Source organism: Paraburkholderia hiiakae (assembly GCF_904848665.1).
Taxonomy (GTDB): domain Bacteria; phylum Pseudomonadota; class Gammaproteobacteria; order Burkholderiales; family Burkholderiaceae; genus Paraburkholderia; species Paraburkholderia hiiakae.
Genome location: NZ_CAJHCQ010000005.1, coordinates 57,672 through 172,038 on the forward strand (window position 1 = coordinate 57,672; position 114,367 = coordinate 172,038).

Here is a 114,367-nt window from a genome sequence, read left to right on the forward strand (position 1 = left end):
ATCTGGGGCGCCACGGTGCTCGTGATGCTGGTGCTGCCGCTCGTGTTTTCGAGCGGCTTTGCCATCGCGCTGCTTTCGCAGATGGGCATCATGATCATCTTCGCGCTCTCGTACAACATGCTGCTCGGGCAGACCGGCATGCTCTCGTTCGGGCACGCGGTGTACTCCGGGCTCGGCGCGTTCGTGGCGGCGCATGTGCTCAACCAGATCGGCGCGAGCCATTTCCCGTTGCCCGTTTCGCTGCTGCCGCTCGTGGGCGGGTTCGGGGGCATGCTGTTCGGCGTGCTGTTCGGCTATGTGACCACGCGCAAGTCGGGCACCACCTTCGCGATGATCACGCTTGGCATCGGCGAAATGGTGGCGGCGAGTTCGCTCATGTTTCCCGGGTTCTTCGGCGGCGAAGGCGGCGTGCCGACCAACCGCACAGTTGGCCATGCGGTGCTCGGCATCACGTATGGACCGGCGATCCAGGTGTACTACCTGATCGCGGTGTGGTGCCTCGTGTCGATGATCGCCATGTACGCGTGGACGCAGACGCCGCTCGGCCGCATTGCCAACGCCGTGCGCGACAATCCCGAGCGTGCGGAATTCGTCGGCTACAACACGCAGCGCGTGCGCTTTTTCGTGATGGTTCTTTCGGCGTTCTTCGCGGGCATTGCGGGCGGCCTCTCGGTGATCGACTTCGAGATCGTGACGGCGGAGAACGTCGGCGCTGCGCAGTCGGGTGGCGTGCTGCTGGCGACGTTTATCGGCGGCGGGGCGTTCTTTTTCGGGCCGATCATCGGCTCGATATTGTTCGTGCTGTTTGCGGTGGCGTTGTCCAATCTCACGCCGGCATGGTTGCTGTACCTCGGCCTTTTCTTCGTGCTGGTGGTGATGTACGTGCCGGGCGGCGTGTCGAGCCTGCTGATGAAGCAGGTTCCTCTCATCGCGGCGCGCAAGCTGCACCGCATGTTGCCTTCCTATGCGGCGGCGCTGGGCGCGGCGCTGATTCTGCTTGGCGCGCTCGTGCTGACGGTCGAACTCGTCTACAAGGTTCAGATCGATAGTGACAACGGTACGGCAATGGCGTTCTTCGGCCTGAACTTCGATGCCGCGTCGTGGAAGCCATGGGCCGTCGCGGCGGTGCTGTGGGCTTTGGGCGCGCAGGCGGGACGCCTCGCGGCCGCGCGGGTGCGCGACGCGTGGGATGGCGTGCAACGGGAAATCGCAGGGAGCAACGTATGACGGCCGCACTGGAATTACGCGAAGTCCGCAAGAATTTCGGGCGCACGGAGATCATTCGCGGTGTAGACCTGAATATCGCGAAGGGCGAACGGCATGCGCTGATCGGCCCTAACGGCGCGGGCAAGTCGACTACGTTCAACCTGATTTCGGGGCGCATGGCGCCGAGTTCCGGCACGGTGAAACTCAACGGCGTCGATATCGGCGGGCTGCCGCCGTACAAGATCAACCGCATGGGGCTCTCGCGCAGCTTTCAGGTGACGAACATTTTTCACCGCCTCTCGGTGTTCGAGAATTTGCGCTGCTCCGTGCTGTGGTCGCTCGGCTACCGGTACTCGTTCTGGCATCGCCTCGAGCAATTGCGCGATGCGCGCGAACGCGCCGAAGCAGTGCTCGAGCTGATCGGCCTGCAGGGGCGGCACGACACGCTTGCCGGGCTGCTCACTTACGCCGAGCAGCGCGCGCTCGAAATCGGCATCACGATTGCGGGCGGCGCCGAGGTGATCCTGCTCGACGAACCCACGGCGGGCATGAGCCTCTCCGAGTCGGATCACGCGGTGGAACTGATTCGCCGGGTCACCGTCGGCAAGACGCTGGTGATGGTCGAGCACGACATGAGCGTCGTCTTCGGCCTTGCCGACCGCATATCGGTGCTCGTGTACGGCGAGGTGATCGCCACGGACACGCCGCAAGCCATCCGTAACAACCGCCGCGTGAAGGAAGCCTATCTGGGCACCACGCTGGACGAACCCGCAGGTGCACACTGATGGCGACCGCCAATTCCATGCTCGAGGTGCGCGACCTGCATGCGTACTATGGCAAGAGCCATATCCTGCACGGCGTCGAGATGCGGGTCGGCGAGGGCGAGATCGTCGCCTTGCTCGGGCGCAACGGCGTGGGTCGCTCTACATTGGCCAAAGCCATCATGGGGCTCGTGCGGTGCGAGGGGCAGATTCTGCTGCGCGGCGAAGAAGTGCGCGGGCTGCGCACATTCGAGGTTGCGCACCGGGGCGTAGGCTATGTGCCGGAGAACCGCGATATCTTCCCGACGCTCACCGTGCGGCAGAACCTGATGCTCGGCGAAAAGCGCAACCGGTCGGGCCAGAGGCGGCGCAAGAAGCCGCGCTGGCAGTTCGACGACATGTACCGGATGTTCCCGCGCCTGAAGGAGCGCGAGGACACGCCCGCGGGCCTGCTCTCCGGTGGCGAGCAGCAGATGCTGACGCTGTGCCGCACGCTCATGGGCGACCCCGACCTCATCATCATCGACGAGCCGACTGAAGGACTCGCGCCGCTCGTCGTCGCGCAGGTGGGCGAGTACCTGAAGACGCTGAAGGCGCGCGGCATCTCGGTGCTGCTCGTCGAGCAGAAGCAGGCCATTGCGCTCGATATCTCGCAGCGCGTCTACGTCATGGGGCACGGCCAGATCGTGTTCGAGGGGACGCCGCAGCAGCTGAAAGCCGATGCGCGCGTGCGCCAGGAATGGCTGGAAGTGTAGGGCGCGCTTCGATCGGCTGCTGTGCGGCGCAAATTCCGGTTAGCGTGGGGGCAGGTTACCCGGCGAATAAATGGCCTGCTGACCGGTAGCCCCAAAAAGATCTTCAGGTTGGCCGTTCATACGCTGCCGTATGTTGTCGTTGACAACCACGCCTGCCTCGAAGACTCGCGCCCCCACTCCGGCGGCCAGCCAGGCCCGATCCTCTACCCATTCGCGGTGTCGCGGGCCCAATGGATCGGATTGGACGGCAACGGGAGGATTCAGGGCGAAGTGCAATCCCACGTCCGCGTGCTGCAACCTGTCCACGACCCAGAGCAGGGGGCCGTCGGAAAGGCCGTGATCGGGATAGCCGCCGCCGACATCGCAATGACCGCCGGGAAAGAGCGCTTGCGTCACGTTCGGGTTGGGATTCCACAAAGTCGGTTCGAACGGCTTGCGTTGCTCGTCGAGCGACACCGCGTGCACGCCTAATCCAATTTTCGGGCTGAGATCCAGATCGCAGAACCGGAACAGATCGATGGCGGAACCCTGATAGTAGAACGGGATGCCGAGCGAACCCACCGTATCCCAAACCGCCACGGCGGCGATTTTTGCGTCTACAAAGGAACTGGCGTCCAAAGGCTTAGGGTTGGAGAAGGTGTTATGGATCGTCAAAAACTCCAGTACGCCGTCTGCTATCTTCTGGAACGTCGTATCGCTGCCGTGTCTCCATCGATACCAGGCTGCCACCGCGGTGTCGTAACGATTCTGATCGTCGAGGGCTGCGAGATCGGGCCGAAGCAGACCCTGTCCCGCAATGAGGCCTGCAAGGGCTCGCGCGGTGTACGCACCGCGGCTGAATCCGACGATCACAATGCTGTCGCCCGCCTCGAAGTTGCGCGAAATATACGTATACCCACGAGCGATGCGGGCGACGACACCAACGCCAAACGCGCCGCCCGCGACTTTATCGATCAGTTGCTGGGAATTTCCGACCCCGTGAATATATTTCGCGATTTGTACGGGTTTGCCGCTTGCGTCTGAAAGGGCCTTTTCCATCTCGACGCCACCCCAGTCGTTTCCTTCAGGCAGCATGTTTCCATCGAGCCACGCGAAAAGCTTGCATACGTTGGTCAGTTCGGGCTGACATCCTGCCTCGGTTTCAGGAGCGACTCCGTCGCCTTTTCCTGCCGGATCTTCGGGTCCGTTCCACGTACCGTCTGCGCAAAAGACTATCGTTTTGGACATCGCTAGCTCCTTACACGCAATTTAACCGCCACACGCGGCGCGTTGACGTCAAGCTTGTTCGCAATCCTGAATAAATAACCTGTCGGGTGTTATCTCCACCAATGCGATATCGCGTGCCGAACGTTTGATCTACAAATATAGCTTCTGCGCCTCGGATTGCGAGGCGCAGGAATGTGCGATGGCGCACGTACGGCCGGAATCGGCAGGGCTCACAGCGACTGAATCAGCGTGGCTGCGAGCCCTTCAGGTCAAACAATCCCCGTTGCATAGTACACGGCGATCACGAAAAAGACGGCCAATGTCTTGATCACCGTCACCGCAAAGATGTCCCGATACGACTGGCGGTGCGTGAGCCCCGTGACCGCGAGCAGCGTGATGACCGCGCCATTGTGCGGCAGCGTGTCCATGCCGCCGCTTGCCATGGCCACCACGCGGTGCAGCACTTCCATCGGAATATGGGCTGCCTGCGCGCTCTTGATGAAGAGATCGGACATGGCCGCGAGCGCGATGCTCATGCCGCCCGATGCCGACCCAGTGATACCCGCAAGCGCGCTCACCGAAACGGCGGCGTTGACGAGTGGATTCGGAATGCTCTTGAGCGCATCGCTCACGACGATGAAGCCGGGCAGCGCCGCAATCACACCGCCGAAGCCGTATTCGGAGGCGGTATTCATCGAGGCCAGCAGCGCCCCGCCCACGGCCGCCTTCGTGCCGTCCGCAAAGCGGTCTTTCACGCGGCCGAACGCCGTGACGATCACGAGCACGATGCCAGCGAGCAGCGCACCCTGAACCGCCCAGATCGCCACGACCTGTTTGACCGTGGCCGTGACCGGCGTATGAATGCCGGGCAGCACTTCAGGCGGCACGGTTACGGTGTCGCCGTACCAGATGGGAATCCAGTGCGTGAGCAGGAAGTTCGCCACACCCACCAGCACGAGCGGTGCGACGGCTAGCACCGGGTTGGGCAGGTGCTCGGTCTTCACGTGTTCGGGTTCGTTCACGAGCGAGGTGCCGTAGCCTTCGCCCTTCGCCATCGCGCCGCGGCGGCGCCATTCGAGGTACGAGAGGCCCACCACGACGATGAAAAGCGAACCGATCACGCCAAGCGCGGGCGCGGCCCATGCCGTGGTCTTGAAGAACGTGGTCGGGATGATGTTCTGGATTTGCGGCGTGCCGGGCAGCGAATCCATCGTGAACGAAAATGCGCCGAGCGCGATGGCGCCCGGCATGAGGCGCTTGGGAATATCGCTTTGGCGATAGAGTTCGGCGGCGAACGGGTAGACGGCGAACACCACCACGAAGAGCGAAACGCCGCCGTAAGTGAGCAGCGCACACACGGCCACGATCACGGCGTTGGCGCGCGAGCGGCCGATATAGCGGATGGCGGCGTGCACGATCGCTTCGGAGAATCCCGATAGTTCGATCACCTTGCCAAATACCGCGCCGAGCAGGAACACGGGAAAGTAGAGCTTGACGAAGCCCACCATCTTTTCCATGAAGATGCCGGAAAAGACGGGGGCGACAGCAGCGGGTTCGGTGAGGAGGACTGCGGCGAGCGCGGCGATGGGCGCGAACAGAATCACGCTGTAGCCGCGATACGCGGCGAGCATGAGGAACGCGAGGGCGGCGAGAACGATAACAAACGACATGGGGTCTCCTGCGGATCGATCGTGTTGCGTGATGCGGCTTGTCGCGTGTGCGATTGGCTTCGATGCTTTTTTAATGCGGCACGGCCATGGTGCGTCGCAGCGATTGTAGCGAATGGGTGTGTCTCGTTATTGCGAGCGTGGCCGCGCGGTCCTATCGTTGCGCAGAAGAGGAAGCCGGAATGAGCCGGTGAGGTGACAGTCGATGAGTGGAATCGGTATGGGCTGGCAAAGCGCGGAGCCGCCGCGGCGCGCGCGGGCGGTGCAGACAGCGCGCCTTGCCGTGGCGCTTGCTTGCGTGAGCGTTTTCGCGGGCTTTTGGGCGGGCGCCGCACCAGCGCAGTCGCAAACCGGAGCCTCCGCACCTGCCTCGAAGGCAGCGAACCCGCCGAACCCAGTGGATGCCCAACGCAAGAACTGGTACAACGATCCATTCTTCGCGCTGTCGAACGCGATCAGCGCCTGCCCGCAACCGCTCGGCCCGCTGATGACGAAAGCCGAAGCCGACGACGACGCCCACTATCGCGTGGAGCGCGGCACGACGTGCTGGCTCGCGCACAAGTGCTCGAAGCCGAACTCGTATCTTTACGATCCGGACATTGCAGCGGCGATTCGTCAGCAACTGCAAGGCGATGCCCTGTTTGCGGGCACGAGCATCTGGATCACTGTGCAGCGCCGTTTCGTCTACGCGGAAGGCTGCGTGGGTAGAGGCTTCGACAGCGCTGCGCTGGAGCGCAGGCTCGCCGCGATTCCCGACGTCGAGCAGGTCTTCGTGCGCGTGAGTTCGAACCCGCAGGGCGCGCTGCCTTACAAGACGCTCTCCACCGCGCCCTGAGCGCGCACAGGCTGCGCTCGCGGCGTCGCATCGCACATGGCTCGCGGCATGGCACAATCGCAACGTCGAAAAACTAGAAGCCCATAGGGTGCTCCAAATGACTCGTCCAGGTTCGTCGTCGTTCCGTTTGCGCAGATTGCCGTTCGCGGCATGCGCGTTGACCTTGATCGCAGGGCTTGCTGCGTGCAGCAGCGGGCCGCCGCTGTTCCTGTCGGACGGCCGTCCGACGATCCAGGTCCAATGCCCGGCCTCGGGCGATCGCGATTCTTGCGCGCAGCAGGCGCGTGCCCGTTGCGCCGGCGCGGGTTACGACACAGTGACGACATCGACCGACAGCGGCAACTACACGCTCGTGTTCGCCTGCCGCAAGGCCCAATAAGCCTCGCGTGCGCCACTAGCCCTCGGCGGCGGCGCCTGCGCCACGCGCCGGCAGATTCAGCAAAAGGCGCAGCAGGTCAGGCTGGCGGCGCGTCGCCGTCTTCTGAAAGATCGACTGCAATTGTTTGCGCACGGTGTCGTGCTGCACGCCCACGTGTGTGGCGATTTCCTTTTGCGTGAGACCCTCCGCGAGCAACAACGCAATACGGCATTCGGCCGGCGAGAGGTCGAAGGCCGTGGCGAGCACTCGCTCGTCGACTAGCGGCGCGGAACGCGGATGATAGAAGGTCAGCGCCGCGAAGGCGCGCAATTCCGAGGCCGAGGCGTCGTCGGCCGTAACCACGTTGTAGAACGCATAAAGCACCTCCTGCTGGCTCGTAGCGAGCTTCGCCGAGGCTTGCGCGCGACCCGGCTCGCCATGGGTTTGGCTATGCGGGTCCGTTGAGGCGGCGCCGTCAGGCGCATCCGCCGCGACCGTGCCGTCGACAGCGCCTACGATGCGCAACGCGCGAAAGCGCGCCGCCGCCGCCCGCGCGCCGCTCGCCCGGCTACGCAGCCTGGCCTCGCTCACAGCGATGTCCTCGAGCAGACGCGTGTGATGGGGCGCCGCGAGCGTGAGCCGCCGCCCGCGCACCCGCACGAGCGAGGTCGCTTTCAGGAGCCGCTGCGCGGGCTCGTTGCTGTGGAGCACCTCGCCCAGCGCGCTCACGAGCATCGCTGGCGGGCGTGAGCGGTTTGCAAGCGTGTCGGCGTTCAAGGCAAAGCGGCGTGCGTAAAGGCGCACCGCGCGCACGAGATGCGGCGTGAGCCGCTCGAGCAGTTCGCGATGCTCGGCGACGAGCGGCCCGGCCACGGCGCCCGCGCGCAACGCGAGCATGACCGTGAGTCCGTGCTGTTCGATCAGCTTGCACAGCGCCACGCAGCGATGGCCTTCCTCAAGCGGACAGAGTTCGAAGCCGGCTGCATAGTCGTCTTGCGCGCAGTCGAACTCCACGCCGCAATGCAGCCACTTGCCTGCCGGGAAAGCACGCAGCCACGCAAGGCGTGCGTCGTCGCGATAGAGCGGCCGAATGCGCTCCAGCGGTTCCGCGCCGGAGAGTGCGAAACCGTCGCTCCAGGAAAAAAGATCGCGCTGCCGGTCAAAGGCAAACAGATGAATCGACGCCATGCCCGTCGTTTCGCGCAATTGCGCGCAAAAATCCTTCCAGGCGCAAGGATTATCGAGTGTGTCGTAAATAACGTGCAGCAGGCGATCGTATTGTGATTCGTTTGTTCTCACGCCATTCTCGTTGTTCGTATTGTGAAAGGCCGTCTGCAGCAAAAATGCGCTCCGCATAGCGTTCCACAATTGAGGAATATACAGATGCAATAGCCCCCGTTAATCTGGTTTCCGATATGGATGCGGATACAACCGTAGCGTGGACGAGTGGCCTTTGAAATTCCGTGCGGTATCCAACGGATAGCCGGGCGCGCTGACCTTATTCTGGTCTGACGGTACGAACAAAGCCGTAAATCCGCTGCGGCGTGCATTTAGCACGGCCGGAAGACGCGATTACCAAATTCGCCGATTATCCGCTGCGTGCGGAAAAGCGGCGATGCGACGAAAGTGAGTGCGCGCTATTTGCGCGAGCTCGATAAAACTTGTCATTACCGGGGGCAGCGATGAATCATCACCAACTCGAAAAGGACATTGAGCATCTCGAACACATCATCGGGCGGCTCTCGGGGCGCGACCGTATTCCACTGTCGTATTGGCGCGGCCGGCTCGAGTCCGTTTCCAGCGCGAACCTCGTGCCTTCGCAGATGCAGCGCGTGAAACGGCTCAACGAAGCGCTGCGTGCGCTCGAAAGCCGCCTGTCGCACGAATCGCTGCAGCAACGCGAGCGCTAACGCCAACGTTTGCGGCAGTTTTGTAAAAAAGCACCCCTTCGCAGTCGCTCGGGCTCCAAACCGGTCACAATGGCGTTCTCGTGACCGAACCGGAGATGACGTTTCATGCCGAGCTACAAGCAACTGACCGCCCAGCTGGAGAAGCTCCATAAGGAAGTGGCTGCGGCGCGTGAAAAGGAAATTGACCTGGCGATCGCCGAGATCAAGGAAAAGATCGCGCAGTACGACATCACCGCGGAAGAGCTGGGGTTCACGAGCCGCCGCGCAGGCCCCGCGCGCAAGAAGGCGCTGCAGGCCCGCTACATGAACCCGAAGACCGGCGAGACCTGGAGTGGCCGTGGCCGCGCGCCGGGCTGGCTGGCGGGCAAGAACCGCGAACGATTCCTCATCAAGGAATAACGGGCCGATTCTCGCCGGGCCGATATGCCGGGATGCGCGAAGTACCCGGCGTGAGAGCAGCACCCTTCAAGCCTCCCGAAAAAGCTCACCTCACCCCCTGTGCCGCGCGCGAGTGGCATGCCGCAATGAGCAGGATCCGGGCGTTCACGCGGTGGGTGCGCGTCTGACGCGAAAGGAAATTTTCGCGAAAATGTGGGGCGTCTCGCGAGCGTGCCGGGTGCATGCGGCTGTCGACGGGGTGCTCGCACCGAGGTCCTGTAAAAGCTCACCTTTGGCAAAGCGGCGTCAACCTGTGCGTCCAAGCCGTTCGTACCCCATCAAACCTTTAGTCGACGGGACGAATGCCGTGTATCATTCGGTCCCGGCGCCTTTTCGCTTTTTTTGCGCGGGCATCCCCGGGACATTCCCGATCGCTCGTGCTATTTGCCGCGCGTAACGGTCCGCACAGGGCCGCCGCATGTGCGCGAGGCGTTACTTGAAAACGCGCCCGCAAGCGCCGCCGCGCTCGCCGCAACCCTCGCCGCGCGGCCCGGTTGCCCGAATTCATCTGTGATACCCGCCCTATCCATGTCAGTAGCCGAACTCAGACGCCGCCGCACGTTCGCGGTCATTTCTCACCCGGACGCGGGCAAGACCACGCTCACCGAAAAACTGCTGCTGTTTTCGGGCGCGATTCAGATCGCCGGTACCGTGAAGGGCAAGAAGAGTGGCCGCTTCGCGACCTCCGACTGGATGGAGATCGAAAAGCAGCGTGGCATTTCGGTCGCCAGCTCGGTCATGCAGTTCGAGTACGGCGACGCCGTCATCAATCTGCTCGACACCCCGGGTCACGAGGACTTCTCGGAAGATACCTATCGTGTGCTGACAGCCGTGGACGCGGCCGTGATGGTGATCGACGGCGCGAACGGCGTGGAAGCGCAGACGCTCAAGCTGCTCGAAGTCTGCCGCAGCCGCAAGACGCCCATTCTCACGTTCATCAACAAGCTCGACCGCGAAGTGCGCGAGCCGCTCGACCTGCTCGACGAAATCGAACAGCACCTGGGTGTGGCCGCCGTGCCGTTCACCTGGCCCATCGGCATGGGCAAGGAGTTCCAGGGCGTGTACGACATCCAGCGCGATCAGGTGCGCGTGTTCCGCGCGGGCCAGGAGTCGCTTGGCGGCGCGGTGGAAACGCTGCAAAACATCGGCGAAGAAGAAGGCGAAGCGCGTTTCGGTTATCACTGGAAGCGCACCAAGGAAGAAGTCGAGCTGATCACCGGTGCGACGCCCACCTTCGATCGCGACGCCTTCCTCGCGGGCGAGCAGTCGCCGGTGCTGTTCGGCTCGGCGATCAACAACTTCGGCGTGAAGGAAATTCTCGACGCCCTGGTCGATCTCGCGCCGCCGCCGTCGCCGCGCATGGCCGTGCAGCGTCCGGTCTCGCCCGACGAGCCGAAGTTCACGGGCGTCGTATTCAAGGTGCAGGCCAACATGGACCTCGCGCACCGCGACCGGGTGGCGTTTATCCGCGTGTGCTCGGGTCATTTCGAACGCGGCATGCAGTTGAAGGTGACGCGCAACAACAAGACCTTCCGCGCGAACAACGTGGTGAGCTTCCTGTCGCAGCGGCGTGAAACCGTGGCCGAGGCGTATCCTGGCGACATCATCGGTATTCCTAACCATGGCACGTTGAGCCTCGGCGACACGCTCACCGAAGGCGAAGACCTGCAATTCACGGGTCTGCCGTTCTTCGCGCCGGAAATCTTCCAGACGATCGAAGTGGTCGATCCGATGCGCGCGAAGCAACTTGGAGAAGCGCTCAAGCAGCTTGGCGAAGAGGGCGCGATTCAGGTGTTCCGCCCGATCCACGGCGGCGCAACGATTCTGGGCGCGGTTGGCCAACTGCAGTTCGAAGTGGTGTCGCACCGCCTCTCGGCCGAGTACAAGGTTGCCGTGCGCCTGATGCCCGCGCGCTATCGCCTCTCGCGCTGGGTGACCTGCGACGATCCCACCGAACTGCGCCGCTTCACCGATTCGTACGAGGCCCGCATGGCCTACGACGCATCGAACGCGCCGACGTATCTCGCCTCGCACGTTTCCGAAATCGAGGTCGCGCAAAAAGCCTGGCCGAAGATCGTGTTCAACGAGTTGCGCGAGCATTCGGGCGCGCCGTTCCGTAAGTCGATGTAAAACACGCGGCGCGCTCGCGCCGCGTTTTCAAACAAGCGAAGTTCCTTCTCGCGCATCGTGGTGTCACACGCCCAAGGGGCGTGCGACGCCATGCCGCCGCATCTGCGCTCACACGCGCCGGGCGAAAAACGCGCATCGCCTGCGCGCTTGCCCTATCCTCTTCTCGTAGCGATAAAAGACGACAAACCGGCGTTCGCCTGTAGGGCAAGCGCCTGTCCGACCGACGAGGAGTCCCTGTGACCGTACGCAATCTCGATGCGGTGTTCCAGCCGAAGTCCGTGGCCGTGATCGGCGCTTCGCAGCGCCCCGGCAGCATCGGCAGTATGGTGTGGCGGCGGCTGATCGAAGGCGGCTTCACGAGCCCGCTCTGGGCCGTCAATCCGCACCATGCGGGTGACTTCGAAGCATTCGACGGCCGCCCCGTGCTCGCCGACGCGGGCGATCTGCCCGAAGCGCCCGGCGTCGCCATCATCTGCACACGGCCCGCCACGTGGCCCGCGCTCGTGCATCGCCTCGGCGGCATGGGCACGCGCGCGGCGATCATCGTCGGCGAAGTGCGCGACGAATCCGATCAGGCCGACCTGCGCCACGCGCTGGCGGCGGCGCGCCCGCATCTGCTGCGTATCGTCGGCCCCGGCAGCCTTGGCGCGCTCACGCCCGCGCTCAACGCGCAGTTGGGCGCGGCGGCATCGATTGCGCGCAAGGGCGGCGTGGCGTGGGTTTCGCAGTCCAACGCGCTCACCAATGCCGTGCTGCGCTGGGCCGCGCCGCGCGGCCTCGGCTTCTCGCACGTGATCGCGCTCGGCGACGAAGCCGACGTCGACGTGGGCGATGTGCTCGACTATCTCGCGAGCGACCCGAGCACGCGCGCCATCCTGCTCGAAGTGGATACGATCCGCGCGGCGCGCAAATTCATGTCCGCGGCGCGTGCGGCGGCGCGCAACAAGCCCGTGCTCGCGCTGAGGAGCGGCCGCGACGACAAGGGCGACGCGCTCTACACGGCGGCGTTCCGGCGCGCGGGCCTCGTGCGCGTCGATACGCTCGATGACCTGCTCGACGAAATCGAAACGCTCGGCGTGGGCCGTGTGGCCGCGAGCGACACGGCCACGCTCATCACGAGCGACCGCGGTGTGGCTGCGCTTGCGCGCGACGCCTTCATGAAGGCCGGCGACACGCTCGCGCGTTGGGATGACGAAGCGCTCGCGGCCATCCAGGCCGCGCTGCCGCATGCGCAGGCGGGCAATCCGCTCGTGCTCGGCGACACCGCGAAGCCCGAGCACTTCGGCCTCGCGCTGCAAACGCTCGCCACGCACCGCTCGAGCGGCACGGCGTTCGTCGTGCATGCACCCACCCACAGCGCGCCCGTGGACGCGGTGGCGCGCGCGCTGATCGAGCAGCAGCGCTATGCATATCGCGGCATGCTCGCGTGCTTCTTTGGCGGCGTGGACGAAAAAACGCGCGACGAATTGCACGCGCACGGCATTCCGGTGCACACCACGCCACGGCGTCTGGCGCGCGGGTTTGCGCGTCTCGTCGATTACCGGCTCGGCCGCGAGCTACTGATGCAGACGCCCGAAACGATGCCCGCCCAGGGGCCGGCCGCGATCGAGGCCGCGCAAGGCGAGGCACGCGCGGCGCTGGCGGCGGGGCGCACGGAACTGAAAGGGCAGGAGGCGGCCAGATTGCTGGCCTTGTTCGGGCTCACCACACAGGCGCAGGACGAACCGGGCGTGAAGTCGGTGGTGGACGTATCGGTGGAGTTTCGCGACGACGACAACTTCGGCCCGGTGTTCCGTTTCGCCGCGCCTTCGCCGGACGATTTTTCGCCGCCGCTGCGCGTCTATAGCCTGCCGCCGCTCAATCCCGTGCTCTCTCGGGACATCATCGCGCACTCGCCCTATGCGCGCTACGCGGCGCCCGAGCCAACGCTGGCCGCGCTCACCGAGCTGTCCCAGTTCGTGTGCGAGGTGCGGGAGATCGTGGGCTTGCGTCTGACGCTTCGTGTGCTGCCCGAGGCGGTCGTGGTCGTCGCGCCCTGCCTGCAGCTCGCGGAAAAGCGCAGCCGTTTCGCGATCGTGCCGTATCCGCGGCGGCTGGAAGAAACGCTCGACTGGCATGGCGAACGCCTCACGATCCGGCCGATCCGTCCCGAAGACGAGGCCATGCACCGCACGTTCGTCGAATCGATGACGCCCGACGATTTGCGCTTGCGCTTCTTTTCGGCGGTGCGCAGCTTCGATCACACGCAGCTCGCGCGCATGACGCAGATCGACTACGACCGCGAGATGGCGCTCATCGCGGTGGTGCAGGGCGAGGACGGCCAGCCGCGCACGCTGGGTGTGGTGCGCGCGGTGGCCGACCCTGACAACGAAACCGCTGAATTCGCGGTCGCGATTCTGTCGAATCTCAAGCGGGGCGGCCTTGGCCGCTTGCTGATGTCGCGCATCATCGCGTACGTGCGCACGCGCGGCACGCACTGGCTGCTCGGCGAGGCGCTGCGCGAGAACGCGCCGATGATCGGCCTCGCGCGCGCCTGCGGCTTCACCGTCACGCCCACGGAAGACCCGGGCGTGGTCGGTTTTCGCATGCCGCTCGACTGAGCGGCGAAGTCAGGCGGCCAGCTTCGTGAGCGCGTCGTCGATCTGGCCGCGCGTGAGCGCGAGCTCTTCGAGCCAGGCCTCGCCGTACTGCGCGCCGGTTTCCTTCTCCAGTCGCGCGATGGTCGCGGCGCAGCGCGCGGCGTCCTTGGGCGTGGCGATGAACACCTTGACCGACTGGCCGCCCTGGAACGCTTCGAACAGCGGCGTGCGGATTTCATCGGGCAGCGCGCGCGTGGTCCACTGATGCGTCTTGCCGTTGAAAGTGAGCGACGGCGGCAGCACGCGCTCCTTGCGCGTGGCCGGAATCAGGCCGAAATTGCGCGCGGCTTCGGCGATTTGCTCGGCCGTGAAAAGCTCCTCGGGAGCGATCTCGAATTGTGCGATGGCGGTTTCGACGGTCTTCATCGCGTCGGCGCGGTCGTCGCGCTTTTTCTGCGCGCGCGCGACGATGTCGCGCAGCTCGTCGGCTTCTTCGGGCGTGATCGTGAAGCTCGCCTGTTTCTGCTGGAGCTCGGAAAAGCGCTGGAATTCTTGATCGGTCAGGAGTTTCGCCATGGGTTTTCGAATGCGCGGCCGCTATTTGCCGGGAGGCAAGGGCGCACAGGTTTTTTGGGAGGGCCGCCATTCTAACCGTTTTGCGTGGCGGTCTTCCATTTGCGCGGAACGTGCATGCGTGCGCGCGCGGCGCACATGTAGGACGTGTCCGATTTCACCGGGCGACGGCGCTCCCTATCATCGCCGGATGAACTCATCCCGCCCCTCATCTCAAGCCGATTCGCGTCCGGACGCTTTGCTCCAACGCGGCATCGGGCACCTGAACGACGAAAAATACAGCTTCGCCGAAGCGCTCTTTCGCGAGATCCTCGCGCAGGACCCGCACCATGCCGAAGCGCTCCATCAACTCGGCGTGACGCTCGCGCGGCAGTCGCAGTTCGCGGCGGCCGAACGCTGGCTGCGCGAGTCGCTCGCCCAGCGCGAGAGCGGCCCATGCTGGCGCGATCTCGCATGGGCGCTGCTATGGCAGGGCCGCGACGGCGAGGCGATCGAAGCGTATCGTGCCGCGATCGGCGCGGGGGTGCGCGAGGCGCGCGTCTTCAGCAACCTCGGCAATCTGCTCAAGAAGCGCAACGCGTTGCCGCAGGCGCGGGCCTGCTACCGCGAGGCCATTGCGACAGACGCGAGCTACGCGCTCGCCTACAGCAATCTCGCGATGCTTCAGCAGGACGCCGGCGAGCTCGAAGCCGCCGAGGTAAACCTCAAGCAAGCGCTCACGCTCGCTCCGAACTCGCCGCATCTCTGGCAGTGCTATGGCGGTTTGCTGGAGCGTCTGAACCGCATTGACGAAGCCGATGAAGCCTATTGCCGCGGCGGCCGTTGGGAGGCCGCGCAATTCGTGCGCCGCCGCGAGGCGCACTGGCAGCAGCTCGCCGAGATCGACGCGGCAGCGCTCGCCATGGTGTCGGCGGGTACGGCGGACAACCTCACGCCCTGGTGCCTGCTCGGTATCCCGGCGCTCACGCCGCAACTGCATCGCGAAGCCGGGGCGCGCTTCGCGCAGAGCCGCTGGCGTGGGGAATTGGCCGCGGCGCCGCTCGTGGCGCGCGGCGCGGGGCTCGCTGCCGCACTTGCACGCTGCAGAGAGGGCGAGCGGCTGCGCATCGGCTATCTTTCGGCCGACTTTTACGACCACGCCACGCTGCGCCTGCTGGCGGGCGTGCTCGAACTGCACGACGCCACGCGCTTCGACGTTCATCTGTACTCGTACGGGCCCGACCCCGACGCCGTGACTCGCGCACGCTTCGCGCACGTGCCGGGCACGTGGCACGACATTGGCGCACTGTCCGACGCCCGGGGCGCCGCCCAGATCGTGCACGACGGCATTCACCTGCTCGTCGACCTCAAGGGCTATACAACGGGGGCGCGGCTCGGCATCACGGCGCTGCGGCCCGCGCCCGTGATCGTGAGCTGGCTGGGCTATCCCGGCTCGCTCGGCCACGCGCGGCTGGCGGACTACCTCGTCTCCGACGCCATCGTCACGCCGCCCGCGGCCGCCTCGCACTACAGCGAGACGCTGGCGCTGATGCCGCATTGCTACCAGCCTGTCGATCACCGCCGCCAGAGCGCGCCGCCACCCTCGCGCGCACAAGCGGGTCTGCCCGAAACGGGCTTTGTGTTTTGCAGCTTCAACCAGACCTTCAAGTTCAACGCGCCGATGTCAGCGCTGTGGGCGCGGCTGCTCAAGGCCACGCCCGGCAGCGTGCTCTGGTTGCTCGATCCGGGCTCGGAGCGCGCGAAAGCGAACCTGCGCCGCTTTTACGAGACGCAAGGCGTCGATCCCGCGCGCGTGATCTTCGCGCCGCGCGTGTCGCAGGAAGCGCACCTTGCGCGCCTGCCACTCGCGGACGTCGCGCTCGACACGCTCCCGGTGGGTTCGCACACCACGGGCAGCGATGCGCTCTGGGCCAGCGTACCGATGGTGACGGCGCCGGGCACGTTGTTCGCGGGCCGCGTGGGCATGAGTCTGCTGCACGCGGTGGGGCTCTCCGAACTCGTTGCGCACGATCTCGACGCGTATTTCCAGATCGCGCTCGGCTTGGCCACCGACGCGGCATGGCGCACCAGGGTGCGCGAAAAGCTCGCGGCCGCGCGTAGCACGTCGCCGTTGTTCGACACGGCGCGATTCACGCGCGACCTTGAGCGTCTCTACACGGCGATCGCTCAGCGGGAAGCGCAGGGCGTGGCGGAGGAAACGGGCGATCGTGCGCCCGTGGTCGTGCAGTAAAAGAGGCAGGCGGCATTCGCGCAGCCGTTACGCTGCGCCGTCCTCGCGAAACATCGACAAGGTCTGCACGGTCGCGCTCAGCATTTGCGTGGCCTCGTCGAGCGAGGGCGCGACATAGTCGTCGATGCGCTTGAGGAACGGGCAGGTCAGTGCCGCGATCGCCTGACCCGAAGGCCCGAGCACCGGAAACGTCACGTCCGTCACGCCGAAAATCTGCTGGCTGTCCTTGCGTGAGAAGCCGGCCTCGCGCACCTGCTCGCACGCGGCTTCGAGCGCCGCGTGATCGATCGCCACCTCGCCCTTCACCTTCGTATGCTCCGCGAGCATGTGCGCGCGCTGCTCCGGCGTTTGCCAGGCGAGCAGCGTGCGGCCCGAACTCGTATCGACGAGGCCCACGCGCGAACCCAGCCGCACTGCAATGCCCCACGTGCCCGGCCCGTCAACCTGCGCGATCACCAGCAGGTTGCCGCGGTCGTACACAGCGAGATGGCAGGATTGCTCGGCTTCGTCGGCGAAGCGCTGCATGAGCGGCAGGGCTTCCGAGATCAAGCGCTCCATGGGGGGGTGACGGTGCGCGAGTGCAAAAAGCTTCAGGCTCAACGCATAGCGGTCGCCGCCTTCCGAGCGGATAACGTACTGGCGCGCCACCAGTCGCTCGAGCATGCGGTAGATCTCGCTCGCGTTGCGCCCTAGCGCCTTTGTGATCTCGGCGCGCGTGAGGCCGGCGCGCTGCTCCGCGAGCAGTTCGAGGATGTCGAGCCCCTTGTCCAGCGCGGGCGCGCGATAGCGATCGGCGTCGTCCTTCTCTTCGGCTTCTTCGGGCACGTTGTCCATCTGGCTTTTTTTCGCGTTCTTTTCCATTTGATCGTCCCCAGGGAAATCACGGACCCATGTTGCACTGCACATCGCTTGACCTTCTGATGTGCGTATATGAATAATACGTTCACTGGTGAATAAAAACCAGCGTCGTCAGGTAAGGAAGAGGCAGTTGCAACGGGTCGCCGGCGCTTCGAGCATTCCACGTGGGCGCGGCGAACACATGTCATTCAACAAACGACAGATCGATCGTGTCGGGCACCGAGGTGCCGCGATCGACCAGAAGGAGACACACATGGCGTTCGCATCCGGGCTCTTGAAGGCCCGCCGCTCCACCGCAATTCACACCGCGCGCGGCTCCTTCGCCCGCGCCGCCACAAAATCGCTTTGCGTCGCCGCGGCCTGCGCCGCGGCGTTCGGCGCGTCGAGTGCAGTCAACGCGGCCGAACTCGGCAAGGTCGGCCTGGGCCTGCCGCTTCTCACTTCGCCGTTCTGGCAGTCATACAACAACTACCTCGGCGCTTACGCGAAGCAGGACGGCATCGACATTCTCGCGCCCGTGAACTCGAACAACGATCCCGCCCAGCAGATCACGGACATGAACAACATGATCAATCTGGGCGCGAAGGGCATCGTGGTGGGGCCGATCGATTCGGCCGCGATTAGCCGTGCGCTCGGCAATGCCGCTCAGAAGGACGTGAAAGTCGTGGCCGTGGACGTCGCGCCCACGCAGGGCAACGTCGCGATGGTCGTGCGCGCCGACAATCGCGCCTACGGCGAGCAGGCCTGCAAATACATTGGCGAGCATGTGAAATCTGGCAAGGTCGTGCAGATCATGGGCGACCTCGCCTCGGTGAACGGGCGCGACCGTTCGGAGGCGTTCCGCGCGTGCCTGAAGAACTACCCGAATCTGTCGCTGCTCGAAATTCCGGCCGGCTGGAAGGGCGACGTGGCGGCGAGCGCGCTGGATAGCCTGCTGACCGCGAACCCCGACGTGAAGGGCATCTACATGCAGGCGGGCGGCGTGTATCTCTCGCCCACGCTGCAAACGTTGCGCCGCAAACAGTTGCTCGTTCCCGCGGGCGATCCCAAGCACATCGTGATCGTCTCCAATGACGGCATTCCGCAGGAGTTCGAAGCAATCCGCAAAGGCGAGATCGATGCGACCGTATCGCAGCCGGCCGACCTCTATGCGAAGTACGGCCTCTACTACATCAAGGCTGCGCTTGAGGGCAAGACGTTCAAGCCGGGCAAGACCGATCACGACAGCACCATCATCCAGTTGCAGTCCGGCATTCTCGAAGACCAGTTGCCGGCGCCGCTCGTGACGAAGCAGAACGTCGACGACAAGAACCTGTGGGGCAACACCGTCAAATGAACGATCGAACGAGCGATCGGGCCGTAGCGGATACCGCGCCGCCTTGGGGCGGCGCGGTATCCGTGGGCAGCCGCGAGGCGGCCGTGCGAGCCCTCCTGCCCGTGGTCGAGGCGAGCGGCGTGACGAAGCGTTATGGCTCCACGGCGGCGCTCGCCGACGTGAGTCTGCGCGTGATGGCGGGCGAGTCGCATGCGCTGGTGGGCCGCAACGGCGCGGGCAAGTCCACGCTCGTTTCGATCCTCACCGGTCTGCGCAAGCCCGACGAAGGCACTGTGCGTTTCAACGGCGAGAGCGCACCCGCGCTCGCCGACCGCGACGCCTGGCGCGAGCGCGTGGCCTGCGTGTATCAGCACTCGACCATCATCCGCGATCTCACGGTCGCGGAAAATCTCTTCATTAATCGCCAGCCGAGGCGCCGCGGCGTGATCGACTGGCCGACCATGCGCCGCGACGCGCGAGCGTTGCTCGACCATTGGCGCATCGACGTGCGCGAGGACGCGCGCGCAGGCGACCTCACGGTCGAAGCGCGCCAGCTCGTGGAGATTGCGCGGGCGCTTTCGTACGGCGCGCGTTTCATCATCCTCGACGAACCGACGGCGCAGCTCGACGGCGAGGAAATCAAGCGCCTCTTCCGGCGGATCGACGAATTGCAGCGCGAAGGCGTGACCTTCCTGTTCATCTCGCACCACTTGCAGGAGGTGTACGAGATTTGCCAGGCCGTAACGGTGCTGCGCGACGCGCGTCATATCGTGAGTGCGAGCGTGGCCGAATTGCCGCGCGAGAAGCTCATTGAAGCCATGACGGGCGAACGCGGCGGCCTGAACGTCGCCGATGCGGCGGCGCGCGCCGCGCTGCCCGCCAATGCGCCGCTCGCGTTGGAAGTGCGCGGCCTCACGGGCCGCGACTATCACGACGTGTCGTTCACGCTAAAGCGCGGCGAAGTGGTGGGCCTCACGGGCGCGACGAGCAGCGGCCGCACGAGCGTAGGCGAGGCGATTGCGGGGCTCACGGCGCAGCGCTCGGGCGAGATTCGCGTGAAAGGCGCGCCGCTCACGCCCGGCGACGTGCCCGCGGCGCTTGCGAGCGGCGTCGGTTGCGTGCCGAAGGACCGTCATCACGAAGGGCTCGTGCTCACGCAGTCGGTGGCCGAGAACGCTTCCATGACGATTGCGGGGCTGCTGGGGCGTTTCGGTTTCGCGCCGCCGGCGAAGAAGCACGCATTTGGCAAGCGCATGATCGAGTCGCTCGGCATCGTCGCGCAAGGTCCGAGCCACGTGGTTTCGGGTCTCTCGGGCGGCAATCAGCAAAAGGTGGTGATGGCGCGCGCATTGGCAAGCAATCCTGATGTTCTCGTGCTGATCGACCCCACGGCCGGTGTGGACGTGAAATCGAAGGAAGCGCTGCTCTCGGTCGTGGACCGCGTGCGCGAAGAAGGCAAGGCCGTGCTCGTGGTGTCGAGCGAACTCGACGACTTGCGCACCTGCGACCGCGTGCTCGTGATGTTTCGCGGCGAGGTGGTCGCCGAGAAGGCGGCCGGATGGCAGGACCACGAACTGATCGCATCGATTGAAGGAGTCGATCTCCATGAAGAATAGTGTTTCGACGCCCGCGTTCGCAACCGCGCAGGCCGATGTGGCCACGAACGTTCGCCGTGCGCGTCCCCGTATCGAACTGGCGCGTCTGCGCGATTTCGCGCTGCTGCCCGCGCTGGTGCTGTTGCTCGTCATCGGCGGCTTCGTGAGCCCGAGCTTTCTCACGCGCGCCAATCTCATCAGCGTGCTCGGCGCCTCCGCTGCGCTAGCGCTCGTGGTGCTCGCCGAATCGCTCATCGTGCTCACGGGCAAGTTCGATCTCTCGCTCGAATCGACCGTGGGCATTGCGCCCGCCGTTGGCGCGATGCTCGTCATGCCGGCGGCGTCGGCGGGTTTCGGAATGCAGTGGCCCGCGTTCGTCGGGCTCGCCGCCATCGTGCTGGTGGGCGCGCTGATCGGCTTCATCAACGGCTTTCTCGTCGTGCGGCTGCGGTTGAACGCCTTCATCGTGACGCTCGCGATGCTGATCGTGCTGCGCGGGATGCTTGTGGGCGCAACGAAAGGCGGCACGCTCTTCGACATGCCTTCGTCGTTCTTCGCGCTCGCCACGACCATCGTGCTCGGCCTGCCGGTTTCCGTGTGGCTCGCCGCCGCCGCGTTCGCGATCGCCGCGTTCATGCTGCGCTATCACCGCGTGGGCCGCGCGCTCTATGCGATCGGCGGCAATCCCGATGCGGCGCGTGCCGCCGGCATCCGCGTGGAGCGCATCACGTGGGGCGTGTTCGTGCTCGGCAGCGTGCTTGCCGCGATTGGCGGCTTGATTGTCACCGGCTACGTGGGCGCGATCAACGCGAATCAGGGCAACGGCATGATCTTCACGGTGTTCGCGGCGGCGGTGATCGGCGGCATTTCGCTCGATGGCGGCAAGGGCACGATGCTGGGCGCGCTCTCGGGCGTGCTGCTGCTCGGCGTGGTGCAGAACCTGCTCACGCTCGCCCAGGTCCCGTCGTTCTGGATTCAGGCGATCTACGGGGCGATCATCCTCGGCTCGCTGATGGTGGCGCGGCTCGCGGGCGGCGAGGCGCAGAACTAAAGGCGGAGATTATCTGTGAACAGCAACGCACCCCATACGGACGCCCGCCTCATCCTGCTCGCCCCTGAGGACAACTGCCTGATCGCAGCGGCACGCTTGGCGCAGGGCGAGACGGTCGAGATAGAGGGCGAGCGCGTGACGCTCGCGAAGACGATCGAACTCGGTCACAAGGTGGCGCGCCATTCGCTCGCGAAAGACGAGAAGGTGCTGCGCTACGGCGCACGCATCGGCCACGTGAATGAACCGGTGGCGCGTGGCGAGCATCTGCACACGCACAACCTGGAAAGCGATTATCTGCCGACCTATACGCACGACGCGGGGCACGAGTTCGTGCCGCACAAGTCGTGACCCAATGATGCGGTATGCGCCGGGAGCAGGATTCAAGTTATGAGCGATAGCAACGTCACTCCTTCACAAGCCGCAGCGCCGATGCTCGAAGGCTGGCTGCGCAACGACGGCCGCAAGGGCATTCGCAACGTCGTTGCGGTGGCCTATCTCGTGGAATGCGCGCACCATGTGGCGCAGGAAATCGTCGCGCAGTTCCGCGAGCCATTCGACGCTTTCGATGATCCGCACACGCAACATGAGCCGCCTGTGCATCTCATCGGCTTCCCCGGCTGCTTCCCGAACAGCTACGCGGAGAAGATGATGAAGCAGCTCACCACGCATCCGAACGTGGGCGCGGTGTTGTTCGTTTCGCTCGGCTGCGAGAGCATGAACAAGCACTATCTCGTCGAACAGGTTCGCGCGAGCGGGCGCCCCGTAGAAGTCCTGACGATTCAGGAAAAAGGCGGCACGCGCAGCACGATCCAGTACGGCCTTGACTGGGTGCGTGGCGCACGCGCGCAACTCGCCGCGCAGAAGAGGGTGCCGATGCGCTTCGACGAACTCGTGGTCGGCACGATCTGCGGCGGCTCGGACGGCACGAGCGGCATCACCGCGAACCCAGCCGTGGGCCGCGCCTTCGATCAACTGATCGCGGCGGGGTCGGCCTGCATCTTCGAGGAAACGGGGGAACTGGTGGGCTGCGAATTCCACATGAAGAGCCGGGCGGCCAGGCCCGAACTGGGCGCTGAAATCGTTGCATGCGTGGCCAAAGCAGCGCGCTATTACTCGATTCTCGGCCACGGTTCGTTCGCCGTCGGCAACGCGGACGGCGGGCTCACCACGCAGGAAGAGAAGTCACTCGGCGCGTATGCGAAAAGCGGCGCTTCGCCGATCGTCGGCATCGTGAAGCCAGGCGACGTGCCGCCCACGGGCGGTCTCTATCTGCTCGACGTGGTGCCCGACGGCGAGCCGCGCTTCGGCTTTCCGAATATCAGCGACAATGCGGAAATCGCGGAGCTGATTGCATGCGGCGCGCACGTGATTCTGTTCACGACGGGGCGCGGGTCGGTGGTGGGTTCGGCGCTTGCGCCCGTCATCAAGGTGTGCGCGAACCCGCAGACCTACCGCAACCTCGCCGGCGACATGGACGTGGACGCGGGCCGCATTCTGGAAGGCCGCGCGACGCTCGACGAAGTGGGGCGCGAAGTGTTCGACCGCACGCTGGCGGTAGCGGGCGGCGAGCGCTCGAAGTCGGAAATGCTCGGGCACCAGGAGTTTATCCTTACGTACAAGACCTTCGAGCCAGTCGGTCCCGCATGCCTGCCCGCCAGTGCGCGCGTGCCGATTGTCGAAGCCGTGAACTGAAACGTGCTGTTAGACGCACGGTTAAACAGTTTCGTTGTGGACACAACCATCCCCTGGAGGTGACGAGCCATGGCGCAAGAACAGCATCCCAAAGTGGCGCACACGCGCCGTATCGGACGCACGGCGCTCGAAGTAAGCGCATTGGGTCTAGGCACCGCGCCGCTCGGCGGCCTGTATCGCGACCTCTCCGAGGAAGAAGCGCAGGCCACCGTCGATGCCGCGTGGCAAGCCGGCATCCGTTTTTTCGACACCGCGCCGCACTATGGCCACACCAAGGCCGAGCACCGGCTGGGCGCGGCGTTGCGGCGCTATCCACGCAACGAGTTCGTGATTTCCACGAAAGTGGGCCGCCACTTCGTGCCGCGCACGCATCCGTACGACGGCAGCGAGGGCTGGCAAAACCCGCTGCCCTTCGAGGCGATCTTCGACTACACGCGCGACGGCATTCTGCGTTCGTTCGAGGACAGCCAGCAGCGGCTTGGCCTCGTCGAGATCGATATCCTGCTCGTGCACGACATCGGTCGCTACACGCACGGCGAGCGCAACGAGCATTACTGGCGACAACTGAGTGACAGCGGCTTCAAGGCGCTCGACGAATTGCGCAAGGCAGGCGTGATCAAGGCGATCGGCTTCGGTGTGAACGAACGCGAAGTGATACTCGAGGCGATGCAGGAATTCGATATCGACTGCGCGCTGCTGGCGGGCCGCTATACGCTGCTCGAACAGGCGCCGCTCGACGATCTGCTGCCGGCGTGCGAGAAGAAGGGCGTGAGCATTCTGCTGGGCGGCGCGTTCAATTCGGGCATTCTCGCGCACGGGCTGCTTGGCGAACGCAAGTTCAACTACGTCGATGCGCCGCAGGAAGTGGTCGAACGCGTGGCGCGGCTCGATACGATCTGCCGGACCTATGAGGCGCCGCTCGCGGCGGCGGCGCTGCAGTTTCCCTATGCGCATCCGGCCGTGGCGACGGTGCTCAACGGCGCGCGCAGCCCGCAAGAGGTGCGCGAGAACGCGGCCTCGTTCGAGACGAAGTTGCCCCGCGAGTTGTGGCTCGCGCTGCGCGATAAGGGCCTCATCGACCCGCGTGCCCCGCTTCCGCAGGCATAGGCCATGACTACGATCGAGGCGATCGACGCCCATCAGCACTATTGGGACCCCGCTCGCGGAGATTACGGCTGGCTCGCGCCTTCGATGACCGCGCTCTATCGAGCGTTCGGCCCCGCCGATCTCGCGCCGCTGCGCGCGTCGTGCGGCGTGGCGCGCACCGTGGTCGTCCAGGCCGCGCCCACCGTCGAGGAAACGCGCTGGCTGCTCGATCTCGCGCGCAACGAGCCCTCGATTGCGGGCGTGGTGGGCTGGGTGCCGCTCGACGATCCGCACGTAGCCACGCTGATCGCCGAACTCGCGCGCGAGCCTAAGCTGCGCGGCGTGCGCCCCATGCTCCAGGACCTGCCCGACGACGACTGGATCGCAACAGCCGATACCGCGCGCGGCGTGGAAGCGCTCATCGCGCACGGTCTCGCCTTCGACGCGCTCGTTTTCACACGCCACGCGCAAGCGCTCGCCACGTTCCTCGCGCGGCATCCGGGGCTGCGCGTGGTGATCGATCACGGCGCGAAGCCGCCCATCGCGGCTGGCGGCGCAAGCGGCTTCGCGGCGTGGTCGCAGGCCATCACACGCTTCGCACAGTTCCCGCAGGTGCACTGCAAGCTCTCGGGGCTCGCGACCGAAGCCGCGCCTGGCTGGGACGACGCCACGCTTTCGCCATGGGTCGCGCATCTGCTCGCGTCGTTCGGCGCGCAGCGCCTCATGTGGGGCAGCGACTGGCCGGTGCTCAACCTCAATGGCGACTACGAACGCTGGCACGCCAGCGCGCAACAACTCACGAAGACGCTTTCCGCAGACGAGCGCGCCGCCGTATTTGGCGGCAATGCCGCGGCTTTCTATCGGCTCAAGACCGGGCTTAAGACCGGGCTTGGGGCCGATCCAGCCGGTTAGACAACGTCCGCCGAACGCCACGAGGCGCGCCTGCGTCGCCATAATGGCCGTTTGCGTCATCCCGACTTCTTCCCGCGATTTCATCGCTCGATCGCGGCATGGGGCGCCTCCTGCAATATCGGGTATCGCCGTGCCGCGCTTCCAACCGGAGTGGCAGATGGTACAAAGACTGGCCGGCAAGACGGCCTTGATCACCGCGGCGGGCCAGGGCATTGGCTACGCCGCCGCCGAGCTGTTCGCGCGCGAAGGCGCACGCGTGATCGCCTCGGACCTGCGCATCGACGCGCTTTCGGCACTGCCGGTCGAGGCGCGCAAGCTCGACGTGCTCGACGGCGCAGCCATCACCGCGCTCGCGCAGGAACTGGGCACGATCGATGTGCTGTTCAACTGCGCGGGCTTCGTGCACGCGGGCTCGATACTGGAAGCGAGCGAGGAAGATTGGGACTTCGCGTTCGATCTGAACGCGAAGGCGATGTACCGGACCATCCGCGCCTTCCTGCCGGCCATGCTGGCGAAGGGCGCCGGGTCGATTATTAACATGTCGTCGGCGGCGTCGAGCGTGAAGGGCGTGCCCAACCGCTTTGTGTACGGCGCCTCGAAGGCGGCCGTGATAGGGTTGACGAAGGCTGTGGCCGCGGACTTCGTGACGCGCGGCATCCGCTGCAATGCGATCTGCCCGGGCACGGTGTCGTCGCCATCGCTCGAGGAGCGCATCGCCGCGCAGGCGGCGGCGCAGGGCACGAGCGTCGACGCGGCGCGCGCCGCGTTCGTCGCGCGTCAGCCGATGGGGCGCGTGGGCAAGCCCGAGGAAATCGCGGCGCTCGCGCTCTACCTCGCCTCCGACGAATCAGGGTTTACGACCGGCCAGGCGCATGTGATCGATGGCGGATGGTCTAACTAGTTAGCCCCAAAATTTGCTCCCAGGCGATTCTGACCGACTGCAACGCACAGACACACGAGGAACACAGACGATGAAACTGCTTCGCTATGGCCCGAAGGGCCACGAAAAACCGGGCCTGCTCGACGCCGAAGGCCGCATTCGCGCGCTTTCGGGCAACGTGGCCGACATTGCGGGCGATGTGCTCTCCGACGCCGGTCTTGCGCAACTGCGCACGATCGATCCGGAAACGCTGCCGCTCGTCGAAGGCAATCCGCGTATCGGCCCCTGCGTGGGCCATATCGGCAAGATGGTGTGCATCGGCCTGAACTATGCCGACCACGCGGCCGAGTCGGGCATGGCGGTGCCGAGCGAGCCGGTCGTCTTCAACAAGTGGACGAGCGCCATCGTCGGCCCGAACGACGACATCGAGATCCCGCGCGGCTCGAAGAAGACCGACTGGGAAGTGGAACTGGGCGTGGTGATCGGCAAGCACGCGAAGAACGTGAGCGAGGCGGATGCGCTCAACTACGTGGCGGGCTACTGCGTGATCAACGACGTGTCCGAGCGCGAATGGCAGATCGAGCGCGGCGGCCAGTGGGACAAGGGCAAGGGCTTCGATACGTTCGGCCCGACCGGCCCGTGGCTCGTCACGCGCGACGAAGTGGCCGATCCGCAGAACCTCTCCATGTGGCTCGAGGTGGACGGCCATCGCTACCAGAACGGCAGCACGCGCACGATGATCTTCACGGTCGCGAAGCTCGTTTCGTATCTCTCGGAGTGCATGAGCCTGCAGCCGGGCGACGTGATCTCCACCGGCACGCCGCCGGGCGTGGGCATGGGCGTGAAGCCGAACCCCGTATTCCTGAAGCCGGGGCAGACCGTGCGTCTGGGTATCGAGGGCCTGGGCGAGCAGCAGCAGAAGACGCGCGCGGCGGAATAAGCGCGCCTGAAGCACGAAACAGCGCGCGAGGGGAGGCGGGGCAGACCCGCTTCGCCTCGCGCGCTTCGTTTTACGGCGCAAGTCTCTCAGTTCGTCTAACTTTTCTCTTCCGGCCCATTGCCTTCCGGCAGCCGGTTCACCGTCCCTTGCGCAAGGGCCACGAGTTTTTCGTCACCGTTTTCCATCACGTAGACGCTGCACTGGCAAGTGGCCTGGTGCCGCCCCGCGTGCACCACGCGCGCCCGCGCCATGAGCGTGCCCTTCAGTGCGGGGCGCAGATAGTTGATCTTGTATTCCCCCATCACCACCCGCGGCCCGAGCGCCAGCGCCCCGGCGAAGGTCAGCGCGTTGTCGGCGAGATAGCTGATTACCCCGCCATGCACGAAGCCGTGCTGCTGCTTGAGCTCGTCGCGTACCGGCAGCCGCAGGGTCAGCTCGTCGGCCCCCACATGCGTCAGTTCGGTTCCGAGCAGCACGCTGAACGGTTGGGCATGCAAAGCACCGCGCGCGCGATCCACAAGATCTGTCATCGTGGCATTCCCTGGGTCTATCCCCGAGTGGTTTCCTAACCACTCTAGGAAGCATCGGCGTCGAGTCAAGGTGAATCGAACCGGGTCGGCATTTTATTGTTGCGAGAAATGCGGGGAATGGCCGTGCAACCATTGCTGAAATGATCCGTTGCGCATTTTGGGGCGTTTTTTCACGGTTTAGGGCTCAAAAACAGGGTTTGCGTGGCCGTAAACGCAGTGCGGGCCCGAGCGATCACATGCTCGCGCCTCACTCATTCACTGCCATCCCAGGTGTCCCCGATGTTCAGCAAGATCAAGGTCGCATCCGGCCTGTTGTGTGTCCTCGCCGCGTTCTGCGTACTGCAGCTCGTGACCGCAGGACTTGGTTACTGGTCGCTTACGCGCACGCACGACGACGTGGCCGACCTCTCGAAAGTGGCGTTGCGGCAGGCGAGCGCCGCCAACGTCATCACCCAGCAGTTGATGGACGCCCGTATCAATCTCTCGCGCGCGGGCACGCGCATGGTCCGTGGCGGCACGGTGCCGACCGACATGGTCAATCACGCGCGCGACCAGCTCGCCGCCGCCGACACCACGTTCGCAGCGCTCATGGCCGTACCGCCGATCAACGACGACAACCGCGCGCGCGTCGCCGCGCTCGGCGAGCGCTACCAGGTGTACCGCAAGGCGCTGGGCGAGCTGATCGACGACCTCAACGGCAACAATCTGCAAGCCTTCCTCGACCAGCCGACGCAGTCGTACCAGGACGCCTATCTCGCCGAGCTGCATGCCTTCGCGCAATTCAGCTCGGCGGCGAGCCGCGCTTCGCTCGACTCGATCGACTCGCGCCTCGCGCTTTTCCAGGGCGTGGGCATCTTCATCCTGCTTCTGCTGATCGCACTTGCGACCGGCGTGCACTTCGCGTTGCGGCGCGGCGTGGTGGAGCCGCTCGAGGAAGCGGGCCGCCATTTCGACCGTATCGCGCGCGGACGCCTCAACGAGCGTGTCGCCGCGCGCGGCGAGAACGAGATTGGCCGGCTGTTCCAGGGCCTTTCGCTGATGCAGGCCAGCCTGGCTCGTACGGTCCACACCGTGCGGGAAACGGCGGGCTCCATCAATGTGGGCGCCGACGAGATCGCCACTGGCAACGCCGATCTTTCGGCGCGCACCGAATCGCAGGCGGCGTCGCTGGAGCAAACGGCGGCGAGCATGGAGGAATTGACGGGCACCGTGCGCAACACGGCCGACAACGCGCGCGAGGCGAACGCGCTGGCGGAGGCCGCGCTCGACGCGACCGCGCGCGGGGGCGCCGTGGTGGGCGAGGTGGTCGAGCGCATGCGCGGCATTGCGCAAAGCTCGGACAAGATCGCGGAGATCATTGGCGTGATCGACGGCATCGCGTTCCAGACCAACATTCTCGCGCTCAACGCCGCCGTGGAAGCGGCGCGTGCGGGCGAGCAGGGCCGCGGCTTCGCGGTCGTGGCGGGCGAGGTGCGCGGACTCGCGCAGCGCAGCGCGCAGTCGGCCAAGGAGATCAAGACGCTGATCAGCGAGTCGGTTTCGCAGATTCGCGGCGGCTCGGAGCTGGTGGAGCGCGCGGGTGAGTCGATGCGCGAGGTGTCGAACTCGATCTCGCGGGCCACGCAGATGATGGCGGGTATCAGCGCCTCGTCGCTCGAGCAGAGCACGGGCATTGATCAGGTGAATCAGGCCGTCTCGCAGATGGACCAGATGACCCAGCAGAACGCGGCGCTCGTCGAGGAGGCCGCGGCTGCCGCGGCTTCGCTGCATCAGCAGACGCGCCAGCTTTCCGAGGCCGTGGCGGCGTTCGAGATTTCGCCGGCCGTACTGGCGACCTGAGCGGCTTTAACGCCGCAGCGGCGGGCTTGCGCCCGCCTGCCTCGGCGCTTCGCGTTATGACGCCTCAGACGCCCATGCCCTGATAGGCGGTCAAGAGGTGATACGGCGTCGTGGACGGCATGTCCGCGCGCGCCACCTCGCCGTTTGCGCTGCGGCACTCCACCCAGCCCTGCGCCGTGAGAAAGCGCGGCGCGAAGCGCGCGACTTGCGGCGCGAGCGCGGCGCGCACCTCGGCGTCGCCGTGTGTGGCGAGCGCGCGCAAGTATTCCGTCTGCGCCCAGATCCGCTGCGTCGCATCAATCACACGGCCGTGCTCGTCGAGCGCGGCCGCCACGGCACCCGTTTCCGGGTCCACGCCGTGCTTCTGCGCAAAGGCGAAGGCGCGCGCGAGTGCTTCGTCCAGACCCGACGCGCCCAGCCGCGCACCCGCGCGCGTTGCCAGCCAGAACCATTCGAACTGATGTCCGGGCTCGAGGCGGTTGTCCGCCGCGCCGAGCGGCAATTCGGCGATGCAGCCCGTCGGCTCGTGCAGGAAGCCGCGCGCGAGCGCCTCGACGAGACTTGTGATGGCCGTGTCGAACGCGCTGTCGCCGGTCGCTTCGCTCGCGGTGAGCCATGCTTCCGTGAGATGCATGAGCGGATTCTGCAGCGGCGCGCCGGTGACGCTCGCAAAGGAAGCGTCGAGCGCCGCGTTGAGCAGGCCGTCGCGGGCGGCGAAGCGATCGACGATCAGCGAGGACGTTTCGCGCGCGACGTCGAGCGCCTCGGTCACGCCGAAGCGCTGGCCGTACGCTGCGGTCGCGAACACCACGAAGGCGTGCGTGTAGAGGTCCTTGGTGGTGTCGAGCGGCGCGCCGGCTGCGTCGACGCTGTAGAACCATCCGCCGTGCTTCGGGTCCTGATAAGTGTGACGCAGCGTTTCGAAGAGCGTTTGCGCGTGCGCGGCGTCGCCGGCCTGCGAGAAGACGAAGAGCTGGCGGGCGCACGCCATCGCGCGGTAGCGCGTGACGGGCAGCGGCTTCGCGCCGGCGGCATCGAGCGCCTCGTAGGGCAGGCGCAGTGCGGCGTTGAAGCCCGGGCCGCGCCACATCGGCAGGACGACGCGGTCGAAATGCTCGCGCAGGCTGGCTGCGCTCGTAGGTGTGTTCATGGCGAAAAGGTGCGGCGGACCGCGTCACTTCAAAAGAGCAATGCCGGCGATTGTACGCATTCGCAAAATGCGCGGGACATTCCCGCTTGCCGCGGGTCGTACGCGCCCATGACAACAAGACCAGGAGGGTGATAACAATGATCGGAAACTGGGAACTCATTTCGCGGCTGGTGCTGGCCGCCTTGCTCGGCAGCGTGATCGGCTTCGAGCGCGAGCGGCTTTCGTGGGCGGCGGGCCTGCGCACCCACATGCTCGTGAGCGTGGGTTCGGCGCTCATCATGCTCGTCTCCGCCTACGGTTTCGCCGATGTGCTCAAGGAAGACCACGTCGTGCTCGATCCTTCGCGGATGGCGGCGCAGGTCGTCTCGGGTATCGGCTTTCTCGGCGCGGGCTCGATCCTGCTGCGCGGCGAGATCGTGCGCGGCCTCACGACCGCGGCGAGCCTCTGGTCGGTTGCGGCCGTGGGGCTCGCGGTGGGCGGCGGCCTTTATACGGGCGCGATTGCGGCGACGGTCATCATTCTCATCATCCTCGCGGGCATCAAGCCGCTCGAGCGGCGTTTCATCACGTTCCGGCAGCGCCGCCAGCTCACGCTGCTCGTGAGCCGCGGCGCGCTCACGTTTCACTCGCTGCACGGCGCGCTCGGCACGTCGAGCTCGCGCGTGAAGCAATTCGTCGTGCAGCAGAGTGACGACTCACCCGAGCTGGACGAAGTGATGATCACGCTGAGCCGCGTGTCGTCGATGGAGTACGAGGCGATTTGCGCGACGCTGCGCCGCTTGCCCGACGTGAAGGAGTTTCGCGAGGACGGCGCGCCGGGTTGACCTGAGCGGGTTGTCTGGTCGATGCCCGTTGGGTAAGTCGAGGAAGAGCATCTGGCCACGCGTTCTGGCATGCGACAATGCGCGTTCGAACCAGAACACGAGGACGTCGCAAAACGGCCGTGACCGGCCGGCGCGCGACGCGAACCGCATCGCTGACCCATGGCTGATTACGCTGATACCGCATCCTTGAGCTCTTCGCATCCTGAACGCAACGCACCGTGGCAGCCGCGCGCCACATCTGCGTCGTCCAACGTTACTGAATCCCCTGTTGCATTTGAATCCGATGGTCCGCAAGCGCTTGCCGGCGAGGGTCTCGCCGCGGTGGCCGAAGCGGATGCTCCCGTGCGCCAGGGCACGCTGAGCGGCTTCGAAAACCCGGAGGCCGCTCAATCGGCGGCAGCGCACGGCGACGAGGCAAGCGTTGCGAGCCCCGTTGCGGGTGCAACGACTGCGCGCCGCGCGCCGCGAGCGAAGCGTACCGCTGCCCCGGCCGCGGCCGAAGCGGTGGCGCCGAGCTTTGGTGAAGCGCAGGACCCGGCGGCGGCTTTCGTCGCCGAACCGTCGTTCGCCATCGACAATGCTGAGCGCGTCGAACCTGTTGGGCTCGCGCCCGAAGCCGCTCAGACGGCCGCCGATCCGAACACGCTGGCGCAGCGCCTCGACGCGCTTCAGGGCGCGCTCGCGGAGCAGCGCCACATAGCCGCCGCGTCTTCGCGGCAACTCAAGTGGGTCCTCGCTGCCGCCTCAGTGGCGGTGCTTGCATCGGTGGGTTTCGGGATCGCGCAGTCGGTGCGGCTCGACAGCCTCGCAAACGAATCCCGCGCCGATGAGGCGCGCCTCGAGCAGTTCATCCTGAAGCAGCAATCCACGCTCGACGATCTGTCGCAGCGCGTTACCGCGCAAACCGCCGCAGTTGCTGCGGCGGCCGCTGCCGTGGAAACCCCGGCGGCGCCCCCGGCTCGCGCGGTGGTCAAGGCGTCGCCCGCCAAGGCGTCGCCCACGCCCGCGCGCCGTGCCGCGGCGCACTCCACGCGTGCGGCTCACGCTAAAAGCGCCCAGAAAGCCACCCGCTGACCGGCTTCGCCCGCGATCCCGCCCCTGTATCCGAAATCTCGATGCGTTGTTTTGCTGCAACGCATCGATTACGCGCGACCCCATGCGACGGCACGTCGCAGTTTTTTTGCTGCGTTGCACTAGCGTCGTCATAGGGAAAACCCTATAATTCGTTCTGTCTTAGGGAAAACCCTGAACTGCAGCCTAACTGGGAGTCGCCATGAGCTTCATCTTTGCCCTGTTCCAAAAGGTGAGCGACCTCTTCGCGTCGCCGTATCTGCCGATGGATTCGGAATACTCGTACGAAGCGCGTCACCGCGAAGCCGAGCGCGTTCGCCGCTCGCACTACATGCCTTTCGGCGTGCCGCGTGACTGATCGAAGCTGAAGCGCTTCGGACGGCGGGCGCCGTCCAACGCGTTTCTCCGGTCAGACCGCCAGGTCTTCAAACAAGGCCGGCTCTCGAAAGAGAGCCGGCCTTGTTGCGTTTGTGGCAAGCGCGAGTCGACGCTGCCTGGTTGGGCGTGACGGCAAGCGCGCACGGCTCGTGTCATAGTGATGCCGCATCGAAATCGCAACGCCTCACACCCCATGTCCAATACCTACTTCTACGACCCCGCCCAGGGCCACGGCCTGCCGCACGACCCGTTCAAGGCGATCGTCGCGCCGCGCGTGATCGGCTGGATCTCGAGCCGCGCGAGCAACGGCGTGCTCAATCTCGCGCCCTACAGCTTCTTTGGCGCGTTCGCCACCTTTCCGCCGATCATCGGGTTCTGCAGCGAAGGCCGCAAAAACAGCATCAGCAATATCGAGGAGACCGGAGAGTTCGTCTGGAACCTCACGTCGAAGGCGCTGGCGCCGCAGATGAACCGCACCTCCGCGCCGGTCGCCGCCGACGTCGACGAATTCGCGCTCGCGGGCCTGACGGCCGCACCGGGCCGCAGCGTCGCGGTGCCGCACGTGGCCGAGTCGCCGGCCGCGCTCGAATGCAAGCTGCTGCAGATCGTGCGGCTCAAAACGCTGGACGGCACGCCCATGGACAACTGGCTCGCGCTCGGGCAGGTGGTGGGCGTCCATATTCGCGAGGAGTTTCTGAAGGACGGCATCTTCGACACGCGCGCCGCCCAGCCCGTGATGCGCGCGGGCTATCGCGCCGACTACGCGCAGATCGGCGAGATGTTCCAGATGGTGCGGCCGAGCGCGTAAGCCGCTTCGGGCGCGGGCAGGGCGCGGCGTTGCCGCCTCCTGCGCGCCCGCCGATAATGGCCCGACAGCGCGAGGTGCGCGAGGGAGGCAATCGATGCAATCTCCGACGGGATCGGTGGTGGCGCTCAGTTCGGCCGCCTCGACGATGTTTTCGATCGGCATGATCGCGCTGGGCTACTGGGGGCTGCACGAGCCCACGGTCTGGCGCATCGGCGACCGCGTGGTCGTCGGTATTGCGCTCGCGGGCTTCGCGTGCCTCGGCAGCGTGCCCTGGCTCGCCACGTCGCCCGCGAAGCCCAACGACGAATCGCGCTTTCTGATGGCGCGCCGCGCCTTTCTCTGCGGCGCGACGGCCGTGTGGGTGTCGATCGCGCTGTCGCTGGTGTTGTGATCAGAAGCGCGCGCGCAACCCCACCGTGCCGACCACCTGATTGGCCGTCGAGGAAGCGCCGCCCGCCGTGTTGATGAACGCCACGTAGTTGTGCCCCGTGGCGTGCTGATACATCGCCTCGCCGTAGAGATCGGTGCGCTTCGAGAGGCGATACACCACCTGCGCGTTCACCTGGTTCCACTTCGGATCGGCGCCGAACGTGGTCGTGTCGCTCACATGGCCATCCGTGAAGGTGTAGGCGAGACCCAGGCTCCACGCCGGGTTCAACTGATATTTCCCGTTCACTTCGTAATTGTTGAAGCTCATGTCGCCGCCCTGCGAGCCGAACGAGCTGGTGCCCGCGTATTCGCTGCGCGTGAACACGAAGCCCGCCGTGGCCGGGCCGAACGTGTAGTTGACGCCGCCGCCGAACGAACGCAGACGGTTGGCGCCGAGCGCGAAGCCGCCCTTGCCGTTGGCCGTCGATTCCGCGAGATCCACCGCGCCCGGGCTGCTCGCCGTGGCGCCCTGGGTGCCGTTCAGTTGCAGATAACCCGCCGCGATGGCGAGCGGCCCGTTGGTGTAGCTCGCGCCGAAGCTGTAGGCGCGGTTCACGGCGAAGTCGGTCTGGTTCGAGAAGGCATACAACGCGCCGAACTTCAGGCCGCTATACGTGTTGCTCGTGAACTTGACCGCGTTGCTCATGCGCAGCGAGTGGTTCAGGTTGTCGTTGTCGAACGGATGCGCGAAGCCCGTATCGCCGAAGGTGCCCGCCGTGGCCGAAAGCGGTGCGACGAAGTCGACGAGCGAATCGTACTGGCGGCCGAGCGTGAGCGAGCCGAACTGGTCGCTCGCAAGTCCCACGTAGGCCTGGCGGCCGAACATGCGGCCGTCCTGGCCGAGCTTGCCGTTCTGCACGTTGAAGCCGTTTTCGAGCACGAAGACGGCATGCAGGCCGCCGCCCAGATCCTCGCTGCCGCGCAAGCCGAAGCGGCTGCCGTTCACGTTGCCGCTCGTCGCCTGCCAGAGCGCGCCGCCGGACTTGCCGCTCGCGACGTTGTTCGTGTACATGATGCCGGCGTCGATCAGGCCATAGAGCGTGACCGAGCTTTGCGCGTGGGCGGCGGGCGCGGCGAGCGTGCCGAGTGCGCCGAGCACGGCGGCAGCGGTGGTGAGCGAGACGGTGTTCTTCATTCGAGGTTCCTGTAGCGTTGTTGTGTCGTGGCGTGTGCAACAGCGACAGGAGTGTAGGGATGGGAAAGGCGGCGGAAAACCGGCTGTGACTGGAGAGGATTCTTCCTGTATGCGGAAGGATTTTTTCATTTCCGTGTCATAAATCGTCCCATGGCGCTGTCGGGCTCGAATCGACGGGATGAAAGAGGGGACCTGGGAGTTTGGTACGATTCACGCTTTGCCAGCCGACCCTACCTGCCGCGTGAAGCGTTACGTGCCGTTGATCCGCGATCGAATCGCGATGTCGTTGTCCCGCCTGAAGCCTGCTGCCGCGCGGCTTGGCGGGTTTGTCCGCCCCGTATTGACCCGTTCAGGCGCGCGTGCGCTCCACCATCTGAGGCATCCCACGCGGCGCGGCGTGCTCATGGCCATTGGCGCGCTGCCGGCGCTCGTCGTGCTGTACGTGCTCGTGCTGATTCCGTTCACGCCGAGCATTGGCGACATCCGCAAGGCGCGTGTGGACGAGCCGGCCCAGATCCTTTCCGCCGACGGCAAGGTGCTCGCCGAGTTCAAGCCCTCGAACCGCGAATGGGTGCCGCTCGCGCAGATCTCGCCGCACATGGTCGATGCGCTGATTTCCACCGAGGATCACCGCTTCTACGAACACCACGGCATCGACTTCAAGCGCACGGCGGGCGCGGCGCTGCACACGTTCTCGGGCGACCGCCAGGGCGGCTCGACCATCACGCAGCAACTCGCGCGCAATCTCTATCCCGATGAAATTGGCCGCGCGCCCACGCTCACGCGCAAGATCAAGGAAGCGATCACGGCGTTCAAGATCGAAGCGGTGTATAGCAAGCAGCAGATTCTCGAGACGTATCTGAACACGGTGCCGTTTCTCTATAACGCCTACGGCATCGAGATGGCGGCGCGCACCTACTTCGGCGTTTCGGCGGATCAGCTCGACATCCTGCAAGCCGCGACGCTCACGGGCATGCTGAAGGGCAACGCGTATTACAACCCGGTGATCAACCCCGAGCGCGCGCTTGCGCGGCGCAACACCGTGCTCGGTCAGATGGTGAAGTACGGCAAGCTCAGCGAGGCGCAGTACGCCACGCTCTCGAAGAAGCCGCTGCGCCTCGACTTCGAGCGTCAGACCGAGCCGCCCGGCCCCGCGCCGCACTTCGCGCTGCAACTGCGCAAGTGGCTGATTTCGTGGGCCGACCGTAACGACTACAACATCTATTCCGATGGCCTCGTGGTGCGTACCACGATCGATTCGCGCCTGCAGCAGATGGCGACCGCCGCGCTGCGCCAGCACTCGAACCAGCTCCAGGGCATCGCGAACGGCGCGTGGAGCGGACGCAACGGCTGCACATCCGGCAACGACCTGTTCGCGACGTTCATGCGTGAAACGCAGGACTACAAGAGCGCGCGCGACGCAGGCGCGAGCGATGCCGACGCGCTCAAGCAGCTCGCCACCGACCGCACCTTCATGCGCAACCTCTGCAAAAGCAAGACCGCGGTGGAGGCGGGCTTCCTCGCCATCGACCCGCGCAACGGGCAGATCAAGGCGTGGGTGGGCAGCCGCGATTTCACCGAGGAACCGTTCGACCACGTGCAGCAGGCGCGCCGTCAGCCGGGCTCGACGTTCAAGCCGTTCGTATATGGCGCGGCCTACGCGGCGGGCGCGAAGCCGAGCGACACGTTCATCGACCAGCCGGTGGAGATTCCGCTGGCGGGCGGCGAAATCTGGAAGCCGACCGACGACGTGCCGCCGAGCAATCGCCCGATGACGCTGCGCGACGCGATCGCGTTCTCGCGCAACCGCATCACCGCGCAGCTGATGCAGACGGTGGGCCCGGACAAGGTCGCGCGCCTCGCACGCGCGATGGGCGTGCGCGACAGCCAGCTCGACCCGGTGCCGTCGCTTGCGCTCGGCACGAGCCCGGTCACCTTGAAGGAGATGGTTTCCGCCTACAGCACCATCGCCAACGACGGCGTGTATCTCGAACCGCGCATGGTCACGAGCATCGAGGACCACAAGGGCAACGTGCTCGCGCAGTTCGAGAGCGCTTCGCCCGAGCGGGCGCTTTCCGCAGAAGCGGACCGCACGCTGCTCGACACGATGCGCGACGTCGTGAACCGCGGAACGGGTGCGGCCATCCGCACGCGCTTCGGCATTCGCGGCGACGTGGCGGGTAAGACCGGCACGACCCAGGGCAACACGGACGGCTGGTTCATCCTGATGGATCCGCAACTCGTGGCGGGCGCGTGGGTGGGTTTCGACGACGGCCGCGTGACGCTCGACGACTACTGGGGGCAGGGCGCGCGCAGCGCGCTGCCGATCGTCGGCGACTTCTTCCAGCGTGCGTTGCGCCAGCGCCTCGTCGATCCGCGCGCGCGCTTCGACACCGAAGTGACGCCGGGCGCGTTCGAAACCTTCCGCGAGAAGCTGCGTGCGTGGATGGACAAGCTGGTCGGCACGCACGAAGCGCCGCCGCCGCAAAGCGCGCCGGTGCGGCATGCGCCCCCGCCGCGCGTGAGCGCGCCCGCACCTGCATCGGTGGCTTCTGCGGCTTCGGAGGTGGGGGCATCGGCGCCTTCTGCCGCTTCGGCGGCGGCCGCGGAAGCCGCCGCGCGCGCGATCATGGGCGTGCCGCCGATCATCGCGCCGTCCAGCACGTCGCCTGCACAAGCGCCGCAGCCTTCGTATCCGGCGCAGGAGCCGGCGCTCGCGCCGACTCCGACGCCCGACGATGCGGAACCTGACACGCCGGGCGCGAGCGCGAGCTACACGCCACCGGTGGCGCAGCCACAGGGACAATGAACGCGTCCGCCCGCGCCGCCGCCTGAGCGTGACGGCGCGGGCGGACGCTCCGCGCTTGACCGGCCGCAAGCTTCCAATCCGGCCCCGCGTCCGTTTGACACTTCCTGACAACAGCGCTTCGAGATTCCGCTAGATTCGCGCGGATCAAAGCCTGCCCCTGGCGCTTCTTGCACCGTTGCGCCCGGGCTTTCCGAACACGCTGGAGTCAATCGAAATGTCACGCATGTCCCGATCCATCCGCGCCCTGTGCCTGCTCTCGTTCACTTCGGTGGCGGCGAGCACGCTGGCGCCTACACTCGCCCACGCAGCCGAAGCGGCAACCCTCACTTCCGCGGCCGCAGCGCTGCCCGCGGGCGCCGCCGCGCTCGTCAACGGGCAGGCCATCGCGCAATCCGCGCTCGACACGGCAGTGGGCAACGTGGTCAGCCGCACCGGCGCGGCCGACACGCCGCAACTGCGCGCCACGCTCAAGGACGACCTGATCGCACGCGAACTGCTGCGCCAGCAGGCCGTGCTCGGGCACTACGACCAGCGCCCCGAGATCGCGCAGTTCCCCGACGCCGAAAAGACCGACGCCGAGATCCGCGCGTGGATTCTGGACAACGTGCACGCGCCGAAGATCACGGACAGCGAGATCAAATCGCGCTACGAATCGGTCATCGCGACGCTCGGCAAGGAAGAGTACAAGCCGGAGGTGATCGCCGTGGCCGACGAGGCAACCGCGAACACCGTGCTCGCGGCGGTGAAGGGCGGTCAGCCGTTCGCCGATCTGGCGCGCCAGTACGGCATCGGCGAGACGAAGGCGACCGGCGGCGAGATGCCATGGGTGAGCTTCAGGCTGCCGCTCACCGAAGGCAACACGCACGGCGTGCCCATGCCGCTCGCGCAGGTCATCACGGGTCTCGCTCCCGGCGAAACCTCGCCACAGCCGCTGAAGGCTGGCGACGGCTGGCTGATTGTGCGCCTCGAAAGCAAGCGTCCGATGCAGGTGCCGACGTACGATTCGGCGAAAGAAGACATTCGTCGCCAGTTGCAAGACGAGGCCATGCAGGCCGCGCTCGGACAACGCGTGGCCGAACTGGCGCGCTCGGCGACGATCGTGCAGTGAGGCGGCGCGCGGCATCTGCCGCGCAGCTCACGAAAAAAGGCGGCGTCCTGTGACGCCGCCTTTTTCTTTTGCTGGGCACTGCGAATCATGCCCGGAAGGTGCTACGCGCGTGACTCGTGCACCTTGAACACGGAAACGAGCTCGGCGAGCGCAGCCGCGTGATCGTTGAGCGCGGCGGCGGCGCGCTCGGCGTCGCCCACGAGTGCAGCGCTCTGCTGCGTCGCCGCGCCGATCTGCGAAACCGCGATGTTCACCTGCTCGATGCCGCCCGACTGTTCGCGCGAGGCCACGCTGATCTCGCCGATGATCGAGCGCATTTCATCCACGCGCGCGACGATGCCGCGCATGGTCGTGCTCGCTTCGCCGGCAATGCGATAACCCGTCTCGACTGTCGACGACGATTCGGTGATCAGCGCCGAGATCTCCTTGGCCGCCGCAGCGCTGCGCTGCGCGAGCGCGCGCACTTCGCTCGCCACCACGGCGAAGCCCTTGCCGTGCTCGCCCGCGCGCGCCGCTTCCACGGCCGCGTTGAGCGCGAGGATGTTGGTCTGGAACGCGATGCCGTCGATCACGCCGGTGATCTCTGCGATCTTCTGCGACGCGCGGCTGATGTCGTTCATCGTTTCCACGACACGGCCCACGGCGCGGCCGCCGTCGAGCGCGGCTTCGGCTGCGCTGGTCACTACGCTGTTCGCGCGCGTCGCGTGGTCGGCGTTTTGCTGCACGGTGGAGGTGAGCTCTTCCATGCTCGCCGCCGTCTCTTCCAGACTGCTCGCCTGACTTGCGATGCGCGAAGCAATCTCGCCGCTGCCCTGTGCGATGCGCGAGGTGTCCTCGCTCATCTGCGCCGTGGCGCTGCGCACCTGCGCGACGATCTGTGCGAGGCCCACGCCGATGCCGTCGATGGCGTGCGTGAGTCGGCCGATCTCGTCGGCGCCCGCCGCGCCCTGCGCGTTCGCCGCATTGCCGCTGCCGATGCGCACCGTGAGGTCGCCCGCGGCGAGCTGGCCGGCGGCAAGCGCTGCGGCGTCGAGCGGCTGGCTCACGAGGCGGCGCGCCGCATAAATCGAAAGCGCCGCGAAGAGCGCGACCAGCACGAGGCCGATAACCGCGAAGCGGTCGCGCGTGGCGTTCACGTCGGCCATGATCTCGTCGCGTACGGCGACGCCGCCCACGAGCCATTGCCACTGCGGCACGCTCACGAACGAGACGAACTTCGCGCGCGCATCGCGCTCGTCACGCGTCGAGTCGGCGGAGGTGTAGTCGAGCGTGCCATCGCGCGCCTCGAGCATGCGCGACCAGGGCGCGTCAGCGTCGTCGTAGTGTTTGCCGACGGCGCCCGGATGCACGAGGAAGGTGCCGCGCGTCGGGCCGTTCGAAGCGTCCATCACGAAGTAATAGCCGCTCTCGCCGATCTTGAGCCTCGCGATCTCGCTCTTGAGCGCGTCGATCTGCGCGCCCACGTCCACGCCGACGAAGAGCGCGCCGATCACGTGGCCGCTCGCGTCGAGAATCGGCTTGTACTGCGTGATGTACTGTTTGCCGAACAACTGGGCGAGGCCGGTATAGGTACGGTTGGCAAGCACCGGGCCGTACGCGGGGCCATTGCGGTCGAGCAGCGTGCCGATCGCGCGCGAGCCGTCCTGCTTCTTGAGCGAGGTGGTCACGCGCACGAAGTCGTCGCCGCTGCGCGCGAAAATCGTGGCGATTTCGCCGCTGCGCGCGAGAAACTGGTCGGGCACCGTGAAGTCCAGGTTCAGCACGTGGTCGCCGGACTTGAAGACCGGCGTGGCCTTGCCGCCAATGTCGACCGTTTGCGTGGGATCGAGCGTGAAAGCGCCGGGCAGGAAGCTCTCGAAGAGCTGCATGGCGCGGTTGACTTCCGCGTCGAGCGCGCCGTCGATCAGCGAGATCGACGAGGCGACCGACTGGTCCTTTTCGGTGATGCGCGCGCGCACCTGGTCGCCGACCTGCGTTGCCGCCGAGTGCGTGATCGCCCACGTGAAGGCGGCAAAGATTGCCGCAACGAGCACGCACGATAGCAAGGCGAGGCGCACGCCGACGCTCGCGCGGCCTGATAAGCGTGAAAGCATGAGTTCGGTTCCGGAGTAGAGCTTGTAAGGAAGGAACCTGCGCCCTCGAGGCGCTGGCATGACGCATTACGGCGCGTGTGCGCGATCCTTTAGGGGTAGGCGTGAAAAACCCCACAATTTCATACGGAATGCGAGCGATTACGCGATTTTGCGTCGTAAAGAATGAGACGATTCGGATTCCAAAAAGAAAGTCGGAACGAAGAAAAGGGCGCATGAAGCGCCCTTTCGTTATATTCCATACGATACTTCGTGCAGTGAATTTGTGCGTTAGCGGCTTGCCCGCCAGGTTCTGAGCAGTAGCGCGTTTGTCACGACGCTCACGCTCGAAAACGCCATCGCCGCGCCAGCGAGCATGGGATTGAGCAGGCCGAAGGCGGCGAGCGGAATCCCGATCAGGTTGTAGATGAACGCCCAGAACAGGTTCTGCTGAATCTTGCGCCACGTGCGCCGCGAAATATCGATTGCGGCAGCAACGAGCGCCGGGTCGCCGCGCATGAGCGTGATGCCCGCCGCGTGCATGGCGACGTCGGTGCCCGTGGCCATGGCAATACCGATGTCGGCGGCGGCGAGCGCGGGTGCGTCGTTGATGCCGTCGCCGGCCATCGCGACGATGCCGCCGCTCTTGATCTTGAGGTCGCGGATCGTGCGCGCCTTGTCGTCGGGCAGCACTTGCGCGTGGACTTCGTCGATGCCGAGCTGCGCGGCCACGGCCGCCGCGCTGCCCGCGTTGTCGCCGGTCACGAGCACGCTGCGGACGCCCATCTTCTTGAGGCTCGTAATGGCTTCGCGCGCGGTGGGCTTCACCGTGTCGCCGAACGCGAGCAACGCGAGGACGCCGCCGTGCGGATCGAACAACCACGACACCGTATTACCAGCCCCTTCGAGCGAACGCGCGCGCGCCGCGAGCGTGACCGGCACGGTCAGCGCCAACTCGTCGAGCCAGCGGCCGCTGCCGATTGCGAGGCGCCGCCCGTTCACTTCGGCCTCCACGCCGCGCCCCGGCACCGCGCGCGCATGGGCGGCGGCGACCCAAGCGGCGCCTTGCGCTTGAGCCTCATACGCCTGCACCACGGCCTTCGCGAGCGGGTGGTCGCTTTGCCGCTGCACGGCGGCGGCGAGTGCGAGCGTCTCGTTGCGTTCGAGACCATCGGCCGCTTCGAATGCAGTGAGCGAGGGCTGGCCGAGCGTGAGCGTGCCGGTCTTGTCGAAGGCGACCACGCTCACGTTGTGGGCGGTCTCCAATGCTTCGGCATCCTTGATGAGCACGCCATGGCGCGCGGCGACACCGGTGCCCGCCATGATCGCGGCGGGGGTAGCGAGGCCGAGCGCGCACGGGCAGGCGATCACGAGCACGGCCACAGCGTTGAGGATCGCCGTTTCGGCGCCCGCGCCCGCGAACAACCAGCCGCCCAGCGTGATGACCGCGATCACGAGAATCGCGGGGACGAACACGGCGCTCACACGGTCGACGAGACGCTGGATCGGCGCCTTTTCGGCCTGCGCGCTTTCCACGAGGCGAATGATGCGTGCGAGTGTGGTTTCCGCGCCGATGGCCGTGGTGCGCACGGCGATCGCGCCTTCGCCGTTGATCGAGCCGGCGGTGACGGGATCGTCGGGCGCTTTCGGCACCGGCAGGCTTTCGCCCGTGATGAGCGATTCGTCGATGTGGCTACGGCCTTCCAGCACGACGCCGTCCACAGGCACGCGTTCGCCGGGGCGCACGACCACGATGGTGCCCACGCGCACCTGAGCGAGCGGGACTTCGCGCTCCTCTGCGCGAGCGCCGTCATCGACGCGGATGCGCGCGCGATCGGGCCGCAGCGCGTTGAGGGCGCGGATCGCGTCGGTTGTCTGCCGTTTCGCGCGCGCTTCTAGCCATTTGCCGAAGCGCACGAGCGTGATGACGACCGCCGAAGCCTCGAAATACAGATGTGCCATGTCGCCGGGGTGCACGAGCATGGCGTAGACGCTCACGCCATACGCAGCCGAGGTGCCAAGCGCGACCAGCAGATCCATGTTGCCCGCGCCCGCACGCACGGCCTTCCAGGCGGCGCGGTAGAAGCGCGCGCCGAACACGAACTGCACGACGCTCGCGAGCGCGAGCTGCACGGCTGCGGGCAGCATCCAGTCGAAGCCGAGCCAGTGGCCGAACATCGGCAGCACGAGCGGGGCCGTAAGCACGGCCGAGACCAGCACGGCGCGCCATTCGCGGCGTGCTTCGTCGCCCGCTGCGGCTTTTTTCGCCGGGGCGGAGTCGACGTCGGCGGCGAGCGGCGTGGCTTCATAGCCGGCCTTCTTGACGGCCGCGACGAGCTGGTCCTGCAATTCGCCTGTGAGTGGCGAGCGTGTGTTGACGGTGGCCTGCTCGGTGGCGAGGTTCACGCTCACGCCTGCCACGCCTGGCACGCGCGCGAGCGCCTTCTCGACGCGGTTCGCGCACGACGCGCAAGTCATCCCGCCGATGGCGAGCGTGGCGGTTTCCGTGGCGACGGGCACGGCTTCGTAGCCGGCCTTTTCGACGGCGGCGACGAGTGCGGCGGGCGCGACGCCGCCGCTAGCCTCGACGGTGGCCTTTTCGGTGGCGAGGTTGACCGAGGCGCGCGTGACGCCCGGCACTTTGGCAAGCGCCTTTTCGACGCGCATGGCGCACGAGGCGCACGTCATGCCGTGGACCTCGAGTTCGGCCACGGCGGTATCGGCGCGTTCTGCGACTAGGGGTTCGTTCATGATGATGGTGCGAGCACTGGCTGTAATCGATGTTAGGCAGTATCTACGTTCCCATCATGGGAAGGTCAAGGGGCGCGACACTGCGTGTAGGTCCTGAGAGCAAGCTACACGGCTGTAAGGCAATATTCCACGCTGTAGTCTTTTCAGGCCCATGCGCGAGCGATACGATACCAACCGGCGGCATTGGCGCCTTGCCGCGCGCATTTCACTACGGCCCTGGGGGGGCCCGCGCGCGGAGTGGGTAGCCGGTCGACGTCACTTCATGGACCGCCCGCACCGAATACAACCAACAAATGACAACAATACATCGAGCATTCTCGTCGCACCGTAGCTGCTCCGTGCTTGCCTGCCTTGCCTTGATTGCCGGATGCGCCTCGGCGCCAAGCGACGTTGCGCCGAAAAGCAACGGCTGGATGAAGGACGAAGTCTCCGATTCCTATGTGTTCGGCTATCCAGTCGTGCTGATGGACGTGTCGCGCGAAGCCGCCACGGGCACGGGCCCCGGCCAGGCCGCGCCGAACACGCTGCGCCACGCGCAGTCGCTGCCGCCGGTCGGGGCTTCGAGCCCGCCCGAACCCAACCTCGACACGCTGGCTTCCAGCGGCTGGCTCGACGTCTCGCGCGAGCCGGTGCTCGTCACGCTGCCCGACACGCACGGCCGCTACATGGACGCGCGCGCGCTCGACATGTGGACGAATGTCGTCTGGTCGACGGGCGCGGCGCAAACCGGCGAACGTGTCAGCGGTCTGAAAGCGCAAACGATTGCATTCGTTCCGGCCGGCTGGAAGGGCACGCTGCCTGCGCGCGTGAAGCGCGTGGACGTGACGACGCGCTACGTGTGGTTCCTCGCGCGTATCCAGACGCGCGGCGGCGGCGACCTCGCGGCCGTGCGGCGGCTGCAGCGCGGCCTGCAGGTCACGGCCCTGTCTGACTGGGACGATCGCGGCGCGCGCGGCAAGGCCGGCGCACGCGGCAACGGCGGCGCGCGCGGCAACGAGCCGACCGGCGCCACGCAGAGCGGCGATCCGGTGGCGCCGGGCACGCCGTCCGCCCAGGTCGCGGCGCTCGATGCGAACGGTTTCTTCGACCGCCTCGCGCAGGCGCTGGACGACAACCCGCCCACGGCTGACGACGCGCATGCGCTCAAGATTCTCGGCGACATTGGCGTGCATCCGGGCGACCCGGCGCAACTGCCCACGGGCGCGAAGGACGCCGCGGTCGTGAAGGCAGGTCTCGCGGACGCCCGCACGCGCGTCGCGACGCCGCCACCCAACCTGCTGGCGGGCAACGGCTGGCTCTGGGTAGGCGACGACGCGGGCAACTACGGCCCCGACTACGCGCTGCGGGCCTACGCGGCGTACACGTCGCCGGGTCTTCCGACTACCCGCGACGAAGTGCGTGCCCGCGTGAGCCAGGACGGCGACGGTCATGCGCTCAACGGCGCGAACCGCTACACGATCCACTTCACGGCGAAGCAGTTGCCGCCGGTGCGCGGCTTCTGGTCTATCACGGCCTATACGACCGACGGCGCGCTCGACGCCGACGCACCCGTGCGCGTGGCGTTCGGCGACCGCAGCGGCGCGCGACGCAACCGCGACGGCTCGCTCGACGTGCACGTGAGCGCCGAGCGGCCGCGCGGCGGCGCGAACTGGGTGCCGGCGCCGCATGGCGACTTCCGCCTTGTGATGCGGCTCTACGCCGCAAAGCCACAAGCAACCGATGGCAGCTGGCAACCGCCCGCCGTCGAGCGGCAGTAAGCGCTGAACCAGGCTGACTCAGGCTGAACCAGGCGTTGACGGGACGCTGTCCCGCCAACGCTTTTTTTGCGCCGCATAAGCCCACTCGAGCGCGCAACGCCCGCGTTTCCCGCCCGCATTGTCATGCATCGCGCAACACGCGCGACCTGCGCCGGGCAATCACACTTCCGTTGTTACTTCTTGTTGCGCAATACCTGCGCCGCAGGCGGCGTTTTCCCGCCGTCCGATCTTCTATCGGACCTATACTTCCGGCTGTCGGCATCCCCGGATTTCCGACTTCAGACCCACATCCCGCGGCGGGCCTGTTGCCGCCTTATCCGCAAGCAAGCATGGCAAGCCTGAACAAAGCGTCGCTCAACTCTTCCTTGCAATCGGTGCGCGCCGTCGCGCGTGCGCCCCGCACCCGGCGCATCCTCACGGGCGTCGTCATCTTTCTCATTGTGTTCGGTCTGGTCGGCTTCTTCGCCGCGCCGCCCATCATTCGTCATGTCGCCGAACAGCAACTGAGCAAGCAACTCGAGCGCCCCGTCACGATCGGCCGCATCGCGCTCAATCCGTATACGCTGCGTCTCGAAGCGGACCGCGTGCGTATCGGCGAGCGCGGCGGCAATGGCGACTTCTTCGATGTTTCGCGCGCCGTCGTGCAGGCGTCGTGGTCGTCGATCTTTCGCGCGGCGCCCATCGTGGACGAACTGCGGCTCGACTCGCCGCGCGCCACGATCGTGCGGCTCGACGCGCAGCATTTCAACTTCTCGGACCTCATCGAGAAGTTCTCGACGCCCTCGAAACCGAACAGTAAGCCCACGCAGTTTTCGGTTTCGAACATCCGCGTCGAGAACGGCCAGATCACCTTCGACGATCGCCTGCTCAACGAAAAGCACGTGATCGACCGCTGGTCGCTCGGCATTCCGTTCATCGCCACGCTGGCTTCCAAGACCGACATCTTCGTCCAGCCGATGTTGCGCGCGCGCATCGACGGCGCGAGCACGCTCGCTATCGACGGCAGGACCAAGCCGTTCTCCGCGACGCGCGAGTCGGAAGTGGAGTTGCGCCTGACCGACCTCGACGTGCCGAAGCTCCTCAGCTACGCGCCCACGAAGCTGCCCGTCACGGTAAAAAGCGGCAAGCTCTCGACCAACCTCAAGCTCGATTTCGTGATGTCGGGCGAGCAGCCCACGCTGCGCGTGACGGGCACGACCGACCTGAACGACTTCGACTCGACCGACAACGCCAACGCGCCGTTTTTCGGCGCGCGCAGCCTGCACGTGGCGGCGGCCTCGCTCGAACCGTTCAGCAACGTCTATCGCTTCGACGACATCCGGCTCGATGCGCCGACCGTCTGGCTCGCGCGCGACAAGCAAGGTGTGCTGAGCGTCGAAAAGCTGATGGGGACGCCGGCGGCGCAAAAGGAGCAGGCCGCGAACGCCGCGCCGGCATCGGGCGCATCCGGCGCTGCGGCAACGCAAGCGGCCCCCGCTGAAGCGAAGCCCACGCCGCTCGATCTGTCGATCCGCCAGTTCGCCCTCACGAGCGGCACCGTGCACGTGCATGACGAGGTGCCATCGCGGCCCACGGAATTCGACCTCACTGACGTCACGACCACGCTCACGAACTTCTCGACGACGGCGAAAGCGGGTGCGCCCTTTACGTTCGCGATGAACCTGCGCGACGGTGGCTCGGCGAAGGTGGCGGGCGCGGTCAGCCTCGCCGCCAGAACGGCCGATGCGAAGATCGAGCTTCAGCAGGTGGCGCTGCCGCTCTCCCAGCCCTATATCGACAATGCGACCGCCGCGCAGATCGTCGGCGGTAAGCTGAACCTCACGTCGCAGCTCAATGCCAACTGGGCGCAGCAGCCTGCCGTCGTGCAGGTCGGCCAGAGCACGCTCGGGCTCGAGTCGCTGAAGATCGCCGCACGCGGAGCGAACGCGCCGGCGATTACGCTCGCCCAGGGCACGGTGCAGGTGAGCGGCATCGATCTCAACGCGCGCAAGGCGCAAATCGCCTCGGTGGACTTGACCGGCCTCGTGGTGAACGCCGAGCGCCAGAAGGACGGCAAGATCGACCTGGCGCAGCTTGCCTCCGCGCATCAGGCGGCGCCCGAGCGCACGGCGATTCACGCGGCCCAGAAGTCGGTGCAGGAAGGGCCGGCCTGGCGCTACACGATCGATGCCCTCACGCTGAACAACGGCACGATCAACTTCACGGACAGCTCGACGCAGCGCCCGGCGAAGCTCGCCATCACGCCGTTCGACCTGAAGATTCAGCAGATCAGCGACGACCTGCGGCACCCGCTGCCGATCGACCTGAAGGCGACCGTCAACCGCAAGGGCACACTGGCGCTGAGCGGCAAGATCAACCCCACGCCACTCACGGCGCAACTCAAGATCGACGCGAACCGGCTCGACGCCGCCGCGTTCGAGCCTTACTTCGGCAATCAGCTCAATGCGGTGGTCGCAAGCGCGCTGCTCAACATGAACGGGCAGCTTTCCGTGGAGCAGGGCAAGGCGCTCAAGGCCAACTATCGCGGCGACGCGGCGCTCGTGGACGTGCGCATGCTCGACAAGGCCACGTCCGGCCCGTTCGCGGGCTGGCGCTCGCTCGCGCTCACGAATCTGAAGGCAAATTACGACGACGCGCGCGGCACCGACGTGGACGCGAGCCGCGTGACCTTCTCTGGTTTCTACGGCCGCGTACTGCTCGACGCGCAGGGCAAGCTCAATCTCAAGGACGTGGTCGCGCATCAAACCGGCGCGGCGCAGTCGCTCACGCAGGACACGAGCAGCAAACCCGGCGCGCGCGAACCCGTGCCGCTTACGCCGCAAGCGGCGAGCGCACCCGTGCAGACCGCTTCCGCACCCGGGCCGGCTTCGGCGCCTGCCACGGTCGTGGCCGCGCAGGCGCCGAAGAATCCCGTGCGCCTGCACTTCGGCGAACTCGTGCTGCAAGACGGCCGCGTGAACTACGCCGACAACTTCATCAAGCCGAACTACACCGCCGACCTCGTGCAGATCCACGGCACGGTGGGTGCGTTCGGCACGGAATCGACGACGCCCGCGCCTGTGGATGTTTCCGCGAAGCTCAAGGCGAATGGGCCGCTCTCGATCAAGGGCACGGTGAACCCGCTCATCGAGAAGCCCTCGCTCGACCTCACGGCGAGCGCGCATGACATCGAGCTCACGAACCTTACGCCGTACTCGGCGAAGTACGCGGGCTACCCGATCACGAAGGGCAAGCTCAACGTCGACCTGCATTACGCGCTCGCGAACGACCAGCTCACGGCGAACAACCATATCTTCATCGACCAGCTCACGTTCGGCGATCACATCGACAACGACACGGCCACCAAGCTGCCGGTGCGTCTCGCGATCTCGCTGCTGAAGAATCGCAAGGGTGAGATCGACGTCAACATTCCGGTGTCGGGCTCGCTCTCGAACCCCGAGTTCAGCCTGGGCGGCCTGATCTGGAAGGCGGTGCTCAACCTGATCGCGAAGGCGGTGACCGCGCCGTTCACGCTGCTCGCCAACGCGTTTGGCGGCGGCGGCGAAGATCTCGGCTATGTCGAATTCGCAGCGGGGACGGCCACGCTAACCGATGCCGACCAGAAGAAGCTCGACACGATCGTGAAGGCGCTCGACGACAAGCCCTCGATCAAGATCGACCTGATCGGCCGCGTCGATCCGGCTGTGGACACGCCTGCGCTGCGTGAGCAATACGTGGATCGCCTCGTGCGGCTTCAGAAGGTGAAGGACACGGTGGGCAACGGCGAGAGCGTGGATACCTCGCAGGTCAAGGTGGACGACAAGGAGTACGAGAAGTACCTCACCAAGGTCTATAAGGATGCCGACTTCAAGAAGCCGCACAACATGATCGGCCTCACGAAGACGCTGCCCGTGGACGACATGAAGCAGGCTGTGGCCGACCACGCGCCCGTTGACGATGCAGCCTTGCGCAACCTCGCTCAGCAGCGCGCGCAAGCGGTGCAGCAGTACTTCGAAGGCAAGGTCGATGCGAGCCGCGTGTTCGTCGTCGCGCCGAAGCTGGATGCGAAGGGTATCGACGATAAGGGCGCGACTACGCGTGTGGATTTCGGGCTGAAATAAGCGGCGCGATTCAATGCAGCGGCGCGCTTCGGTTCAACCGGCGCGCCGCAGCTTTTCCGGCCTCGCAAACGCGTGTTCCTCGATCACCTGCGCGAGCGTCGCAAAGGCCGGCGCGATTTCCTCGTGAGGCACGCACGCGTAACCGGTTAGCAATCCTTTGCGATCCTGGCGCCCGCTGTAGTAGGCCGCAAGCGGGCGCACGATTACGCCCGCATCGTAGGCGGCCGTCGCGACGGCGCGATCGTCGGCGTGCTCGGGCAGGCCGAGCACGAAGTGCAGGCCCGCTTCGTCGCCCATGACCGGCAGCGCGTCGCCGAAATGGCGCGTGACCGCGTCGATCAGCAACTGGCGCCGCTCGCCATAGAGCGTGCGCATGCGGCGCACGTGCGAGGTGAGATAGCCGTCCATGATGAATTCGGCGAGCACGGCTTGCTGCATGAGCTGGCCTTCGCGATACAGCTCCGCCACGCCCGTGCGGAACGTGGCCGCGAGCCGCTCGGGCACGACCATGTAGCCGATGCGCAGGCCCGGAAACAGCAGCTTGCCGAGACTGCCCACGTAGATCACGCGGTCTGATTCGTCGAGACCTTGCAGGGAGGCGAGCGGGCGGCTGCCGTAGCGGAACTCGCTGTCGTAGTCGTCCTCGATGATCCATACGTTGTGCTGGCGCGCGTATTCGAGCAGCGTGCGGCGGCGCGCGAGGCTCATCACCATGCCGAGCGGGTATTGATGCGAAGGTGTGACGAGCGCGATGCGCGGCGGGTCGCGCAGGTCCTGTTCGCGCGGATTGAGCCCTTCGTCGTCGACGGGAATGGGCGTGAGCTTCAATCCTGAGGACTGCAACACACTGCGCGCGCCCCAATAGCACGGCTCTTCCACCCATGCGCGGTCGCCCACATCGGCGAGCAGGCGCACAGCGAGATCGATGGACTGGTGAATGCCGGTCGTGATGATGATCTGGTCCGGCGTGCAGCGCACCGAGCGCGCCACGCGCAGGTAGTCCGAAAGCGCGCGCCGCAGCGGCCGGTAGCCGCCGCCGGGCGCGTACGTTAGCAAACCATGATTCGCCGATTTCCACAGCCGCGCCTGCAGGCGGCTCCACGTGCGCGCGGGAAATTCGGCCACGTCGGGCACGCCCGGCATGAAGGCGCCCCACTGCTTGGCGGACACGCCTGCCTCGTCGATGAGGCGTTGGCCGCGCATCGACATGTCGCCGCGCCGGGAGGCGCCGCTCGCATCGTCTTCCTCGTCGGCGGGGGCGGCAGCCGGCGCTACCGTGCTCACGGCGGCCGAGTCGGGCCGTGTGTCGGCGACATAGGTGCCGCTGCCCGTGGTCGAGATCACGTAGCCTTCGGCGCTCAGCTGGTCGTACACGTGCAGCACGGTGTTGCGCGCCACGCCGAGGTCGCCAGCCAGCGTGCGCGAGCTGGGCAGCTTGGTGCCGGGCGCGAGCCGGCCCGTCAGGATGGCCTGCTGCATGAGCTGCAGCAGCTGACGGTAGGCGGGCTCGGCGCTTTCCTTGTCGAGTTGCGCCGCGAGCCATTCGGACAGGATGACCATGGCCAAGTGGTTCCATCGAGAATAATGAAATGGCTCCATTGAATAGAGCCGGGACCATCTATAGTAATTCGCACGTCAGTTTCGGTTAATGCCTGTGACAGGATTTATTTAATCGTGTCAGAAGAGGCGGGCCGGGAAAAAGAGCAAGCAATGGAGACAGGGCGAATGAAGACCTCGGATGTGATCGTCAGCTTTCGCGGCGTACGCAAGACGTACGACGGCGAGACACTGGTCGTCAAACAACTTGACCTTGATATTTATCAAGGGGAGTTTTTGACGCTGCTTGGGCCGTCCGGCTCGGGCAAAACCACCTGCCTGATGATGCTCGCCGGCTTCGAGTTTCCCACCGGCGGCGAGATCCGCCTCGAAGGCAAGCTGCTCAATAACGTGCCGCCGCACAAGCGCGACATCGGCATGGTGTTTCAGAACTACGCACTCTTTCCGCACCTCACGGTCGAGCAGAACGTGGCTTACCCGCTGGGCGTGCGCAAGGTGCCCACTGCCGAGCGCGCGCAGCGCGTGAACGACGCGCTCAAGATGGTGCGCATGGAAGGCTTCGCGAAGCGCTATCCTGCGCAGCTCTCGGGCGGCCAGCAGCAGCGCATCGCGCTTGCCCGCGCGCTCGTGTTCCAGCCCAAGCTCGTGCTGATGGACGAGCCGCTCGGCGCGCTCGACAAGCAATTGCGCGAACATATGCAGTACGAACTGAAATCGCTGCACGAGAAGCTTGGCGTCACCTTCGTTTATGTCACGCACGACCAGGGCGAGGCGCTCACGATGTCGGACCGCGTGGCCGTGTTCGACAAGGGCATCGTGCAGCAGCTCGACAGCGTGGACCGGCTCTACGAGTCGCCGTGCAACGAATTCGTGGCGAACTTCATCGGCGACAGCAACCGGCTGCGCGGCACCATCGCCGCCGTGGATGGCGAGTACTGCGAAATGCATCTCGCGGACGGTACGCGTCTCAAGGGCCGCAACGTGGCGGGTGCGCAGGCCGGTGCCGCGGCGATCGCCTGCATTCGCCCCGAGCGCATGAAGCTCGCGTACGGTTCGAAGGGCAACGGTGCAAACGCGCTGGCGGGCGAAGCGCGCGGCCTCATCTATTTCGGCGACCACGTGCGCATGCGCTGTGGCTTGCCCCAGCAGGACGAGTGCTTCGTGAAGGTGCCGCTCGGCACCGAGGCGCTCGCCGGCTTCGCGCCCGGTCAGCCGGTCGCACTCGAATTCGCGCCTGAGCATCTGCGCGTGTTCGCTTGAGGCGTGCGGGCGCGGCGCGCAATCTCGCGCGCCGTCGCTTCGCGAAGCAAGCGTCTCGACGATCGGGCCACGTTTCTCGCATCGAAGGGCCCGGCAAGACAAACCACCAAGGAGAAGGGACTCAACCATGAAGCAGATCGGCAACATGCGCGTTGCAGCGGTCGCGGCCGCGCTCGCACTCTCGTTCGGCGTGGCGAATGCCGCGGAACTGACCGTCGTGAACTTTGGCGGCGCCAATGGCAATGCGCAGAAGGCGGCGTTCAATGAGCCGTTCCAGTCGCAGACGGGCAACAAGATCACCGCTGTCGAGTACAACGGCGAGCAGGCCAAGGTGAAGGCCATGGTCGACGCGAAGCACGTGGACTGGGATGTGGTGGAAGTCGAAACCGGCGACATCGCGCGCGGCTGCGACGAAGGTCTCTACGAGAAGCTCGACTGGGCCAAGCTCGGCAACAAGGGCGATTTCATTAAGGCGGCGCAGCAGCCCTGCGGCGCAGGCTTCTTCGTGTGGTCGACGGCGCTCGCCTACAACGCCGACAAGCTCAAGACCGCGCCCACGAGCTGGGCCGACTTCTGGGACGTGAAGAAATTCCCGGGCAAGCGTGGCATGCGCAAGGGCGCTCAGTACAACCTGGAATTCGCGCTGATGGCCGACGGCGTGCCGCCGCAGGACGTCTACAAGGTGCTCTCGACGAAGGCGGGCCAGGACCGCGCGTTCAAGAAGCTCGATGAACTGAAGCCGAACATCCAGTGGTGGGAAGCCGGCGCGCAGCCGCCGCAGTTCCTGGTCGCGGGGGACGTGGTGATGTCCACGGCGTTCAATGGCCGTATCGACGCTGCGCAGCGCGAAGGCAAGAACCTCAAGGTCGTCTGGAACGGCAGCATCTACGACCTCGACTACTGGGCGATTCCGAAGGGCGCGCCGAACAAGGCGCTGGCCGAGCAGTACATCGCCTATACGCTCTCGCAGAAGCCGCAGCAGGCATACGCGCAGCATATCGCGTACGGCCCGGTGAACGAGACCGCGATCAAGGCGCTCGACGCGAAGACGCTCGGCAATCTGCCGAACTCGCCGGCCAACGGCAAGAACGCGATCCAGCAGAACCTCACGTTCTGGACCGATCACGGCGACGAACTGGAGCAGCGCTTCGCCTCGTGGGCCGCGAAGTAAGTGTGATGTAGTGACGCTCCGGTGCTCAAGTGCCGGAGCGTTTGGCTGCTTCGTGCGGCCCGGAGGCTGGAGACAGTAAGTGACCACAATGACGACCGTGACCAACGTTGCCGGCGCGGCACGCGAAGAGACCGCGCGCCTGAAGCGCGAACTGCGCGTGGCGCAAGCGAAGAAGCGCACGATGGCGCTCATGCTCATCGCGCCGCTCGCGATCTTTTTGCTGCTGATTTTCGTGGTGCCGATCGCCGCGCTGCTTACACGCGCGGTGCAGAATCCGGAAGTGGCGACGGCGCTGCCGCATACCATTACGGCGCTGCGCGCCTGGGACCGCAAGAGCGCGCCGCCCGACGCGGCCTACGCGGCGCTCGCGCAGGACCTGACCATCGTCCAGAACGGCGACGCGATGGGCGCACTGGCGCGCCGCCTGAACGTGGAAATCGCGGGCTTCCGCTCGCTGGTCGCGAAGACGGCGCGCGCCATGCCGCTCGCCGGCGACGACGGCAAACCGCTCACGCTCACCCCCGCGCAAACACGCGCCAAAATCGTCGAACTCGACGACCGCTGGAGTGACGTCGCGTACTGGCAGGCCATCGCCAAGAACAGTTCGCGTTACTCACCGTTCTACCTGCTCGCCTCGCTCGACCACCGGCAGGATGCGTTCGGCAATATCGTGGCCGCCGACCCTGAGCAGAAGATCTATCTCGATGTGTTCGGCCGCACGTTCGTCATCAGCGTGTTCGTGACGGTGTTCGCGTTGCTGCTCGGCTACCCGCTCGCCTACTGGATCTCGACGCTCTCCGAGCGCCGCGCGAATCTCGCGACGATCCTCGTGCTGATTCCGTTCTGGACGTCGATTCTCGTGCGCGTGGCCGCGTGGATCGTGATTCTTCAGGGCGAGGGCCTCGTCAATAAGGCGCTGCTGGGCACGGGCCTCATCTCGCAGCCATTGACGCTGCTCTTCAACCGCGTGGGCGTCTATATCTCGATGACGCACATCCTGCTGCCGTTCATGGTGCTGCCGCTCTACAGCGTGATGAAGTCGATTCCGCCTACGTACCAACGCGCCGCGGTGTCGCTGGGCAGCCATCCGTTCGCGGCCTTCTGGCGCGTGTACGTGCCGCAGACCTATCCAGGCGTGGGCGCGGGCGTGCTGCTCGTGTTCATTCTCTCGATTGGCTACTACATCACGCCGGCGCTGCTCGGCGGCCCCGGCGACCAGATGGTCAGCTACTACGTGGCGTACTTCACCAACGTGTCGATCAACTGGGGCATGGCCTGCGCGCTCGGCGCGCTGCTGCTCGCGGCGACCACGGTGCTCTATTTCGTCTACGGGCGCTTCACGCGCACGCAACTGAGCCTCGGCTGAGGAAGGCGCAATCATGAAATTCGCCAAACCGCTTTTTGCGCCGCATACATCGGCCGTCGAACGCGTGTGGTACTTCGCGCTGCGCGCGCTCGTCGTGCTCACGCTGCTGTATCTGATCCTGCCCGTGCTCGCGATCGTGCCGCTGTCGTTTTCGTCGAGCACGTTCCTGGTTTATCCGATCCCGGGCTGGTCGCTGCGCTGGTACGAGAACCTCGTGATGTCCGACGAATGGCGCATGGCCGCGAAGAACAGCTTTATCGTGGGCCCGGCGGCGACGCTCGTGGCGACCGTCCTTGGCACGCTCGCGGCCATCGGCATCACGAAAGCCGATTTCCGCGGCAAGGCGCTGCTCATGGCCGTGCTCATTTCGCCGATGATCGTGCCGGTGGTCGTGGTGGGCGTGGGCATGTATTTGTTCTTCGCGCCGCTGGGTCTCGCCAATACGTATCTCGGGCTGATCCTCGCGCACGCGTCGCTCGGCGTGCCGTTCGTGGTGACGACAGTCGCGGCCACGCTGCAGGGCTTCAATCACAATCTCGTGCGTGCGAGTCTTTCGCTCGGGGCGAATCCGGTCACGACGTTCTTCCGCATCACGCTGCCCGTGATCGCGCCGGGTGTGATTTCGGGCGCGCTCTTTGCATTCGCCACTTCGTTCGATGAGGTGGTCGTGACGCTCTTCCTCGCGGGCGCCGACCAGACCACTTTGCCGCGCCAGATGTTCACGGGCATCCGCGAGAACATCAGTCCGACGATCGCTGCGCTCGCAACGATCCTGATTGTGTTCTCCACATGTTTGCTGCTCGCGCTCGAATGGTTGCGCGGCAGGAATGCGGCGCGCGCGGTGAAGGCGTGATGGGGTGAGATGTCGATGGAGAAAAAGGCAGCGCCGCGGCGCTGCCTTTTTGCTTCTGCGTTACGCCTGAAGCAGCGCCGGCACGCGCCGCTTGACCCATTGCGTGGCCCGATCGTACGCGTGGGCGAGTTGCAGCACCGAAAGATCCGCCTGCGGCTTGCCGATCACCTGCAGCCCCATCGGCAGGCCTTGCGCATTGAAGCCCGCAGGCACGCTGATCACGGGCAGTCCGGCGAGACTGCCGCCAATTACCACTTCCATCCAGCGATGATAGGTGTCCATCGTGCGGCCCGCGATCGACTTCGGCCAATGCTCGCTCGCGTCGAACGGGAAGATTTGAGCGCTTGGCAGCACGAGGTAGTCGTAACGTTCGAAGAGGGCGAGCAGCGCGTTGTACCACTGGCTGCGCGTGACCGTGGCGTTCCACACGTCTTCGCCGGAGAGCTTCAGCCCGCCTTCCACTTCCCATTGCGCTTCGGGCTTGAGCAGCGCGCGCTTTTCCGGGTCGCGATAGAGCGCACCCAGCGTGCCCGCGCACGAGAAGTGGCGCAGTGTGAGCCAGGTTTGCCACAGGCGCTCCATGGCGAAGTCGGGGCGCGCGGCCTCGACCTTGCAGCCGATCGATTCGAAGTCCTTGAGGGCCGCTTCGCACAGTGCGAGTACGCCGTCTTCCATCGCCAGATAGCCGTCGTAGTCCCCTAGCCAACCGATGCGCGCGCAACCAAAGTCGCGTTCGAGCGGGCCCGTGAATTGAGCGGGATCTTCGGAGATGGAAAGCGGCGCGCGCGCGTCGTAGCCCGCCTGGGTGGAGAGCAGCATCGCGAGGTCGGGCACGTTGCGGGCCATCGGTCCCGCATAGCCGAGCTGGTGGTAGAACAGTTCGTGCGCAGGCACGGAGGGCACGCGCCCTTGCGACGGACGCAACCCGAACACGTTGTTCCAGCCGGCGGGATTGCGCAGGGAGCCCATCATGTCGCTGCCGTCCGCCACCGGCAGCATGCGCAGCGCGAGCGCCACGGCCGTGCCGCCGCTGCTGCCGCCCGCGCTGCGCGTGGGGTCGTAAGCGTTGAGCGTGGCGCCGAAGACCGTGTTGTAGGTATTCGAGCCAAGGCCGAATTCCGGCGTATTCGTCTTGCCGATGAAAATCGCGCCTTGTGCGCGCATGCGCGCGACCATCAGGGAGTCGGCGGCGGGCACTTCGTTGCGGAACAGCGGCGAGCCTTGCGTGTAGGGAATGCCGGCCGTGGCCGTGAGATCCTTCGGCGCTTGCGGCATGCCGTGCATCCAGCCAAGGTACTCGCCCCGCGCGAGCTGGGCGTCGCGTTCGCCGGCCTCGGCGAGCAGCGTGGTGCGCTCGCGTAGCGAAACGATGGCGTTGGCCGGTGTATTCACGCGCTCGATATGGTCGAGAAATGCGGTCATCACTTCGCGGCAGGACACCTTGCGCAGGCGTATCCATTCCGAAAGCTGGAGCGCGTCGGCCGCGACGAGATCGTTGGGGGTCAGTTTTGCGGGGGACGTCTGTGCCTGGTTCATACGTGTCTCTCGTTTGCGGATGGAGCAGGGGGGAGGATCATTGTCGCGCAGCCGCGGCGCAAGCGGAAGGAAACGAATGGTTGCCGTTATGGCCCGATGGTTGCCGCGTGGGGCCGAAGGATTACCGAACGGGGGCCGTGGGGGCCGATGTGTCGCTGACTGCCGTAGGGACCACTGTGGCAGGAAGTGGGGCGCCACCCAGGGCTTGATAGAGCGCTGCGGTGTCCGTTAGCCGATCCGCGTGAACGCGCGTGCGGTCGAGCATCGTCTGGAGTGCCTGGCGTTGCGCATCGATCAGCGAAAACTCGCTCACGCCGCCTGCTTTGTAGCGCGTTTGCGTGATCGCCGCGTTGGCCTGTGCCTCGCGGGCGGCGTCGTCGCGCGCTTGCAGTTCGGTCGCATCGTTCTGGAGCGCCTGCAGTGAATCGGCGACCTGCTGCAACGCCTGCAGCACAGTCTGACGATAGTCGGCGAAGGCGGCTTCATATGCGGCTTCCGACGCACGCTTCTTCGCGCGCAGTTCGCCGCCATGGAACAGCGGTTGTGTGAGGCTGAGCCCTATGTTCCAGATATTGAGTCCGTTGACTACGTCTTCGATGTGCGTGCGCTCCGATCCAATGCCCGCAGAGAGCGAGATCTGCGGAAAGAGATTGGCGGTTGCCACGCCGACGTTCGCGCTAGCCTGGTGCAGCAGTGCCTCGGCGGCGCGTATGTCGGGACGCTCGCGGGCCAGCGTGGAAGGCACAGTGAGCGAGACGGTATTGGGCAGATGCAGTGTATCGAGAGAAAGTGCATCGAGCGGCACGGCGAACTGCGAAGGTGCTGCGCCCAGCAGGGTTGCGAGCTGATGGTCCGCCGCGTCGCGCTGCGTTTCGAGCGGCGGCAGCGACGCACGTGTTTGCGCGAGCAGGGTGCGCTGGCTTCGCACGTCGACCTCCGCTACGCCGCCGACCGTGTAGCGCGCTTGCATGATCGCGAGCTGGCGTGCCTGCGTCTGCGCCAGTTGCGTTGTGAGGTCGATCTGGCGTTGCAGCGACGCGCGACGTATGGCCGTAGCGACCACGTTGCCGGCCACCGAAAGTCGCGCGGCCTCCATTTCGTACGCCTGATAATCGACCTGGGCGAGCGTGGCCTCAAGCGCGCGACGGTTGGCGCCGAACAAGTCGAATACGTACGAGACGCTGACCGAAGCGTTGTAAAGCGTAAATGGCGCCGGATTCGGCACTTGTGTAATGCCGAACGAGGCGAGATCGACCTTCTGGCGGGTGCCGGAAAGCTTCAGATCGACGGACGGGAAGTCCGTCGCGCCCGCCTGCGCGTTGTAGTTTTCGCGCGCTTGCACGAGCCTGGCGCGCGCCGAGTCGAGCGTAGGGCTCGCGCGCAAGGCCTGATCGACGATTGCGTTCAACCGCGCACTGCCGAATTGTGTCCACCACGCGTTCGGCACGTGTTCCGCGGTGGCGAAGATCTGCGCGCCGCCGCCGGGACCTGTTGCACTAGCGCTCGTCGCGGGCACGGGCTCGCGCGTCCAGCCCGTGGCATCGGGCGCCGCGGGCGCGTGGAAATCGGGGCCCACGGTGCAGCCCGAGAGCGTGAGCACAAGCAGGAAGGCAAAGGCGGCGTCGCGCGTCATGGTGATGTGCCTCGCGCTAATCGAGCGTGCGCCGGTAAAAGCGCACGGCGATTGCCATGACCGCGACCGTGAATACGGCGAGCGGCCACACCGCTGGCCACAGGTCGGTCCAGCCGTTGCCTTTGAGCAGGATGCCGCGCACGAGCCGGTTGAAATACGTGAGCGGCAGCAGATTGCCGATCCACTGCGCCCAGCGCGGCATGCCGCCGAACGGAAACATAAAGCCGGATAGCAGCAGGCTTGGCAGGAAATAGAACATCGTCAGCTGCATGGCCTGCAACTGGTTTTGCGCGAGCGACGAGAGCGTGATGCCCACCGTGAGATTCGCGGCGATGAAGAGCAGCGCTGAAAGATAGAGCGTGACGAGACCACCGGCGAACGGCACATGAAACACGTAGCGCGCGGCGAGCACGATGATGGTCGCCTGAATCAATCCGATTGCCACGTACGGAATGATCTTGCCCGTCATCACCTCGATGGGCAGCACAGGCGTGGCGAGCAGATTCTCCATCGTGCCGCGCTCGCGCTCGCGCGTGATGGCGAGGCCTGTCATCATCACCATCGTCATCGTGAGGATCACGCCCATGAGGCCTGGTACCACGTTGTATTGCGTAATGCCCTCGGGGTTATAGAGCCGGTGCACCTGCACGTCGAACGCGGCCGGCGTGCCGTTCAAGTGTGCAAGCGGGCCGGTGAGGTCCTTCGCGGCCACGGGCGCCACGAGCCCGGGCAGCGCGGCGAGTGCCGTGGTGATGGCGGTGGGGTCGCTCGCATCGGCTTCGACGAGCAGCGAGGGTCTTTCGCCGCGCAGCAGGCGCCGCGAGAAATCAACAGGAATGCTAAGCACGAACTGCACCGTGCCGCGCGCGAGCGCATGGCGCGCCGAGGCTTCGTCGGGCAGCGTTTCGATTACGTCGAAGTAGGCGGAATTACGCATGCCCGCGACGAAGCTGCGCGCGAACACACTGTCCTCGCCCACGACAATGGCCGTGGGCAGATGCTTGGGGTCGGTGTTGATCGCGTAGCCAAACAGCGTGAGCTGGATGATCGGTAGGCCAACGATCATCGCGAACGTGATGCGGTCGCGTTTGAGTTGCAAGAACTCCTTGAGCACGATGCTCCACCAGCGCGCCACGGAAAACGGGAACGACGCGCTCACGACGTCACTCCGTAATTGTCCTGAGCATGGCTCATCAAGTAGATGAAGACATCTTCGAGACCGGTGTCGATGCGTTCCGCGCGCAACGGCTGGCCTTCCACGGTGTGCGCGACCGCGGCGGCGAGCGCCGCATGATCGCGTCCGCTCGCATGCAGCGCGGAGCCGAACACCACCGTCTGCTCGATTCCGGGTGCGTTGCGTAACTGCGCGGCCAGCGTGCTGAGCCGCTCGCCGTGAATCGCCCACGTTTCGAGGTTCTGCTCGGCGATCACCTCTGCGGCAGTGCCCTGCGTGAGCAGTTTCCCGTAGGCAATATAAGCGAGCTTGTGGCAGCGCTCGGCTTCGTCCATGTAATGCGTGCTCACGAGCACCGAAATGCCCTGCGCGGCGAGCCGATGCAATTCCTCCCAGAAGTCGCGGCGCGCGGTAGGATCGACGCCCGCAGTCGGTTCGTCGAGCAGCAGCAATTCGGGTTCGTGCAGCATGCAGGCCGCGAGCGCGAGCCGCTGCTTCCAGCCGCCCGAAAGCGCGCCCGTGAGCTGGCTCGCGCGGCTTGCGAGCCCGAGCGATTCGAGCGCGCGGTCGACGGCTTCGCGGCGGTTCGGCATCTGGTAGATGCGCGCGACGAAGTCGAGGTTCTCGCGGATCGTCAGGTCTTCCCAGTACGAGAAGCGCTGCGTCATGTAACCCACGTGACGCTTGATCTGCGCGCTCTCACGCACGATATCGTAGCCAAGGCAGGTGCCTGAGCCGGAGTCGGGTGTGAGCAATCCGCACATGAGGCGAATCGACGTGGTCTTGCCGCTGCCGTTGGGGCCGAGAAAGCCGAAAATCTCGCCGCGCGCAACACGCAGCGTTACGTCGTTGACAACATGCTTGCTGCCAAAATGCTTGTTGAGATTGCGTACGTCGATGGCGTAGTCGCCGGAAGATTGATCAGGTGTGCTCATTGCAGCGTCACCTCGACCGGCTGGCCCGGATGCAGCTTGACGGCGTCTTGTGCGGAAGGCCGCGCCTCGATCATGAAAACGAGCTTCGCACGGTTCTCGTTGCTGTAGATGACGGGCGGCGTATATTCGGCGGCGTTCGAAATCCACGTGATGGTGGCGGGGACCTCGACGGCGCAACCGTCGCAACGCACGTTGACCTTACGGCCCGGCGAGAGCGATCCGACTATCGTTTCGGGTACAAAAAAGCGCACCTTCACGTTCTGCGGGGGCAACATCTGCACGACAGGGTTGCCCGCCTGCACCCACTCGCCCACACGAAATAGCGTGTCGTAGACGAGCCCGCCGCTCGGCACGCTCACGCCCTTCTGGTCGAGCCGCCACTGCGCCTGCGCGAGCGAGGCGCGCGCGGCCTCGACATCGGCGGCCTGGGCGGCGATTTGCGCGCTACGCCCCGGCAGATTCGCCACGCGTACCTGGTTTTGCAGCTCACGCACCTGGGCGGCCGTGGAGGCGGCCTGCGCGCGCGAGTCGTCGAGTTGTGCCTGTGCAATGCCGCCTGCGCGCAGTTGCGCCTCGTCGCGCGTGAGCTGGAGCGCGGCCTTGTGTGCATTCGCTTCGGCCTGCGCGAGCTGCGCCTCGGTCACACGCACTTCGGGCGGGCGCTTGCCGGTTTGGAGGTCGGCGAGTTGCTTCTGCGCGGCAGTGAGCCGATGCTGCGCCTCGTCGCGCGCGGCCGCTTCCTCGACGGAGTCGAGCGCGAAGGCGGGCGCATTGGCGGCCACGGTTTGCCCGCGTTGCACTTCGAGGTGCGTGAGTGTGCCCGACTGCGACGACGCGAGATAGACATACTCGCCTTCTGCATAGCCCTGCCAGCCGGGCGTTCCATGTCTGGAACACGCGGCGAGCACGAACGCCATGGCGCATAGGCGGGTAGCGCTGCGGTTCATGGCGAGGCCCCCTTGCGGCGCGCGGCGCGGCGCGCGCGCTTGTCCTGGGGCGCTGGGCGCAAGGCCGCGCTCAACAGTGCGCTCACGTGGCGATGCAGGGCCTCGCGCTCGATCTTCGGAAAGCCGCGCGCGCTTTGCCAGATCTTCGAAGTGGCGAGCGGCAGCATGACGAGCGCGAGAATCGAGATGAAGAGTAGCGGCGCTTCGAGTTCGGCATTCACGCTGCCGTCGCGCTGGGCCTCGCCGATGCGCGCGGTAAAGCGTTGCAGCTGCTCGATGGGTAGCCGCTTGAGCATGCGCTCGCGCAGTAGGCCACCTTCGTTGACGATTTCGCGCAGCCAGAGCGGTGGCAGCCAGGGCATGCGCGAGGTGACTTCGAAGAGCCGAGCGAGCAGTTCCTCCACGAGCGCGTGGGGGTCTTGCGCGACTTCGCCTTCCACGCTCTCCCAGACGAAAGCAATAGAGCGCGCAATGCGCTCGTCGACCACGGCGTCGAGCAGCTTTTCGCGGTTCGTGAAGTAATAGTGAACCATGGCGGACGTCACGCCCGCGGCCTCGGCGATCTGCGCCATGGTGGTGGCCGCAATGCCCTGCTCGCCGAACAGTTGCGTGGCGCTGGCGAGCAGCCGCTCGCGCACGTCGAGGTCGGCGGCGGCGCGGCGCCGGCCGCGCGGGCGGGGCGCAGCAGCGGTGGCGGTGCGGGTGCGCGTGATCATCTTTTCACTTTAATTCACGCGTTAGTTAAATTCAAACTGCGTGCGCAGTGGGTTAACCCTGCGACGGGACCTTGAAGAGTCGTTTCAGAACTTTCCTATACAAAAACGATGACATGTCGTTCAGGCTGTGAGATTCCCGCTGAAGGGTCAAATAAATTACTCCGCCATGGAACAAAAAATGAAACGCATCGTTGTCATCGACGACCATCCGATCGTGCTGAAGATGCTCGCCAACGTGCTGAATACGGAGTACGAACTGGTGGGAGAGTGCAGCGACGGCGAAGAGGGCCTGCGCCTCGTGGAGGAATTGCATCCCGATCTGGTGATCCTCGACCTCGAGTTGCCGAAGCTCGACGGCCTTTCCGTCATCCGCGGCATTCGCGCGAAGCAGCCCGGCGCGCGCATTCTCGTGCTCTCTGCGAAGCCTGAATTGGTCATGGCCAATCACACGCGCGTGGCGGGTGCGAACGGCTATGTCAACAAGAATCGCGGCGTGGAGGAGCTGTGCGGTGTGGTCAGGGCGGTGCTGCTCGGCTACGACTGCTTCCCGGCGGGCAGCTGCGGCGGCGGCCGCGACGTGGCGCTCAACGGGCTGTCGCCTCGCGAAGTCGAAGTGTTGCAGTACCTTGCGCGCGGCATGAGTAATAAGGGCATCGCGGCACGGCTTGGGCTTTCAGATAAAACCGTTAGTACCTATAAGACTCGCGTGCTGGACAAGCTCGGCGTGTCGTCGCTGGCGGCGCTGATTGAGTTTGCTACGTTGAACAAGCTGATCGAATAGCTCAACCCGAAGCACAGCCGAAAAAAAAGCCCGACTTACGTCGGGCTCCAAGTGTGACCGCACCCGTTGCCGGGCGCGGCACCTGCAAAAAACCGCTTGCTTACGCTGCGAGCAGCGAGCGCAGCACGAACGGCAGAATACCGCCGTGCTTGTAGTAGTCAACCTCGATCGGCGTGTCGATACGCAGCAGCACCTGCACGCGCTGCGTCTTGCCGTCCTTGTGGTGGATCACGAGCGTCAGGTCCTGTTGCGGTTTGAAATCGTCCGTCAGGCCTTCGATGTCGAACGTTTCTTCGCCGGTCAGGCCGAGCGATTGCACGCTGTCCGCGCCCTTGAACTGCAGCGGCAGAACGCCCATGCCGACCAGGTTCGAACGGTGGATACGCTCGAAGCTGCGTGCGACCACGGCCTTCACACCCAGCAGCTGTGTCCCCTTGGCTGCCCAGTCACGCGACGAACCCGTGCCGTACTCTTCGCCGGCGAACACCATGGTCGGCGTGCCGGCGTCGATGTACTTCATGGCGGCGTCGTAAATCGACAGCTGTTCGCCGCTCGGCTGGTGAAGCGTCAGGCCGCCTTCCACGCGCGTGCCGTCGGCCTTCGCCGGGATCATCAGGTTCTTGATACGCACGTTGGCGAAGGTGCCGCGCATCATCACGTCGTGGTTGCCGCGGCGCGAGCCGTAGCTGTTGAAGTCGGCCTTCTGCACGCCGTTTTCCTTCAGCCACTTGCCTGCGGGCGAGTCTTCCTTGATCGAGCCAGCCGGGCTGATGTGGTCGGTCGTGACCGAGTCACCGAAGATGCCCAGTGCGCGCGCGCCCTTGATCTCGGCCACTTCCGACGACGGCGTCATCGAAAAATCGCTGCCGAAGAAAGGCGGCTCGGCGATGTAGGTCGACTTCGGCCAGTCGTAGACCTGACCTTCTTCACCTTCGATCTTGCTCCACAGGTCGCCCTTCTTCGTGAGCTGGCTGTAGTTCTTCTGGAACGCGTCCGGGTCGAGCGCGAACTTGAGCAGCGCGTTGACTTCGTCGCTCGTCGGCCAGATGTCGCCGAGGTAGATGTCGCGGCCGCCTTTGCCCGTGCCAACCGGCTCCGTCATCAGGTCGCGCGTGATGTTGCCCGCGATCGCGTAAGCGACGACCAGCGGCGGCGAGGCCAGGAAGTTCGCGCGGATGTTCGGGTGAATACGCGCTTCGAAGTTACGGTTGCCCGAGAGCACCGCAGCTGCGACGACGTCGTTCTTGACGATCGACTCGTTCAGCTCGGCCGTCAGGTCGCCGGCGTTGCCGATACAGGTCGTGCAGCCGTAAGCCGCGAGCTCAAAACCGAGCTTCGAGAGGTAGGGCAGCAGGCCCGTCTTCGTCAGGTATTCCGTGACGATGCGCGATCCCGGAGCGAGGGACGTCTTGATGTGCGGCGCGACCGTCAGGCCCGCTTCCACGGCCTTCTTCGCGAGCAGACCGGCGGCCAGCAGCACGCTCGGGTTCGACGTGTTCGTGCACGACGTGATCGCGGCGATCAGCACGTCGCCGTTGTGCAGCTTGACCTTGTCGCCCGCCGCGTATTCGGCGGAAAGGTCGGCGGCCTTCTTGTTGAAGCCGTTTTCCGCGACCGGCTTCGAGAACAGGTCGGTGAAGGTCGACTTCACGTGGCCGATTTCGATGCGGTCTTGCGGGCGCTTCGGACCGGCGAGCGACGGCGCGACTGTGCCGAGGTCGAGGACGAGCGTCTTCGTGTAGTCGATGTCGCCGGCCTTCGGCACGCCGAAGAGTTCCTGGGCCTTGAAGTAGTTCGCGAACGCCGAGATTTCAGCTTCCGTGCGGCCCGTGCCCTTGAAGTAGTCGATCGTCTTTTCGTCGACCGGGAAGAAGCCCATCGTTGCGCCGTATTCCGGCGCCATGTTGCCGATGGTCGCGCGGTCGGGCACGCCGATTGCCGCCGTGCCTTCGCCGAAGAACTCGACGAACTTGCCGACGACCTTTTCCTTGCGCAGCATTTCGGTAATGGTCAGCACGAGGTCCGTTGCCGTGCAGCCTTCGCGCAGCTTGCCCTTCAACTCGACGCCCACGACGTCCGGCGTGAGGAAGTACACCGGCTGGCCGAGCATGCCGGCTTCGGCTTCGATGCCGCCCACGCCCCAGCCCACCACGCCGATGCCGTTGATCATCGTGGTGTGCGAGTCGGTGCCGACGAGCGTGTCCGGGTAGTAGACGGTATCCGCGCCTTCAGCCTTCTTGTGCACGCCGCGCGCGAGGTATTCCAGGTTGACCTGGTGAACGATGCCGATGCCCGGAGGCACGACCTTGAACGTGTCGAACGCCTGCATGCCCCACTTCATGAACTGGTAGCGCTCGTTGTTGCGCTGGAATTCCAGCTTCATGTTCAGGTCGAGCGCGTCCTTCTGGCGGAAGTAGTCGATCTGCACCGAGTGGTCGACGACGAGGTCCACCGGCACGAGCGGCTCGATGACCTTCGGGTCCTTGCCGACTTGCTTGGCCACGCCGCGCATGGCGGCGATGTCGGCGAGCAGCGGCACGCCCGTGAAGTCCTGCAGCACGACGCGTGCGACGACGAACGGGATTTCGTCGACGCGCGAGGCGTTCGGCTTCCAGTTCGCGAGTTGCTCGATGTGCTCTTCCGCGATCTTCTTGCCGTCGTAGTTACGCAGCACAGACTCGAGCACCAGACGGATAGAGACCGGCAGGCGATTGATCTTCACGCCAAGCTGCTTGCCGAGTTGCGGCAGCGAGTAGAACTTGCCTTTGCCGGAACCGCTGTCGAATTCTTTTAGCGTTTTGTGGAGATTGTGGGCCATAGTGTTTTCCTTCGTTTAATCGCGGAAATAACGCTTACTGCTCGTTTGCTGCTGTCACTGATACCTGCCTGATTGCTCAGATCACATACATGTCGACGTACTCGTTGACGGGCAGGGCGCAAAGCCGGGCTTCGTCGAGCGAGACATCGAGAATCGCCTGCTGCTGCTTCGCGGGGAAGCGGCGCGCGAGGTTGATTCGAAACTTCTCGATCAAAAGCGGAATGCCTTCTTCGCGGCGCCGCTTGTGGCCGATCGGGTACTCCACGACGACCTCGTCGAGCGTCGTGCCGTCGATTAGCTCTATGGTGAGCGCATTCGCGATCGAACGCTTATCCGGGTCGTGATAATCCTTCGTGAACTGCGGGTCTTCCACGCATACCGTTTTCGCGCGCAGGGCGTCGATGCGCGGGTCGCTCGCGACTTCGTCTTCGTAGTCGGCGGCGGTGAGACGCCCGAAGATCAGCGGCACGGCGACCATGTACTGGATACAGTGGTCGCGGTCGGCCGGGTTTGCAAGCGGGCCGCTCTTGTCGATGATGCGGATCGCCGCTTCATGCGTGCGAATGATGATGCGCTTGATGTCCCCAACCGTCTTGCCCTTTTGCGCAAGCGCGCTGTGCAGCGTCATCGCGGCTTCGGCGGCGGTCTGCGCGTGGAATTCGGCGGGGAACGAAATCTTGAACAGCACGTTTTCCATCACGTACGTGCCGTAAGGGCGCTGAAACTTGAACGGCTGTCCCTTGAACGAGACGTCGTAGAAGCCCCACGTTTTCGCCGTGAGCGCCGAGGGATAGCCCATCTCGCCCGTTTTCGCCATGAGCGCGAGGCGCACGGCACGCGAGGTGGCGTCGCCTGCGGCCCACGACTTGCGCGAGCCCGTATTGGGCGCGTGGCGGTAGGTACGCAGCGACTGACCGTCGACCATCGCGAGCGAAACGGCGTTGATCAGCTCGTCGCGCGTGAGCCCGAGCATGTGTCCGACCACGGCGGTCGAGGCGAGCTTCACGAGCAGCACATGGTCGAGACCGACCTTGTTGAACGAATTTTCCAGCGCAATGCAGCCCTGGATCTCGTGCGCCTTCACCATGCTTTCAAGCACGTGCTGCATGGTGAGCGGCGATTTCCCCTGAGCGATGGCGCTGCGCGAGAGCCAGTCGGCGGTCGCGAGGATGCCGCCCAGGTTGTCCGACGGATGGCCCCATTCGGCGGCGAGCCACGTGTCGTTGAAGTCGAGCCAGCGGATCATCGCGCCGATGTTGAACGCGGCCTGAACCGGGTCGAGCTGGAATGACGTGCCTGGCACCTTCGCGCCGTGCGGGACGACCGTGCCCGGCACGATCGGTCCCAGCAACTTGGTGCAGGCGGGGTAGGAGAGCGCCTCGAGTCCGCAGCCGAGGGTATCGAGCAGGCAATGCCGGGCCGTTGTCAGCGCGAGTGCGCTGTCTACGCCGTCTTTGGCAAACCCGCCCAGCACGTAGTCGACGATATCGACCAGTACCTGGTCCGGCTGCGGCCTGACGTTGGAGATCAGGGCGGACATCGAGGCGATCCTGCGGATCTTACTGACCCGCGGCGCCGCTGGCGGCTGCCGGAGCGCGGTTAGCCGGGTTCAGCGCTTGAGCCTGCGTCGGCGCCATTGCGCCTTGCTGCATGGCAACAGTCTTGCACTCGTCGGCCAGGCGCGAGCTGTCCTTGTCCGAGAACAGCATGGCCTTCGTCGGGATCACGACGAGGTCGAGGCCGGTTGCGGCGTCGTGGAAGCGGTCAGCGCCCGTGGTCGTGACCTGACGCGGCAGGTTGTAATTCTTGTCAGCCCAGTGAACGGTGACGATCTGGTCGCGCGCCATGTCACCCTTCAGGTCGAATTGCGCGCCTTCAGCGCAGCTCCAGTGCTCCGAGCCTTCCGGAATCGGATCGACCTTCGCTTCCTTGGCCGGATTGGCCTTGCGCTTGATGATGCGATGCTTCGGAGCCGGCTTCTTGGCAGTCGTGGTCGATGTGCCTTGTGCGGCGGCGTCCGTGGCGGCCAGCATCAGCGTCGACGACAGCGTGCCGATGACAGCGGCGATCAGCAATTTCTTCATGAGAGTCAAACCTTTATCTATCTAAAAGCGGTTGATCAGTGCGCGGTTGAACAGGTAACCGCCGTTTGCACTGCGCGCGCCCCGAAAGCGCGCAGCGGACGCTATTTTCACCTATTTATTGCCATGACTTTCATTTTCTCCGGGCCGGTGTTGTTTGCGCCTTGGTTCGCAAGTAACTGCCTGTAACTGTCCGTGACTGCCGTTGCTGCGCTATGCGGCGCGAGATCCGCGTTATTGCCGTGGCGGGAGACGTTGAAAACGTTTTCTGCGCCCGTGCGTGACGCGTATCAGGGCGACTCCCCGGTCAGCTCGCCCCGCGTATCGACGCCCGGCGCGAACAGCGGAGCCGCTTCAGCCGGCACGGCGCGGCCCGTGGCGCGCGCGCGGCGCAGCACGGACCAGTAATAGCGATAGCTCGCGCGGTCGTGCAGCGTGTCGCCGTGGCGTGTCGGACCCCATTGCGCGTGCTGCGCGACCAGCAAGATTTCGGCGGCCAAGGCAACTTCTTCGTCGCGCGGCGCGAAAGCGGCCACGATCGCGGGAATCTGCGCCGGGTGAATGCTCCACATGCGCGTGTAACCGAACTCGTTTCGCGCGCGGCGCGCGTCGTTCGCCACCACTTCCATATCGCGCACTTCCGTGCTCACGTTGTGCGAGGGTACGCGGCCGAAAGCGTGGCACGCGGCCGCGATTTCGAGCTTCGCGCGGCGCACGAGCGGGTGGTCGAACTGGCCGGGCGAGCGCATTGCCGTGTCGGGAATCGCGCCGTCGTGCGCGGAGACGAAGTCCATCAGGCCGAAGCTCAGCGACTCGACGCCACGCAGCGCAGCGAGGTCGAACACGCGCGCGAGCGCGCCATGCGTTTCGACGAGCAATTGAACCGGAATGGGCTTGTCGATGCCCATCTCGACGCGCGTGGCTTCGATGAACGCCGTCATTTCGGCGGCGTCGCCCACGGCGCGGATCTTCGGCAGCGTGATGAAGGCCGGCGCGCGTTTCGCCGCGCGCAGGATCATACGCACATCGTCGCGCCAGTGCGGGTGATGGAAATCGTGGATGCGCACGCCGACGCGGCCAAAGCGGTCGTGCTCGCCGCCGATGAACGACGCGACGAGCTCGGCGTGTTCGGCTTCGCGGCCTACCTGGGCGCCGTCTTCGCAGTCGAGCGTGATGTCGAATACCGGGCCCAACTGCTGCTGCAGCGCGAGCGATTTGAGCATCAGCTTCTCACTGCCCGCGTAGTGGTCGCATGCGGGCAGGATGGCAGGCGGCGCTTCGCCGTCAAACAGCACTTCGGCTGGGAGAATGGCGCGCATCTTCGGCGTCGGGAGTCGAGTTTTGTAGGAGATACCGGATTCGGATGCGTCCTGCGGGCAAGGCGCATGCGGATCGGGCGGCCCGCGTAGGGCGGCCTGCGTAGGCCGGGCCGCGGAGCTTGCCCCGCGCGCCCATAAAGCAGAACGGAACGGGCGTAAATCGCGCGTTCCGTTCGTACAGCTGGCTTACTTGCCGAGCAGGTGAGCCACGCCTTCGCGCTCTTCGAGCAGCTCATTGAGCGTGCCGTCCATCTTCTCGCGCGAGAATGCGTCGATTTCCAGGCCTTCCACGCGCTTGTATTCGCCGTTTTCGCACGTCACCGGCACGCCGTAGATGATGTCTTCGGGAATGCCGTACGAGCCGTCCGACGGGATACCCATCGTGACCCACTTGCCGTTCGTGCCGAGGACCCAGTCACGCACGTGGTCGATCGCTGCGTTGGCCGCCGATGCTGCCGACGAGAGGCCGCGCGCTTCGATGATCGCCGCGCCGCGCTTGCCGACCGTCGGGATGAACACGTTGCGGTTCCATTCGTCGTCGTTGATCAGCTTGGTCAGCGACTGGCCTTCGGCCGTGGCGACACGGAAGTCGGGGTACATCGTCGGCGAGTGGTTGCCCCACACGGCGAGCTTCTCGATCGAAGCGACCGGCTTGCCCGACTTGGCGGCCAGTTGCGAGAGCGCACGGTTGTGGTCCAGGCGCAGCATGGCGGTGAAGTTCTTCTTCGGCAGGTCCGGAGCCGACTTCATGGCGATGTAAGCGTTCGTGTTGGCCGGGTTGCCGACGACCAGCACCTTCACGTCGCGGCTGGCGACGTCGTTCAGCGCCTTGCCCTGAACCGTGAAGATTTCAGCGTTGGCCGACAGCAGATCCTTACGCTCCATGCCCTTCGAGCGGGGGCGCGCGCCAACCAGCAGGGCGACGTCGGCGTCCTTGAATGCGACCTTCGGGTCGTCGGTGATGACCACGCCCGCGAGCAGCGGGAATGCGCAGTCGTCCAGTTCCATCACAACGCCCTTCACGGCGGCTTGCGCTTGCGGAAGGTCGAGCAGTTGCAGGATGACGGGCTGATCCTTGCCGAGCAGGTCGCCATTCGCAATGCGGAACAGCAGGGAGTAAGCGATCTGACCTGCGGCGCCGGTGACGGCAACGCGCTTTGCGGGCTTAGCCATTGAAAATCTCCAGGAAGATGCGTTAGACGCCAGGGTAAAACGCCATTCTATATGCGCGATACACGAAGCGTAGGTGAAACAGGCGGTCTTTCTCGCTGGCGTGCGCGCTTCACTGGAACAACAATGACTGACAAGCCGTGACGCGTGCGCCGCCGGCGCGGACCGCCGTGCCGGTAACCTGTGCAACATGGCAAGAGGTGAACGGGACGCCCTTCGAGGGACGCCAGACGCTGGCCGCTTCGCGTGTGCCGACTCCTGCAACAGCTCGCTCGGGCTCTCTCACAGGCGCGCGGCGCGCAATGACTCGCGCGTGCCGGCTGGGCGGATCGAAACCTCTACTGCGTTTACTGCGTGAGGGAACAGCATCGTGCAAGGCGGCTCGCAGCGCATTCGCCACGAGGTGGATGCAGCCGGCGGCTCCTCTTCGTCATGCTGGTTTCATGTCCTGAAATTAGCATGCAGCCTGCCCGCAAACCCTTGCTCGATCGGGAGTGTAGGAGTCGTCAGGGTCAAAGTCAACAGTATCTTATGTCTTATATAAGACATAACTATTGCAGGCAAAATGCTTGATGCGTAGGGGGCTTTATGTTGAAATGCGCGCCATGAGTGCAAACCCGGCCAGCAACGCGAATTCCACCGCTCCAGTGAGCGGGGTTTCAGCGTCTGCGCCCGCGGTTCCACCGTCCCCGACCTTCAGTCCGCTGTATCAGCAGATCAAGGGGCTCATTACACAGAGCCTCGAGTCCGGCGAATGGAAGCCCGGCGAAATCATCCCCAGCGAAGTCGAACTGGCCGCCCGTTACAAGGTGAGCCAGGGGACCGTGCGCAAGGCGATCGACGAACTGGCTGCCGACAATCTGCTGGTGCGCCGCCAGGGCAAGGGCACGTTTGTTGCAACGCACAACGAAGAGCGCGCCCAGTTCCGCTTCCTCCGGTTGCTCGCCGATGACGGCGCGGAGCACCCGCACGTTAGCAAGCTGCTCGACTGCCGGCGCCTGCGCGCTTCGGCCGAGATCGCTCGCCAGCTCGATCTCAAGCCCTCGGACCCGGTGGTGCTGATCCGGCGTCTCCTGCAGTTCGATGGCGAAAGTACCGTGCTCGACGAGATCTGGCTGCCCGGTGGTGTGTTCCGCGGGCTCACGAGCGAGCGCCTCGCCGAGTACAAAGGCCCACTCTACGCCATGTTCGAGGCGGAGTTCGGCACGCGCATGATTCGCGCGACCGAGAAGATCCGCGCCGTGGCCGCGGAGCCTACAGTGGCCGACCTGCTCAAGGTGCCCGCAGGTTTTCCTTTGCTATCGGTCGAGCGAGTGTCCTATACCTATGGAGACCGGCCGGTCGAAGTGCGCCGCGGATGGTATGTCACAACCGGGTACTACTATCAGAATGATTTGAGTTGACGGGCGACCGCGCGAAAGGCGCGGAGCCCTTCCCCAGAGTGCCTTTGCTTGCGCGCACCACCAGCCGTACCCGACGTGGATTTCGCTGCAGCGCGATATGAAAAGGCGCTAAAATTGCGAATTAGTGTTAACACATAGTAGGGGTCTAGCATGGCAGAAGCCGCAAAAAAACCGAGGCCGGAATACCGGAACATCGGGCTTGGGCAGATATTGTTCGCATACCGCCTGCCTCTGGCCGGCCGTGTGTCGATCGGCCACCGCATCAGCGGTGTGCTGTTGTTCCTGTTCCTGCCTTTCATCCTGTTCCTGTTGGACCAGAGCCTCACTTCGGAGCTGAGCTTCGAGGTATTCAAGGGCTTCCTTTCCAACATCATCGTCAAGCTCATCGTGCTGGTCCTCGGGTGGGCGTTCCTGTTTCACTTCTGCGCTGGCGTGCGCCACCTGTGCATGGACTTCAGCCATGACCTCGTGAGCAAGGAAAAAGGCAAGACGACCTCCCTCGTCGTCGTGATCATCTCCACGGTCCTCACGATCGCCTTTGCGGCAAAACTCTTCGGAGCGTTCTAAAAAATGTCGGCTAAAAACGGTATCGGTCCGAAGCGTCACGTCGTCGGCGCTCACTACGGCATTCGCGACTGGATCGCGCAACGCGCCACCGCCGTGATCATGGCGATCTACACCATCGTGCTGCTCGTCCTGTTCTTCGGCGCGCACGACTTTTCGTATGACGGCTGGGCGTCGATCTTCTCCGCAGAGTGGATGAAGCTCGCCACGTTCGTCACCCTGGTCGCGTTGTTCCTGCACGCGTGGGTCGGCGTGCGTGACATCTGGATGGACTACATCAAGCCGGTCGGCCTGCGCATCACGCTGGACGTCCTCACGATCGCATGGCTGCTGGGCAGCCTCGGCTACGCCGCTCAGATTCTCTGGAGAGTGTAAAAGAATGGCTGCAATCAAGAATTCATTGCCGCGTCGCAAGTTCGACGTGGTCATCGTCGGTGCTGGTGGCTCGGGGATGCGCGCTTCGCTGCAACTCGCGCGCGCTGGCCTGTCGGTTTGTGTGCTCTCTAAGGTGTTCCCCACGCGTTCGCACACGGTGGCGGCGCAGGGCGGCATCGGCGCCTCGCTCGGCAACATGAGCGAAGACAATTGGCACTATCACTTCTACGACACGATCAAGGGTTCCGACTGGCTCGGCGACCAGGACGCGATCGAGTTCATGTGCCGTGAAGCGCCGAACGCCGTGTACGAGCTCGAACACATGGGCATGCCGTTCGACCGTAACGCCGACGGCACGATCTACCAGCGCCCGTTCGGCGGCCACACGGCCAACTACGGCGAGAAGCCGGTTCAGCGCGCCTGTGCTGCTGCTGACCGTACTGGCCACGCGCTGCTGCACACGCTGTATCAGCAGAACGTCGCGGCGAAGACCACGTTCTTCGTCGAATGGATGGCGCTCGACCTGATCCGCGACGCCGAAGGCGACGTGCTCGGCGTGACCGCGCTCGAAATGGAAACGGGCGACGTCTATATCCTCGAAGGCAAGACCACGCTGTTCGCCACGGGCGGCGCGGGCCGGATCTTCGCGGCATCGACCAACGCGTTCATCAACACCGGTGACGGCCTTGGCATGGCGGCCCGTTCGGGCATCGCGCTGCAGGACATGGAGTTCTGGCAGTTCCACCCGACCGGCGTGGCCGGCGCGGGCGTGCTGATCACGGAAGGCGTGCGCGGCGAAGGCGGCATTCTGCGTAACTCGAACGGCGAGCGCTTCATGGAGCGTTACGCGCCGACCCTGAAGGACCTGGCGCCGCGCGACTTCGTTTCGCGTTCGATGGACCAGGAAATCAAGGAAGGCCGTGGCGTGGGTCCCCACAAGGACCACGTGCTGCTCGACCTCTCGCACATCGGCGCCGAGACGATCATGAAGCGTCTGCCGTCGATCCGCGAAATCGCGCTCAAGTTCGCGAACGTGGACTGTATCAAGGAGCCGATCCCGGTCGTGCCGACCATCCACTACCAGATGGGCGGCATTCCGACGAACATCAACGGCCAGGTCGTTGGCACGCCGAAGGGTCACGAGGAAGTCGTCAACGGCTTCTACGCCGTGGGCGAATGCTCGTGCGTCTCGGTGCACGGCGCGAACCGCCTCGGCACGAACTCGCTGCTCGACCTCGTGGTGTTCGGCCGTGCGGCTGGCAACCACATCGTCAAGCACGTCAAGGAACTGCGCGATCACAAGCCGCTGCCGGCCGACGCCGCCGACTTCGCGCTCTCGCGTCTGGCCGAGCTCGACAAGTCGACCTCGGGCGAATACGCGCAGAGCGTCGCGAACGACATCCGCGGCTCGATGCAGAAGCACGCAGGCGTGTTCCGCACCTCGAAGCTGCTGGAAGACGGTGTGAAGGACATCGCGCAGATCGCTGAGCGCGCGAAGCACATCCACCTGAAGGACAAGTCGAAGGTGTTCAACACGGCGCGCGTGGAAGCGCTCGAAGTGGCGAACCTCGTTGAAGTTGCGCGCGCAACGATGGTTTCGGCTGAAGCCCGCAAGGAAAGCCGTGGTGCGCACGCACAGAGCGACTACGAACACCGCGACGACGAAAACTGGCTGCGCCATACGCTCTGGTTCAGCGAAGGTGACCGACTCGATTACAAGCCGGTCCACATGCAACCGCTGACCGTCGAGTCCGTGCCGCCGAAGGCGCGTACGTTCTAAGGCACACGCCAGTCAAAAGGAATTGGAAATGGCCAAACGCATTTTTGAAGTCTATCGCTACGATCCGGACAAGGACGCAGCGCCGCGCATGCAGACGTACGAGCTGGATCTCACGCACGAGCGCATGCTGCTCGACGCGCTGGTCAAGCTCAAGGAAGTGGACGAAACGCTGTCGTTCCGCCGTTCGTGCCGTGAAGGCGTGTGCGGTTCGGACGCCATGAACATCAACGGCAAGAACGGTCTCGCGTGCTTGACGAACCTGAACGACCTGCCCGCGAAGATCGTGCTGCGTCCGCTGCCGGGCCTGCCCGTCGTGCGCGACCTGATCTGCGACTTCACGCAGTTCTTCAACCAGTACCACTCGATCAAGCCGTACCTGATCAACGACACGCCGCCGCCCGAGAAGGAGCGTCTGCAGTCGCCTGAGCAGCGTGACGAACTCGATGGCTTGTACGAGTGTATTCTGTGCGCAAGCTGCTCGACCTCGTGCCCGAGCTTCTGGTGGAACCCGGACAAGTTCGTCGGCCCGGCAGGTCTGTTGCAGGCTTACCGCTTCATCGCGGACAGCCGCGACGAAGCGACCGGCGAGCGCCTCGACAACCTCGAGGACCCGTACCGTCTGTTCCGTTGCCACACGATCATGAACTGCGTCGACGTTTGCCCGAAGGGCCTGAACCCGACGAAGGCGATCGGCAAGATCAAGGAACTGATGTTCCGCCGCGCGGTTTGATGTTGCTCTTCTGAAATGGAATCGCACCAGTCTGACCCCCATCGCCGCGCGCGCCTTCGCTGGCGCGCGCGGCGCGGCCTGCTCGAAAATGATCTGATTTTTGAGCGGTTTTTCGAGCGCTATGAGCATGAACTCAGCGACGCCGACGTGGGCGCTCTCACGCGCCTGCTCGAGCTGAGCGATAACGACCTGATGGACTTGCTGCTCGCGCGCAAGGAACCAGAAGGCGACCTTGCCGACCCGGACGTGAAGCGGGTGCTGGAACTGCTTCGGAACGTCTGAGCGTGGCGGCGCGCAGTTAGAGGTAAGCTGTCGCCGCGCCGGACGTACAAAACTATCGAATCCCGTGTTTATCTTCGATTGAGGATGTGCTATGACCCCGTCTGATGTAAAAGCCACGCTATCGTTCAGCGACAATTCGCCGAGCGTCGAACTGCCGATCTACAAGGGCACGATGGGCCCGGATGTGATCGACATCCGCAAACTGTACGGTCAGACCGGCAAGTTCACGTATGACCCGGGCTTCATGTCGACGGCGGCGTGCAACTCGGCGATCACGTACATTGACGGGGACAAGGGCGAGCTGCTGTACCGCGGCTACCCGATCGACAACCTCGCGCAAAACGCCGACTTCCTCGAAACCTGCTACCTGCTGTACCGCGGCGAACTGCCGAACGCGGCACAGAAGGAAGAGTTCGTGAAGACCGTCACGCAGCATACGATGGTTCACGAGCAAATGCAGTTCTTCTTCCGCGGCTTCCGCCGCGACGCGCACCCGATGGCGATTCTCGTCGCCGCAGTCGGCGCGCTGTCGGCGTTCTATCACGACTCGCTCGACATCAACAACGCGAAGCACCGCGAAGTTTCGGCGATCCGCATGATCGCGAAGCTGCCGACGCTCGTCGCCATGGCGTACAAGTACTCGATCGGCCAGCCGTTCGTGTACCCGCAGAACGATCTGTCGTACAGCGCGAACTTCATGCGCATGATGTTCTCGAACCCGTGCGAAGAGTACAAGGTCAACGACGTGCTCGTGCGCGCGCTCGACCGTATCCTCATCCTGCACGCTGACCACGAGCAGAACGCTTCGACCTCGACGGTGCGTCTGGCTGGCTCGTCGGGCGCGAACCCGTTCGCGTGTATCGCGGCCGGTATCGCTTGCCTGTGGGGCCCGGCGCACGGTGGTGCGAACGAAGCCGCGCTGAACATGCTCGAAGAAATCGGCTCGCCGGACAAGATTCCTGAGTTCATCAAGCAGGTGAAGGACAAGAACTCGGGCGTGAAGCTGATGGGCTTCGGCCACCGCGTGTACAAGAACTACGACCCGCGCGCGAAGCTCATGCGCGAGACTTGCTACGAAGTGCTGAACGAACTCGGCCTGCACGACGATCCGCTCTTCAAGCTCGCCATGCAGCTCGAAAAGATCGCGCTGGAAGACGAATACTTCGTGTCGCGCAAGCTGTACCCGAACGTCGACTTCTACTCGGGTATCGTGCAGCGCGCGCTGGGCATCCCGACCTCGATGTTCACGTGTATCTTCGCGATGGCACGTACGGTGGGCTGGATTGCGCAGTGGAACGAAATGATCGCTGACCCCGAGCAGAAGATCGGCCGTCCGCGTCAGCTGTTCATCGGCGAAACGCCGCGCGAAGCGAAGCCGATCGCTCAGCGCTAAGCCGTTTCGCTTTGCGCGCGCTGCGCGCAAGCGGTAGTGCAAACGCCCCGACGGGTTACGACTCGTCGGGGCGTTTTCCTTTTGAGCGCCAAGCTAGCCGCCGCGCTCAAACCCAGCCGTCGATTTTCAACCCGCTGGCCTTTTCCGCCTCTTCGCGCGTGACCTCGCGTACTGTCTCGCCGAAGCTCCATATATGGCCTTCGGGGTCGCAAGCCGCGTAGACGCGATCGCCGTAAAACTGATCGGCCGGTTCGCGTACGATTTTCGCGCCCGCCTTGCGCGCGCGCTCGCAATGCGCGTCGAGGCCACTCTTCAACTGCACGTGCACCGATTGCGTGTTCTTGCCTTCGAGCGCAGCGGGGCTCGTGTATGGCATGCCGGGCCAGCCGCCGCAAATCATTACGTAGCCGTCTTCGAAGCGCATTTCCGAATGGGCAAGCGTGCCGTCCGGCGATGTCACGACGAACTGACGCTTGAAGCCGAACGCGTTTTCCAGCCAGTCGAGCGCGGCGAACGGATCGCGGTAGTAGATGGCAGAGCCGAAGGCCGGTCGCGGTGAGGTGTTGCTCATGAGCGTCTCCTGGGCAGTACGTGTGAAGAATCTAGCACCGGCGTGGTGCGATTGCGCGCAGCGCGCTCACGCGTCCTTGCCACGGACGCCCGCCCATTACCTCCGACGTAATCGTCATTGCGCACGGCATCGACGACCATGGTTCTCATCCGCCCACCCCAACCGCAAGGAGCGACGACCATGGCACGCGACACCCTCAATGCCCGCCAACCCGGCTTTATCCGTATCGACGACGACACCGCACTGCACTATCGCGACTGGGGCGATGGTGTGCCGCTCGTGTTCCTCTCCGGCTGGACGCTCAACGCCGACATGTGGAACTACCAATGCGCGCCGCTTGCCGCCTCAGGATTTCGCTGCGTGGCGTACGACCGCCGCGGGCACGGACGCTCGAGCGACCCCGGCCGCGGCTACGACTACGACACGCTCGCCGACGATCTCGAAGCGGTACTCGACGCAAGGGACCTCGCGCGCGTGACGCTGGTCGGCCACTCGTTCGCGAGTGGGGAGATCGTGCGTTATTTGAGCCGTCACGGCGCGCGGCGCGTGGCAGGCATCGTGCTGGTTTCACCGGCGTCGACGCCGTGTTTGCTCAAGACTGCCGACAATCCCGGCGGCCTCGATTCGAGCCTGTTCGAAGCCTCGATCGACGAGATGCTCACTTCGTTTCCCGACTGGATCGAGCGACGCGCCGAGGCCTATTTCAGCCCCGGCACATCGCGCGGGGTGATTCAGTGGACGGCGGACATGATGCTCGGTGCGTCGTTGTACGCAGCGGCACAGTTGAGCCACGAGCAGATGGTCACCGACTTCCGCCGCGAGCTGGCTGCGATCGACGTGCCTGCGCTCGTGCTGCACGGCGACTGCGATGCTTCGGCGCCGCTGGAGATCACCGGGGGGCCCACGGCGGCCGCGCTCGAACGCGCGACGTTGAAGGTCTATGAGGGCGGCACGCACGGGATGTATTTCAACCACGCGGCGCGCGTGAACGAGGACATTCGCGCGTTCGTTACGCGGTGGCAGGCCTGACGCACCTCATGACGCACCTTGGCGGCGGCGCCGAAACAAGCGGTAATCGGGGCACGGGCCATACGTGCGGGGAAAGCGCGCCAGGAAAGGAATAGTGCCGCCACGTCCCTCGTTTTGCAGATGACATGCAGGCGCGCCGATGCATTCGCGCGCCGCGTGCGAGGCGTACCGATGGAGTCTTCACGGCGCCGGCGCGCAACCCGCGCGCCGCGCGGCCGGTCCATCGCGAGGGGCGACATCATGCGCAAATTTCTTGCCGTCAATGTGCTGGCCTGCCTGCTGGGCGCGTGTGCGACGCCGGTTGTGTCGCAGCAGGCCGCGTACGGGCCTTACCCGCCAGACACGCCACCGGCGACATGCCGCCCCGTTACCGGCACCGCCGTGATCGACGGCGCGCCGCAGCAGATCAGCGGCCTCGCGTGCCTGCAACCCGACGGCACATGGCAGATCATGCAGAGCGACGACACGCTCGTCTACCCGGTGGCCTGGCCCGACGCGACGGCTTATTACGCCGGTCCGTGGTACGGCTGGTGGCCACCGGTGTTCGTGGGCGGCTCGTTCGTGTTTGTCGACCACTTCCATCACTTTCATCACATGGATCATGTCTTCCCGGGCGCCCCGCATATGCATCCGGTGTCAGGCATGCATGGCGGCTTCCATGGCGGACACGGCGGCGTCTGGAGCGGTATGGGGCATGCGGGCGGCGGTGGCATGGGTGGCGGGGGGCATCGCTGAACCCGCCTGAGCGCCGCCATGCAGCCGAACGCATGCCGCGAATCCTTTATGATGGAGCGCGCCTCCCCACCCGAGACGCTCCATGTTTTTCGCCGCGCATTCCCTGCATCGCCGCCTGAGCATTGCGATCGGCACGCTCGCGATTCTCGTCGGCGTGCTGGGTGCGCTCGGCACCTTTCTCGTGGTGCGCAGTCTCGCTGCCGAGTTCAATACGACCCTGCGCGACGCGGCCGCGCACATGCAGACAGGCGTGCCGCATCGCGCGACGCAGCCGCGCGGCGAACGCTCGCCTGCCGACGATTTCGTCGTGCAGATCTGGTCCGTCGGCGACGGCGATACACCAGGTCGCACGAGCAACGCGAGCGTCGCGCTGCCGCGCGCGCAAAGCGGCTTCTCGTCGATCGACTATGACGGTGAGGCGTGGGACGTGTTCGCGCTCGCTGCCGGCGACGAATACATTCAGGTGGCCGAATCGCGCAGCATGCGCAACCGCAACGCCTTGCGCGTGGCGTTCTGGAGTCTGCTGCCCGTGCTCGCGTTGCTACCTCTGCTCGCGCTCACGATCGCCGTGACCGTGCGCGTTTCGCTGCGGCCGCTCGAGCGCATCGGGCATCGCGCCGCGAAGGTCGATCTGCACGACCTCAAACCGCTCGAAGCCGGGCAGGCGCCCGTCGAACTGCGGCCCTTCGTCGAATCGATCAATCGCATGATCGAGCGCCTTTCGGTGCTAGTGAACGCCGAGCGCATGTTTATCGCCGATGCTGCGCACGAATTGCGCTCACCGATCTCGGCCATGCAACTGCAGATCGACAATCTGCGCAATGCGCCGCCCGAACAGTACCCCGAGCGCTTCGACGAGTTGCGGCGCGGCATCGTGCGCACTGGCGCGCTCGTCTCGCAATTGCTCGGTCTGGCGCGTGCCGAAATCGGCAGTGCGCAACGCGTGTTGACGGAGGTGCCGCTGCCGCAAGTCGTCACCGACGTGCTGGCCGATCTGCTGCCGCTCGCCGACGCGCGCCGCGTCGATGTGGGCGTGGAGCGTCTCGACGACGTGACGGTGCGCGCCACCGAAACCGACATGCGCGTGCTCGTGCGCAATCTCGTGGACAACGCGATCCGCTACAGCCAGGAAGGGGCGCGCGTGGATGTGGTGGTGCGCCGCGAGGACAAAGGCGTTGTCATCGAGGTGACCGACAACGGGCCCGGCATTGCCGAGGCCGATTTGCCGCGCGTATTCGACCGGTTTTTCCGTGCAAGCGGTCATGATGCGCACGGCAGCGGCCTTGGCCTCGCGATCGCGCAGGCGGTGGCGCAGAGTTATCGGGGGCGCGTGACGCTCGCGAACCGGCGCGACGGACAAAGCGGCATCGTCGCGCGAATCGAGTTGCCGCGCCAATCCAGTGGAATCCGGTAAGTCAAAATCCCGGGAAGCATGCGAAACAAAGGACGGACACGATGCGCATTCTGCTGATCGAAGACGATCTGCTGATCGGGCCCGCGCTATTGCGCGCGTTGAAGGACGCGTCATACAGCGTCGACTGGGTGCGCACGGGCGAGAGCGGCCGCGACGCCATTCGCGACGGCTCGTACACGGCGATCCTGCTTGACCTGGGTCTCGGCGACATGAGCGGGCTCGACGTGCTGCGAGGCTTGCGCGAGTCGCAAGACGCCACGCCCGTGCTCATCATCACCGCGCGCGACGACGTGGACACGCGCGTGGAAGGCCTCGATCTCGGTGCCGACGACTATCTCGTGAAGCCGTTCGAGAGCAAGGAACTGCTCGCGCGCATCCGCGCCGTAGTGCGGCGCAAGTCGGGCTTCGCCTCGCCGACGATGGGCAGCGGCCGCGTAACGCTCGATATGAACGCGCGGCGTCTCACGTTCGACGGCCAGTCCGACGACCTTTCCGCGCGCGAGTACGCGCTCATGCTCGCGTTGCTCGAGCGGCCCGGCGCGATCCTGTCGCGTCAGCAGCTCGAGGAGCGGCTATATGGTTGGGGCGAGGAAGTGGAAAGCAACGCGGTGGACGCCGTGATCTACAGCGTGCGCCGCAAGTTCGGCCACGCGGTGATCCGCAACGTGCGCGGGCTGGGTTGGGCCGTTTGCACGTGAGCGCCTGAAACAATCGAACGCAATAGAGCAGGTCAAAAAAGGTGCGGCGAGCGCGAGGCTCGCCGCGTGGCGCGATGCGCGGGGGAAGGCACGCATCGCGCGCGAACTTACGCCAGCAGGCGCTGCCAGGGTTCCTTCTGCCAGGCGCGGCTAAGCGAGGCGAGCAGCGCGACTTCGTTTTCGGCGACGTGCCGGTCCGAATACACCGCGACATGGCACAGATTCAGCACTTCGGCGCGCAGCGCGGGATCGTCGAGCTCGCGCATGACTTGCTGCATCACGTCGGAGTCGAGCTTGCATGCGTCGCTCCAGTTCAGGTGCGAGGTGGTCTGCAAGTCTTCGCACAGGCCCTTGAGGATTTCGCCGAATTCGCCGGGCGCGAGGCCGAGCCGGTCGGCAAGGCGCGCGCGATGGACTGCCGCAAGCTCCTCGCTGCTCAGGTGGCCGTCTGCGAGCAGCGCGACAGCGACGATCCGGCCCGCGGCTTGCGGGCTGTTGCACGTATAGGTACGCATGTTCAGGAATCCTCTTAAAGCGTGATGTCGATGGAACGGTTGGCGTAGCCGTGGCTCAGTCGAAGATATCCTGAAGCCACGATTTGCGGCGATGACCATTGCCGCTGTAGCTGTCGTGAGCGCGGCGCGGTGCGTAGTCGCCGTGTTGCGCGCCATGCTGGCGGAATGCCTGCTCATCGCCTTCGTTGCGATTGTGCCGGTTGCCGCTGCGTTCGATCAGCTTGTCGAGTTCGCCGCGATCGAGCCAGACGCCGCGACACTGCGGGCAGTAGTCGAGTTCGACGCCCTGACGCTCTGCGAGCGAGAGGGTGACGTCAGGGCAGTTGGGGCATTTCATGATGCGCTCCGTGGTGAGTGACAGGTCATCGAGGCCTGTGCCGTCTTGCGTGAAGGGCAACGCGGCGTCGATGGAAACCATCCTGGCAGAGCAGAATGAGCGAAGAATGAGGAGCGCTGCATCTTGCGTTCATGAAGCGCCGAGCGTGTCCTTCGGCTTTTGGGTCCTGACGAGCGACACCACCACGCCGCCCGCGAGCAGCGCTGCCGTCACGCCAAGGCTGAACAGGGCCGGAATCTTGCCGATGATCCCCACCAGAAAGATCTTCGCGCCGATGAACACGAGCACGAGCGCGAGCGCATGCTTGAGGTAATAGAAGCGGTGCGCCATCGCCGCGAGCGCGAAGTAGAGCGCGCGCAGACCCAGCACGGCGAAGATGTTGCTCGTATAGACGATGAACGGATCGGTCGTGATCGAAAAAATAGCGGGGATCGAATCGACAGCAAAGATCAGGTCGGCGAACTCGATCATCAGGAGCGCGAGGAGGAGCGGCGTGGCGAGCAGCGCAGCCTTGCCGGTGCGCGGATGCGCGCGTCGCACGAGGAACGCGCGCCCCTCGAGGTGCGGTGTGACCGGCAGCTTGCGGCGCAGCCAGCGCAGCATCGCGTTGTCTTCCACGCTGTGCGCTTCCTTTCGGCCAAGCAGCATCTTCACGCCGGTTACTGCGAGGAACACGCCGAACACGAACAGCATCCACTCGAACTGCGCGACGAGCGCGGCGCCGAGTCCAACCATCAGCGCGCGCAGCACCAGCACGCCGACAATGCCCCAGAACAGCACGCGATGCTGAAGCTGCCGCGGCACCGCGAGCGCGCCGAAGATCGACGCGATGACGAACACGTTGTCGAGCGAGAGCGATTTTTCGATGAGATAGCCGGTGATGTATTCGGTGGCCGGCTGTGCGCCGAGTTGCCACCAGACGAAGCCGCCGAACAGCACGCCCGCCACGATATAACCGAGCGAGAGCCACAGGCTTTCGCGGATGCCGATTTCGTGGTCGTCGCAATGGAGCACGCCGAGGTCGAGCACGAGCAGCACGATCACCACCGCGAGGAAGGCGACCCAGAGCCATGCGGGCTGACCGAGGAAGGAAGCCGTGACGATCGGCGCAAGCATGGTCGGTCCTTTGCATGAAGAGGGAAATGAGGCCTTCGTGTGCGGATTTTTGTAGCCACGGCCGGCCTCATGGGCCTTTGGCCCATTGGGTCAGCGTAGTGGCGAAGAATGAGCGGTGAATGAGCGTGTGCGCAGCGCTACAACCAGCGCCGTGACGCAGGGAAGGCGTTCAACGATCCCGGCTGCCGGTAGCGGGCAGCGCAGCTAGAACTGGTAATTGATCGAAACGTCGCAAACTCCCCCCGTCTTCGTCTGGATGATCGGGCTGTGCGAGGCGCTGCCGAGCAGGCGCTTGATCGCGCCGTCGGCGCTCACGAACCAATGTTTGTTGACGAAGTACACCATCGTGATGCCGAAGCCGGCCGACTTGAGACCCGCGCTCGCGTCGTACTGACGGTAACCCGATGCAGCCGCCTGCTGCGGTGTCACGCCAAACCAGCTCTGCATGTAGTTGGAGTCGGCGAACGTGACCGAGGGGCCGGCGAACCAGTAGAAGTTCTGGTTGCTGCCCGGCAGCGGCATATAGGCGCCGAGATCCGCAGTCCAGCCATTCGAGCCGCCGAAACTGCGCGTGAAGGCGGTGCGGAACACGAGCGGAAAGTCCTTCGAAATCACGTACTCGCCGGCGATCTTCAATTCTGGCGACGGGTTGATGTTGCCCATCCCGTGCAGCCGCGTCGGGTCGTCCTGGCCGCGCCGTCCGAGGTCGTAGGCCCCGGCGACGCTCACGCGCCAGTTCGGGCCCTGCAGAACGTTGGCGCCGAAGCCTTCGCCCGTCGAGCCGAAGAGGATGTCTTTGTAGCGCAGGTCGATGCTCGGCCCGACCAATGTGTGATAGCGGTCCGAACCGTCGTAGCGCGGTTCGAAAGTCGCGCCCACGCCAAGCCGCGCCTCGAAGTCGGGGCGATTTGGCTGAAACATCTTTTCGAGCGGAATGCCAGCGGAATACTGCCATTCGCCAAGCGGCGAGGGGGTTTGCGCCTCGGCACGCGGGGCAAGCGCGGCGAGGGCGCATGCCGCAGCGGCGAGAGACGCACGCTGCGTGGCCCGCGAGCGGCGCGGCGCGGTTGGTTTTATTCTGCTTGTTCTGCGTTGCGCAGTGCGGATTGCAAGTGGCATGAAGCCTCCGGGTTTGCCTGGTTGGCCGCAGCGTCGTTTATTGAGTGTGATGAAAATACAAGGCGGAGTTCCGTGCGGCCGGGTTCGTCTCGCAAACCTCGTGCCTGAACGGTCGGTGTCCGCCCCAGCGTCTCGTCCCGCTCCCCGGCGGAAATGGCCGCCAGACATGGATGAAGAGCCAGAAAATAAGGATAGCTAATTGAATTGCCGATGCGCCCGCGCACCGTTTTGGCGCGCGGCATTGGCCCCGATTAAACCCTGGCGCTAAATTGCCGTTAGACAGGTATGGACATCGATGACGCGGCTCCCCCTGTGTCGCGGATTCCGAAGCCCATGTTTCACCCTCACAGCGGTAACCAACTTGCGCCGGTCGTGGTCGGGCCGGCGCATCTCTTTTTTTGCACCCAGCATCGCTTCAGCGTCGTGGTCGGCGCGTGTCCGATCCATGCTCGATCTGCGCGCTTCTGCGTCGATCCCTCTGCGCATTCCAGCGGCGGCGTGCATAGGATCCGCTGCGCCACAGCACCCGCGCTCGCCGGGTAACGCTGATACAGGTATCGCGACTACCACCCAACTCACTGTTTTTTATCGCTTTTTTTCAGGAAAGGCCCTGTAGTGGGCGGGTTTCGCGTGGCATAATCGATTCACACCGTATTGCCCCGCAGTCAAACATTTCCCCGCACATCATGGCAAAGACGCTCTACGACAAATTGTGGGACACGCATGTGGTCCACACGGAAGACGACGGCACGACGATTCTCTACATCGACCGTCATCTGTTGCACGAAGTCACCAGCCCGCAGGCTTTCGAAGGCCTGAAGCTGCACGAGCGCCCCGTGTGGCGCATCAGCGCGAACCTGGCGGTGTCCGACCATAACGTGCCCACCACCGACCGCAGCCACGGCATTGCCGACCCGGTTTCGAAGCTGCAGGTGGACACGCTCGATTCGAACTGCGACTCCTTCGGCATCACGCAGTTCAAGATGACCGACCAGCGTCAGGGCATCGTGCACATCGTCGGTCCCGAGCAGGGCGCCACGCTGCCCGGCATGACGATCGTGTGCGGCGACTCGCACACGTCCACGCACGGCGCGTTCGGCGCGCTTGCGCACGGCATCGGCACCTCGGAAGTCGAGCACGTGCTGGCCACGCAAACGCTTCTGCAGAAGAAGAGCAAGAACATGCTCGTGAAGGTCGAGGGTCAACTGCCGCGCGGCTGCACCGCGAAGGACATCGTGCTCGCCATCATCGGCAAGATCGGCACGGCGGGCGGCACGGGTTACGCCATGGAGTTCGGCGGCTCGATGATCCGCGGCCTCACGATGGAAGGCCGCATGACCGTCTGCAACATGGCGATCGAAGGCGGCGCGCGCGCGGGCATGGTTGCCGTGGACGACACCACGATCGAATACCTCAAGGGCCGTCCGTTCTCGCCGCAAGGCGCCGAGTGGGACCAGGCCGTCGAGTACTGGAAGAACTTCCGCACCGACGAAGGCGCGCACTTCGACCGCGTGGTCGAACTGAGCGCGGCCGACATCGTCCCGCAGGTCACGTGGGGCACGTCGCCGGAAATGGTCACGGCGGTCGACAGCCGTGTGCCGGATCCCGAGCGCGAGAAGGACCCGGTCAAGCGCGACGCGATGGAACGTGCGCTGCACTACATGGCGCTCGAACCGAACACGCCGATCGAGTCGATCAAGCCGGACAAGATCTTCATCGGTTCGTGCACGAACGCGCGTATCGAAGACCTGCGCGCCGCCGCTTATGTCGTGAAGAAGCTCGGCCGCCGCGTGGCGCCGAACATCCGTCTCGCGATGGTGGTGCCGGGCTCGGGTCTCGTGAAGGCGCAAGCCGAGCGCGAAGGCCTCGACAAGGTGTTCACGGAAGCGGGCTTCGAATGGCGCGAGCCGGGTTGCTCGATGTGCCTCGCGATGAACGCCGACCGGCTGGAGCCGGGCGAGCGTTGCGCGTCGACTTCGAACCGCAACTTCGAAGGCCGTCAAGGCGCGGGCGGTCGCACGCACCTCGTGAGCCCGGCCATGGCAGCGGCCGCGGCAATCGAAGGCCATTTCGTCGACATTCGCAAGCTGGGGTAAGCGCACGGGGCGCATCGAACTTAACTGAACGTATCGAAGCGCCCCAGCCCGATCAGCATCCATCAGGATCACGGATCATGGAAAAATTCATCGTACACACCGGCGTCGTGGCGCCGCTCGATCGCGAGAATGTCGATACCGACGCGATCATTCCGAAGCAGTTCCTCAAGTCGATCAAGCGCACCGGCTTCGGCCCGAATGCCTTCGACGAATGGCGTTACCTCGATCACGGCGAGCCGGGCCAGGACAACTCGAAGCGCCCGCTCAATCCGGACTTCGTGCTGAACCAGCCGCGTTATCAGGGCGCTTCGGTGCTGCTCACGCGCAAGAACTTCGGCTGCGGCAGCTCACGCGAGCACGCGCCGTGGGCGCTCGACCAGTACGGTTTCCGCGCGATCATCGCGCCGAGCTTCGCGGACATCTTCTACAACAATTGCTTCAAGAACGGCCTGCTGCCGATCGTGCTGTCCGAATCGGACGTGGATCATCTGTTCAACGAAACGTACGCGTTCAACGGCTTCCAGCTCACGGTCGATCTGGACAAGCAGGTCGTGCGCACGACCGACGGCTCGAAGGGGTATCCGTTCGAAGTGGCCGCGTTCCGCCGCTACTGCCTCTTGAACGGCTTCGACGACATCGGCCTCACGCTGCGTCACGCCGACAAGATCCGCCAGTACGAAGCCGAGCGCCTCGCGCGCCAGCCGTGGCTGAACAACCGCGTGCTTTGATACGCGCTGATAAGCGCACACCGAACAACTGAGCGAGGAATCACAGGATGAAGATTGCAGTGCTGCCGGGCGACGGCATCGGTCCCGAGATCGTCAAGGAAGCCGTGAAGGTGCTCAACGCACTTGGCGAAAAGTTCGAGCTGGAAGAGGCGCCGGTTGGCGGCGCGGGCTACGAGGCAAGCGGCCACCCGCTGCCCGAGGCAACGCTCGCGCTGGCCAAATCCGCCGACGCGATCCTGTTCGGCGCCGTGGGCGACTGGAAGTACGACAAGCTCGAACGTGCGCTGCGTCCCGAGCAGGCGATTCTCGGCCTGCGCAAGCATCTGGAACTGTTCGCGAACTTCCGTCCGGCGATCTGCTATCCGCAGCTCACGGGTGCGTCGTCGTTGAAGCCGGAAATCGTTTCGGGCCTCGACATCCTGATCGTGCGCGAACTGAATGGCGACATCTACTTCGGCCAGCCGCGTGGCACGCGCGAAGCGCCGGACGGCAACTTCAAGGGCGCGCGCGAAGGGTTCGACACGATGCGCTATGCGGAGCCCGAAGTGCGCCGCATTGCTCACGTGGCGTTCCAGGCCGCGCAAAAGCGCCAGAAGAAGCTGACGTCCGTCGACAAGGCCAACGTGCTCGAAACGTCGCAGTTCTGGAAGGACATCATGATCGATGTCTCGAAGGAATACCCGGAAGTCGAGCTGTCGCACATGTACGTCGACAACGCGGCCATGCAGCTCGTGAAGGCGCCCAAGGCCTTCGACGTGGTGGTGACCGGCAACATGTTCGGCGACATTCTCTCGGACGAAGCCGCGATGCTCACGGGCTCGATCGGCATGCTGCCCTCGGCCTCGCTCGACAAGAACAACAAGGGTCTGTACGAGCCGTCGCACGGTTCGGCGCCGGATATCGCGGGCAAGGGCATTGCCAACCCGCTCGCCACGATCCTTTCGGCGGCCATGATGCTGCGCTACTCGCTGGGGCGCCCGGAGCAGGCGGACCGTATTGAGAGCGCGGTGAAGAAGGTGCTCGAACAAGGCTATCGCACCGCCGACATCATCACGCCGGACTGCAAGCAGGTCGGCACGGTGGAAATGGGCGACGCGGTGATCGCAGCGCTGTAAGGAAGTCGTGAAAGGGCATGCCTGAGTGGCATGCCCTTTTTTGTTCAAAAATGCGCAAGCAACGACGATAGCGGCCGATAGTGGCAATACGCGGCCAGGTGTCGCTAATAGCGCAAAATGCGGGTCCCCCCGCGCGAATTCACGGTTTTCGTGTATATTGTTTCGATGGCGAAGATCTCCCCGATCACGACTGTTACGAACATCCGCGGCACGGCCCGCGCGATTTCGCTCGCCATTAGCACGAAAACCACGATTACGAAAACGATCACCATTCGTTGATCGCTCGTCGTGCCCGCTCATCTTCCCCGCGCGGCCACGCCGGGCGAGCGAAGCGGGGAAGTGTCCATCTCAAGGGTTAGTCATGAACGTAGGTCTCGTAGGTTGGCGCGGCATGGTCGGCAGCGTGCTGATGCAGCGCATGCAGGAAGAACGTGATTTCGACCTGATCGAACCGGTGTTTTTCAGCACCAGCAACGCAGGCGGCGCGGCTCCGTCGTTCGCCAAAAACGAGACGAAGCTCAAGGACGCGAACAGCGTCGACGAGCTCAAGAAGTGCGACATCATCATCACGTGCCAGGGCGGCGACTACACCAACGAGGTGTATCCGAAGCTGCGCGCGGCAGGCTGGACCGGTTACTGGATCGACGCGGCCTCGGCGCTGCGCATGAAAGACGACGCCGTCATCATCCTCGACCCGGTCAACCTCGACGTCATCAAGGACGCGCTGGTCAAGGGTCAGAAGGACTTCGTCGGCGGCAACTGCACGGTCAGCCTCATGCTGATGGCGCTGGGCGGCCTGTTCCGCGAGAACCTCGTCGACTGGATGACGGCCATGACGTACCAGGCCGCTTCGGGCGCGGGCGCGCAGAACATGCGCGAACTGCTCTCGCAGATGGGCGCGCTCAACGCATCGGTGGCGAGCGAGCTGGCCAACCCGTCGTCGGCGATCCTCGACATCGACCGCAAGGTGCTCGCCACGATGAACAGCGACGCGATGCCTACCGAGCACTTCGGCGTGCCGCTCGCGGGCTCGCTGATCCCCTGGATCGACAAGGACCTCGGCAACGGCATGTCGAAGGAAGAGTGGAAGGGCGGCGCGGAAACCAACAAGATTCTCGGCAAGCCGGCGATGGGCCAGCCGGGTTCGATTCCGGTGGATGGCCTGTGCGTGCGTATCGGCGCGATGCGTTGCCACTCGCAGGCGCTCACGATCAAGCTGAAGAAGGACGTGCCGCTCGACGAGATCGACGGCATCCTCGCCTCGGCCAACGACTGGGTCAAGGTCGTGCCGAACCAGCGCGAGGCTTCGATGCGCGATCTGTCGCCGGCCGTGGTCACGGGCACGCTGTCGGTGCCGGTGGGCCGTCTGCGCAAGCTGGCCATGGGCGGCGAGTATCTGTCGGCCTTCACGGTGGGCGATCAGCTGCTGTGGGGTGCGGCTGAACCGCTGCGCCGCATGTTGCGCATTCTGCTGGACAAGTGAATGAATTAAACTACGCGGCTAATGACGCGTAGACAGGGTGAAAAGCGCCGCGCCAGTCGCGGCGCTTTTTTTATTGCATGCTTTTTATTGCATGCATCGATGCAATCGCCCCGAAGCACACTCCTATTTGATCGAGAGCCGCAAGAGCGGTATGCCAGGGCAACTGATGATCGTTCGATTTGATTCTGTTTCCGCCGCGCCTCGCGCGAAGCGCGCCCAAGGGCGGCGCGCCATCCGCGCCACCGTGGCGGCGGCGAGTTTCCTGTTCTGCGGCCTGGCGGCTGCGCAGGGCGGCGCGACTGCGGCGCCAGGCGCTGCGAGCGCGGCCTCTTCCGCCGCGTTTGCGGCGAGCGTCGCGGGGCAATACACCGTTCATCCCGGCCAGTCACTGCACGACGTGGCCGTCGACCTCACGCAGTCGCACGACAAGGCCACGCTCGCACGCATGAGCCAGGCGCTGTTCGATGCGAACCCCAATGCGTTCATCAAGCAGGATCCCAGCCGTATGCGCGTGGGTGCGACGCTGAACGTGCCGGCAACGCCGGACGTGTCCAGCGCGGCGGCGGGCATGACGGCGGCTTCGGGTGGGGCTGCTGCGGCTTCGGCGGGGGCTTCGGCTGCCGCCAGCGCGGCCGCCGCTGCGGCGACTGCGCCTGCTGCATCCGCAGCGACCGCCAGCACACCCGTTGCGGCTTCGAGCGCTGCCGCCGAGGCTGTAGCGGCTGCATCGTCGGCCGCCGCCGCCGCGACGGCCGGCGCGAGTTCGGCCAGCGCGGCCGCGGCCACTGCGGCACCTGCCTCGGCTGTCGCAGCGAGCGGCCCCGAAGCGGCCGCGCAAGGTGCTTCCGGCGCGGCGACGGGCGCGAGTGCCGCAGCGCCGGCGTCAGCGGCCAGCGACTCGCACGTGTGGAGCGGCTCGATCCAGTCGGCCCCGGCCAGCGGTGCGGCAGGCGCTTCGGCCCAAGGCGCGAAGGGTGGCCCCGTAACGGTCTCCAGCCTCCAGCAACTGCTCGCATTGAAGAACCGCGTGCTGATGGCGTTGCAGCAGCACGGCATTGGCAAGCCGGCGCAAGTCGCGGGCGGCGCGTCCGCGGGTGCGCCCGCCGCGCAAGGCGGCGCGCCTGCGCAGAACGGCGTGGTGAACGTCGGCGCGGCCAGCGGTCAACCGGAAGTCTCGCCGATCGCCATGGGGGCCGTGGCGGCGGTCGTCGTCGCGCTGCTGGCGTTGTTTGTGCGCCTGCTCATGCGCAAGCGCAAGAAGTCCGTCGATCAGGCGCCGTCGACGTCCTCCGCAGCCGCTGTTGCCGCCGTGCCTGTGGCCGAGGAGCCGCCGGTGTTGCGCGAGCCGGTTACGCGCGCGGGCGATGAACCGCATGCGGGCGCGATTGCACCTGCGGCTGAAGCCGAATTCATGCCGCCGGTTGCGCCCGAGGCGGACGAAGTCGCGATCACGCCGGTGCCTACGCCCGCTGTCTCGTCCGCGCCGCTTGAGCACGACGAAACGGCCGCGCACGCCGCTAGCGCAGCGGACGTGGACGCGAGCGATGGGCATGGCGCCGAAGCGCTGCCGCCTACGCTAACCGAGCGGCTGCATCCCGTCGCGCCGCAAGAGCCGTCCGTCGCGCAGGAAGCTCACGCAGCACAAGAGCTGCCGCACGGCGTCGAACCGGACGAACCGCACACGCTGGCCGACGCGACCGAAGCCGCAAGCCTTGCCGCCGCGGCGGAGCTGGGCGCGGATGCGCTGCCGCCCGAAAGCATCGGTGCGCCGCGCGCAGCCGAAGACGCCGAGGCGCTGGCGCGCACGCTGGAAGACCCGGCGCGCGCCCAAAAGCCTGCTACACCCGATATCGCGCTGGACTTCGGCGACGGCGCCCCGCAAGCCGCGCAAACGCAGCAAGCATTACAGGCCGAGCCGCCCATCGCGCAAACGCCGCCCATTGCCGAAGCCTTCGAGCGCCCGCCGGCGCCGCTTACCGCACCCGGTATTCCGTCAGTACCCGCAGTCACCGCAGAAGACATGAGTTACGCCGAAGTACCGATCGCGTTCCCGCACGATGCAATCGAAGCGCTGGGCGGCCTCGACCTGCCCCTGCCGCCGCGCATCGGGGAGCCGGTCATCCCCACTGGGCCGCTCTCGACCGAGCCGGCCGCCACGCCCGAGGCGTCGGCGCGTCTCTCGTCGCCGTTCTTCGAGCCGCCGACGCCGATGGCGGGCGCGGCCATCGAGGCGGGGACGGCGGGCGCGGGCGCGCTCGCAGGCCTCGGCGCACCGCGCTTTGGCGCGCTCACGCTCGACTTCGACCTGAACCTGCCGCCCGATTCGGCCGAGCCGCTGCCGGTCTTCACGCCCGAGCAGCTCGCGCGCATCGCGCGCAACAAGCTCGATCTCGCGCACGAATACATCGCGCTTGGCGACGTATCTGGCGCCCGCTCGCTCATCAACGAAGTGATCGAGTCGAACGATCCCGCCACGCGCAGCGACGCGCAGGCGCTGCTGTCGACGCTCGCTCCGCTCTCGTGACGCCGGTGCAAGCCGTATGCGTATCGCGCTAGGAATCCAGTACGACGGCGCCGCGTTCTGCGGCTGGCAGTCGCAGCCGCACGGCAAGACAGTGCAGGACGCGCTCGAGCGCGCGCTGCGCGAGTTCGCCACCGTGCCGCTGTCCACCATCGTCGCGGGCCGCACCGACACGGGCGTGCACGGGCTCGGCCAGGTGGTGCACTTCGACACCGACCTCGACCGCACGCCCTTCTCGTGGGTGCGCGGCACCAACGCGTTCCTGCCCTCGACGGTGGCCGTGCAGTGGGCCAAGCCGATGCCCGAAGCGTTCCACGCGCGCTTTGCGGCGTTCGAGCGCACCTACTACTACGTGCTCTACGTGAAGCCCGTGCGCTCGCCGATGCTGGCGGCCCGCGCGGGCTGGATTCACACGCCGCTCGATGTCGATGCCATGCGCGAGGCGGCGGCGCACCTCATCGGCGAGCACGATTTTTCGTCGTTCCGCTCGTCGGAGTGCCAGGCGAAGACGCCGGTGAAGCATCTGTACCAGATCGACATCCGGCCGCAGGGCGACTTCATCCACTTCCGCTTTCGCGCCAACGCGTTCCTGCACCACATGGTCCGCAACCTGATGGGTTGCCTCGTGGCCGTGGGGCGAGGGCGCTACCCGGCCGCGTGGATGGCCGAAGTGCTGGCTGGCCGCGACCGCACCGTGGCAGCGCCGACCTTCATGCCCGACGGCCTCTATCTCGCCCAGGTAGGCTATCCTGACGAGTTCGCGGTACCGGCGCCGCATACGGCCAGCGTGCCGTGGAGCGCGATCTGGAGCGATGCGCCCGAAGGGCGTGCCTGAAGCGCCCCGCTTGAATCATCGAGACCAACCCCGCATTTACGATCATGACGTCAGCCGAGCAACCCGCCCCCGCGCACCGCACCCGCATCAAGCTGTGCGGACTTTCGACGCCCGAGGCGGTTGCGCACGCCGTCGACCTCGGCGCGGACGCCGTCGGCTTCGTGTTCTACCCGCCCAGCCCGCGCTCGGTGAGCGTGGCGCAGGCGGTCGAGCTCACGCACGACCTGCCGCCGTTCGTGTCGGTCGTGGGTCTCTTCGTGAATGCCACGCCGCAGTGGATGAGCGAAGTGGCGAGCAACGTCTCGCTCACCATGCTTCAGTTTCACGGCGACGAAACGCCCGAGCAGTGCGAGTCGCTGGCTTCCGTTGCCGGTTTGCCCTGGTTGCGCGCGCTGCGAGTGGCGGCAGATACTCAGCAGGCCGATTTGATAGAATCGGCTAATCGTTATTCATCAGCCAGCGGCCTGTTGTTCGACACCCATGTCGAAGGGTACGGCGGCGGCGGAAAGGTCTTCGATTGGTCACTTATTCCCGCAGGGCTCGCGCGTCGGGCCGTTTTGAGTGGTGGCTTGAACGCGCAAAACGTCAGTGATGCGATTCGCCAGGTGCGTCCGTTCGCCGTCGATGTCTCCAGTGGCATCGAGGTTCCGGGCGCAAGGGGCGTGAAGGATCACGCCCGCATGGCGGCGTTCGTGCGCGCAGTGCGCGAAGCGGACGCGGGATAAATTCTTTGGCCGGCAGGGTCCACGCAACGTGGGCCTTCCCAAGTCCGGCCGAGCGAGTGACTTATGTACAATTTGCCAGATGAACGTGGCCATTTCGGCCCTTATGGTGGCGTGTTCGCTGCCGAAACCCTCATGCAGGCGATCGACGAGCTGCGCGACGCCTACGCGAAATACAAGGACGATCCCGACTTCCGCGCCGAATACGAGCGCGAGTTGAAGCATTTTGTCGGCCGTCCGTCGCCGATCTATCACGCGCAGCGTTGGAGCGAGCTGCTGGGCGGCGCGCAGATCTATCTCAAGCGCGAAGACCTGAACCACACTGGCGCGCACAAGGTGAACAACGTGATCGGCCAGGCGCTGCTCGCCAAGCGCATGGGCAAGCCGCGCGTGATCGCCGAAACCGGTGCGGGTCAGCATGGCGTGGCTACCGCGACCATCGCGGCGCGCTTCGGCATGGAGTGTGTGGTCTACATGGGCGCCGAAGACGTGCGCCGTCAGGCCGCCAACGTCTACCGCATGAAGCTGCTGGGTGCGACCGTGGTTCCGGTCGAGTCGGGCTCGCGCACGCTCAAGGACGCGCTCAACGAAGCCATGCGGGACTGGGTCACCAACGTCGAAAACACGTTCTACATCATCGGCACCGTGGCGGGTCCGCACCCGTACCCGATGATGGTGCGCGACTTCCAGCGCGTGATCGGCGACGAATGCCGCGTGCAGATGCCCGAAATGACGGGCCGCCAGCCCGACTCCGTGATCGCTTGCGTGGGCGGCGGTTCGAACGCGATGGGTATCTTCTACCCGTATATCGACGACACTTCCGTGCAGTTGATCGGCGTCGAGCCCGCTGGCGACGGCATGGACACGGGCCGTCACGCCGCCTCGCTCGCGGCGGGCACCGTTGGCGTGCTGCACGGCAATCGGACCTACCTGCTGCAGGACGAGAACGGCCAGATCATCGAGACGCATTCGATTTCGGCGGGCCTCGATTATCCGGGCGTGGGTCCCGAGCACGCGTGGCTCAAGGACAGCGGCCGCGCGCAGTACGTCACCATCGACGACGAGGAAGCGCTCAAGGGCTTCCACGACTGCTGCCGCATCGAAGGCATCATTCCCGCGCTCGAATCGAGCCATGCGCTCGCGTACGCGGCGAAGCTCGCACCGACGTTGCCGAAGGAGAAAATCCTGCTGGTGAACCTGTCGGGCCGCGGCGACAAGGACATGCATACGGTCGCCGAGCGATCGGGCATCCAGTTCTGAGCGCCCGGAGCGACGTAAGTGATGCGTGACGAGTTCGACGAGCCGGAAGTGCCGGCGCCCGTGGGCGAGGTGAACGCCGATGCGGCTACTCTGGAAGCCGCCGAAGCGGTAGCCAACGCAGCCGTGTTGCCCACGGTGCCTGTTGTGCCGGACACCATCCGGCTCCTGAACCGCGATTTTCTGACCGATGCAGCCAAACTGCCCGACGCCTCGATCGATCTGATCGTTGCCGACCCGCCCTACGGACTCGGCAAGGACTACGGCAACGACTCCGACATGCGTTCGGGCGAGGACTTCCTCGCCTGGACGTACGAATGGCTCGACCTGGCGATTCCGAAGCTCAAACCCACGGGCTCGCTCTACGTGTTCTGCACGTGGCAGTACGCGCCCGAGATCTTCGTCTATCTCAAGTCGAAACTCACGATGATCAACGAGATCGTCTGGGATCGTCGCGTCCCCAGCATGGGCGGCACGACGCGCCGTTTCACCTCGGTGCACGACAACATCGGTTTCTTCGCGGTTTCGAAGGAATACTACTTCGATCTCGATCCCGTCCGCATCCCGTACGATGCCGCCACGAAGAAGGCGCGTTCGCGCAAGTTGTTCGAAGGCAGCAAGTGGCTGGAGCTCGGCTATAACCCCAAGGACGTCTGGTCCGTCTCGCGGCTGCATCGCCAGCACGCGGAGCGCGTGGATCATCCGACCCAGAAGCCTTTGGAGATCGTCGAGCGCATGGTGCTCGCGAGCTGCCCGCCGGGCGGCCGCGTGCTGGACCCGTTCATGGGCAGTGGCACCACGGCAGTGGCTTGCGCGCGTCAGCAGCGCGAATTCGTCGGCTATGAAATTAACGAAAGTTACTGCGCGATCGCGCGCGAACGCGTAAGCGCGGCCGCCGCAAGCGCCGTTGCGGCCGGCGCCTGATGCGCCGCCGCCGGACCCACGCGCAGTAACGCCTAAAAGCTGAGGACCCTGAAATGTCCCGTATCAAGACCACGTTCGAGGCGCTCGCCGCCCAAGGCCGCAAAGGCCTGATCCCGTTCATGACGGCAGGCGACCCCGACCCCGCACGCACCGTCGAGTTCATGCACGCGCTAGCCGCCGGCGGCGCCGATGTCATCGAACTCGGCGTGCCGTTCTCCGACCCGATGGCCGACGGCCCCGTGATCCAGCAGTCGTCCGAGCGCGCGCTCGAGAAGGGCGTGACGCTCAAGAGCGTGCTCGCCGATGTGAAGCGCTTTCGCGAAACCGACAACAAGACGCCCGTCGTGTTGATGGGCTATGCAAACCCCATCGAGCGGATGGGTGCCGGCGCGTTCGCGCAGGCCGCGAAGGAAGCGGGCGTGGACGGCGTGCTCGTGGTGGACTATCCGCCCGAGGAGTCGGTCGAGTTCGCGGCGAAGATGAAGGCCGCCGACATCGATCCGATCTTCCTGCTCGCGCCGACCTCGACCGATGAACGCATCGCCGAAGTGGGCCGGGCCGCAAGCGGCTATGTTTACTACGTCTCGCTCAAGGGCGTGACGGGCGCGGCGAATCTGGACGTTTCGAGCATCGCGGGTAAAATCCCGGCGATCAAGAAGCATGTCTCGCTGCCCGTGGGTGTGGGCTTCGGCATTCGCGACGCGCAAACGGCCGCTGCCGTCGCGCAGGTTTCGGACGCCGTGGTGATCGGCAGCCGCATTGTCCAACTGCTCGAACAGGCTGCGCCGGAAACGGCCGCCGACACGCTCACGCAATTCATCGCAGGCATTCGAGCGGCCCTGGACGAAGTCTCGGCCGGCTAGTGCGGCGGCCTTGCGCTGTTGGCTAGATTCGAGACTGCTGTAAAATCCACTTTTCGCCATGCGCGGTCGGGGTCGGAACCCGGTCGGTTTTACCGATCGGTTGACGGGATCGATCCGCCGCGCCCGCGCATCACGAAGGTCAAGGAAGGAACATCAATGAGCTGGCTCGATAAACTGCTGCCGCCCAAGATCAAGCAAACCGATCCGAAAAGCCGCAAGAGCATTCCGGAAGGGTTGTGGATCAAGTGCCCGTCGTGCGAAGCGGTCCTGTACCGCAACGACGTCGAGGCGAATCTCCACGTTTGCCCGAAGTGCGATCACCACATGCGCATTGGCGCGCGCGAGCGTCTGGACGGCCTGCTCGATCCGGAAGGCCGCTATGAAATCGGCCAGGAAATCCTCCCGGTCGACGCGCTCAAGTTCAAGGACAGCCGCAAGTACCCGGACCGCCTGAAAGAGGCGATGGACGAAACCGGCGAAACCGACGCCATGGTGGTGATGGGCGGCGCGATCCGCACGCTGCCTGTGGTGGTGGCCTGCTTCGAGTTCTCGTTCATGGGCGGCTCGATGGGCTCGGTGGTCGGCGAGCGCTTCGCCCGCGGCGCGCAAAACGCGCTCGAACAGCAAGTGCCGTTCATCTGCTTCACGGCTTCGGGCGGCGCGCGCATGCAGGAAAGCCTGCTTTCGCTCATGCAGATGGCCAAGACCACGGCCATGCTGACCAAGCTGGCCGAAGCCAAGCTGCCGTTCATTTCCGTCCTGACCGATCCGACGATGGGCGGCGTTTCGGCGAGCTTCGCGTTCCTTGGCGACGTGGTGATCGCCGAGCCGAAGGCGCTGATCGGCTTCGCCGGCCCGCGCGTGATCGAACAGACCGTGCGCGAAAAGCTGCCGGAAGGCTTCCAGCGCGCAGAATTCCTGTTGCAGAAGGGCGCGATCGACATGATCCTGGACCGCCGCAAGCTGCGCGACGAAATCGCGCAAATGCTGGCGCTGCTCCAGCGTCAGCCCGCCGACGCGGTGGCCTGAGCCTCGTTTTGAGCGATCTGCGGCGCTGCACGTGCCGCAGCCGCAACGCTTTACCCAACGCGCCGCGAGCGAAAGCAAGCGGCGCGTTGTCATTTCCGCGATAATGCCGTTCTTTCGAAGCGGATCATTCGCGTGAACCCTCCGCCGCCGGCGGCGTCTCACGCGCAGCACCAGGCAATTTCTATCCCGATGAGTACCTTTCCCACCCTCGACGCGTGGCTCACGCACCTTGAAACTGCGCATCCGGTCGGCATCGACATGGGGCTCGACCGCATCCGTCAGGTGAAGGATGCGCTGGATCTCAAGTTCGCGTGCCCGATCTTCACGGTTGGCGGCACGAACGGGAAGGGCTCGACCTGCGCGATTCTCGAAACGATCCTGCTCAAAGCGGGCTATCACGTGGGCTGCCACACCTCGCCGCATCTGCTCGAGTTCAACGAGCGCGCGCGCGTGGACGGCCAGCAGGCCAGCGACGCCGAACTGCTGCCGCACTTCGAAGCCGTGGAAGCCGCGCGCAATTCGCTCGCCAAGCCCGTTACGCTCACGTACTTCGAATTCACGACGCTCGCGATCATGCATCTGTTCGCCTCGCGCGGCCTCGACGCCGTGATCTTCGAGGTGGGTCTGGGCGGGCGTCTGGACGCCGTCAATGTGCTCGACACCGACTGCGCGATCATCACGAGCATCGACCTCGATCACACGGAATTCCTCGGCGACACGCGCGAAAAGATCGCCTTCGAGAAGGCCGGCATCTTCCGTGCGGGCAAGCCCGCGATCTGCGCCGACCCGATGGCGCCGCAATCGCTCATCGACCATGCTGAGGCGATCGGCGCCGAACTGTGGCTCTTCGGCCGCGATTTCCGCTACGAAGGGCAGCCGGGCAGCGAGCGCCAGCAGTGGAGCTACGTGGGCCCGACGATGCGGCGCTCGGCACTCGCCTATCCTGCGCTGCGTGGCGCGAACCAACTGATCAACACGTCGGCTGCGCTCGCGGGCCTCGAGGCCCTGCGCGACCGGCTGCCGGTTTCCGCGCAGGACATTCGCCTCGGCCTCGCCAACGTCGAACTGCCGGGCCGCTTCCAGGTGCTGCCGGGCAAGCCTTCGATCATCCTCGACGTCGGCCACAACCCGCACGCGGCGGCGGTGCTTTCGCAGAACCTCGGCAGCATGGGCTATTTCCCGTACACCTACGCCGTGTTCGGCGCGATGCGAGACAAGGACATTGCGGGCGTGATCGAGCACCTTAAGGGTGAGATCGACCACTGGTGCGTGACCGATCTGCCGCTGCCGCGCGCGGCCACGGCGGAACAGCTCGAAGAAGTGCTGCGCGATGCGGGCGTGACGGACGGCGCCGATAGCAGCGTCACACGCTATGAAAATCCGGCCGCCGCCTTCCAAGATGCGCTAAAACGTGCAACCGAAAATGATAGAATTATTGTTTTCGGAAGTTTTTTGACGGTTGCCGGCGTCATGGCCTGGCGAAAGTCACAGCAACACTGATCGCCCGGCATCCGCACGCCGCCCACGTAAGACAGGCCAGGTAGGCCAACAGCAAGCCATACATGGGAATTTTCTCGTTCGGCAAGAAAGATGACGCTGACGCGCCCCGCCGGCGCGGCACTGAGTCCGGCTCCAGCCGGCGCAGCAATCAGAGCACGCGTGTGGAGCGGCGCAGCCGCCGGCCGGACCGGTCTGGCGATGCCGAGGCAATGCTGCTCGACCCCACGCTTCCCGAAAAGCAACGCGCCCGCCGCCGTCTCGTCGGCGCGATCGCGCTGGTGCTCGCGGCCATCGTGATCCTGCCGATGGTGCTCGATTCGCACCCGAAGCCCGTCACCGACGACATCGCCATCGACATTCCGAGCCGCCCGGCCGACAAGGCCGCCGCGCGCCAACACGACGCCGAAGACACGCAAGCCGGCGTCGCCCCCGACAATCCCGCAGCCGCGCAAGCGACGCCTGGTGCGTCGGGTCTCGCGGCCGCGACAAGCGCCGTGGCCACGCAGAGCGCCCAGGACACGGATCAATCGCCGGCAACGCCAGCGAAAAAGCCCGCACAGGCGGCAACCGTTCCCGCTCAATCGACACAAACCGCTCAGGCGCAAAAGCCCGCTGCCAAGCCTGCGGCTTCGGCCAGCACCGCCGTCGCCGCGAACAGCAAGCCGACGACGACCGCCGCAAACGACAGCGACAGCGCCGACACCGGCGATGGAAATGGCGCGAAAGCCGAATCCGGCACGCCGGCGGCGCCCCCGGGCGCGCGTTTCGCGGTGCAGCTCGGCGCGTTCTCGAACGGCACGACGGCGAACAATTGGGTCACGAAGTTGAAAGCGGCAGGTGTACCCGCATATACCGAGCAGCGTAAGGAAGCGGACGGCACGACGCGCACGCTGCTGCGCGCGGGCCCGTTCCCGGACCGCGCCTCGGCCACGGCGGCGATCGCCAAGGTGCGCGGCGCCGGCCTGATGGCAGGCTCGAACGCCAACGCGGAATAAGCAGTCGATGTTCACCGCATTCGACTACGCTGTAATGGCGGTGATTGGCCTGTCGGCGCTGCGCGGCGCGTGGCGTGGCTTGATTGGCGAGATTTTTGGATTGATCGGCTGGATCGCGGCGTTGCTCGTGGCCTGCCGCTACGTGGACCATGTGGTGCCCTGGATTCCGGCCAACTGGCCGGGCGGGGCGCTCACTCAGTGGCTGATCGCCTTTGCGCTGATCGTCATTGCCGTGGTGCTCGTGGCCGGCGTGGGCAACGCACTGATCGGCCGTCTGGTGCAGGTGAGCGGATTGTCCGGTGTGGACCGTTCGCTCGGGATGATGTTCGGCCTCGTGCGAGGCGTCGTGCTGGTGCTGATCCTCGTCGTCCTCGGTGGGCTGACCGAGCTGCCCCAGCAGGACTTCTGGCGCCACGCGCTGCTGCGGCCGTATGCCGTGCAGGGCGTGCTCGAACTGAAACCGCTGTTGCCCGAGGCGCTCGCGGCCTACGTTCACGTCTGATCAGAAGCTGATCGGACGCGACGCCAGGCGATGCTTCCGGCAACCCTGCCCATTTGCGGCGCTCGACCGGTGTTGATGAAGCTGGGCGACCCGCTACCGATTTCGCTTTTTTGAAGGACCTGCCATGTGCGGCATCGTAGGCGTAGTTTCCCGCTCTCCCGTCAACCAGCTCCTCTATGACGCGCTGCTGCTTTTGCAGCACCGCGGTCAGGACGCGGCCGGCATTGCCACCGCGAACGGCAGCACGTTCCACATGCACAAGGCCAACGGCATGGTGCGCGACGTGTTCCGCACGCGCAACATGCGCAGCCTTCCCGGCACCCTCGGCATCGGCCAGGTGCGCTATCCGACGGCCGGCTCGGCGTCGAGCGAAGAAGAAGCCCAGCCGTTCTACGTGAACGCGCCGTTCGGCATCGTCCTCGCGCACAACGGTAATCTCACGAACTGGCAACAGTTGAAGGAAGAGATGTTCCGTGTGGATCGCCGCCACATCAACACCCATTCCGACACCGAAGTGCTGCTCAACGTGCTCGCGCACGAAGTGCAGCTCGCAAGCTCGGGTCTCGAACTCGATCCGGCGGCGCTCTTCAAGGCGGTCTCGGGCGTGCATCGCCGCTTGCGCGGCTCGTACGCCATCGTCTCGCTGATCGCCGGCTACGGCCTGCTCGCTTTCCGCGACCCGTTCGGCATTCGTCCGCTGTGCATCGGCAAGATGGAAACGCCGGAAGGCACCGAGTGGATGCTCGCATCGGAATCGGTGGCGCTCGAAGGCATCGGCTTCGAGTTCGTGCGCGACGTTCACCCGGGCGAAGCGGTGTTCATCGACTTCGACGGCAACTTCCACTCGCAGCAATGCGCCACGGCGCCGACGCTCAATCCCTGCATCTTCGAACTCGTGTATCTTGCGCGTCCGGACTCGGTGCTCGACGGCGTGCCCGTGTACAACGCGCGTCTGCGCATGGGCGACTATCTCGCCGAGAAGATCAAGCGCGAACTGCCCGACGTGAAGATCGACGTGGTCATGCCGATTCCCGATTCGTCGCGCCCCGCCGCGATGCAGGTCGCGAACAAGCTCGGCGTGGAATACCGCGAAGGCTTCTTCAAGAACCGCTACGTGGGCCGCACCTTCATCATGCCGGGCCAGGCCATGCGCAAGAAGTCGGTGCGCCAGAAGCTCAACGCCATGGGCATCGAGTTCAAGGGCAAGAACGTGCTGATCATCGACGACTCGATCGTGCGCGGCACCACCTCGCAGGAAATCGTGCAGATGGCGCGCGACGCCGGCGCGACCAAGGTGATCTTCGCTTCGGCGGCGCCGCCCGTGAAGTACCCGAACGTCTACGGCATCGACATGCCCACGCGCGGCGAGCTCGTCGCGCACGGCCGCACGGATGAGGAAGTGGCGCGCATCATCGGCGCGGATTACCTCGTGTATCAGGACGTGGATGCGCTCAAGCAGGCAGTCCGCGACATCAATCCGGATTTGAAGGCGTTCGAGGCTTCGTGCTTCGACGGCGAATACATCACCGGCGATATTACGAGCACTTACCTCGACAACATCGAGACGGCGCGCCTCGCACCTCAGGCGCAGTCGGACCGCGACGCCGCAAGCGACGCGATGGACGGCGGCTCCCGTTCGCAGTTGCACCTGCAACTCTCAGTGGAGTGATCCCCTCGGCAACGCGAGCGTGAGGCTCGCGTTTTCGACAATTCCGAAAGCCCGCTTTCTGCCGATGCAAAAGCGGGCTTTTTTGCGCGTGTGCGTGCAGGATTGAAGCAAGATGGTTCAGGACAAGGAGAACACGAACATGGACGACACCTTCAACTTCGACACGTTGGCCGTTCGCTCGGGCACGCTGCGCAGCGAGTTCAACGAACATTCGGAAGCGCTGTTTCTCACGTCGAGCTTCTGTTTCGGCAGCGCCGCAGAGGCCGCCGAGCGCTTCAAGAACTCCGAAACCGCCTATACGTACGCGCGTTTCTCGAATCCGACCGTCACCATGTTCCAGGAGCGCTTAGCCACGCTCGAAGGCGGCGAGGCGTGCATGGCCACGGCTTCGGGCATGGCCGCGATCATGTCGGTGGTGATGGCCGCGCTGCAGGCGGGCGACCATATCGTCAGCTCGCAGAGCATTTTCGGTTCGACGCTCGCCATGTTCTCGCAGATCTTCAGCAGGTTCGGCATCACGACCACCTTCGTCGATCCGACCGATCTCGCCGCGTGGAAGAGCGCCGTGCGCCCGGAAACGAAAATGTTCTTCCTCGAAACGCCGTCGAATCCGCTCACCGAAGTGGCCGACATCGAAGCGGTAAGCAAGATCGCTCGGGCGGCGGGCGCGCTCTTCGTGGTCGACAACTGCTTCTGCAGCCCCGCGCTGCAACAGCCGCTCAAGTTCGGTGCGGACGTGGTGATGCATTCGGCCACCAAGTTCCTCGACGGTCAGGGCCGCGTGCTGGGCGGCGCGCTTGTGGGATCGAAGCAGTTCATCACGGAGAAGGTGTTTCCGTTCGTGCGCACCGCGGGCCCGACGCTTTCCGCGTTCAACGCCTGGGTGCTGCTCAAGGGCATGGAAACGCTGTCGCTGCGCGTGGAGAAGCAGTCGGACAATGCGCTCGAAATCGCACGCTGGCTCGAAACGCATCCGGCCATCAAGCGCGTGTTCTATCCGGGCCTCGAGTCGCATCCGCAACATGCGCTCGCCATGCGGCAGCAGAAGCTGGGCGGCGCGATCCTCTCGTTCGAAGTGAAGGGCGACACGCCGGAGCAGCAGCGCGCGAACGCCTGGCGCGTGATCGACGGCACGAAGATCTGTTCGATCACCGGCAATCTTGGCGACACGCGCACGACCATCACGCACCCGGCCACGACGACGCACGGTCGCATCACGCCTGAAGCGCGCGCGGCGGCCGGCATTACCGAAGGGTTGATTCGCCTGTCCGTTGGCCTCGAAAACGCCCAGGACGTGCGTAACGATCTCGCGCGCGGGCTCGATGCGGCGCAGTAATCGGTATCAGTAAGCGGTCGCAGTAAGCTCTTTTAAGCAACGGTTGTATGATCGTGGGTCGAGCGCTGCTCGGCCCATTTCCTTATTGCTTTCCCGTGAGTTCGCCATGCCGATTGTTCGTGCGTTGTTCGTCTATCCCGTGAAGTCGTGCGGCGCGATCGCGCTTGACGATGCGCAGCTCGGCCTGAAGGGCATCGAGTGGGACCGTCACTGGATGGTCGCCGACGCAAACGGCCGGCTCGTCACGCAGCGCCAATACGCGGCGATGGCGCGCATCGTGCCCACGTTCGTCGAAGATGGCGTGCGCCTCACCATGGAAGGCATGAGCGAAGCGCTTCATCTGCCGTTCGCGCCGCGCGGCGGCGAGGCACGCGTGCCGGCCTCGGTCTGGGACGACAGCTTCGAGGCGCTCGACGAGGGCGATCACGCGGCGCAATGGTTCACCCAGGCGATTGGTGTGCCGGTGCGCCTGCTGCGCTTCGCGCATGACGTAACGCGCCTTGCGAGCAGGAAGTGGACGAACGGCGAAGACGCGCCCACGCAATTCGCCGACGGCTTTCCGCTTCTTGTCACGAGCGAGGCGTCGCTCGTGGAACTCAACGAGCGCCTCGCGGCGAAGGGCGCGCCGCCCGTGCCGATGGCGCGCTTTCGTCCGAACATCGTCGTCGGCGATGTGGGCGACGCATTCGAGGAAGATTTCATCGACACGCTCGCCATCGAATCCGCTTCGGGCGGCGAAGAAATCGTGCTGCGCTTCGTGAAGCCGTGCGCGCGCTGTCCGATCACAACGATCGATCAGCTAACGGGCGAGCGCGACGCACAATGGCCCACGGAACCGCTCGACACGCTTGCCGTGTTTCGCGCCGATCCGCGCGTGGACGGCGGCCTCACGTTCGGCCAGAACGCGATGGTGGTAACGGGAGCGGGCAAGCACGTGGCGGTGGGCGCCCGCGCGCAGTGGGACTACCGCTTCGACGATTGAGCCGCGCTTGCGCGCTTAGTGCGACGGCAGCGCGCGCCACTGCCCGGGCGCGAGCCCGAAGCGGCGCGTGAACGCGTGGGTGAATGCGCTCTGGTCGCTGAAACCCACTTCGAGCGCGATGTCGGTGAGCGAGGCGCGCGGGTCGGCGAGCAGTGTGAGCGCAGTGTCGAGCCGGAGTCGTTGCAAGTAGCGATGTGGCGTTTCGCCGAACGCTTCGATAAAAAGCTGATGAAAGCGCCGCATGCCGAAGCCGCAATGCGCGGCGAGATCGGCAATTCGAAGCGGCTGGGCGAGATGCGCGCGCAGCCACCGGTCGATACGGGCAAAGTCCAACCCGGCCGCCGCGCTGAATTGCGCGCCTGCGGCCACGCCGGTTTGTGCGATGAATGCCGCGCACAGGCGTGCCGAGGCGTCCCAGTGAAAGCGCCGCGCGCGCAGGTCGGCGCTGTCGCGAGGCGGCGTGGCCGCGGCGGCGCGCTGCGCGATCTGGCTCACGAGTTGCGTGAGCGCGGGATCGAGGCGCACGGCGCGCGCAGTGTCGAAAAGCCGTTCGGGCACCGCGAGCGTGGCCGCGGGCAGGTCGAGCACGAGCTGGCGGTTATCGCCTATGCCCATGTAGTCGTGTCGCGCGCCCGCCGGAATGAGCCAGGCGGAACAACTGTCGATGCGCTCGCCCTGGCCGTTCACGGTCATCTCCATCTCGCCGTCGAGACCGAGCACGATCTGGTGAAAATCGTGCAGATCGGTTTCCTCGATCGCGCCGTAGCGGCGCAATTCGACGCCGGGCGCGGTGACGGGTGCGTGATGATGCGGATTCATGATGACCGGTTGCGGTTGCAAAAAAGGCGAGCGCTGTGGCGCGTCAAGCGAGCATCAGACGTCGAGCAGCTCGACTTCGAACACGAGCGTCGCGTTCGGCGGAATCACGCCGCCCGCGCCGCGCACGCCGTAGCCCAGTTGCGGCGGAATCGTCAGCTTGCGCACGCCGCCCACCTTCATGCCCTGCACGCCTTCGTCCCAGCCCTTGATGACCATGCCGCCGCCCAGCACGAAGGCGAACGGGTCGTTGCGGTCCTTGCTCGAATCGAACTTCTGGCCGTCCGTCAGCCAGCCGGTGTAGTGCACGCTGACGGTTTGGCCGGCCTTGGCTTCGTCGCCGGTGCCTTCGGTCAGGTCCTCGTACTTGAGGCCGGATTCGGTGGTCACGATAGACATGGAAAAACTCCTGATCGGATAGTTGAACCCGTTATTGTAGGCGCTTTGCTGGGCGGGGCGCTCGGCAGCTTGTCAGGCACGCGGGATGCTCGCTAGCCGCTGCCTATAATGAGGGACCGCTCGCCTGACTTGAGGCGAAATACGAGGAATCAGATGGTGTCGACTTCGCAAAACCGTACCGAGCGCACGGCGCGCCTGTGCGCCGAGGCAGCGCTTTTCATGCGCGACCACGTGCTCTCGCGCGTCTCGCATGACCTGCGCAGCCCGCTCAATGCAATCCATAGCTGGGCTTACGTGCTCGAGCGCAAGATCGACAACGGCGACGCCACCGCGCAACGCGCGCTGGGCGGCATTCGCACGGGCGTGGAGCAGCAGGTTCAGCTGCTGGAAACGCTCGTCGATACCACGCGCGCCGAAACGCGCAAGCTGCGTATCGAGCGCGCGCCATTCGCCGTCGCGGCGCTGATCGGCGAGGCCGTGGATGACGCGCGCACCGCGCTCGGCGATGCGCGCGGCGTGACGTTCGTGGTGCAGGACACGACAGGCGCGGCGTCGCTCGACGGTGACCGCGAACGCATTGCACAGGCGCTGTGGCTGATGCTGGTGTTCGCGGCGGAAACGAGCGCGCACGGCGCGAGCGTGACGCTCGCGGCGAGCGCGAGCGCCACCGGCGCCCAACTGGAAGTGAAATGGCACGCAACACGGCAGACGCTCATCGACGATGCGCTTGCGCACGTGCTGGAACCCTTCGCGCGCGCCCAGGCGAGTGAGCAGCAGGAAGCGGGGCGCTGCGCCTGGGTGCTGGCGCTGTGCCAGCGCGTGGCCGAGGCGCATGGCGGACGCTTCGAGGCGCCGGCTCTCGTGGGCGAAGGCGAGGATATGGCGCTCGTGTTGAACGTGCCGCTGACCGGTGCGTGAGCCGCGGGCCGTATTGCGCCCGCGGGCACCTTTCATCCATCTTGCACATTTATACTGAGCGCTTCGTCCTTCGGAGCCATGTGTCTTGATCCAGCTTCTCGCCCTCATCGGGGCGTTCCTGCTCGTTGCCCTCAACGGTTTCTTCGTCGCGGCCGAGTTCGGACTCGTCAAGCTACGCGCCACGCGCGTGCAGAGCCTCGCGCAGCAGCACGGCTTGCGCGGCCGGCTGCTCGCCAAGGTTCATGGCCAGCTCGACGCCTATCTTTCCGCGTGCCAGCTCGGCATCACGCTCGCTTCGCTCGGCCTTGGCTGGATCGGCGAGCCGGCTTTCGCGCAATTGCTCTCGCCGGTGTTCGAACTGCTGGGCGTGCAATCGGCGCAACTCGTGCATGCCATTTCGCTGGTGTTCGCGTTCACGGCGATCTCGTTCCTGCACATCGTGGTGGGCGAGCTCGCGCCGAAGTCGCTGGCCATCCGCCAGGCCGAGAAGATTTCGCTATGGACGGCCATGCCGCTCTACGGCTTCTACTGGACCATGTATCCCGCGATCTGGCTGCTCAATTCGAGCGCGAACGCGGTGCTGCGTCTCGCGGGCCTGGCGTCCGAGCACGGCCACGACACGCACTATTCGACCGACGAACTCAAGCTGATCCTGCGCAGCCGCCGCGCCGCCGCCCAGGCCGAGGCGCATGACGCGATGCAGGAGCAGCGCGGCGCAAAAGGCACAGGCGGCGCAAGCGGCGCGGTGCCGCTGCTCCCCGCACCAGCCGCTAACGCCTATAACGCCGATGAATGGAACACACTCGCCCATTCGCTCGATTTTTCGCGCCTCACCATTTCCGACCTCATGCGGCCCACGCACGAAATGGTGGGCCTGCGCCGCGACCTGTCGCTGCGCGAGAACATGCAGATCGTGGCGCGCCATCGCTTCAGTCGCTACCCGCTGTTCGAAGACGCCACGGGCGAACGCGTGGCGGGCCTCATCCACCTGAAGGACTTGCTGCTTGCGCGCGAGGCGGGCAACGCACTCAGCGATCTCGGCAAGTTCGTGCGCCCCGTGCAGTACGTGCGGCCCGACACGCCCGCGCTGGCACTGTTCCGCCGCTTTCGCAAAGGTGCGCCGCATTTCGCACTGGTGGGGCACAAGGGCGCGCGCCCGCTCGGCTTTCTCACGCTCGACAACTTGCTCGGCGCGCTCGTGGGCCAGATTCACGACGAATTTCACCAGGCCGACACCGACTGGACCCGCATGGACGACGGCACGCTGATGGGCCGTGGCAGCCTGCCTGTGGTGTCGCTGGAGCAGGCGCTCGGCATCGACATCGACGAAGGGCGCGCGGAATCGGTGGGCGGTCTGGTGATTCATGCGCTCAACGATCTGCCCACCGAAGGGCAGCGCGTTGCGTTCGACCGCTTCGACATCGTCGTGAAGAAGATGAAGGGGCCGCGCATCGTGCTCGTACGCGTGTATCCGAAAGATCTCGATGACGAGGGCGGCTGAGTGTGCCTCGTGCACGCGTCGAGTGCGGCTTAGCTGCGCGTGAGGGTCGAGAGCACGGCCACCGGCATTGCGCCCAGTATGTCGCGCAGGGCGAGCGTGCCGCCTTCGGGCACCGTGTGCGTTGCGTCGCTGAGCCAGTCGTGCAGCGTGGCTTGCCTGCAGCCCTTGGGCAATTCAACCGTCGTATCTTCCCAGCGTGCGGGCGCGACGAGCGGCGTGTCGCCATCCAGCAACCCCGCGGCGAGGCGCGTGCCGATCACGACGGCCCACGTATTGCCATGATGGCGCGCGAACGCGAACACATGTGAAGCCTGCGCGCCGCTCACCGTGAGCGGCAGATACTCGCCTTCGCGCAGGAGTTCCGGCATTTTCGCTCGCAGCGCGAGCAGGCGGTGCACCGTGGCCAGCTTCACGTGTGCGTTGCGCCAGTCCTTCAGCTTCGCGGCGGGCGCTTGATCGTCGAGCGCGGCCGCGCGTGCGGCGTAATCGACAGGCCGCCGGTTATCCGGATCGACGAGGCTGAAATCCCATAATTCGGTGCCCTGATAAAGATCGGGCACGCCCGGCGAGGTGAGCCGAAGCACCGTCTGCAGCAGCGTATTGAGCGCGCCCACGGGCGCCACGCGCGCGACGAACCCGGCAAGCGCCTGCAAGAAACCGTCGCGCCGTTGCGGCGCGAGGATATCGAAGAGAAATGCCTGGCACTCCGATTCATAAGTTTCGTCGGGTGAGAGCCAGTTCGTGCGTAGCTTCGCTTCGCGCAACGCTTTGAGCAGCCACGTCGAGACGCGCTGCGCCAGCGCATGCACGCCCGCTTCGTCGCCGGCGTCCAGTTCGGGCGGCCAGCAGCCCACTAGCGTTTGATAAAGCATCGCCTCGGCGGCAGGCCCCGGTGACCACGCCGCGCCGGCTGCCGCGTCGTTACGGCGATGCGTCTGGTTCAGCGTCGACCAGGCGCGCAGCGTGTTGCTCCAGTCGAGCGCGATCTCGCTCAGTACGGCGAGGCGCGCGCGCACGTCCTCGCCCCGCTTGTGGTCGTGCGTTGCCGTGGCGAGCAGCCCATAGGGGTGGCGCTGGCGCAGCCGGTTCGTCGCGTGAAAGTCGTGTGGCGTGCGCGCGAAATCGTCGGGGTCCGCGCCCACTTCATTGCGCGAAAGCAGGCGTCCGTAACGATAGAGCGCGGTGTCTTCCGTGGCCTTTGCCGCGAGTGGCGCGGTGAGCTGCGAGAACAGCGCGAGCGCCGTGCGTTGCGCAATGAGCGCATGGCTGAGCGGCGTATTCGCCTGGCTGTTGCCCGCACTCGCGTTCGCGTTCGCACCGGCTGGCGAGGCGCGTGGCGTCCTGCCACCGCCGCCGCCACTGTTGCCGCTGCCGCTACTGGCGTTGTTCGCGGCCGGTTCGGGAGCGCGGCCGCCTAGCCAGCCATCGACGAGATCGAGCGCCGCGAGACTCGCGCGCGGCAGCGAGCGTCGCGCGGCTTCGAGCGCAACGTCGAAATACCGGTTGTCGAGCGCGCTGCGCAAGCCGTTCACCGGATAGATCCGATAGATCGGGAAGTACATGGCCAGATTCGCGGCTACGCGATGCACCGACGCATAGGTGGTGTCGCGCGTGCCCGGGAGTTCGCGCGCGATGCGGTGCAGCGCGCGCGTCACGTGGTCGAGCTCCGCGGGGAGATAGGCGGCCAGCATCTCGCGACGCGCTTCGAGCGCGTAGGCCGCGAACGGCCGGTCGTCGCCGGAAATGGCGGCCCACGCTTGCGCGAGCGGCGCGGCGCCCGCGGGATCGTGCAGAAACGCGCCCACGTCGTTCATGAAATCGTAGCCTGTCGTGCCTTGCACGGGCCAGTCGTCGCGCAGCGTTTCGCCTTGCGCCAGGATCTTCTCGACCACGACGAAGGGCGGCGTTGCGCGCAGCGTGACGAGCCGTTGCCGCAGGCGTTCGCAGTACTCGCGCGGGTCCGCGAGCCCGTCGATATGGTCGATGCGCAGGCCGTCGATCACGCCGTCGGCGTAGAGGCGAAACACGAGCTTGTGCACGGCCTCGAACACGTCGTGGCGTTCCACACGCACGCCAGCGAGCGCGGTAATGTCGAAGAAGCGCCGCCAGTTGATCTCGTCGGTAGCGGTGCGCCACCAGGCGAGCCGGAAGTGCTGGCGCTCCAGCAGGCGGTGCAGTCGCTCGCGCGGCACGGGGTCGCCACTTGAATAGGATTCCAGAACGAAGTCGATGGGGTCCGTGCCGACCCGCTCGACGAATGCGCGCAGCGCGTCGCGCCCGGCGGCGGCGCGCGCCTGATCGTCTGGCTGGGTCGTGAGGCCCTGGAACGGCCCGGCGAGCGTGTTGAGATCGGCGCGGTTCGCGGACTGCAGGAGCGTTGCGTAATCGGTCGGGCAGATCGGGCACACGTGCGGCCCGTATTGCACGTAAAAGCGGGCGGCGGCGGGGTCGAACTTCAGCTCGATACGCCCTGCCGCGAGTTCTTCGCCGTACTGTGCGCCGAGAAACGGCATCAGCACCTTCCCGCGCAGGGCGGGGTCGGGCGAGTGCCAGTCCACGTCGAAGTGGCGCGCATACGCGCTGTGACGCCCCCATTCGAGGATGTCGAGCCACCAGGCGTTGTGCGCGCCGCCCACGCCCATATGATTCGGCACGAAGTCGGCGATGATGCCCATTCCTCGCTCGTGCACTTTCGCGGCGAAGCGGCGCAACGCGCCTTCTCCGCCCAGCTCCGCGCTCACCGTGCCGTAGTCCACGGTGTCGTAGCCGTGCATCGAGCCGGGCTGCGCGGTCGTGACCGGAGAAAGGTAGAGATGGCTCACGCCGAGCGCGGCGAAGTAGTCGAGCTGCGCGAGCGCGTCGTCGAAGGTGAAGCCGTGATGGAGTTGCAGGCGCAGCGTCGCGCGAGGGTGTGTCATGGCGTCGGCTTCTTTGCGGGCGCGAGGGGCGCGCCGCTGGCGGTTGGGTTGGCGTCATTCGCACCTGCGCTCGGGCCGGCCTGCATGCGCGCGACAGCCTCGCGTGCGCGTATGACGGCTTCAACGCGCGCGGCGACGTCCGGATCGGCGAACAGCGACTCGACGGGCAACGGCAGGCGGCGGCGCCAGTTCGGATGCTCGTCGATCGAGCCGGGCAGATTCGGCTGATCGGACAGCGCGAGCAGGTCTTCGAGCGGACAGGTGACGAGCGGGCTCCTCGTTGCCGCGACGTAGGCGAGCGCGGCTTTCACGGGCGGTTCGTCGGCTGGCGGCGGATGGGTGTCGCGCGGCGCGAGCCCGCTTTGCTGCAAGGCATGCCAGAGCGCGACACGATCCGTCGCGCGCCGCGCGTGATCGAGCGCGACGGGGTCGAGCCCATCGGCGCGCGGGAGCGTCTGGCCGATGCGGTTGCGCCAGTCGATATCCGCGCCGCTCCACCAGCCCGCGACCGTCGGGAGATCATGCGTGGTGGTCGTCGCAACGCCGTGCGGGTCCCAGCGCGCGGGCGCGAGAAAGCCCTGGCCGTCGTGCTCGAACCACAGCACGCGAATGCCATACAGGCCGTGCGCGGCGAGCCGCTCGCGCAGCCCCGGCGGCACGGTCCCGAGGTCTTCGCCGATCACGATCGCGCTATGTCGCCACGATTCGAGCGCGATAAGCCGCACGAGGTCGTCGAACGGATAGCGCAGATACGCGCCGTGGCGCGCACTTTCGCCTTCGGGCACGAGCCAGAGCCGCCGCAGCCCGAGGATATGGTCGATGCGCACGCCGCCCGCATGGGCGAACGCGGCGCGCAGCATGTCGATGAACGCGCGAAAGCCATTGTTGTGCATCGCGCGCGGCGAGAACGTGGTGAGGCCCCAGCTTTGTCCCGCCTGGTTGAAGATGTCGGGTGGCGCGCCTACCGAGACGCGTTGCAGCATGTCCTGCGGCAGCGACCATGCGTGCGAGCCGGCGCCGTCGCAGCCCACGGCGAGATCGGCGACGAGGCCGATCGCCATGCCGGCCTCTCTCGCGCCGTGTTGCGCGCTCGAAAGCCCTTGCGCGGCGAGCCATTGCAGGAAGCAGTGAAAGTCGACTTCGCGCCGATGCTCCCGCGCAAACGTCGCCACGTCGGCGCTGCGCGGGTCGCGCAGCGGTTCGGGCCAGTCGCGCCAGTGGCGCTCGCCGCCGGGGCCGTGCAGCATGGCTTCCTGCAGCGCCTCGAAACGCGCGTGGTCTTCGAGTGCTTCGCCGCCCTGTGCGCAGAATGCGGCGAAGGCAGCGGCACGCGGCGAGCCGCTTGCACGCTCGTCCGTGTCGAAGCGCTCGAACAGCGCGCGCAGCACCTTGAGCTTGAGCGGCAACGCACGCTGCCAGTCCACGAGCGGCGCGGCTTCGAGCTCACGCCAGGCGTCGCCCGCATTCGCGGCCACGCTCGCGTCGTGCGCGGCCTTGGCGCCGAATACCGCGGCGGGGTCGATATGCGCGACATTGACCCACAGGCGCGATGACGGCGAATAAGGGCTGAAGTGGCCGGGCTCGGCGCTGAACATCGCATGGGTCGGGCTCACCGCGAGGGCTTGCGCGCCGCGCCGCGCGCTTTCGGCCGCGAGCGTGGCGAGCGCGGTGTAGTCGCCGATGCCGCCGTCGCCTTTGCGTCGGAGTCCATACAATTGCGCGGCGAGTCCCCACAACGGCGGCACCGCGCTGCTGTCACCATGACGTGCGCGCCAGGCGTCGGCAACCGTATGGCAGTGTGGCGGCGCAACCGCGATCGTCAAGCGATGATCGTTGACCGTGAGCGTGTGGTAGCCCGGCTCAGGAAGCGGCGCGAGCAGCGCGCTCTCGCCGCGTGGCGAAGTAAAGCGACCTTCGATATGCTCGCCGCTTTCGAGGTCGATACGATAGTGGCTGCCCGCGCGCACGGCCGAAGGCGGCAGCTCGATGGCGCTGTCGTGTTCGGCCGTGATGAGCGGCGGCAGGCGCCGCGCCGACTGCTCGGCGTTGAGCGCGGAGGCGCTCTGGCGAATTTGCGTGGCATTGGCGCAAGGCAGGCCCGCGCATTCCAGCAGCGCGGCGAGCGTGCTGTCCGGCACGCGCTGC

Annotated in this window: 95 protein-coding genes (2 of these 95 only partly in view); 64 read left to right on the forward strand and 31 right to left on the reverse strand. The window is 65.5% G+C overall.

Annotated elements, in window-relative coordinates:
- The 3 genes in view from JMY28_RS11500 to JMY28_RS11510 are tightly spaced (each overlapping or abutting the next) and all read left to right on the forward strand, a layout consistent with a single transcriptional unit that may run on beyond the window.
- Positions 1–1,227, forward strand: partial view of a branched-chain amino acid ABC transporter permease gene (locus tag JMY28_RS11500; protein WP_236596829.1) — the 3' portion only. It extends 45 nt beyond the left edge of the window; the window shows 1,227 of its 1,272 coding nt (coding positions 46–1,272); the start codon falls outside the window, past its left edge; its stop codon occupies positions 1,225–1,227.
- On the forward strand, positions 1,224–1,991 hold the full coding sequence (locus JMY28_RS11505; protein ID WP_201696056.1) for an ABC transporter ATP-binding protein: 768 nt from the start codon (positions 1,224–1,226) through the stop codon (positions 1,989–1,991). Before JMY28_RS11500 ends, JMY28_RS11505 begins: the two co-directional genes overlap by 4 nt.
- Positions 1,991–2,722, forward strand: coding sequence for an ABC transporter ATP-binding protein (locus tag JMY28_RS11510; RefSeq protein ID WP_201696057.1), 732 nt, complete (start codon positions 1,991–1,993; stop codon positions 2,720–2,722). Before JMY28_RS11505 ends, JMY28_RS11510 begins: the two co-directional genes overlap by 1 nt.
- Before the next feature lie 39 nt (positions 2,723–2,761).
- Here JMY28_RS11510 and JMY28_RS11515 read toward each other — a convergent pair whose 3' ends face one another.
- Positions 2,762–3,949: a DUF2235 domain-containing protein gene (locus JMY28_RS11515; protein WP_201696058.1), complete on the reverse strand. Its 1,188-nt coding sequence runs from the start codon at positions 3,947–3,949 to the stop codon at positions 2,762–2,764.
- A 248-nt stretch (positions 3,950–4,197) separates the two neighbouring features.
- A complete protein-coding gene (locus tag JMY28_RS11520) occupies positions 4,198–5,598 on the reverse strand; it encodes a GntP family permease (protein WP_201696059.1) in 1,401 nt (466 codons plus the stop codon).
- A gap of 202 nt (positions 5,599–5,800) precedes the next feature.
- On the opposite strand from JMY28_RS11520, the gene JMY28_RS11525 reads away from it, so the two are divergent.
- Together JMY28_RS11525 and JMY28_RS11530 are read left to right on the forward strand one after the other, a co-directional pair.
- Complete coding sequence (locus JMY28_RS11525) at positions 5,801–6,430, forward strand: BON domain-containing protein (RefSeq protein WP_236596809.1); 630 nt, start codon at positions 5,801–5,803, stop codon at positions 6,428–6,430.
- Between the two features lie 97 nt (positions 6,431–6,527).
- A complete protein-coding gene (locus tag JMY28_RS11530) occupies positions 6,528–6,809 on the forward strand; it encodes a hypothetical protein (RefSeq protein WP_201696060.1) in 282 nt (93 codons plus the stop codon).
- 15 nt (positions 6,810–6,824) lie between these two features.
- On the opposite strand, the gene JMY28_RS11535 is transcribed toward JMY28_RS11530, so the two are convergent.
- The gene (locus JMY28_RS11535) at positions 6,825–8,087 is read right to left on the reverse strand and encodes a helix-turn-helix transcriptional regulator (RefSeq protein WP_201696061.1); all 1,263 of its coding nucleotides are present in this window, start codon (positions 8,085–8,087) and stop codon (positions 6,825–6,827) included.
- 383 nt (positions 8,088–8,470) lie between these two features.
- Here JMY28_RS11535 and JMY28_RS11540 point away from each other — a divergent pair, with 383 nt between their 5' ends.
- The 4 genes from JMY28_RS11540 to JMY28_RS11555 all read left to right on the forward strand — a co-directional run bounded on the left by JMY28_RS11540 (position 8,471) and on the right by JMY28_RS11555 (position 13,866).
- Positions 8,471–8,698, forward strand: coding sequence for a hypothetical protein (locus tag JMY28_RS11540; RefSeq protein WP_201696062.1), 228 nt, complete (start codon positions 8,471–8,473; stop codon positions 8,696–8,698).
- Positions 8,699–8,803: 105 nt separating this feature from the next.
- Positions 8,804–9,097 carry an H-NS histone family protein gene (locus JMY28_RS11545; RefSeq protein ID WP_201696063.1) on the forward strand — a complete coding sequence of 98 codons (294 nt, stop codon included), beginning with the start codon at positions 8,804–8,806 and terminating at the stop codon, positions 9,095–9,097.
- 567 nt (positions 9,098–9,664) lie between these two features.
- Complete coding sequence (locus JMY28_RS11550) at positions 9,665–11,266, forward strand: peptide chain release factor 3 (RefSeq protein WP_201696064.1); 1,602 nt, start codon at positions 9,665–9,667, stop codon at positions 11,264–11,266.
- 236 nt (positions 11,267–11,502) lie between these two features.
- The gene (locus tag JMY28_RS11555) at positions 11,503–13,866 is read left to right on the forward strand and encodes a bifunctional acetate--CoA ligase family protein/GNAT family N-acetyltransferase (protein WP_201696065.1); all 2,364 of its coding nucleotides are present in this window, start codon (positions 11,503–11,505) and stop codon (positions 13,864–13,866) included.
- Between the two features lie 9 nt (positions 13,867–13,875).
- On the opposite strand, the gene JMY28_RS11560 is transcribed toward JMY28_RS11555, so the two are convergent.
- Positions 13,876–14,421 carry a hypothetical protein gene (locus JMY28_RS11560; protein ID WP_201696066.1) on the reverse strand — a complete coding sequence of 182 codons (546 nt, stop codon included), beginning with the start codon at positions 14,419–14,421 and terminating at the stop codon, positions 13,876–13,878.
- A 187-nt stretch (positions 14,422–14,608) separates the two neighbouring features.
- On the opposite strand from JMY28_RS11560, the gene JMY28_RS11565 reads away from it, so the two are divergent.
- Positions 14,609–16,648 (forward strand): O-linked N-acetylglucosamine transferase, SPINDLY family protein, encoded by a 2,040-nt coding sequence (locus JMY28_RS11565; protein ID WP_201696067.1) that lies wholly within the window; start codon positions 14,609–14,611, stop codon positions 16,646–16,648.
- A gap of 27 nt (positions 16,649–16,675) precedes the next feature.
- Here JMY28_RS11565 and JMY28_RS11570 read toward each other — a convergent pair whose 3' ends face one another.
- Complete coding sequence (locus JMY28_RS11570; protein ID WP_236596810.1) at positions 16,676–17,509, reverse strand: IclR family transcriptional regulator; 834 nt, start codon at positions 17,507–17,509, stop codon at positions 16,676–16,678.
- Positions 17,510–17,759: 250 nt separating this feature from the next.
- Between JMY28_RS11570 and JMY28_RS11575 the strand changes: the two genes are divergently transcribed.
- The 9 genes from JMY28_RS11575 to JMY28_RS11615 all read left to right on the forward strand — a co-directional run bounded on the left by JMY28_RS11575 (position 17,760) and on the right by JMY28_RS11615 (position 26,977).
- Complete coding sequence (locus tag JMY28_RS11575; RefSeq protein WP_201696068.1) at positions 17,760–18,842, forward strand: sugar ABC transporter substrate-binding protein; 1,083 nt, start codon at positions 17,760–17,762, stop codon at positions 18,840–18,842.
- Entirely contained in the window at positions 18,839–20,437 is a 1,599-nt protein-coding gene (locus tag JMY28_RS11580; RefSeq protein ID WP_201696069.1) for a sugar ABC transporter ATP-binding protein, read from the forward strand. The genes JMY28_RS11575 and JMY28_RS11580 overlap by 4 nt, the downstream gene beginning before the upstream one ends.
- Entirely contained in the window at positions 20,427–21,467 is a 1,041-nt protein-coding gene (locus JMY28_RS11585) for an ABC transporter permease (protein WP_201696070.1), read from the forward strand. The genes JMY28_RS11580 and JMY28_RS11585 overlap by 11 nt, the downstream gene beginning before the upstream one ends.
- Before the next feature lie 15 nt (positions 21,468–21,482).
- Entirely contained in the window at positions 21,483–21,815 is a 333-nt protein-coding gene (locus JMY28_RS11590) for a UxaA family hydrolase (RefSeq protein WP_201696071.1), read from the forward strand.
- 39 nt (positions 21,816–21,854) lie between these two features.
- On the forward strand, positions 21,855–23,159 hold the full coding sequence (locus tag JMY28_RS11595; RefSeq protein ID WP_201696072.1) for a UxaA family hydrolase: 1,305 nt from the start codon (positions 21,855–21,857) through the stop codon (positions 23,157–23,159).
- A 69-nt stretch (positions 23,160–23,228) separates the two neighbouring features.
- A complete protein-coding gene (locus JMY28_RS11600) occupies positions 23,229–24,266 on the forward strand; it encodes an aldo/keto reductase (RefSeq protein ID WP_201696073.1) in 1,038 nt (345 codons plus the stop codon).
- A 3-nt stretch (positions 24,267–24,269) separates the two neighbouring features.
- Positions 24,270–25,157 (forward strand): amidohydrolase family protein, encoded by an 888-nt coding sequence (locus JMY28_RS11605; RefSeq protein WP_201696074.1) that lies wholly within the window; start codon positions 24,270–24,272, stop codon positions 25,155–25,157.
- A 157-nt stretch (positions 25,158–25,314) separates the two neighbouring features.
- Positions 25,315–26,058 carry an SDR family oxidoreductase gene (locus JMY28_RS11610; protein WP_201696075.1) on the forward strand — a complete coding sequence of 248 codons (744 nt, stop codon included), beginning with the start codon at positions 25,315–25,317 and terminating at the stop codon, positions 26,056–26,058.
- Between the two features lie 70 nt (positions 26,059–26,128).
- On the forward strand, positions 26,129–26,977 hold the full coding sequence (locus tag JMY28_RS11615; protein ID WP_201696076.1) for an ureidoglycolate lyase: 849 nt from the start codon (positions 26,129–26,131) through the stop codon (positions 26,975–26,977).
- Positions 26,978–27,072: 95 nt separating this feature from the next.
- Here JMY28_RS11615 and JMY28_RS11620 read toward each other — a convergent pair whose 3' ends face one another.
- Complete coding sequence (locus tag JMY28_RS11620) at positions 27,073–27,507, reverse strand: PaaI family thioesterase (RefSeq protein WP_201696077.1); 435 nt, start codon at positions 27,505–27,507, stop codon at positions 27,073–27,075.
- A 279-nt stretch (positions 27,508–27,786) separates the two neighbouring features.
- On the opposite strand from JMY28_RS11620, the gene JMY28_RS11625 reads away from it, so the two are divergent.
- A complete protein-coding gene (locus tag JMY28_RS11625) occupies positions 27,787–29,346 on the forward strand; it encodes a methyl-accepting chemotaxis protein (protein WP_201696078.1) in 1,560 nt (519 codons plus the stop codon).
- Between the two features lie 64 nt (positions 29,347–29,410).
- Here JMY28_RS11625 and JMY28_RS11630 read toward each other — a convergent pair whose 3' ends face one another.
- Positions 29,411–30,496: an AGE family epimerase/isomerase gene (locus JMY28_RS11630; RefSeq protein ID WP_201696079.1), complete on the reverse strand. Its 1,086-nt coding sequence runs from the start codon at positions 30,494–30,496 to the stop codon at positions 29,411–29,413.
- Positions 30,497–30,633: 137 nt separating this feature from the next.
- Between JMY28_RS11630 and JMY28_RS11635 the strand changes: the two genes are divergently transcribed.
- From JMY28_RS11635 to JMY28_RS11655, 5 genes are all read left to right on the forward strand, one after another.
- On the forward strand, positions 30,634–31,320 hold the full coding sequence (locus JMY28_RS11635; protein ID WP_201696080.1) for an MgtC/SapB family protein: 687 nt from the start codon (positions 30,634–30,636) through the stop codon (positions 31,318–31,320).
- Between the two features lie 186 nt (positions 31,321–31,506).
- Complete coding sequence (locus JMY28_RS11640; protein ID WP_201696081.1) at positions 31,507–32,394, forward strand: hypothetical protein; 888 nt, start codon at positions 31,507–31,509, stop codon at positions 32,392–32,394.
- Positions 32,395–32,593: 199 nt separating this feature from the next.
- A complete protein-coding gene (locus tag JMY28_RS11645) occupies positions 32,594–32,749 on the forward strand; it encodes a hypothetical protein (RefSeq protein WP_201696082.1) in 156 nt (51 codons plus the stop codon).
- A 213-nt stretch (positions 32,750–32,962) separates the two neighbouring features.
- A complete protein-coding gene (locus tag JMY28_RS11650; protein WP_201696083.1) occupies positions 32,963–33,577 on the forward strand; it encodes a flavin reductase family protein in 615 nt (204 codons plus the stop codon).
- Positions 33,578–33,671: 94 nt separating this feature from the next.
- Complete coding sequence (locus JMY28_RS11655) at positions 33,672–33,968, forward strand: hypothetical protein (protein WP_201696084.1); 297 nt, start codon at positions 33,672–33,674, stop codon at positions 33,966–33,968.
- On the opposite strand, the gene JMY28_RS11660 is transcribed toward JMY28_RS11655, so the two are convergent.
- Positions 33,969–35,141, reverse strand: a complete 1,173-nt coding sequence (locus tag JMY28_RS11660) for a porin (RefSeq protein WP_201696085.1) — start codon at positions 35,139–35,141, stop codon at positions 33,969–33,971.
- A gap of 403 nt (positions 35,142–35,544) precedes the next feature.
- On the opposite strand from JMY28_RS11660, the gene JMY28_RS11665 reads away from it, so the two are divergent.
- Entirely contained in the window at positions 35,545–37,950 is a 2,406-nt protein-coding gene (locus JMY28_RS11665; RefSeq protein ID WP_407945498.1) for a penicillin-binding protein 1A, read from the forward strand.
- 223 nt (positions 37,951–38,173) lie between these two features.
- A complete protein-coding gene (locus JMY28_RS11670; protein WP_201696087.1) occupies positions 38,174–39,058 on the forward strand; it encodes a peptidylprolyl isomerase in 885 nt (294 codons plus the stop codon).
- A gap of 101 nt (positions 39,059–39,159) precedes the next feature.
- On the opposite strand, the gene JMY28_RS11675 is transcribed toward JMY28_RS11670, so the two are convergent.
- On the reverse strand, positions 39,160–41,151 hold the full coding sequence (locus JMY28_RS11675) for a methyl-accepting chemotaxis protein (protein ID WP_201696088.1): 1,992 nt from the start codon (positions 41,149–41,151) through the stop codon (positions 39,160–39,162).
- A 267-nt stretch (positions 41,152–41,418) separates the two neighbouring features.
- A complete protein-coding gene (locus tag JMY28_RS11680; RefSeq protein WP_201696089.1) occupies positions 41,419–43,878 on the reverse strand; it encodes a heavy metal translocating P-type ATPase in 2,460 nt (819 codons plus the stop codon).
- A 293-nt stretch (positions 43,879–44,171) separates the two neighbouring features.
- On the opposite strand from JMY28_RS11680, the gene JMY28_RS11685 reads away from it, so the two are divergent.
- Positions 44,172–45,635: a DUF1254 domain-containing protein gene (locus JMY28_RS11685; protein ID WP_201696090.1), complete on the forward strand. Its 1,464-nt coding sequence runs from the start codon at positions 44,172–44,174 to the stop codon at positions 45,633–45,635.
- 329 nt (positions 45,636–45,964) lie between these two features.
- Positions 45,965–49,735 (forward strand): DUF748 domain-containing protein, encoded by a 3,771-nt coding sequence (locus JMY28_RS11690; RefSeq protein ID WP_201696091.1) that lies wholly within the window; start codon positions 45,965–45,967, stop codon positions 49,733–49,735.
- A 33-nt stretch (positions 49,736–49,768) separates the two neighbouring features.
- Here the strand turns inward: JMY28_RS11690 and pdxR are convergent, their stop codons facing one another.
- On the reverse strand, positions 49,769–51,301 hold the full coding sequence (gene pdxR, locus JMY28_RS11695) for a MocR-like pyridoxine biosynthesis transcription factor PdxR (RefSeq protein WP_201696092.1): 1,533 nt from the start codon (positions 51,299–51,301) through the stop codon (positions 49,769–49,771).
- 159 nt (positions 51,302–51,460) lie between these two features.
- Between pdxR and JMY28_RS11700 the strand changes: the two genes are divergently transcribed.
- The 4 genes from JMY28_RS11700 to JMY28_RS11715 all read left to right on the forward strand — a co-directional run bounded on the left by JMY28_RS11700 (position 51,461) and on the right by JMY28_RS11715 (position 55,942).
- The gene (locus JMY28_RS11700) at positions 51,461–52,552 is read left to right on the forward strand and encodes an ABC transporter ATP-binding protein (protein ID WP_201696093.1); all 1,092 of its coding nucleotides are present in this window, start codon (positions 51,461–51,463) and stop codon (positions 52,550–52,552) included.
- A gap of 127 nt (positions 52,553–52,679) precedes the next feature.
- Entirely contained in the window at positions 52,680–53,723 is a 1,044-nt protein-coding gene (locus JMY28_RS11705; RefSeq protein WP_201696094.1) for an ABC transporter substrate-binding protein, read from the forward strand.
- Positions 53,724–53,811: 88 nt separating this feature from the next.
- Positions 53,812–55,089, forward strand: coding sequence for an ABC transporter permease (locus tag JMY28_RS11710; protein ID WP_201696356.1), 1,278 nt, complete (start codon positions 53,812–53,814; stop codon positions 55,087–55,089).
- 13 nt (positions 55,090–55,102) lie between these two features.
- The gene (locus JMY28_RS11715; protein WP_158760595.1) at positions 55,103–55,942 is read left to right on the forward strand and encodes an ABC transporter permease; all 840 of its coding nucleotides are present in this window, start codon (positions 55,103–55,105) and stop codon (positions 55,940–55,942) included.
- A 60-nt stretch (positions 55,943–56,002) separates the two neighbouring features.
- Here the strand turns inward: JMY28_RS11715 and JMY28_RS11720 are convergent, their stop codons facing one another.
- From JMY28_RS11720 to JMY28_RS11745, 6 genes are all read right to left on the reverse strand, one after another.
- Positions 56,003–57,478 (reverse strand): amidase, encoded by a 1,476-nt coding sequence (locus JMY28_RS11720; protein ID WP_201696095.1) that lies wholly within the window; start codon positions 57,476–57,478, stop codon positions 56,003–56,005.
- A gap of 121 nt (positions 57,479–57,599) precedes the next feature.
- A complete protein-coding gene (locus tag JMY28_RS11725; protein ID WP_201696096.1) occupies positions 57,600–59,111 on the reverse strand; it encodes an efflux transporter outer membrane subunit in 1,512 nt (503 codons plus the stop codon).
- A 16-nt stretch (positions 59,112–59,127) separates the two neighbouring features.
- Positions 59,128–60,270, reverse strand: a complete 1,143-nt coding sequence (locus tag JMY28_RS11730; RefSeq protein WP_201696097.1) for an ABC transporter permease — start codon at positions 60,268–60,270, stop codon at positions 59,128–59,130.
- Complete coding sequence (locus JMY28_RS11735; protein WP_201696098.1) at positions 60,267–61,220, reverse strand: ABC transporter ATP-binding protein; 954 nt, start codon at positions 61,218–61,220, stop codon at positions 60,267–60,269. Before JMY28_RS11735 ends, JMY28_RS11730 begins: the two co-directional genes overlap by 4 nt.
- Positions 61,217–62,167, reverse strand: coding sequence for an HlyD family secretion protein (locus tag JMY28_RS11740; protein WP_201696099.1), 951 nt, complete (start codon positions 62,165–62,167; stop codon positions 61,217–61,219). The genes JMY28_RS11735 and JMY28_RS11740 overlap by 4 nt, the downstream gene beginning before the upstream one ends.
- Positions 62,164–62,883: a TetR/AcrR family transcriptional regulator gene (locus JMY28_RS11745; protein ID WP_201696100.1), complete on the reverse strand. Its 720-nt coding sequence runs from the start codon at positions 62,881–62,883 to the stop codon at positions 62,164–62,166. Before JMY28_RS11745 ends, JMY28_RS11740 begins: the two co-directional genes overlap by 4 nt.
- Before the next feature lie 178 nt (positions 62,884–63,061).
- Here JMY28_RS11745 and JMY28_RS11750 point away from each other — a divergent pair, with 178 nt between their 5' ends.
- Positions 63,062–63,664 carry a response regulator transcription factor gene (locus JMY28_RS11750; RefSeq protein WP_201696101.1) on the forward strand — a complete coding sequence of 201 codons (603 nt, stop codon included), beginning with the start codon at positions 63,062–63,064 and terminating at the stop codon, positions 63,662–63,664.
- 100 nt (positions 63,665–63,764) lie between these two features.
- On the opposite strand, the gene acnA is transcribed toward JMY28_RS11750, so the two are convergent.
- From acnA to JMY28_RS11775, 5 genes are all read right to left on the reverse strand, one after another.
- Positions 63,765–66,482 (reverse strand): aconitate hydratase AcnA, encoded by a 2,718-nt coding sequence (acnA, locus tag JMY28_RS11755; RefSeq protein ID WP_201696102.1) that lies wholly within the window; start codon positions 66,480–66,482, stop codon positions 63,765–63,767.
- A 76-nt stretch (positions 66,483–66,558) separates the two neighbouring features.
- Complete coding sequence (locus JMY28_RS11760; protein ID WP_201696103.1) at positions 66,559–68,022, reverse strand: bifunctional 2-methylcitrate dehydratase/aconitate hydratase; 1,464 nt, start codon at positions 68,020–68,022, stop codon at positions 66,559–66,561.
- 19 nt (positions 68,023–68,041) lie between these two features.
- Positions 68,042–68,566, reverse strand: coding sequence for a hypothetical protein (locus JMY28_RS11765; protein WP_201696104.1), 525 nt, complete (start codon positions 68,564–68,566; stop codon positions 68,042–68,044).
- Between the two features lie 287 nt (positions 68,567–68,853).
- Positions 68,854–69,882, reverse strand: a complete 1,029-nt coding sequence (locus JMY28_RS11770) for an HpcH/HpaI aldolase/citrate lyase family protein (RefSeq protein WP_201696105.1) — start codon at positions 69,880–69,882, stop codon at positions 68,854–68,856.
- Positions 69,883–70,068: 186 nt separating this feature from the next.
- A complete protein-coding gene (locus tag JMY28_RS11775; RefSeq protein WP_201696106.1) occupies positions 70,069–71,055 on the reverse strand; it encodes a malate dehydrogenase in 987 nt (328 codons plus the stop codon).
- Between the two features lie 602 nt (positions 71,056–71,657).
- Here JMY28_RS11775 and JMY28_RS11780 point away from each other — a divergent pair.
- From JMY28_RS11780 to gltA, 7 genes are all read left to right on the forward strand, one after another.
- Complete coding sequence (locus JMY28_RS11780) at positions 71,658–72,455, forward strand: GntR family transcriptional regulator (RefSeq protein WP_201696107.1); 798 nt, start codon at positions 71,658–71,660, stop codon at positions 72,453–72,455.
- Between the two features lie 150 nt (positions 72,456–72,605).
- The gene (gene sdhC, locus JMY28_RS11785; RefSeq protein ID WP_201696108.1) at positions 72,606–73,022 is read left to right on the forward strand and encodes a succinate dehydrogenase, cytochrome b556 subunit; all 417 of its coding nucleotides are present in this window, start codon (positions 72,606–72,608) and stop codon (positions 73,020–73,022) included.
- A gap of 3 nt (positions 73,023–73,025) precedes the next feature.
- Positions 73,026–73,394: a succinate dehydrogenase, hydrophobic membrane anchor protein gene (sdhD, locus tag JMY28_RS11790; protein WP_201696109.1), complete on the forward strand. Its 369-nt coding sequence runs from the start codon at positions 73,026–73,028 to the stop codon at positions 73,392–73,394.
- 4 nt (positions 73,395–73,398) lie between these two features.
- Positions 73,399–75,174 (forward strand): succinate dehydrogenase flavoprotein subunit, encoded by a 1,776-nt coding sequence (gene sdhA, locus JMY28_RS11795; protein WP_201696110.1) that lies wholly within the window; start codon positions 73,399–73,401, stop codon positions 75,172–75,174.
- A 28-nt stretch (positions 75,175–75,202) separates the two neighbouring features.
- Positions 75,203–75,904 (forward strand): succinate dehydrogenase iron-sulfur subunit, encoded by a 702-nt coding sequence (locus tag JMY28_RS11800; protein WP_201696111.1) that lies wholly within the window; start codon positions 75,203–75,205, stop codon positions 75,902–75,904.
- Between the two features lie 15 nt (positions 75,905–75,919).
- Positions 75,920–76,186 (forward strand): FAD assembly factor SdhE, encoded by a 267-nt coding sequence (locus JMY28_RS11805; protein WP_028202905.1) that lies wholly within the window; start codon positions 75,920–75,922, stop codon positions 76,184–76,186.
- Positions 76,187–76,277: 91 nt separating this feature from the next.
- Positions 76,278–77,579 carry a citrate synthase gene (gltA, locus tag JMY28_RS11810; protein ID WP_201696112.1) on the forward strand — a complete coding sequence of 434 codons (1,302 nt, stop codon included), beginning with the start codon at positions 76,278–76,280 and terminating at the stop codon, positions 77,577–77,579.
- Between the two features lie 106 nt (positions 77,580–77,685).
- On the opposite strand, the gene JMY28_RS11815 is transcribed toward gltA, so the two are convergent.
- Positions 77,686–78,150 (reverse strand): VOC family protein, encoded by a 465-nt coding sequence (locus JMY28_RS11815; protein ID WP_201696113.1) that lies wholly within the window; start codon positions 78,148–78,150, stop codon positions 77,686–77,688.
- Positions 78,151–78,330: 180 nt separating this feature from the next.
- Here JMY28_RS11815 and JMY28_RS11820 point away from each other — a divergent pair, with 180 nt between their 5' ends.
- The 4 genes from JMY28_RS11820 to JMY28_RS11835 all read left to right on the forward strand — a co-directional run bounded on the left by JMY28_RS11820 (position 78,331) and on the right by JMY28_RS11835 (position 82,026).
- On the forward strand, positions 78,331–79,179 hold the full coding sequence (locus JMY28_RS11820; RefSeq protein WP_201696114.1) for an alpha/beta fold hydrolase: 849 nt from the start codon (positions 78,331–78,333) through the stop codon (positions 79,177–79,179).
- 240 nt (positions 79,180–79,419) lie between these two features.
- The gene (locus JMY28_RS38900; protein WP_236596812.1) at positions 79,420–79,914 is read left to right on the forward strand and encodes a hypothetical protein; all 495 of its coding nucleotides are present in this window, start codon (positions 79,420–79,422) and stop codon (positions 79,912–79,914) included.
- A gap of 82 nt (positions 79,915–79,996) precedes the next feature.
- Positions 79,997–81,328, forward strand: coding sequence for a sensor histidine kinase (locus tag JMY28_RS11830; RefSeq protein WP_201696115.1), 1,332 nt, complete (start codon positions 79,997–79,999; stop codon positions 81,326–81,328).
- A gap of 41 nt (positions 81,329–81,369) precedes the next feature.
- On the forward strand, positions 81,370–82,026 hold the full coding sequence (locus JMY28_RS11835; protein WP_201696116.1) for a response regulator transcription factor: 657 nt from the start codon (positions 81,370–81,372) through the stop codon (positions 82,024–82,026).
- Positions 82,027–82,133: 107 nt separating this feature from the next.
- Here JMY28_RS11835 and JMY28_RS11840 read toward each other — a convergent pair whose 3' ends face one another.
- From JMY28_RS11840 to JMY28_RS11855, 4 genes are all read right to left on the reverse strand, one after another.
- The gene (locus tag JMY28_RS11840; RefSeq protein ID WP_201696117.1) at positions 82,134–82,541 is read right to left on the reverse strand and encodes a tellurite resistance TerB family protein; all 408 of its coding nucleotides are present in this window, start codon (positions 82,539–82,541) and stop codon (positions 82,134–82,136) included.
- 55 nt (positions 82,542–82,596) lie between these two features.
- A complete protein-coding gene (locus JMY28_RS11845; protein ID WP_201696118.1) occupies positions 82,597–82,878 on the reverse strand; it encodes a TFIIB-type zinc ribbon-containing protein in 282 nt (93 codons plus the stop codon).
- Between the two features lie 129 nt (positions 82,879–83,007).
- Complete coding sequence (locus JMY28_RS11850; RefSeq protein WP_201696119.1) at positions 83,008–83,994, reverse strand: TerC family protein; 987 nt, start codon at positions 83,992–83,994, stop codon at positions 83,008–83,010.
- 204 nt (positions 83,995–84,198) lie between these two features.
- Positions 84,199–85,113 (reverse strand): MipA/OmpV family protein, encoded by a 915-nt coding sequence (locus JMY28_RS11855; RefSeq protein ID WP_201696120.1) that lies wholly within the window; start codon positions 85,111–85,113, stop codon positions 84,199–84,201.
- Positions 85,114–85,799: 686 nt separating this feature from the next.
- On the opposite strand from JMY28_RS11855, the gene leuC reads away from it, so the two are divergent.
- From leuC to JMY28_RS11940, 17 genes are all read left to right on the forward strand, one after another.
- Entirely contained in the window at positions 85,800–87,209 is a 1,410-nt protein-coding gene (gene leuC / locus JMY28_RS11860; RefSeq protein ID WP_201696121.1) for a 3-isopropylmalate dehydratase large subunit, read from the forward strand.
- Positions 87,210–87,286: 77 nt separating this feature from the next.
- Positions 87,287–87,937 carry a 3-isopropylmalate dehydratase small subunit gene (gene leuD / locus JMY28_RS11865; protein ID WP_201696122.1) on the forward strand — a complete coding sequence of 217 codons (651 nt, stop codon included), beginning with the start codon at positions 87,287–87,289 and terminating at the stop codon, positions 87,935–87,937.
- A 47-nt stretch (positions 87,938–87,984) separates the two neighbouring features.
- Positions 87,985–89,052 carry a 3-isopropylmalate dehydrogenase gene (gene leuB, locus JMY28_RS11870; RefSeq protein ID WP_201696123.1) on the forward strand — a complete coding sequence of 356 codons (1,068 nt, stop codon included), beginning with the start codon at positions 87,985–87,987 and terminating at the stop codon, positions 89,050–89,052.
- A gap of 361 nt (positions 89,053–89,413) precedes the next feature.
- Positions 89,414–90,535, forward strand: a complete 1,122-nt coding sequence (gene asd / locus JMY28_RS11875; RefSeq protein ID WP_201696124.1) for an aspartate-semialdehyde dehydrogenase — start codon at positions 89,414–89,416, stop codon at positions 90,533–90,535.
- Positions 90,536–90,701: 166 nt separating this feature from the next.
- Complete coding sequence (locus JMY28_RS11880) at positions 90,702–93,059, forward strand: FimV/HubP family polar landmark protein (protein ID WP_201696125.1); 2,358 nt, start codon at positions 90,702–90,704, stop codon at positions 93,057–93,059.
- 16 nt (positions 93,060–93,075) lie between these two features.
- The gene (gene truA / locus JMY28_RS11885; protein ID WP_201696126.1) at positions 93,076–93,891 is read left to right on the forward strand and encodes a tRNA pseudouridine(38-40) synthase TruA; all 816 of its coding nucleotides are present in this window, start codon (positions 93,076–93,078) and stop codon (positions 93,889–93,891) included.
- Between the two features lie 44 nt (positions 93,892–93,935).
- On the forward strand, positions 93,936–94,616 hold the full coding sequence (locus JMY28_RS11890; protein WP_201696127.1) for a phosphoribosylanthranilate isomerase: 681 nt from the start codon (positions 93,936–93,938) through the stop codon (positions 94,614–94,616).
- A gap of 63 nt (positions 94,617–94,679) precedes the next feature.
- The gene (gene trpB, locus JMY28_RS11895) at positions 94,680–95,873 is read left to right on the forward strand and encodes a tryptophan synthase subunit beta (protein ID WP_201696128.1); all 1,194 of its coding nucleotides are present in this window, start codon (positions 94,680–94,682) and stop codon (positions 95,871–95,873) included.
- Positions 95,874–95,894: 21 nt separating this feature from the next.
- Positions 95,895–96,794 (forward strand): DNA-methyltransferase, encoded by a 900-nt coding sequence (locus tag JMY28_RS11900; protein WP_201696129.1) that lies wholly within the window; start codon positions 95,895–95,897, stop codon positions 96,792–96,794.
- Positions 96,795–96,847: 53 nt separating this feature from the next.
- Positions 96,848–97,657 carry a tryptophan synthase subunit alpha gene (gene trpA, locus JMY28_RS11905; RefSeq protein ID WP_201696130.1) on the forward strand — a complete coding sequence of 270 codons (810 nt, stop codon included), beginning with the start codon at positions 96,848–96,850 and terminating at the stop codon, positions 97,655–97,657.
- A gap of 156 nt (positions 97,658–97,813) precedes the next feature.
- Positions 97,814–98,686 (forward strand): acetyl-CoA carboxylase, carboxyltransferase subunit beta, encoded by an 873-nt coding sequence (gene accD / locus JMY28_RS11910; RefSeq protein ID WP_201696131.1) that lies wholly within the window; start codon positions 97,814–97,816, stop codon positions 98,684–98,686.
- A 189-nt stretch (positions 98,687–98,875) separates the two neighbouring features.
- Complete coding sequence (gene folC / locus JMY28_RS11915) at positions 98,876–100,186, forward strand: bifunctional tetrahydrofolate synthase/dihydrofolate synthase (protein ID WP_201696132.1); 1,311 nt, start codon at positions 98,876–98,878, stop codon at positions 100,184–100,186.
- Positions 100,187–100,248: 62 nt separating this feature from the next.
- Positions 100,249–101,181 (forward strand): SPOR domain-containing protein, encoded by a 933-nt coding sequence (locus tag JMY28_RS11920; RefSeq protein WP_201696133.1) that lies wholly within the window; start codon positions 100,249–100,251, stop codon positions 101,179–101,181.
- Positions 101,182–101,188: 7 nt separating this feature from the next.
- Positions 101,189–101,683: a CvpA family protein gene (locus JMY28_RS11925; RefSeq protein WP_201696134.1), complete on the forward strand. Its 495-nt coding sequence runs from the start codon at positions 101,189–101,191 to the stop codon at positions 101,681–101,683.
- A gap of 124 nt (positions 101,684–101,807) precedes the next feature.
- A complete protein-coding gene (gene purF, locus JMY28_RS11930; RefSeq protein WP_201696135.1) occupies positions 101,808–103,352 on the forward strand; it encodes an amidophosphoribosyltransferase in 1,545 nt (514 codons plus the stop codon).
- Positions 103,353–103,491: 139 nt separating this feature from the next.
- Complete coding sequence (locus tag JMY28_RS11935) at positions 103,492–104,688, forward strand: O-succinylhomoserine sulfhydrylase (RefSeq protein WP_201696357.1); 1,197 nt, start codon at positions 103,492–103,494, stop codon at positions 104,686–104,688.
- Between the two features lie 106 nt (positions 104,689–104,794).
- Positions 104,795–105,670: an MOSC domain-containing protein gene (locus JMY28_RS11940; RefSeq protein ID WP_201696136.1), complete on the forward strand. Its 876-nt coding sequence runs from the start codon at positions 104,795–104,797 to the stop codon at positions 105,668–105,670.
- Between the two features lie 15 nt (positions 105,671–105,685).
- Here JMY28_RS11940 and JMY28_RS11945 read toward each other — a convergent pair whose 3' ends face one another.
- Both JMY28_RS11945 and JMY28_RS11950 read right to left on the reverse strand, forming a co-directional pair.
- Complete coding sequence (locus tag JMY28_RS11945) at positions 105,686–106,489, reverse strand: AraC family transcriptional regulator (RefSeq protein ID WP_201696137.1); 804 nt, start codon at positions 106,487–106,489, stop codon at positions 105,686–105,688.
- 54 nt (positions 106,490–106,543) lie between these two features.
- Positions 106,544–106,885: an FKBP-type peptidyl-prolyl cis-trans isomerase gene (locus JMY28_RS11950; RefSeq protein ID WP_201696138.1), complete on the reverse strand. Its 342-nt coding sequence runs from the start codon at positions 106,883–106,885 to the stop codon at positions 106,544–106,546.
- 153 nt (positions 106,886–107,038) lie between these two features.
- Here JMY28_RS11950 and JMY28_RS11955 point away from each other — a divergent pair, with 153 nt between their 5' ends.
- Both JMY28_RS11955 and JMY28_RS11960 read left to right on the forward strand, forming a co-directional pair.
- A complete protein-coding gene (locus tag JMY28_RS11955; RefSeq protein ID WP_201696139.1) occupies positions 107,039–107,803 on the forward strand; it encodes a sensor histidine kinase in 765 nt (254 codons plus the stop codon).
- A gap of 85 nt (positions 107,804–107,888) precedes the next feature.
- Positions 107,889–109,304 carry a hemolysin family protein gene (locus tag JMY28_RS11960; RefSeq protein ID WP_201696140.1) on the forward strand — a complete coding sequence of 472 codons (1,416 nt, stop codon included), beginning with the start codon at positions 107,889–107,891 and terminating at the stop codon, positions 109,302–109,304.
- Positions 109,305–109,333: 29 nt separating this feature from the next.
- Here JMY28_RS11960 and treY read toward each other — a convergent pair whose 3' ends face one another.
- Together treY and malQ are read right to left on the reverse strand one after the other, a co-directional pair.
- On the reverse strand, positions 109,334–112,222 hold the full coding sequence (gene treY, locus JMY28_RS11965) for a malto-oligosyltrehalose synthase (protein WP_201696141.1): 2,889 nt from the start codon (positions 112,220–112,222) through the stop codon (positions 109,334–109,336).
- On the reverse strand, positions 112,219–114,367 hold the 3' portion of the coding sequence (malQ, locus tag JMY28_RS11970) for a 4-alpha-glucanotransferase (protein WP_201696142.1). The gene runs 89 nt beyond the window's last position; only the last 2,149 of its 2,238 coding nucleotides appear in the window; its start codon lies beyond the right edge, outside the window; its stop codon occupies positions 112,219–112,221. Before malQ ends, treY begins: the two co-directional genes overlap by 4 nt.

Excerpts from the sequence above, each read along its gene's own strand:
- JMY28_RS11890 (WP_201696127.1), top strand. The coding sequence starts at position 93,936 with ATGACGTCAGCCGAGCAACCCGCCCCCGCGCACCGCACCCGCATCAAG.
- JMY28_RS11735 (WP_201696098.1), bottom strand. The coding sequence starts at position 61,220 with ATGAGCACACCTGATCAATCTTCCGGCGACTACGCCATCGACGTACGC.
- accD (WP_201696131.1), top strand. The coding sequence starts at position 97,814 with ATGAGCTGGCTCGATAAACTGCTGCCGCCCAAGATCAAGCAAACCGAT.
- JMY28_RS11835 (WP_201696116.1), top strand. The coding sequence starts at position 81,370 with ATGCGCATTCTGCTGATCGAAGACGATCTGCTGATCGGGCCCGCGCTA.
- JMY28_RS11680 (WP_201696089.1), bottom strand. The coding sequence starts at position 43,878 with ATGAACGAACCCCTAGTCGCAGAACGCGCCGATACCGCCGTGGCCGAA.
- JMY28_RS11685 (WP_201696090.1), top strand. The coding sequence starts at position 44,172 with ATGACAACAATACATCGAGCATTCTCGTCGCACCGTAGCTGCTCCGTG.
- JMY28_RS11850 (WP_201696119.1), bottom strand. The coding sequence starts at position 83,994 with ATGCTTGCGCCGATCGTCACGGCTTCCTTCCTCGGTCAGCCCGCATGG.
- sdhA (WP_201696110.1), top strand. The coding sequence starts at position 73,399 with ATGGCTGCAATCAAGAATTCATTGCCGCGTCGCAAGTTCGACGTGGTC.
- JMY28_RS11645 (WP_201696082.1), top strand. The coding sequence starts at position 32,594 with ATGAGCTTCATCTTTGCCCTGTTCCAAAAGGTGAGCGACCTCTTCGCG.
- JMY28_RS11595 (WP_201696072.1), top strand. The coding sequence starts at position 21,855 with ATGAGCGATAGCAACGTCACTCCTTCACAAGCCGCAGCGCCGATGCTC.
- JMY28_RS11830 (WP_201696115.1), top strand. The coding sequence starts at position 79,997 with ATGTTTTTCGCCGCGCATTCCCTGCATCGCCGCCTGAGCATTGCGATC.
- JMY28_RS11670 (WP_201696087.1), top strand. The coding sequence starts at position 38,174 with ATGTCCCGATCCATCCGCGCCCTGTGCCTGCTCTCGTTCACTTCGGTG.
- JMY28_RS11740 (WP_201696099.1), bottom strand. The coding sequence starts at position 62,167 with ATGAACCGCAGCGCTACCCGCCTATGCGCCATGGCGTTCGTGCTCGCC.
- JMY28_RS11700 (WP_201696093.1), top strand. The coding sequence starts at position 51,461 with ATGAAGACCTCGGATGTGATCGTCAGCTTTCGCGGCGTACGCAAGACG.
- JMY28_RS11805 (WP_028202905.1), top strand. The coding sequence starts at position 75,920 with ATGGAATCGCACCAGTCTGACCCCCATCGCCGCGCGCGCCTTCGCTGG.
- JMY28_RS11955 (WP_201696139.1), top strand. The coding sequence starts at position 107,039 with ATGGTGTCGACTTCGCAAAACCGTACCGAGCGCACGGCGCGCCTGTGC.
- treY (WP_201696141.1), bottom strand. The coding sequence starts at position 112,222 with ATGACACACCCTCGCGCGACGCTGCGCCTGCAACTCCATCACGGCTTC.
- JMY28_RS11675 (WP_201696088.1), bottom strand. The coding sequence starts at position 41,151 with ATGCTTTCACGCTTATCAGGCCGCGCGAGCGTCGGCGTGCGCCTCGCC.
- JMY28_RS11715 (WP_158760595.1), top strand. The coding sequence starts at position 55,103 with ATGAAATTCGCCAAACCGCTTTTTGCGCCGCATACATCGGCCGTCGAA.
- JMY28_RS11510 (WP_201696057.1), top strand. The coding sequence starts at position 1,991 with ATGGCGACCGCCAATTCCATGCTCGAGGTGCGCGACCTGCATGCGTAC.
- JMY28_RS11520 (WP_201696059.1), bottom strand. The coding sequence starts at position 5,598 with ATGTCGTTTGTTATCGTTCTCGCCGCCCTCGCGTTCCTCATGCTCGCC.
- JMY28_RS11545 (WP_201696063.1), top strand. The coding sequence starts at position 8,804 with ATGCCGAGCTACAAGCAACTGACCGCCCAGCTGGAGAAGCTCCATAAG.
- JMY28_RS11575 (WP_201696068.1), top strand. The coding sequence starts at position 17,760 with ATGGCGTTCGCATCCGGGCTCTTGAAGGCCCGCCGCTCCACCGCAATT.
- JMY28_RS11580 (WP_201696069.1), top strand. The coding sequence starts at position 18,839 with ATGAACGATCGAACGAGCGATCGGGCCGTAGCGGATACCGCGCCGCCT.
- JMY28_RS11605 (WP_201696074.1), top strand. The coding sequence starts at position 24,270 with ATGACTACGATCGAGGCGATCGACGCCCATCAGCACTATTGGGACCCC.
- sdhC (WP_201696108.1), top strand. The coding sequence starts at position 72,606 with ATGGCAGAAGCCGCAAAAAAACCGAGGCCGGAATACCGGAACATCGGG.
- folC (WP_201696132.1), top strand. The coding sequence starts at position 98,876 with ATGAGTACCTTTCCCACCCTCGACGCGTGGCTCACGCACCTTGAAACT.
- sdhD (WP_201696109.1), top strand. The coding sequence starts at position 73,026 with ATGTCGGCTAAAAACGGTATCGGTCCGAAGCGTCACGTCGTCGGCGCT.
- JMY28_RS11845 (WP_201696118.1), bottom strand. The coding sequence starts at position 82,878 with ATGAAATGCCCCAACTGCCCTGACGTCACCCTCTCGCTCGCAGAGCGT.
- leuC (WP_201696121.1), top strand. The coding sequence starts at position 85,800 with ATGGCAAAGACGCTCTACGACAAATTGTGGGACACGCATGTGGTCCAC.
- leuD (WP_201696122.1), top strand. The coding sequence starts at position 87,287 with ATGGAAAAATTCATCGTACACACCGGCGTCGTGGCGCCGCTCGATCGC.
- trpB (WP_201696128.1), top strand. The coding sequence starts at position 94,680 with ATGTACAATTTGCCAGATGAACGTGGCCATTTCGGCCCTTATGGTGGC.
- JMY28_RS11660 (WP_201696085.1), bottom strand. The coding sequence starts at position 35,141 with ATGAAGAACACCGTCTCGCTCACCACCGCTGCCGCCGTGCTCGGCGCA.
- JMY28_RS11940 (WP_201696136.1), top strand. The coding sequence starts at position 104,795 with ATGCCGATTGTTCGTGCGTTGTTCGTCTATCCCGTGAAGTCGTGCGGC.
- JMY28_RS11655 (WP_201696084.1), top strand. The coding sequence starts at position 33,672 with ATGCAATCTCCGACGGGATCGGTGGTGGCGCTCAGTTCGGCCGCCTCG.
- JMY28_RS11710 (WP_201696356.1), top strand. The coding sequence starts at position 53,812 with ATGACGACCGTGACCAACGTTGCCGGCGCGGCACGCGAAGAGACCGCG.
- JMY28_RS11610 (WP_201696075.1), top strand. The coding sequence starts at position 25,315 with ATGGTACAAAGACTGGCCGGCAAGACGGCCTTGATCACCGCGGCGGGC.
- JMY28_RS11550 (WP_201696064.1), top strand. The coding sequence starts at position 9,665 with ATGTCAGTAGCCGAACTCAGACGCCGCCGCACGTTCGCGGTCATTTCT.
- JMY28_RS11855 (WP_201696120.1), bottom strand. The coding sequence starts at position 85,113 with ATGCCACTTGCAATCCGCACTGCGCAACGCAGAACAAGCAGAATAAAA.
- JMY28_RS11820 (WP_201696114.1), top strand. The coding sequence starts at position 78,331 with ATGGCACGCGACACCCTCAATGCCCGCCAACCCGGCTTTATCCGTATC.
- JMY28_RS11505 (WP_201696056.1), top strand. The coding sequence starts at position 1,224 with ATGACGGCCGCACTGGAATTACGCGAAGTCCGCAAGAATTTCGGGCGC.
- JMY28_RS38900 (WP_236596812.1), top strand. The coding sequence starts at position 79,420 with ATGCGCAAATTTCTTGCCGTCAATGTGCTGGCCTGCCTGCTGGGCGCG.
- JMY28_RS11770 (WP_201696105.1), bottom strand. The coding sequence starts at position 69,882 with ATGCGCGCCATTCTCCCAGCCGAAGTGCTGTTTGACGGCGAAGCGCCG.
- JMY28_RS11760 (WP_201696103.1), bottom strand. The coding sequence starts at position 68,022 with ATGTCCGCCCTGATCTCCAACGTCAGGCCGCAGCCGGACCAGGTACTG.
- JMY28_RS11935 (WP_201696357.1), top strand. The coding sequence starts at position 103,492 with ATGGACGACACCTTCAACTTCGACACGTTGGCCGTTCGCTCGGGCACG.
- JMY28_RS11570 (WP_236596810.1), bottom strand. The coding sequence starts at position 17,509 with ATGGAAAAGAACGCGAAAAAAAGCCAGATGGACAACGTGCCCGAAGAA.
- JMY28_RS11925 (WP_201696134.1), top strand. The coding sequence starts at position 101,189 with ATGTTCACCGCATTCGACTACGCTGTAATGGCGGTGATTGGCCTGTCG.
- JMY28_RS11775 (WP_201696106.1), bottom strand. The coding sequence starts at position 71,055 with ATGGCTAAGCCCGCAAAGCGCGTTGCCGTCACCGGCGCCGCAGGTCAG.
- JMY28_RS11515 (WP_201696058.1), bottom strand. The coding sequence starts at position 3,949 with ATGTCCAAAACGATAGTCTTTTGCGCAGACGGTACGTGGAACGGACCC.
- JMY28_RS11705 (WP_201696094.1), top strand. The coding sequence starts at position 52,680 with ATGAAGCAGATCGGCAACATGCGCGTTGCAGCGGTCGCGGCCGCGCTC.
- JMY28_RS11720 (WP_201696095.1), bottom strand. The coding sequence starts at position 57,478 with ATGAACCAGGCACAGACGTCCCCCGCAAAACTGACCCCCAACGATCTC.
- JMY28_RS11630 (WP_201696079.1), bottom strand. The coding sequence starts at position 30,496 with ATGAACACACCTACGAGCGCAGCCAGCCTGCGCGAGCATTTCGACCGC.
- JMY28_RS11920 (WP_201696133.1), top strand. The coding sequence starts at position 100,249 with ATGGGAATTTTCTCGTTCGGCAAGAAAGATGACGCTGACGCGCCCCGC.
- JMY28_RS11585 (WP_201696070.1), top strand. The coding sequence starts at position 20,427 with ATGAAGAATAGTGTTTCGACGCCCGCGTTCGCAACCGCGCAGGCCGAT.
- JMY28_RS11900 (WP_201696129.1), top strand. The coding sequence starts at position 95,895 with ATGCGTGACGAGTTCGACGAGCCGGAAGTGCCGGCGCCCGTGGGCGAG.
- JMY28_RS11625 (WP_201696078.1), top strand. The coding sequence starts at position 27,787 with ATGTTCAGCAAGATCAAGGTCGCATCCGGCCTGTTGTGTGTCCTCGCC.
- JMY28_RS11525 (WP_236596809.1), top strand. The coding sequence starts at position 5,801 with ATGAGTGGAATCGGTATGGGCTGGCAAAGCGCGGAGCCGCCGCGGCGC.
- JMY28_RS11840 (WP_201696117.1), bottom strand. The coding sequence starts at position 82,541 with ATGCGTACCTATACGTGCAACAGCCCGCAAGCCGCGGGCCGGATCGTC.
- JMY28_RS11745 (WP_201696100.1), bottom strand. The coding sequence starts at position 62,883 with ATGATCACGCGCACCCGCACCGCCACCGCTGCTGCGCCCCGCCCGCGC.
- trpA (WP_201696130.1), top strand. The coding sequence starts at position 96,848 with ATGTCCCGTATCAAGACCACGTTCGAGGCGCTCGCCGCCCAAGGCCGC.
- JMY28_RS11750 (WP_201696101.1), top strand. The coding sequence starts at position 63,062 with ATGAAACGCATCGTTGTCATCGACGACCATCCGATCGTGCTGAAGATG.
- JMY28_RS11635 (WP_201696080.1), top strand. The coding sequence starts at position 30,634 with ATGATCGGAAACTGGGAACTCATTTCGCGGCTGGTGCTGGCCGCCTTG.
- JMY28_RS11560 (WP_201696066.1), bottom strand. The coding sequence starts at position 14,421 with ATGGCGAAACTCCTGACCGATCAAGAATTCCAGCGCTTTTCCGAGCTC.
- JMY28_RS11650 (WP_201696083.1), top strand. The coding sequence starts at position 32,963 with ATGTCCAATACCTACTTCTACGACCCCGCCCAGGGCCACGGCCTGCCG.
- purF (WP_201696135.1), top strand. The coding sequence starts at position 101,808 with ATGTGCGGCATCGTAGGCGTAGTTTCCCGCTCTCCCGTCAACCAGCTC.
- JMY28_RS11620 (WP_201696077.1), bottom strand. The coding sequence starts at position 27,507 with ATGACAGATCTTGTGGATCGCGCGCGCGGTGCTTTGCATGCCCAACCG.
- JMY28_RS11540 (WP_201696062.1), top strand. The coding sequence starts at position 8,471 with ATGAATCATCACCAACTCGAAAAGGACATTGAGCATCTCGAACACATC.
- JMY28_RS11950 (WP_201696138.1), bottom strand. The coding sequence starts at position 106,885 with ATGTCTATCGTGACCACCGAATCCGGCCTCAAGTACGAGGACCTGACC.
- asd (WP_201696124.1), top strand. The coding sequence starts at position 89,414 with ATGAACGTAGGTCTCGTAGGTTGGCGCGGCATGGTCGGCAGCGTGCTG.
- acnA (WP_201696102.1), bottom strand. The coding sequence starts at position 66,482 with ATGGCCCACAATCTCCACAAAACGCTAAAAGAATTCGACAGCGGTTCC.
- JMY28_RS11690 (WP_201696091.1), top strand. The coding sequence starts at position 45,965 with ATGGCAAGCCTGAACAAAGCGTCGCTCAACTCTTCCTTGCAATCGGTG.
- JMY28_RS11615 (WP_201696076.1), top strand. The coding sequence starts at position 26,129 with ATGAAACTGCTTCGCTATGGCCCGAAGGGCCACGAAAAACCGGGCCTG.
- JMY28_RS11780 (WP_201696107.1), top strand. The coding sequence starts at position 71,658 with ATGAGTGCAAACCCGGCCAGCAACGCGAATTCCACCGCTCCAGTGAGC.
- JMY28_RS11815 (WP_201696113.1), bottom strand. The coding sequence starts at position 78,150 with ATGAGCAACACCTCACCGCGACCGGCCTTCGGCTCTGCCATCTACTAC.
- gltA (WP_201696112.1), top strand. The coding sequence starts at position 76,278 with ATGACCCCGTCTGATGTAAAAGCCACGCTATCGTTCAGCGACAATTCG.
- leuB (WP_201696123.1), top strand. The coding sequence starts at position 87,985 with ATGAAGATTGCAGTGCTGCCGGGCGACGGCATCGGTCCCGAGATCGTC.
- JMY28_RS11800 (WP_201696111.1), top strand. The coding sequence starts at position 75,203 with ATGGCCAAACGCATTTTTGAAGTCTATCGCTACGATCCGGACAAGGAC.
- JMY28_RS11565 (WP_201696067.1), top strand. The coding sequence starts at position 14,609 with ATGAACTCATCCCGCCCCTCATCTCAAGCCGATTCGCGTCCGGACGCT.
- JMY28_RS11725 (WP_201696096.1), bottom strand. The coding sequence starts at position 59,111 with ATGACGCGCGACGCCGCCTTTGCCTTCCTGCTTGTGCTCACGCTCTCG.
- JMY28_RS11945 (WP_201696137.1), bottom strand. The coding sequence starts at position 106,489 with ATGAATCCGCATCATCACGCACCCGTCACCGCGCCCGGCGTCGAATTG.
- JMY28_RS11530 (WP_201696060.1), top strand. The coding sequence starts at position 6,528 with ATGACTCGTCCAGGTTCGTCGTCGTTCCGTTTGCGCAGATTGCCGTTC.
- JMY28_RS11880 (WP_201696125.1), top strand. The coding sequence starts at position 90,702 with ATGATCGTTCGATTTGATTCTGTTTCCGCCGCGCCTCGCGCGAAGCGC.
- truA (WP_201696126.1), top strand. The coding sequence starts at position 93,076 with ATGCGTATCGCGCTAGGAATCCAGTACGACGGCGCCGCGTTCTGCGGC.
- JMY28_RS11600 (WP_201696073.1), top strand. The coding sequence starts at position 23,229 with ATGGCGCAAGAACAGCATCCCAAAGTGGCGCACACGCGCCGTATCGGA.
- JMY28_RS11665 (WP_407945498.1), top strand. The coding sequence starts at position 35,545 with ATGGCCATTGGCGCGCTGCCGGCGCTCGTCGTGCTGTACGTGCTCGTG.
- JMY28_RS11765 (WP_201696104.1), bottom strand. The coding sequence starts at position 68,566 with ATGAAGAAATTGCTGATCGCCGCTGTCATCGGCACGCTGTCGTCGACG.